The 99,172-nt window shown below is 51.2% G+C and carries 87 protein-coding genes and 1 riboswitch (1 of these 88 only partly in view); of the genes, 52 read left to right on the top strand and 35 right to left on the bottom strand.

Annotation, left to right across the window (positions count from 1 at the left end):
- Window positions 1-137: 137 nt before the first annotated feature.
- On the bottom strand, window positions 138-290 hold the full coding sequence (mokC, locus tag AACU19_RS04565) for a type I toxin-antitoxin system toxin MokC (RefSeq protein ID WP_000809168.1): 153 nt from the start codon (window positions 288-290) through the stop codon (window positions 138-140).
- Window positions 291-901: 611 nt separating this feature from the next.
- Here mokC and AACU19_RS04560 point away from each other — a divergent pair.
- From AACU19_RS04560 to nhaR, 5 genes are all read left to right on the top strand, one after another.
- Window positions 902-1,663 (top strand): outer membrane protein OmpK, encoded by a 762-nt coding sequence (locus tag AACU19_RS04560; RefSeq protein WP_032183169.1) that lies wholly within the window; start codon window positions 902-904, stop codon window positions 1,661-1,663.
- A gap of 20 nt (window positions 1,664-1,683) precedes the next feature.
- Window positions 1,684-3,177 (top strand): sulfatase family protein, encoded by a 1,494-nt coding sequence (locus AACU19_RS04555; protein ID WP_105278739.1) that lies wholly within the window; start codon window positions 1,684-1,686, stop codon window positions 3,175-3,177.
- Between the two features lie 128 nt (window positions 3,178-3,305).
- A complete protein-coding gene (locus tag AACU19_RS04550) occupies window positions 3,306-4,550 on the top strand; it encodes a cytoplasmic protein (protein WP_105277268.1) in 1,245 nt (414 codons plus the stop codon).
- Window positions 4,551-4,801: 251 nt separating this feature from the next.
- A complete protein-coding gene (gene nhaA, locus AACU19_RS04545; RefSeq protein WP_105271167.1) occupies window positions 4,802-5,968 on the top strand; it encodes a Na+/H+ antiporter NhaA in 1,167 nt (388 codons plus the stop codon).
- A gap of 65 nt (window positions 5,969-6,033) precedes the next feature.
- Window positions 6,034-6,933, top strand: a complete 900-nt coding sequence (nhaR, locus tag AACU19_RS04540) for a transcriptional activator NhaR (RefSeq protein ID WP_001300855.1) — start codon at window positions 6,034-6,036, stop codon at window positions 6,931-6,933.
- Between the two features lie 37 nt (window positions 6,934-6,970).
- Here nhaR and AACU19_RS04535 read toward each other — a convergent pair whose 3' ends face one another.
- From AACU19_RS04535 to rpsT, 6 genes are all read right to left on the bottom strand, one after another.
- Complete coding sequence (locus tag AACU19_RS04535; RefSeq protein ID WP_105278738.1) at window positions 6,971-7,930, bottom strand: fimbrial family protein; 960 nt, start codon at window positions 7,928-7,930, stop codon at window positions 6,971-6,973.
- A 12-nt stretch (window positions 7,931-7,942) separates the two neighbouring features.
- Entirely contained in the window at window positions 7,943-10,393 is a 2,451-nt protein-coding gene (locus AACU19_RS04530) for a fimbrial biogenesis outer membrane usher protein (protein ID WP_105278737.1), read from the bottom strand.
- Window positions 10,394-10,405: 12 nt separating this feature from the next.
- Entirely contained in the window at window positions 10,406-11,089 is a 684-nt protein-coding gene (locus tag AACU19_RS04525; protein ID WP_105278736.1) for a fimbria/pilus periplasmic chaperone, read from the bottom strand.
- Between the two features lie 49 nt (window positions 11,090-11,138).
- Window positions 11,139-11,672, bottom strand: a complete 534-nt coding sequence (locus AACU19_RS04520) for a fimbrial protein (protein ID WP_000759928.1) — start codon at window positions 11,670-11,672, stop codon at window positions 11,139-11,141.
- Between the two features lie 301 nt (window positions 11,673-11,973).
- On the bottom strand, window positions 11,974-13,395 hold the full coding sequence (locus AACU19_RS04515) for a type III effector (protein WP_105278735.1): 1,422 nt from the start codon (window positions 13,393-13,395) through the stop codon (window positions 11,974-11,976).
- Window positions 13,396-13,880: 485 nt separating this feature from the next.
- Complete coding sequence (gene rpsT / locus AACU19_RS04510; RefSeq protein WP_001274021.1) at window positions 13,881-14,144, bottom strand: 30S ribosomal protein S20; 264 nt, start codon at window positions 14,142-14,144, stop codon at window positions 13,881-13,883.
- Between the two features lie 102 nt (window positions 14,145-14,246).
- Between rpsT and AACU19_RS04505 the strand changes: the two genes are divergently transcribed.
- The 12 genes from AACU19_RS04505 (at window position 14,247) to caiF (ending at window position 28,979) form a co-directional block, all read left to right on the top strand.
- A complete protein-coding gene (locus tag AACU19_RS04505; protein WP_105278734.1) occupies window positions 14,247-14,465 on the top strand; it encodes a DUF2575 family protein in 219 nt (72 codons plus the stop codon).
- A gap of 7 nt (window positions 14,466-14,472) precedes the next feature.
- Window positions 14,473-15,414, top strand: coding sequence for a bifunctional riboflavin kinase/FAD synthetase (ribF, locus tag AACU19_RS04500; protein WP_000767324.1), 942 nt, complete (start codon window positions 14,473-14,475; stop codon window positions 15,412-15,414).
- A gap of 42 nt (window positions 15,415-15,456) precedes the next feature.
- Window positions 15,457-18,273 carry an isoleucine--tRNA ligase gene (ileS, locus tag AACU19_RS04495; protein WP_105278733.1) on the top strand — a complete coding sequence of 939 codons (2,817 nt, stop codon included), beginning with the start codon at window positions 15,457-15,459 and terminating at the stop codon, window positions 18,271-18,273.
- The gene (gene lspA / locus AACU19_RS04490; protein WP_000083377.1) at window positions 18,273-18,767 is read left to right on the top strand and encodes a signal peptidase II; all 495 of its coding nucleotides are present in this window, start codon (window positions 18,273-18,275) and stop codon (window positions 18,765-18,767) included. The genes ileS and lspA overlap by 1 nt, the downstream gene beginning before the upstream one ends.
- A gap of 107 nt (window positions 18,768-18,874) precedes the next feature.
- Window positions 18,875-19,324 (top strand): FKBP-type peptidyl-prolyl cis-trans isomerase, encoded by a 450-nt coding sequence (fkpB, locus tag AACU19_RS04485; RefSeq protein WP_000004655.1) that lies wholly within the window; start codon window positions 18,875-18,877, stop codon window positions 19,322-19,324.
- A 1-nt stretch (window position 19,325) separates the two neighbouring features.
- A complete protein-coding gene (gene ispH, locus AACU19_RS04480; RefSeq protein WP_088541462.1) occupies window positions 19,326-20,276 on the top strand; it encodes a 4-hydroxy-3-methylbut-2-enyl diphosphate reductase in 951 nt (316 codons plus the stop codon).
- A 73-nt stretch (window positions 20,277-20,349) separates the two neighbouring features.
- Window positions 20,350-21,555, top strand: coding sequence for an XAC2610-related protein (locus AACU19_RS04475; RefSeq protein WP_105277314.1), 1,206 nt, complete (start codon window positions 20,350-20,352; stop codon window positions 21,553-21,555).
- A gap of 19 nt (window positions 21,556-21,574) precedes the next feature.
- Window positions 21,575-22,495, top strand: coding sequence for a ribonucleoside hydrolase RihC (rihC, locus tag AACU19_RS04470; RefSeq protein ID WP_088541461.1), 921 nt, complete (start codon window positions 21,575-21,577; stop codon window positions 22,493-22,495).
- A 166-nt stretch (window positions 22,496-22,661) separates the two neighbouring features.
- Window positions 22,662-23,483 carry a 4-hydroxy-tetrahydrodipicolinate reductase gene (gene dapB, locus AACU19_RS04465; RefSeq protein ID WP_000543585.1) on the top strand — a complete coding sequence of 274 codons (822 nt, stop codon included), beginning with the start codon at window positions 22,662-22,664 and terminating at the stop codon, window positions 23,481-23,483.
- Window positions 23,484-23,938: 455 nt separating this feature from the next.
- Window positions 23,939-25,087 carry a glutamine-hydrolyzing carbamoyl-phosphate synthase small subunit gene (gene carA / locus AACU19_RS04460; RefSeq protein WP_105278731.1) on the top strand — a complete coding sequence of 383 codons (1,149 nt, stop codon included), beginning with the start codon at window positions 23,939-23,941 and terminating at the stop codon, window positions 25,085-25,087.
- Window positions 25,088-25,104: 17 nt separating this feature from the next.
- Complete coding sequence (gene carB, locus AACU19_RS04455; RefSeq protein WP_001126398.1) at window positions 25,105-28,323, top strand: carbamoyl-phosphate synthase large subunit; 3,219 nt, start codon at window positions 25,105-25,107, stop codon at window positions 28,321-28,323.
- Window positions 28,324-28,583: 260 nt separating this feature from the next.
- Entirely contained in the window at window positions 28,584-28,979 is a 396-nt protein-coding gene (gene caiF, locus AACU19_RS04450) for a carnitine metabolism transcriptional regulator CaiF (RefSeq protein ID WP_000333125.1), read from the top strand.
- A gap of 116 nt (window positions 28,980-29,095) precedes the next feature.
- On the opposite strand, the gene caiE is transcribed toward caiF, so the two are convergent.
- From caiE to caiT, 6 genes are all read right to left on the bottom strand, one after another.
- Window positions 29,096-29,686 (bottom strand): carnitine operon protein CaiE, encoded by a 591-nt coding sequence (gene caiE, locus AACU19_RS04445; protein WP_032302350.1) that lies wholly within the window; start codon window positions 29,684-29,686, stop codon window positions 29,096-29,098.
- A gap of 5 nt (window positions 29,687-29,691) precedes the next feature.
- Complete coding sequence (caiD, locus tag AACU19_RS04440) at window positions 29,692-30,477, bottom strand: crotonobetainyl-CoA hydratase (RefSeq protein WP_105278730.1); 786 nt, start codon at window positions 30,475-30,477, stop codon at window positions 29,692-29,694.
- A 108-nt stretch (window positions 30,478-30,585) separates the two neighbouring features.
- Window positions 30,586-32,139, bottom strand: a complete 1,554-nt coding sequence (caiC, locus tag AACU19_RS04435; RefSeq protein WP_105278729.1) for a crotonobetaine/carnitine-CoA ligase — start codon at window positions 32,137-32,139, stop codon at window positions 30,586-30,588.
- 72 nt (window positions 32,140-32,211) lie between these two features.
- Window positions 32,212-33,429: an L-carnitine CoA-transferase gene (caiB, locus tag AACU19_RS04430; RefSeq protein ID WP_039021804.1), complete on the bottom strand. Its 1,218-nt coding sequence runs from the start codon at window positions 33,427-33,429 to the stop codon at window positions 32,212-32,214.
- Window positions 33,430-33,557: 128 nt separating this feature from the next.
- Entirely contained in the window at window positions 33,558-34,700 is a 1,143-nt protein-coding gene (caiA, locus tag AACU19_RS04425) for a crotonobetainyl-CoA dehydrogenase (protein ID WP_000347117.1), read from the bottom strand.
- A gap of 30 nt (window positions 34,701-34,730) precedes the next feature.
- Window positions 34,731-36,245 (bottom strand): L-carnitine/gamma-butyrobetaine antiporter, encoded by a 1,515-nt coding sequence (caiT, locus tag AACU19_RS04420; RefSeq protein WP_105278728.1) that lies wholly within the window; start codon window positions 36,243-36,245, stop codon window positions 34,731-34,733.
- Between the two features lie 472 nt (window positions 36,246-36,717).
- Between caiT and AACU19_RS04415 the strand changes: the two genes are divergently transcribed.
- The 10 genes from AACU19_RS04415 to AACU19_RS04370 all read left to right on the top strand — a co-directional run bounded on the left by AACU19_RS04415 (window position 36,718) and on the right by AACU19_RS04370 (window position 45,255).
- Window positions 36,718-37,488 carry an electron transfer flavoprotein FixA gene (locus tag AACU19_RS04415; RefSeq protein WP_000692221.1) on the top strand — a complete coding sequence of 257 codons (771 nt, stop codon included), beginning with the start codon at window positions 36,718-36,720 and terminating at the stop codon, window positions 37,486-37,488.
- A 14-nt stretch (window positions 37,489-37,502) separates the two neighbouring features.
- The gene (locus tag AACU19_RS04410) at window positions 37,503-38,444 is read left to right on the top strand and encodes an electron transfer flavoprotein subunit alpha/FixB family protein (RefSeq protein WP_001091489.1); all 942 of its coding nucleotides are present in this window, start codon (window positions 37,503-37,505) and stop codon (window positions 38,442-38,444) included.
- A 50-nt stretch (window positions 38,445-38,494) separates the two neighbouring features.
- Window positions 38,495-39,781, top strand: a complete 1,287-nt coding sequence (locus tag AACU19_RS04405; protein ID WP_105278727.1) for an FAD-dependent oxidoreductase — start codon at window positions 38,495-38,497, stop codon at window positions 39,779-39,781.
- Window positions 39,778-40,065, top strand: coding sequence for a ferredoxin-like protein FixX (gene fixX / locus AACU19_RS04400; RefSeq protein WP_000203741.1), 288 nt, complete (start codon window positions 39,778-39,780; stop codon window positions 40,063-40,065). The genes AACU19_RS04405 and fixX overlap by 4 nt, the downstream gene beginning before the upstream one ends.
- Before the next feature lie 58 nt (window positions 40,066-40,123).
- On the top strand, window positions 40,124-41,455 hold the full coding sequence (locus tag AACU19_RS04395; protein WP_105278726.1) for an MFS transporter: 1,332 nt from the start codon (window positions 40,124-40,126) through the stop codon (window positions 41,453-41,455).
- Between the two features lie 107 nt (window positions 41,456-41,562).
- On the top strand, window positions 41,563-42,093 hold the full coding sequence (kefF, locus tag AACU19_RS04390; protein WP_032183187.1) for a glutathione-regulated potassium-efflux system oxidoreductase KefF: 531 nt from the start codon (window positions 41,563-41,565) through the stop codon (window positions 42,091-42,093).
- Window positions 42,086-43,948 carry a glutathione-regulated potassium-efflux system protein KefC gene (gene kefC / locus AACU19_RS04385; RefSeq protein WP_105278725.1) on the top strand — a complete coding sequence of 621 codons (1,863 nt, stop codon included), beginning with the start codon at window positions 42,086-42,088 and terminating at the stop codon, window positions 43,946-43,948. The genes kefF and kefC overlap by 8 nt, the downstream gene beginning before the upstream one ends.
- Before the next feature lie 191 nt (window positions 43,949-44,139).
- Window positions 44,140-44,619, top strand: coding sequence for a type 3 dihydrofolate reductase (gene folA / locus AACU19_RS04380; protein WP_000624375.1), 480 nt, complete (start codon window positions 44,140-44,142; stop codon window positions 44,617-44,619).
- Between the two features lie 85 nt (window positions 44,620-44,704).
- A complete protein-coding gene (locus AACU19_RS04375) occupies window positions 44,705-44,938 on the top strand; it encodes a type II toxin-antitoxin system CcdA family antitoxin (RefSeq protein ID WP_032302360.1) in 234 nt (77 codons plus the stop codon).
- Between the two features lie 2 nt (window positions 44,939-44,940).
- Window positions 44,941-45,255, top strand: coding sequence for a CcdB family protein (locus AACU19_RS04370; protein WP_032302363.1), 315 nt, complete (start codon window positions 44,941-44,943; stop codon window positions 45,253-45,255).
- Here AACU19_RS04370 and apaH read toward each other — a convergent pair.
- Genes apaH through lptD form a run of 6 tightly spaced genes read right to left on the bottom strand, consistent with a single transcriptional unit; the run spans window position 45,252 to window position 51,987 of the window.
- A complete protein-coding gene (gene apaH / locus AACU19_RS04365; protein WP_000257193.1) occupies window positions 45,252-46,100 on the bottom strand; it encodes a bis(5'-nucleosyl)-tetraphosphatase (symmetrical) ApaH in 849 nt (282 codons plus the stop codon). The genes AACU19_RS04370 and apaH overlap by 4 nt on opposite strands.
- A 6-nt stretch (window positions 46,101-46,106) precedes the next feature.
- A complete protein-coding gene (apaG, locus tag AACU19_RS04360; RefSeq protein ID WP_000610901.1) occupies window positions 46,107-46,484 on the bottom strand; it encodes a Co2+/Mg2+ efflux protein ApaG in 378 nt (125 codons plus the stop codon).
- 2 nt (window positions 46,485-46,486) lie between these two features.
- Window positions 46,487-47,308, bottom strand: coding sequence for a 16S rRNA (adenine(1518)-N(6)/adenine(1519)-N(6))-dimethyltransferase RsmA (gene rsmA / locus AACU19_RS04355; protein WP_105278724.1), 822 nt, complete (start codon window positions 47,306-47,308; stop codon window positions 46,487-46,489).
- Window positions 47,305-48,294 (bottom strand): 4-hydroxythreonine-4-phosphate dehydrogenase PdxA, encoded by a 990-nt coding sequence (gene pdxA / locus AACU19_RS04350; protein WP_105278723.1) that lies wholly within the window; start codon window positions 48,292-48,294, stop codon window positions 47,305-47,307. Before pdxA ends, rsmA begins: the two co-directional genes overlap by 4 nt.
- Window positions 48,294-49,580, bottom strand: coding sequence for a peptidylprolyl isomerase SurA (surA, locus tag AACU19_RS04345; protein ID WP_000800457.1), 1,287 nt, complete (start codon window positions 49,578-49,580; stop codon window positions 48,294-48,296). Before surA ends, pdxA begins: the two co-directional genes overlap by 1 nt.
- A 52-nt stretch (window positions 49,581-49,632) precedes the next feature.
- Entirely contained in the window at window positions 49,633-51,987 is a 2,355-nt protein-coding gene (lptD, locus tag AACU19_RS04340; RefSeq protein WP_000746151.1) for an LPS assembly protein LptD, read from the bottom strand.
- Window positions 51,988-52,241: 254 nt separating this feature from the next.
- Between lptD and djlA the strand changes: the two genes are divergently transcribed.
- The gene (djlA, locus tag AACU19_RS04335) at window positions 52,242-53,057 is read left to right on the top strand and encodes a co-chaperone DjlA (protein WP_001200573.1); all 816 of its coding nucleotides are present in this window, start codon (window positions 52,242-52,244) and stop codon (window positions 53,055-53,057) included.
- A 72-nt stretch (window positions 53,058-53,129) separates the two neighbouring features.
- On the opposite strand, the gene rluA is transcribed toward djlA, so the two are convergent.
- The 6 genes from rluA to araB form a co-directional block, all read right to left on the bottom strand.
- The gene (gene rluA, locus AACU19_RS04330; RefSeq protein WP_000525176.1) at window positions 53,130-53,789 is read right to left on the bottom strand and encodes a bifunctional tRNA pseudouridine(32) synthase/23S rRNA pseudouridine(746) synthase RluA; all 660 of its coding nucleotides are present in this window, start codon (window positions 53,787-53,789) and stop codon (window positions 53,130-53,132) included.
- A gap of 11 nt (window positions 53,790-53,800) precedes the next feature.
- Entirely contained in the window at window positions 53,801-56,707 is a 2,907-nt protein-coding gene (rapA, locus tag AACU19_RS04325) for an RNA polymerase-associated protein RapA (RefSeq protein WP_001117011.1), read from the bottom strand.
- 163 nt (window positions 56,708-56,870) lie between these two features.
- Window positions 56,871-59,222 (bottom strand): DNA polymerase II, encoded by a 2,352-nt coding sequence (polB, locus tag AACU19_RS04320; protein ID WP_105278722.1) that lies wholly within the window; start codon window positions 59,220-59,222, stop codon window positions 56,871-56,873.
- Between the two features lie 74 nt (window positions 59,223-59,296).
- Complete coding sequence (gene araD / locus AACU19_RS04315; protein WP_000888658.1) at window positions 59,297-59,992, bottom strand: L-ribulose-5-phosphate 4-epimerase; 696 nt, start codon at window positions 59,990-59,992, stop codon at window positions 59,297-59,299.
- Between the two features lie 168 nt (window positions 59,993-60,160).
- On the bottom strand, window positions 60,161-61,663 hold the full coding sequence (gene araA, locus AACU19_RS04310) for an L-arabinose isomerase (protein ID WP_105278721.1): 1,503 nt from the start codon (window positions 61,661-61,663) through the stop codon (window positions 60,161-60,163).
- Window positions 61,664-61,673: 10 nt separating this feature from the next.
- A complete protein-coding gene (gene araB, locus AACU19_RS04305) occupies window positions 61,674-63,374 on the bottom strand; it encodes a ribulokinase (RefSeq protein WP_105278720.1) in 1,701 nt (566 codons plus the stop codon).
- A 338-nt stretch (window positions 63,375-63,712) separates the two neighbouring features.
- Between araB and araC the strand changes: the two genes are divergently transcribed.
- Together araC and AACU19_RS04295 are read left to right on the top strand one after the other, a co-directional pair.
- The gene (gene araC, locus AACU19_RS04300) at window positions 63,713-64,591 is read left to right on the top strand and encodes an arabinose operon transcriptional regulator AraC (protein ID WP_001561401.1); all 879 of its coding nucleotides are present in this window, start codon (window positions 63,713-63,715) and stop codon (window positions 64,589-64,591) included.
- 85 nt (window positions 64,592-64,676) lie between these two features.
- Complete coding sequence (locus AACU19_RS04295) at window positions 64,677-65,441, top strand: DedA family protein (protein WP_001148408.1); 765 nt, start codon at window positions 64,677-64,679, stop codon at window positions 65,439-65,441.
- Window positions 65,442-65,553: 112 nt separating this feature from the next.
- Here the strand turns inward: AACU19_RS04295 and thiQ are convergent, their stop codons facing one another.
- The 4 genes from thiQ to sgrR all read right to left on the bottom strand — a co-directional run bounded on the left by thiQ (window position 65,554) and on the right by sgrR (window position 70,624).
- Entirely contained in the window at window positions 65,554-66,252 is a 699-nt protein-coding gene (gene thiQ / locus AACU19_RS04290) for a thiamine ABC transporter ATP-binding protein ThiQ (RefSeq protein WP_000916262.1), read from the bottom strand.
- Window positions 66,236-67,846, bottom strand: a complete 1,611-nt coding sequence (gene thiP / locus AACU19_RS04285) for a thiamine/thiamine pyrophosphate ABC transporter permease ThiP (RefSeq protein WP_105278719.1) — start codon at window positions 67,844-67,846, stop codon at window positions 66,236-66,238. Before thiP ends, thiQ begins: the two co-directional genes overlap by 17 nt.
- Complete coding sequence (thiB, locus tag AACU19_RS04280; protein ID WP_001355216.1) at window positions 67,822-68,805, bottom strand: thiamine ABC transporter substrate binding subunit; 984 nt, start codon at window positions 68,803-68,805, stop codon at window positions 67,822-67,824. The genes thiP and thiB overlap by 25 nt, the downstream gene beginning before the upstream one ends.
- A gap of 30 nt (window positions 68,806-68,835) precedes the next feature.
- Window positions 68,836-68,935, bottom strand: a riboswitch (TPP riboswitch).
- 33 nt (window positions 68,936-68,968) lie between these two features.
- Complete coding sequence (gene sgrR / locus AACU19_RS04275; RefSeq protein ID WP_105278718.1) at window positions 68,969-70,624, bottom strand: DNA-binding transcriptional regulator SgrR; 1,656 nt, start codon at window positions 70,622-70,624, stop codon at window positions 68,969-68,971.
- An 88-nt stretch (window positions 70,625-70,712) separates the two neighbouring features.
- On the opposite strand from sgrR, the gene sgrT reads away from it, so the two are divergent.
- Window positions 70,713-70,844, top strand: coding sequence for a glucose uptake inhibitor SgrT (sgrT, locus tag AACU19_RS04270; RefSeq protein WP_001248772.1), 132 nt, complete (start codon window positions 70,713-70,715; stop codon window positions 70,842-70,844).
- 107 nt (window positions 70,845-70,951) lie between these two features.
- Here sgrT and leuD read toward each other — a convergent pair whose 3' ends face one another.
- The 5 genes from leuD to leuL form a co-directional block, all read right to left on the bottom strand.
- Complete coding sequence (gene leuD / locus AACU19_RS04265) at window positions 70,952-71,557, bottom strand: 3-isopropylmalate dehydratase small subunit (RefSeq protein ID WP_000818231.1); 606 nt, start codon at window positions 71,555-71,557, stop codon at window positions 70,952-70,954.
- Window positions 71,558-71,567: 10 nt separating this feature from the next.
- Window positions 71,568-72,968, bottom strand: a complete 1,401-nt coding sequence (leuC, locus tag AACU19_RS04260; protein ID WP_001140645.1) for a 3-isopropylmalate dehydratase large subunit — start codon at window positions 72,966-72,968, stop codon at window positions 71,568-71,570.
- A gap of 2 nt (window positions 72,969-72,970) precedes the next feature.
- Window positions 72,971-74,062: a 3-isopropylmalate dehydrogenase gene (leuB, locus tag AACU19_RS04255; RefSeq protein WP_000042368.1), complete on the bottom strand. Its 1,092-nt coding sequence runs from the start codon at window positions 74,060-74,062 to the stop codon at window positions 72,971-72,973.
- Complete coding sequence (gene leuA, locus AACU19_RS04250; RefSeq protein ID WP_000082846.1) at window positions 74,062-75,633, bottom strand: 2-isopropylmalate synthase; 1,572 nt, start codon at window positions 75,631-75,633, stop codon at window positions 74,062-74,064. The genes leuB and leuA overlap by 1 nt, the downstream gene beginning before the upstream one ends.
- Before the next feature lie 92 nt (window positions 75,634-75,725).
- Window positions 75,726-75,812, bottom strand: a complete 87-nt coding sequence (gene leuL, locus AACU19_RS04245) for a leu operon leader peptide (protein ID WP_001300467.1) — start codon at window positions 75,810-75,812, stop codon at window positions 75,726-75,728.
- Between the two features lie 658 nt (window positions 75,813-76,470).
- Between leuL and leuO the strand changes: the two genes are divergently transcribed.
- Entirely contained in the window at window positions 76,471-77,415 is a 945-nt protein-coding gene (gene leuO / locus AACU19_RS04240; RefSeq protein ID WP_001353461.1) for a transcriptional regulator LeuO, read from the top strand.
- Between the two features lie 154 nt (window positions 77,416-77,569).
- Here the strand turns inward: leuO and AACU19_RS04235 are convergent, their stop codons facing one another.
- Entirely contained in the window at window positions 77,570-77,614 is a 45-nt protein-coding gene (locus AACU19_RS04235) for a hypothetical protein (protein ID WP_175565144.1), read from the bottom strand.
- Between the two features lie 117 nt (window positions 77,615-77,731).
- Between AACU19_RS04235 and ilvI the strand changes: the two genes are divergently transcribed.
- The 20 genes from ilvI to lpxC form a co-directional block, all read left to right on the top strand.
- The gene (gene ilvI / locus AACU19_RS04230; protein WP_105278717.1) at window positions 77,732-79,456 is read left to right on the top strand and encodes an acetolactate synthase 3 large subunit; all 1,725 of its coding nucleotides are present in this window, start codon (window positions 77,732-77,734) and stop codon (window positions 79,454-79,456) included.
- A gap of 2 nt (window positions 79,457-79,458) precedes the next feature.
- On the top strand, window positions 79,459-79,950 hold the full coding sequence (gene ilvN, locus AACU19_RS04225) for an acetolactate synthase small subunit (RefSeq protein WP_001252744.1): 492 nt from the start codon (window positions 79,459-79,461) through the stop codon (window positions 79,948-79,950).
- A gap of 11 nt (window positions 79,951-79,961) precedes the next feature.
- Window positions 79,962-80,048 (top strand): hypothetical protein, encoded by an 87-nt coding sequence (locus AACU19_RS04220; protein WP_032160836.1) that lies wholly within the window; start codon window positions 79,962-79,964, stop codon window positions 80,046-80,048.
- 81 nt (window positions 80,049-80,129) lie between these two features.
- Complete coding sequence (gene cra / locus AACU19_RS04215; RefSeq protein WP_000762400.1) at window positions 80,130-81,134, top strand: catabolite repressor/activator; 1,005 nt, start codon at window positions 80,130-80,132, stop codon at window positions 81,132-81,134.
- A 600-nt stretch (window positions 81,135-81,734) separates the two neighbouring features.
- Complete coding sequence (mraZ, locus tag AACU19_RS04210; protein ID WP_001295770.1) at window positions 81,735-82,193, top strand: division/cell wall cluster transcriptional repressor MraZ; 459 nt, start codon at window positions 81,735-81,737, stop codon at window positions 82,191-82,193.
- A 1-nt stretch (window position 82,194) separates the two neighbouring features.
- The gene (rsmH, locus tag AACU19_RS04205; RefSeq protein ID WP_000970479.1) at window positions 82,195-83,136 is read left to right on the top strand and encodes a 16S rRNA (cytosine(1402)-N(4))-methyltransferase RsmH; all 942 of its coding nucleotides are present in this window, start codon (window positions 82,195-82,197) and stop codon (window positions 83,134-83,136) included.
- Window positions 83,133-83,498, top strand: coding sequence for a cell division protein FtsL (gene ftsL / locus AACU19_RS04200; protein ID WP_000625658.1), 366 nt, complete (start codon window positions 83,133-83,135; stop codon window positions 83,496-83,498). The genes rsmH and ftsL overlap by 4 nt, the downstream gene beginning before the upstream one ends.
- A gap of 15 nt (window positions 83,499-83,513) precedes the next feature.
- A complete protein-coding gene (gene ftsI, locus AACU19_RS04195) occupies window positions 83,514-85,280 on the top strand; it encodes a peptidoglycan glycosyltransferase FtsI (protein ID WP_000642212.1) in 1,767 nt (588 codons plus the stop codon).
- Window positions 85,267-86,754 carry a UDP-N-acetylmuramoyl-L-alanyl-D-glutamate--2,6-diaminopimelate ligase gene (gene murE, locus AACU19_RS04190; RefSeq protein WP_105278716.1) on the top strand — a complete coding sequence of 496 codons (1,488 nt, stop codon included), beginning with the start codon at window positions 85,267-85,269 and terminating at the stop codon, window positions 86,752-86,754. The genes ftsI and murE overlap by 14 nt, the downstream gene beginning before the upstream one ends.
- The gene (murF, locus tag AACU19_RS04185; RefSeq protein WP_105278715.1) at window positions 86,751-88,109 is read left to right on the top strand and encodes a UDP-N-acetylmuramoyl-tripeptide--D-alanyl-D-alanine ligase; all 1,359 of its coding nucleotides are present in this window, start codon (window positions 86,751-86,753) and stop codon (window positions 88,107-88,109) included. Before murE ends, murF begins: the two co-directional genes overlap by 4 nt.
- Window positions 88,103-89,185 (top strand): phospho-N-acetylmuramoyl-pentapeptide-transferase, encoded by a 1,083-nt coding sequence (gene mraY / locus AACU19_RS04180; RefSeq protein ID WP_000964131.1) that lies wholly within the window; start codon window positions 88,103-88,105, stop codon window positions 89,183-89,185. The genes murF and mraY overlap by 7 nt, the downstream gene beginning before the upstream one ends.
- 2 nt (window positions 89,186-89,187) lie before the next feature.
- Window positions 89,188-90,504, top strand: a complete 1,317-nt coding sequence (gene murD / locus AACU19_RS04175; protein WP_000796457.1) for a UDP-N-acetylmuramoyl-L-alanine--D-glutamate ligase — start codon at window positions 89,188-89,190, stop codon at window positions 90,502-90,504.
- Window positions 90,504-91,748: a cell division protein FtsW gene (ftsW, locus tag AACU19_RS04170; RefSeq protein ID WP_001295532.1), complete on the top strand. Its 1,245-nt coding sequence runs from the start codon at window positions 90,504-90,506 to the stop codon at window positions 91,746-91,748. The genes murD and ftsW overlap by 1 nt, the downstream gene beginning before the upstream one ends.
- Window positions 91,745-92,812: an undecaprenyldiphospho-muramoylpentapeptide beta-N-acetylglucosaminyltransferase gene (murG, locus tag AACU19_RS04165; protein ID WP_105271193.1), complete on the top strand. Its 1,068-nt coding sequence runs from the start codon at window positions 91,745-91,747 to the stop codon at window positions 92,810-92,812. The genes ftsW and murG overlap by 4 nt, the downstream gene beginning before the upstream one ends.
- A 53-nt stretch (window positions 92,813-92,865) precedes the next feature.
- On the top strand, window positions 92,866-94,341 hold the full coding sequence (murC, locus tag AACU19_RS04160) for a UDP-N-acetylmuramate--L-alanine ligase (protein ID WP_001096048.1): 1,476 nt from the start codon (window positions 92,866-92,868) through the stop codon (window positions 94,339-94,341).
- Window positions 94,334-95,254 (top strand): D-alanine--D-alanine ligase, encoded by a 921-nt coding sequence (gene ddlB, locus AACU19_RS04155; protein WP_105278714.1) that lies wholly within the window; start codon window positions 94,334-94,336, stop codon window positions 95,252-95,254. The genes murC and ddlB overlap by 8 nt, the downstream gene beginning before the upstream one ends.
- A 1-nt stretch (window position 95,255) precedes the next feature.
- Entirely contained in the window at window positions 95,256-96,086 is an 831-nt protein-coding gene (gene ftsQ, locus AACU19_RS04150) for a cell division protein FtsQ (protein WP_000075744.1), read from the top strand.
- Window positions 96,083-97,345, top strand: coding sequence for a cell division protein FtsA (gene ftsA / locus AACU19_RS04145; RefSeq protein WP_000588474.1), 1,263 nt, complete (start codon window positions 96,083-96,085; stop codon window positions 97,343-97,345). The genes ftsQ and ftsA overlap by 4 nt, the downstream gene beginning before the upstream one ends.
- 60 nt (window positions 97,346-97,405) lie before the next feature.
- On the top strand, window positions 97,406-98,557 hold the full coding sequence (gene ftsZ, locus AACU19_RS04140) for a cell division protein FtsZ (protein WP_000462776.1): 1,152 nt from the start codon (window positions 97,406-97,408) through the stop codon (window positions 98,555-98,557).
- 100 nt (window positions 98,558-98,657) lie between these two features.
- Window positions 98,658-99,172 carry the 5' portion of a UDP-3-O-acyl-N-acetylglucosamine deacetylase gene (lpxC, locus tag AACU19_RS04135; RefSeq protein WP_000595482.1) on the top strand. It continues 403 nt past the right edge of the window, so only the first 515 of its 918 coding nucleotides appear in the window; it begins with the start codon at window positions 98,658-98,660; the stop codon falls past the right edge of the window.

The following is a 99,172-nucleotide window of genomic DNA, read 5'->3' as shown; positions in this document are numbered from 1 at the left end:
TGTGAAGATTTTTTTGCAGGCCCTGACTCGCAACCCCCCCCAAAAGCCGGCGTGGGGGCGGGTTGGGGAAAAAATGGGGTGGTTTGAAGATAGGCGAGCCCCTGAAAGGGGGGGGGAACCCCCCCCCGCCGTTGCTCTTACTCGGATTCGTAAGCCGTGAAAACAGCAACCTCCGTCTGGCCAGTTCGGATGTGAACCTCACAGAGGTCTTTTCTCGTTACCAGCGCCGCCACTACGGCGGTGATACAGATGACGATCAGGGCGACAATCATCGCCTTATGCTGCTTCATTGCTCTCTTCTCCTTGACCTTACGGTCAGTAAGAGGCACTCTACATGTGTTCTGCATATAGGGGGCCTCGGGTTGATGGTAAAATATCACTCGGGGCTTTTCTCTATCTGCCGTTCAGCTAATGCCTGAGACAGACAGCCTCAAGCACCCGCCGCTATTATATCGCTCTCTTTAACCCATTCTGTTTTATCGATTCTAATCCTGAAGACGCCTCGCATTTTTGCGTAATTAATCTTTAGTACATTGTTTATTTTAACTCTTATGTGCGTTTTCATTTACAAAAGTTGAGATTATGAACAAGAGGTTTAAGTTATGCCTGAATGGTGAGTGATTACTGGAGAAAGTAATAGAAGATACAAAATATTCTTGTACAGAATTGAATTTTCTTTTTGTGAGGAAAAATGTTTATAAATCAATGAGTGATATTTAAAATCGACACACTTTTTGAAACACGATACCTCCACACCCGGGGGTAAAAGTAATCTGCGATCTCCATCACGCTTTGCCATTCACCTTTAAATATACTTTCTGAGTCGTTCTTAATCAAAATAAATTATCTGATGTATTGATTTCTATGGAACCATAAAAACAATGAATGGAGAGCATATTATATGTCTGCCAAAAGACGGCTTCTTATTGCGTGTGCCCTGACAACGATTTTCTATCATCTTCCTGCATATTCTTCATTAGAATATAAAGGTTCCTTTGGCTCAATAAATGCAGGTTATGCAGACTGGAATAGTGGATTTGTAAATACTCACCGTGGTGAAGTATGGAAAGTGACTGCGGATTTTGGGGTAAATTTTAAAGAAGCAGAATTTTACTCATTTTATGAAAGTAATGTACTCAATCATGCTGTAGCAGGGAGAAATCATACGGTTTCAGCAATGACGCATGTCAGACTCTTTGACTCTGATATGACATTCTTTGGCAAAATTTATGGCCAATGGGATAACTCATGGGGTGACGATCTGGACATGTTTTATGGATTCGGTTACCTCGGCTGGAACGGCGAGTGGGGCTTTTTTAAACCGTATATTGGATTACATAATCAATCTGGTGACTACGTATCAGCTAAATATGGTCAAACGAATGGTTGGAATGGTTATGTTGTTGGCTGGACAGCAGTATTGCCATTTATGTTATTTGACGAAAAATTTGTTTTATCTAACTGGAATGAAATAGAACTGGACAGGAACGATGCTTACACGGAGCAGCAATTTGGCCGGAACGGGTTAAATGGCGGTTTAACTATTGCCTGGAAGTTCTATCCTCGCTGGAAAGCCAGTGTGACGTGGCGTTATTTCGATAATAAGCTGGGCTACGATGGCTTTGGCGATCAAATGATTTATATGCTTGGTTATGATTTCTAATTTTTTATCAGGGAATAATTATGCAGAAAACGTTAATGGCCAGTTTGATCGGCCTTGCAGTTTGCACAGGGAATGCTTTTAGTCCTGCCTTAGCCGCAGAGGCTAAACAACCTAATTTAGTCATTATTATGGCGGATGATTTAGGTTATGGCGATTTAGCAACATATGGTCATCAGATCGTTAAAACCCCCAATATTGACAGGCTTGCCCAGGAGGGCGTCAAATTTACTGACTACTATGCCCCAGCTCCCTTAAGTTCTCCTTCGCGAGCGGGGTTATTAACGGGGCGGATGCCATTTCGTACCGGCATACGTTCATGGATACCAACGGGAAAAGATGTGGCATTAGGGCGTAATGAACTCACGATTGCTAATCTACTCAAAGCGCAAGGGTACGACACGGCAATGATGGGTAAGCTGCATCTGAATGCAGGCGGCGATCGTACCGATCAGACTCAGGCAAAAGATATGGGCTTTGATTACTCACTGGTTAATACGGCGGGTTTTGTTACCGACGCTATTCTGGATAATGCGAAGGAGCGTCCCCGTTTTGGCATGGTGTATCCGACGGGTTGGTTGCGTAACGGGCAACCCACACCTCGTGCCGATAAAATGAGTGGTGAGTATGTCAGTTCGGAAGTCGTTAACTGGTTGGATAACAAAAAGGATAGTAAGCCTTTCTTCCTTTATGTCGCTTTTACCGAAGTGCATAGCCCCCTGGCTTCGCCCAAAAAATACCTCGACATGTACTCACAATATATGAGCGCGTATCAGAAGCAGCATCCTGATTTATTTTATGGCGACTGGGCGGATAAACCCTGGCGTGGTGTGGGGGAATATTATGCCAACATCAGTTATCTGGATGCTCAGGTTGGAAAAGTACTGGATAAAATCAAAGCGATGGGTGAAGAAGATAACACCATCGTTATTTTTACCAGTGATAACGGCCCAGTAACCCGTGAAGCACGTAAAGTTTATGAACTGAATTTGGCAGGGGAAACTGATGGATTACGTGGTCGCAAGGATAATCTTTGGGAAGGCGGCATCCGTGTTCCGGCGATTATTAAATACGGAAAGCATCTTCCAAAGGGAATGTTTTCAGATACTCCCGTTTATGGTCTGGACTGGATGCCTACGCTGGCGAAAATGATGAACTTCAAATTACCGACGGACCGCACTTTTGATGGCGAATCGTTGGTTCCTGTCCTTGAGAACAAGGCGCTAAAACGTGAAAAGCCATTAATCTTCGGAATTGACATGCCATTCCAGGATGATCCAACCGACGAATGGGCGATACGTGATGGTGACTGGAAAATGATCATCGATCGTAACAATAAGCCAAAGTACCTATACAACCTCAAAACCGATCGTTTTGAGACCATTAATCAGATAGGTAAAAATCCAGACATTGAAAAACAAATGTATGGTAATTTCTTAAAGTATAAAGCCGATATTGATAATGATTCATTAATGAAAGCCAGGGGTGATAAACCAGAAGCAGTGACCTGGGGCTAACCTGATAATCATAATAAATGTAATGTATGCCATTTAGGGCTATGCCCGCCTGATTCAGTGCTACGCATTGAATCAGGTTCATTTCGCGTTGAACAATATCAAGATACGGCTATTCGCAGGGAGTGGATATGTTTACCAACGTAAATGTTGATTGTTGCAAAACACCAGGATGTAAAAACCTGGGGGTGCTGAATAGCCAGGATTATGTCGCACAGGGTAAAAATATTTTATGCCGTGAATGTGGTTACTTGTTTCCAGTGATATCTGAACAGTCGCTTAATATTTATCGTAATATTGTGAATCACTCCTGGAGAGGTTTGATTTGCCAATGTTCAACTTGCGGAGGCACGTCCCTCAAAAAATATGGATATTCTGCACAAGGCCAGAGGAGAATGTATTATCATCATTGTTCCAGAACTTTTATCACTCTGGATCATGTAAATACAACGCCGCGAAGAACACATTTAGCATTGATGATTGAGCAAGGGGCCTCACTTGCAGATATCCGTAAATTATTACTTCTTAATAGCACAGGGCTTAACCGTGAGTTGATGAAACTAGCCCGGGAAGTAAACTATAAAGAAAGTTGCCAGTACTCTTCTGCTTCTGATATTTCTCTCGCTACCCGCGCTTTTCGCGTAAAGTTTAACGGTAGTAACAACTATCTTTATAGTCTTGTTACCGCAGAAGAACAAAGCGGTAGAGTCGTCGCTATTTCAACAAATTATTCTTCATCAGCGGTAGAGTCGCATTATCAATATGCATCAAGTTATGAAGAGCGTTTGTCTCCAGGTACACTGGCGCATCACGTACAACGCAAGGAGTTACTTACTATGCGGCGTGATACCTTATTTGATATTGATTATGGTCGGGCGATATTACATCAAAACGATCCGGGGATGCTGGTGAAACCGGTTCTTCCGGCGTATCGCCATTTTGAACTGGTTAGAGCACTGACTGAAGCATATTCTATAAATATTCAACACTACCTTGATCACGAGTGCTTTATATTAGGCGGTTGTCTAATGGCTAATTTACAGCATATTCATCAAGGCCGGTGCCATATTTCATTTGTGAAAGAACGCGGCGAGAAAACGACTCATTATGATACGCCGCCGCGGTTGTTTTTGAGTGGTGGCGTGAGAAATAATGTTTGGCGTGCATTTTCCGCCCGTGATTATTCAATGGCTGTTTGTAACCTTACAGGAAACAAGAAAGCAAATGAAATGCGGTATTCGACGTTAGCAAGCGCGACTCGTTTTATCAACTTCCTGGAGGCTCATCCCTTTCTACTCTCATTAAACCGAATGTCGCCTGCCAATGTTGTCTCAACATTAGATATTTTCAAGCATCTCTGGAATAAACAGCTATAGCACAGTGCGATTTTATTATTACTTTTCCTAATTAATCCCTCAGAAATCCTAACCTTAAGCTATGATTATCAGGGCTTAGGGTCACTCGTGAGCGCTTACAGCCGTCAAAAACTCATCTCATCGCTGATGGCACAAATCCTTCAATGGTTCGTAAAAAACGAATTACTCCTACACTATAATCTGATTTTAACGATGATTCGTGCGGGGTAAAATAGTAAAAACGATCTATTCACCTGAAAGAGAAATAAAAAGTGAAACATCTGCATCGATTCTTTAGCAGTGATGCCTCGGGAGGCATTATTCTTATCATTGCCGCTATCCTGGCGATGATTATGGCCAATAGCGGCGCAACCAGTGGATGGTATCACGACTTTCTGGAGACGCCGGTTCAGCTCCGGGTTGGTTCACTCGAAATCAACAAAAACATGCTGTTATGGATAAATGACGCGCTGATGGCGGTATTTTTCCTGTTAGTCGGTCTGGAAGTTAAACGTGAACTGATGCAAGGATCGCTAGCCAGCTTACGCCAGGCCGCATTTCCAGTTATCGCCGCTATTGGTGGGATGATTGTGCCGGCATTACTCTATCTTGCCTTTAACTATGCCGATTCGATTACCCGCGAAGGGTGGGCGATCCCGGCGGCTACTGACATTGCCTTTGCACTTGGTGTGCTGGCGCTGTTGGGAAGTCGTGTTCCGTTAGCGCTGAAGATCTTTTTGATGGCTCTGGCTATTATCGACGATCTTGGGGCCATCATTATCATCGCATTGTTCTACACTAATGACTTATCGATGGCCTCTCTTGGTGTCGCGGCTGTAGCAATTGCGGTACTCGCGGTATTGAATTTGTGTGGTGTACGCCGCACGGGCGTCTATATTCTGGTTGGCGTGGTGTTGTGGACTGCGGTGTTGAAATCGGGGGTTCACGCAACCCTGGCGGGGGTAATTGTCGGCTTCTTTATTCCTTTGAAAGAGAAGCATGGGCGTTCTCCAGCGAAGCGACTGGAGCATGTGTTGCACCCGTGGGTGGCGTATCTGATTTTACCGCTGTTTGCATTTGCTAATGCTGGCGTTTCACTGCAAGGCGTCACGCTGGATGGCTTGACCTCCATTCTGCCATTGGGGATCATCGCTGGCTTGCTGATTGGCAAACCGCTGGGGATTAGTCTGTTCTGCTGGTTGGCGCTGCGTTTGAAACTGGCGCATCTGCCTGAGGGAACGACTTATCAGCAAATTATGGCGGTGGGGATCCTGTGCGGTATCGGTTTTACTATGTCTATCTTTATTGCCAGCCTTGCCTTTGGTAGCGTAGATCCAGAACTGATTAACTGGGCGAAACTCGGTATCCTGGTCGGTTCTATCTCTTCGGCGGTAATTGGATACAGCTGGTTACGCGTTCGTTTGCGTCCATCAGTTTGACAGGACGGTTTACCGGGGAGCCATAAACGGCTCCCTTTTCATTGTTATCAGGGAGAGAAATGAGCATGTCTCATATCAATTACAACCACTTGTATTACTTCTGGCATGTCTATAAAGAAGGTTCCGTGGTTGGCGCAGCGGAGGCGCTTTATTTAACACCACAAACCATTACCGGACAGATTCGGGCGCTGGAAGAGCGCCTGCAAGGCAAATTATTTAAGCGCAAGGGACGTGGTCTCGAACCCAGCGAGCTGGGAGAGCTGGTCTATCGCTATGCCGATAAAATGTTCACCTTAAGCCAGGAAATGCTGGATATCGTGAACTATCGCAAAGAATCCAATTTATTGTTTGACGTTGGCGTGGCTGATGCACTTTCTAAACGCCTGGTCAGTAGCGTACTTAACGCCGCAGTGGTAGAAGGCGAGCCGATTCATCTTCGCTGCTTCGAATCCACCCACGAAATGCTGCTGGAGCAATTAAGCCAGCATAAACTGGATATGATCATTTCCGACTGTCCGATAGATTCTACGCAGCAGGAAGGCCTGTTCTCCGTGAGAATTGGCGAATGTGGCGTGAGCTTCTGGTGTACAAATCCACCACCGGAAAAACCATTCCCGGCTTGTCTGGAAGAACGGCGGCTTTTGATTCCTGGACGGCGTTCAATGTTAGGACGCAAATTGCTTAACTGGTTTAACTCCCAGGGATTAAATGTAGAAATCCTCGGCGAGTTTGATGATGCCGCATTAATGAAAGCTTTTGGTGCGATGCACAATGCAATCTTCGTTGCTCCAACGCTTTATGCATATGACTTTTATGCCGATAAAACTGTCGTGGAAATTGGTCGCGTAGAAAATGTAATGGAAGAGTACCATGCTATTTTTGCTGAGCGGATGATTCAGCACCCGGCGGTACAGCGAATCTGCAATACGGATTATTCTGCGCTTTTTAGCCCAGCGGCACGTTAATCGGCAGCTCCCCCAAAGTTAAGGTGGGGGAGATAGATTAGTTGTACATTACCACGATTTTGACTCGGCTCATTATTTGCCCGCTTGAGACATTGTTTCCATATGTACGCGGGCGAATAAATAGAGGAATCTGATTACTTCCTTCATGGGGATGCTGAAAAGAGTAGTAATTGCTTTTACCATACTGCATTTCATTCGTACCATCATTGGAAAGTTGAAAGCCTATTTGACCCGCACCGTCCTCACTGTTTTCTAACTCATTTTTTAATATGCTGGTTCCTGAATCCTGTATCGTCACTGGCTCAAAGTAATATTCAACATCACTGGGTTCAAAAACTAATTCACCTTGCTCACCCTGGATACAGTCAAATCTTATATGATGAAACTGATAATTTTCATTATTGATACGAGACAGTACAAATCGTCCAGTGTCGATAGATTGATCTTCAAAACCACAGGTCATTAAATTTACCTGTAAAATAGTATTTAAATTAAAATTAAAGCGGACGCTATTACAATTAGTATTATTCCCTGTACATGAACTCACTTCAATTTCGAACAACAAAGGAAAAGGAGTTCCTGGAAAAATGTCTGCGGTGTTAGAACTATCTGATACAGATGCGATAGAATATGGAATGGTGAAATTTATCGCAGATAGCATTTCTTCTAAATTATAAGATAACTTCCCTGGAAGCTCTATTTTTTTACCGTCAGATTCAAAGGGGAAATTAATAATGTAATGACGACTTCCGACTTTAAACCTTAAAGCGTTCTGTGTTAAAAAATGAACTTTAATGGCGTTGGTCGTCTCTTGCAAGTCTGCACACTCAATGATATTCTCGGTGTTTTCAATTTTCTCGGCAGTTAGATTTCCTTTCATACTCAGTGGCTTGAGTATATATGTTCCACGTTGTTCACCGACATTGGTCACTGCACAGGGAGCACTCTGCACAATAAAAGAATATAGACTCAAGGTGATTAATAAAAGCCACTTCATAGTAAACTCCTTTTACTGGCATATATATGTTTTGTTTTCATCGATGACGTGTTGAAAAGTAATAGTACAGAATAAGTTCTGTTCATCATTGAGAGCAACTTTTATGCCAGTGGGGATTTCATCTACGCGAATAAAAAGGCGACTACCCTGGCCAACGACTCCAATATTGTTTTCCTGGAGATCCAGTACGTCATAGCCAAAGGTTAATGGCGATCCATCGGGACGCAGTGCCTGTATATACCTGGGCTTACGTTGGTCAGTTGTAAACTGCACATAAGAAACTGCTCCACGGTAAGGCGCAATAATTTGACGATTGCCCTGCAATTCTGTTTCACTTTCACTGTTTGCTATATCAAGTACCAGATGGTTTTCACGATGAGGTATCATCAGGTCGTAAACAACCTGGCCTTTGCTGTTTGTTCGGTTGTATTTTTGTCCATTAATATGCGCGCCTTCTAACCCAGGCGCATCCAGAATTGCAAATGTATCGGATAACTGGTTAGTTATATTAATACCACCGGGCCAGACAACTAATCCACTACTAATACTTCCACCACTTTGCCAGGCGTTTTTAGAATGGCTATAGCTGCCATCTATTGTGGCGATGGGAGTTCTCCAGCTTAAATTCGTACCAAGCGAGGTATCATTATTTTGTTGTTGCTGATTAACATATATACCATAATTTAACTGATCATGTTCACCGGCTATGCCAGTAATTCCAGTATTGTTGGAGGAATAGCCATCTTTGGAAAATGAGGTCGAATTCGATAAGTTAATTTGGTGACGTGTTTTGGCAATATCATCCCCCCAGTAGAAAGGAATGGAGATAAACAGATTAAAACGCTCCTCTTCTTTGTCGTTTTCATCATAGGATTGGCTGGCAGAGAAAGTATAACTGATGTGTTGCCAGCTATTGGAATAACTGAATTGGTAATCTTTAGCATTTCCACTTCGCCCCCAGTAATTCCGCCAAAGCGCACTTAATGATACATTTCCCTGATTATTGGATAAAGGTTGCATGATATTGGCAGAAAGGCTATTTTTTCTGCCAATATCATAAAAATCGTCATAGTCACTCTGATGATTTATTTTATCATTTTCGTAAAGATGGTCGCTGAATGTCCTGTAATCCTGCGAAGCATAACGCCAGGCGGCCACGCTAAAGTGAGTAGCCGTTTGCAATAGATATTTATTATAGGCGACCTGATAGCTCGTACCTTCGTGTCTGGTATCATTATTTAACTTACTACTCGATCGGGTAGCATCAAAAGATATTGCTCCCAGCGGTGTATTCCAACCATTTCCCAGAGTTATAGCATTATAGTTATCGGATAAAATCGTACCGCCATAAAGTGTCAAAAGATTGTTGAGGCCATATATATAATTTGCCTCGAGAAAGTCCTCCTGATTCTTGACACCATATATCTGACTGCGTCCGGCGATAAAATCGAAATTTGAAACACCAGGTTGCAGCATATTGGGCACGGAAGAGTAGGGCACCAAAAAGGAACGAACACTACCATCTGCTTCCTTAATGCTGACATCGAGATCAGAGCCGCTGCCCGAAAGTTGCAAATCTGCGATAGTAAATGGTCCTGGGGGAACCTCTTTTTGGTAAATGGTATAGCCATTTTGCGAAACCGTTATCAAGGCGTTACTTTGCGCAACACCTTGTACTAAAGGTGTAAAGCTTTGCATAGAATCAGGTAGCATTTGCATATCGCGAAATAAGCGTATTCCGCTAAATCGCAGAGAGTCGAATATGAGTGAGGATGTGTAATTTTCTCCTATCTGAACTGTGCTTAATATTTGCGACCAGCCACGTTCCAGGTAAAGAGTATTACTTTGCCATTTGCCTTTCATATCATCAGGTTTGCTATAACTGGCATCAGAGTGTAACTGCCAACTAAATAAATTTAATCCGCTGTTAAACCGGCCATAACTGGCTGTATTACTGTTATTATTGCTGTCATAAGAGCGATACTGACTTAAATTATAGGAGGTATAAAAAGCATCAATGCCGCGATCCCAACTTTCTGGGGGAACGTAGCCTCTTTCAAGTTCACTGATATACGCCTGTGGTACTGTTAAATTTAGTCGGTGTTCACTGATATCCCACTGATATTGTCCACCATGAACCGCTTCATCCAGTAAAATACAATTATCTTCTGTATTGAGGTTATCGTTCTTTACCCCCAGTGTGGTTAGCAGCACCTTAGGCAGACATGGTTTGGCTGGTGACTCTGGGATCGTGATATCTTTTTTCCCACGCCACTGGTGATTTACATAAAAATCAAGTTCGTAGTTTCCTGGAAGCGGTTGTTTATTATCGAAACGATATTCGGAAACTTTTTCTCCTCTCATGCCGCCAATCATGAAGTGCGTATCAAAAGTTTCTTCAGCATAACCCGGAAAAGAATACAAAAAAATAATAGCAGCGACCCATCGTGTCGTCCTTAACATGAATTTTTCCTGTTATCTCGCGGCGATTTTACTATGGATGTTATTCCCGTAATCATCAACTACCGTTAGTTCATATTCTGATGCGTGGTTATTTTTTAATGTAATGTCGTTGTTCGAAAATGGAGGTAGTAAGATACTTTCATTATTAACTTTCACGTTTTGTGCTTTGATAGTTGTAATCGTTATCCAGTTGGCTGTTTCGTTGTTTATTGAGATGGCGTTATTTTTCTTTTTGATATTTAATTGAGAAAAGCTTTTTTTATCTACTGGAGCGATTCCGCTTGGACGCCAAAGTAACTTTATACGGTTTTGCAATGCAAGCTTAATTTTGTTTTTTCCTGCATTTTGTGGGTTGTTTGGAGGGATATCCAGAATATTTAGATAAAATAAACTTTCTTTATTGTGAGGCAAATTGTTTGGCATTTTTCTTATTTTAAGTTGTTGGCCGGAACCACCTACTACACGACTTACTGGCGGTGTGAGAATAAATGGGACCTGAATTTTTTCTGGCGCGATAGTGGTGTTCCCATCATCGATCCATGCCTGAATTAAAGAGGCATTTTTACTTTGATTCATTAACTGTACGAGAACTTCTCTGTTTTTTTCAGGATAAATAATGCGCGTACCATAGATGACCACACCAGCATGAACAGGTAAAACAAAAAATGACATCAGTAATGCTGTTATTATTCTCACGTAATCACTCCGTAAATAATACCGGTAGCAGAGCTACCGGCAAAAAACGTTAATCAGCACTGATTTTAATCGTTACGGTTGACTCTACGGAGCCTTTTGTAACAGGATTGCCACTTGTGCGGGCATATTGTGCATTTAAATTAAGAAAATATTGACCAGAGCCATTATCTTTCAGCGGTGTTTTTAACCCCGGTCTCATTCTGGTCAAAGTTCCATCATCGAGGAAAATGGCAAAGCCAATGTTCTCAGCAGTTCCTTTATTCAGCGTAAAGTTATTAGCATCAAACTCTGATGCTAGCACTTCGATACTTGGGGCTGTATTGCCGTCACACTGAATTTCTAAGTCATGAGAGGTTGAACCGGTTTTTAAAGTATAGATTTCATTATTGATAAGTTGATTCATTGCACTGGTTACAACATCTTCGACAACGATATCTGTTGTCGAATCACCATTAACAAAGTAACACGTTGTATCAACAACTTCTCCTCTAATGGTTAGCGTTCCTTGATCGACATCCTTGGCGAAGGTTGTTGCGCTAAACATCAACGTTGTCGCAACGAAGGGAATAATATACTTTTTCATAAATCATCCTTAATTAACTGGTATGGAAGGTCACTCTTTTTCAAACCCGATTATGTGATCAGGTTGTTATTATTTAGATTAATGTTTAAATTTTTTAATTTCTTGATGTGAAGTTGATGAAGCTTTGAAAATTTAATATTCTTAATTGTTCCCTTCTTTATAAGAAGAGCAAGGTGCCATCATTAGAGTGACAGAGTAGGATGTTTCAGAGCATGCTTCAGATTGTTTTTTATTTCTCTGCAGTGTATTAATAATCATCACAGACAATTTCATTCTGAAATTACTTCTTTCTTTGAGTATTTTAATCTTGGTGAACTATGTTTTTCATAAGGAACATACTTTCATTGATGCTCTGAAGGTATTTACTCATTTCCGGAGATGTTTTGTCGTAATCGTGCATATACTTACTCAATTCTTGATACACATCATTATTTAGCGTTACATTGTCGCGAACTAATGTTTGAACCAATGGAATCAAAATTTCGAAACGAGACGCTTTGTCATCAATACTTCCCAGTGTTTTGAATACTCCTGTATATATGTTACCTAAGTACTTATTGACAAGTTGAGTGGTCCATCGAACAGGCATAATATCTTCACAGAGAAGGTTTTTTATTTTTGTTTTAATGAAGAATACTCCAAATATATTACATTTTTTTAAGAAAAGATTATTTATTTCTCCATTGAAAAAGGTTGTGTTTGATAAGTCACTTTCAAAGCATGATATATTTGATAATATACAAGTGGAATAATAACCATATGTCAGGTTGCTCTTTTCTATCGTTAAGTTTGATAGCAATATTTTATGTATGTTAATATTTGGAGCAGTCAAGTACTGGATTTTTTGCTTGTTAAGTTCATAAATCTCCATGGATTTATTATAGGGTAATAAAAGTATAAATTCCTTTATATAATATCCGTCGTAAGAAAAGACAACATTAAATTTATTGGTGGTCGTTTTTTCAGTTGTGCAGCAAGCTGTTTTTTGTATTAATTGATTAGTCGTAATTTTAAAAGATGATAATTTTTCACAAAGCTGTGAATATGCTGTGTTGCTAGTTTTAAAATTCTGCCATGTTATATCTTGGTTAACATCGATGGATAAGTAAGGGATTTTTTGATATTGCCCATTGTATAACTCAGGGTATGTGTTCATTTTAATTAGCTTTTTGAGTTCCTTGCTAAGATAACCTTTTTTCTTGTCTATTTCTCTGTATTTTCTGTTTAGCAAGGTATCCTGATGATCATAAAATGACTGAACTTTTTTGCAGGCTTCATAAAATATTTCAGGAGTATATAACTGATCGTATATTTCCTGATCGAAGTTTGTCTTTAAAAATTTAAGGAATTTGACATGGCAATCTTCTGATATCTTAATATCTTCAGTAATATATTCACTTGTGACGTCATCAAAAACATCCAATCTAAGTAATGTGATGTTTTTGTCTTTTAAAAAAGAAAGTTGGATTGTGTGTTCTTGGACTTTACATCTATAAAAATGCGCATCTATCAAATTAGTCTGTTGAAATAAAAAATGAAGTGCTGGAGATATTTTAGGTAACTGTTGGCTTCTAAAAAAATCATCAAATAAAATAATTAACTCTGTTTTATACTCGCATAATATTTTTAATGAATTGTCTTTTCTTGTTTCCTTTATTGTTTCATTATCTGCTATATTTGATTTATAAAGATAATGTGGCAAAGTATATATACCATCTTTCATTATCAGTCCTTGAATTTGATGAGTTTTTTTATTAATTTATTTTAAAGTATATGTGATTACTATCAAAAATCGCTCATTAGTTTTTAATAAGTACATTATAAATAAGTATTTAACCTGTATTGATTGTGGTTAATAATTTATTAGATTTAATAAAGTGATATTTATGGATGGTTAAAGAGTATAGGAATTTAATTCAAAAATAGAGTGATCTTAAGTTTAAGACCTCAATGTGTATCACGATCTCCACATTCTATGTAGGGGAGTCTGGAGATTGAGTAGATATTCTTATTCAGAATGTATCAGCCGATGGTTCTGCGATTTTTAAGCCACGAAGAGTCCAGAGAGTGTAACGGCATGTCTGCAAGCACCTGCAACTTTTGACTCTCTGGCAATCGCCATTGTGTTCTCTCAGGCATCACAAAAGCCGCAGATATAAAAAAACCCGCTTGCGCGGGCTTTTTCACAAAGCTTCAGCAAATTGGCGATTAAGCCAGTTTGTTGATCTGTGCAGTCAGGTTAGCCTTATGACGTGCAGCTTTGTTTTTGTGGATCAGACCTTTAGCAGCCTGACGGTCCACGATCGGTTGCATTTCGTTAAATGCTTTCTGTGCAGCAGCTTTGTCGCCAGCTTCGATAGCTGCGTATACTTTCTTGATGAAAGTACGCATCATAGAGCGACGGCTTGCGTTGTGCTTACGAGCCTTTTCAGACTGAATGGCGCGCTTCTTAGCTGATTTGATATTAGCCAAGGTCCAACTCCCAAATGTGTTCTATATGGACAATTCAAAGGCCGAGGAATATGCCCTTTTAGCCTTCTTTTGTCAATGGATTTGTGCAAATAAGCGCCGTTAATGTGCCGGCACTCGTTACGTAGTGATGGCGCAGGATTCTACCAGCTTGCGGGGTGCGAATACAGCTTTTCCGCGATAAAAATTGCAGCAGGCGGTCTGTTTCTTCCCGTAATTTGCGGCATGGCAATGAAAAGCCACTTCTTTCTGATTTCGGTACTCAATCGCCGGTTAACCTTGACCGCTGTACAAGGTATACTCGGACGATTTTCACTGTTTTGAGCCAGACATGAAGCTGATACGCGGCATACATAATCTCAGCCAGGCCCCGCAAGAAGGGTGTGTGCTGACTATTGGTAATTTCGACGGCGTGCATCGCGGTCATCGCGCGCTGTTACAGGGCTTGCAGGAAGAAGGGCGCAAGCGCAACTTACCGGTGATGGTGATGCTTTTTGAACCTCAACCACTGGAACTGTTTGCTACCGATAAAGCCCCGGCACGGCTGACCCGACTGCGGGAAAAACTGCGTTACCTTGCAGAGTGTGGCGTTGATTACGTGCTGTGCGTGCGTTTCGACAGGCGTTTCGCGGCGTTAACCGCGCAAAATTTCATCAGTGACCTTCTGGTGAAGCATTTGCGGGTAAAATTTCTTGCCGTAGGTGATGATTTCCGCTTTGGCGCTGGTCGTGAAGGCGATTTCTTGTTATTACAGAAAGCTGGCGCGGAATACGGCTTCGATATCACCAGTACGCAAACTTTTTGCGAAGGTGGCGTGCGCATCAGCAGTACCGCTGTACGTCAGGCGCTGGCGGATGACAATCTGGCTCTGGCAGAAAGTTTACTGGGGCACCCGTTTGCCATCTCCGGGCGTGTGGTCCACGGTGATGAATTAGGGCGCACTATAGGTTTCCCGACGGCGAATGTACCGCTGCGCCGTCAGGTTTCCCCGGTGAAAGGGGTTTATGCGGTAGAAGTGCTGGGCCTCGGTGAAAAGCCGTTACCCGGCGTTGCAAACATCGGAACACGCCCAACGGTTGCCGGTATTCGCCAGCAGCTGGAAGTGCATTTGTTAGATGTTGCAATGGACCTTTATGGTCGCCATATACAAGTAGTACTGCGTAAAAAAATACGCAATGAGCAGCGATTTGCGTCGCTGGACGAACTGAAAGCGCAGATTGCGCGTGATGAATTAACCGCCCGCGAATTTTTTGGGCTAACAAAACCGGCTTAAGCCTGTTATGTAATCAAACCGAAATACGGAACCGAGAATCTGATGAGTGACTATAAATCAACCCTGAATTTGCCGGAAACAGGGTTCCCGATGCGTGGCGATCTCGCCAAGCGCGAACCGGGAATGCTGGCGCGTTGGACTGATGATGATCTGTACGGCATCATCCGTGCGGCTAAAAAAGGCAAAAAAACCTTCATTCTGCATGATGGCCCTCCTTATGCGAATGGCAGCATTCATATTGGTCACTCGGTTAACAAGATTCTGAAAGACATTATCGTGAAGTCCAAAGGGCTTTCCGGCTATGACTCGCCGTATGTGCCTGGCTGGGACTGCCACGGTCTGCCGATCGAGCTGAAAGTAGAGCAAGAATACGGTAAGCCGGGTGAGAAATTCACCGCCGCCGAGTTCCGCGCCAAGTGCCGCGAATACGCAGCGACTCAGGTTGACGGTCAGCGCAAAGACTTTATCCGTCTGGGCGTGCTGGGCGACTGGTCGCACCCGTACCTGACTATGGACTTCAAAACTGAAGCCAACATCATCCGCGCGCTGGGCAAAATCATTGGCAACGGTCACCTGCACAAAGGCGCGAAGCCGGTGCACTGGTGCGTTGACTGCCGTTCTGCGCTGGCGGAAGCGGAAGTTGAGTATTACGACAAAACTTCTCCGTCCATCGACGTCGCTTTCCCGGCGGTCGATCAGGATGCACTGCAAGCAAAATTTGGCGTAAGCAACGTTAACGGCCCAATCTCGCTGGTGATCTGGACCACTACGCCGTGGACTTTGCCTGCCAACCGCGCAATCTCCATTGCACCGGATTTCGACTATGCGCTGGTGCAGATCGACGGTCAGGCCGTGATTCTGGCGAAAGATCTGGTTGAAAGCGTAATGCAGCGTATCGGCGTTACCGATTACACCATTCTCGGCACGGTAAAAGGTGCGGAGCTGGAGCTGCTGCGCTTTACCCATCCGTTTATGGGCTTCGACGTTCCGGCAATTCTTGGCGATCACGTTACCCTGGATGCCGGTACCGGTGCCGTTCACACCGCGCCAGGCCACGGTCCGGACGACTATGTGATTGGTCAGAAATATGGTCTGGAAACCGCTAACCCGGTTGGCCCGGACGGTACTTATCTGCCGGGTACTTACCCGACGCTGGATGGTGTTAACGTCTTCAAAGCGAACGACATCGTCGTTGCGCTGCTACAGGAAAAAGGCGCGCTGCTGCACGTTGAGAAAATGCAGCACAGCTATCCGTGCTGCTGGCGTCACAAAACGCCGATCATCTTCCGCGCTACGCCGCAGTGGTTCGTCAGCATGGATCAGAAAGGCCTGCGTGCGCAGTCACTGAAAGAGATCAAAGGCGTGCAGTGGATCCCTGACTGGGGCCAGGCGCGTATCGAGTCGATGGTCGCTAACCGTCCTGACTGGTGTATCTCCCGTCAGCGCACCTGGGGCGTACCGATGTCACTGTTCGTGCACAAAGACACTGAAGAGCTGCATCCGCGTACCCTCGAACTGATGGAAGAAGTGGCAAAACGCGTTGAAGTTGATGGCATCCAGGCGTGGTGGGATCTCGATGCGAAAGAGATCCTCGGCGACGAAGCTGACCAGTACGTGAAAGTGCCGGATACGCTGGACGTATGGTTTGACTCCGGATCTACCCACTCTTCTGTTGTTGACGTGCGTCCGGAATTTGCCGGTCACGCAGCGGACATGTATCTGGAAGGTTCTGACCAGCACCGTGGCTGGTTCATGTCCTCTCTGATGATCTCTACCGCGATGAAGGGCAAAGCACCGTATCGTCAGGTACTGACCCACGGCTTTACCGTGGATGGTCAGGGTCGCAAGATGTCTAAATCTATCGGCAACACCGTTTCGCCGCAGGATGTGATGAACAAACTGGGCGCGGATATTCTGCGTCTGTGGGTGGCATCAACTGACTACACCGGTGAAATGGCCGTTTCTGACGAGATCCTGAAACGTGCTGCCGACAGCTATCGTCGTATCCGTAACACTGCACGTTTCCTGCTGGCAAACCTGAACGGTTTCGATCCGGCAAAAGATATGGTGAAACCGGAAGAGATGGTGGTACTGGATCGCTGGGCCGTAGGTTGTGCGAAAGCGGCGCAGGAAGACATCCTCAAGGCGTACGAAGCATACGATTTCCACGAAGTGGTACAGCGTCTGATGCGCTTCTGCTCCGTTGAGATGGGCTCTTTCTACCTCGACATCATTAAGGACCGCCAGTACACCGCGAAAGCGGACAGCGTGGCGCGTCGTAGCTGCCAGACTGCGCTGTATCACATCGCAGAAGCGCTGGTTCGCTGGATGGCACCAATCCTCTCCTTCACCGCTGATGAAGTGTGGGGCTATCTGCCGGGCGAACGTGAAAAATACGTCTTCACCGGCGAGTGGTACGAAGGCCTGTTTGGTCTGGCAGACAGCGAAGCGATGAACGATGCGTTCTGGGACGAGCTGTTGAAAGTGCGTGGCGAAGTGAACAAAGTCATTGAGCAAGCGCGTGCCGACAAGAAAGTGGGTGGCTCGCTGGAAGCGGCAGTGACCTTGTTCGCAGAACCGGAACTGGCGGCGAAACTGACCGCGCTGGGCGATGAATTACGATTTGTCCTGTTGACCTCCGGCGCTACCGTTGCAGACTATAACGACGCACCTGCTGATGCCCAGCAGAGCGAAGTACTCAAAGGGCTGAAAGTCGCGTTGAGTAAAGCCGAAGGTGAGAAGTGCCCACGCTGCTGGCACTACACCCAGGATGTCGGCAAGGTAGCGGAACACGCAGAAATCTGCGGCCGCTGTGTCAGCAACGTCGCCGGTGACGGTGAAAAACGTAAGTTTGCCTGATGAGTCAATCGATCTGTTCAACAGGGCTACGCTGGCTGTGGCTGGTGGTAGTCGTGCTGATTATCGATCTGGGCAGCAAGTACCTGATCCTCCAGAATTTTGCTCTGGGGGATACGGTCCCGCTGTTCCCGTCGCTTAATCTGCATTATGCGCGTAACTATGGCGCGGCGTTTAGTTTCCTTGCCGATAGCGGCGGCTGGCAGCGTTGGTTCTTTGCCGGTATTGCGATTGGTATTAGCGTGATCCTGATGGTGATGATGTATCGCTCGAAGGCCACGCAGAAGCTAAACAATATCGCTTACGCGCTGATTATTGGCGGTGCGCTGGGCAACCTGTTCGACCGCCTGTGGCACGGCTTCGTTGTCGATATGATCGACTTCTACGTCGGCGACTGGCACTTCGCTACCTTCAACCTTGCCGATACTGCCATCTGTGTCGGTGCGGCACTGATTGTGCTGGAAGGTTTTTTGCCTTCTAAAGCGAAAAAACAATAATAAACCCTGCCGGATGCGATGCTGACGCATCTTATCCGGCCTACAGATTGCTGCGAAATCGTAGGCTGCATCCGGCAAAAATCCTCAAAATATAAGAGCAAACCTGCATGTCTGAATCTGTACAGAGCAATAGCGCCGTCCTGGTGCACTTCACGCTAAAACTCGACGATGGCACCACCGCCGAGTCTACCCGCAACAACGGTAAACCGGCGCTGTTCCGCCTGGGCGATGCTTCTCTCTCCGAAGGTCTGGAGCAACACCTGCTGGGGCTGAAAGTGGGCGATAAAACCACCTTCTCGCTGGAGCCAGATGCGGCGTTTGGCGTGCCGTCACCGGACCTGATTCAGTACTTCTCCCGCCGTGAGTTTATGGATGCAGGCGAGCCAGAAATTGGTGCAATCATGCTTTTTACCGCAATGGATGGCAGTGAGATGCCTGGCGTGATCCGCGAAATTAACGGCGACTCCATTACCGTTGATTTCAATCATCCGCTGGCCGGGCAGACCGTTCATTTTGATATTGAAGTGCTGGAAATCGATCCGGCACTGGAGGCGTAACATGCAGATCCTGTTGGCCAACCCGCGTGGTTTTTGTGCCGGGGTAGACCGCGCTATCAGCATTGTTGAAAACGCGCTGGCCATTTACGGCGCACCGATATATGTCCGTCACGAAGTGGTGCATAACCGCTACGTGGTCGATAGCCTGCGGGAGCGTGGGGCTATCTTTATTGAGCAGATTAGCGAAGTGCCGGACGGCGCGATCCTGATTTTCTCCGCACACGGTGTTTCTCAGGCGGTACGTAACGAAGCGAAAAGCCGTGATTTGACGGTGTTTGATGCCACCTGTCCGCTGGTGACCAAAGTGCATATGGAAGTCGCCCGTGCCAGCCGCCGTGGTGAAGAGTCTATTCTTATCGGTCACGCCGGTCACCCGGAAGTGGAAGGGACGATGGGTCAGTACAGCAACCCGGAAGGGGGAATGTATCTGGTCGAATCGCCGGACGATGTGTGGAAACTGACGGTCAAAAACGAAGAGAAACTCTCCTTTATGACCCAAACCACGCTGTCGGTGGATGACACGTCTGATGTGATCGACGCGCTGCGTAAACGCTTCCCGAAAATTGTCGGTCCGCGCAAAGATGACATTTGCTACGCCACCACTAACCGTCAGGAAGCGGTACGCGCTCTGGCAGAACAGGCGGAAGTAGTACTGGTGGTTGGTTCAAAAAACTCTTCCAACTCCAACCGTCTGGCGGAACTGGCCCAGCGTATGGGCAAACGCGCGTTTTTAATTGACGATGCGAAAGATATCCAGGAAGAGTGGGTAAAAGGCGTGAACTGCGTTGGCGTAACTGCGGGCGCATCGGCTCCGGATATTCTGGTGCAGAATGTGGTGGCACGTTTGCAGCAGCTGGGCGGTGGTGAAGCCATCCCGCTGGAAGGCCGTGAAGAAAACATTGTTTTCGAAGTGCCGAAAGAGCTGCGTGTCGATATTCGTGAAGTCGAGTAAAGATTAATCATTCAAAACCAGCACATTCGTTGCTGGTTTTTTTTAGCTGTACTCTTCTGCGGAGGCAAGGATGATGAGCAAGATAGCTTATGGATTGGCGGGATTTTTGGCTTTTGTATTTTGTTTGGGAGCGGCCAATGGCGCTTCGCAGCTTGAATTTCCGTTCTGGGATCGAAATTATTCCGGGACGATTGCGGGTAAGCAGGTAAGTGTCGATATCACGCGGATTAACAACGACCTTCATGGTAGCTATTGCTATGAACCCTGCAATCAGAGAAAAATGCGATTAATTCTGCGTGGATCTCTCCAGGTTAAGCGGTTGCTTCTTGAGGAGCGCGCACAGACACTTTCTGGTCAATGGGATGCTGAAGTTTCACCGATTGAGATAAAAGGTGTATGGACTTCAGCCGATAAAAAACACCATTTCCCCATTGCGCTTAACTATAACAAACCCAAAAACGATCCGGGCATTGATCTGGTGCTGGTGGCGGAAGTGAATGACGATTACGACCCTTCCAAAGCGATCGACTGTAATAATGTTCCGGTCATTTCAGCAATAAAATTATATCGTGATGGGAAACCGATACAGACCTTATATACTGCTTCTATCGGCACTTGTAGCATTTTTACGCCTCAATGGAAGGATGTTAATTTTGATGGTTATCCGGATCTTTCCATTCCGCAAGAGTTACCCGCTGGACCCAATATCCCCGAACAAACCTGGCTTTACGATCCCTCAACACAACGTTTTGTTGATGCGCCTGCGTCTTATCAGGAAATCACCTCGCCGGAGCCAGATGCAGAATATAAGCAGATCGTCAGCCATTGGCGAGGAAGCTGCTGTAGTCACGGGGTTGACGTTTATCGCTGGAAGGGGAAAGAGGTTGAATTGATCGAGAGAGGTTCAAGTTATCTTCAGCCCGTGCTAAGCAAAGGTAAAATGTATACCTGCTACGTAATTCCTTCCTATCACGATGGCCGCATTTTTTATCTGCAGGAACGTAAGAATGGTCATCTGACGCCGACTTTTACTGATGTGAAGGGGTGTGAGCCATTTCAGTTAACCACGGATATCCGCACAGTCATTCAGTCACAGAAACCAGGTATGAAGCCGGAATCCATTGAAATTCAGTGGCAGGAAGATAAAGCGTCTCCAGGGGAATTTTGCCCGCTAGTACCGTTTGTTGAAGGCGATAAACTTAGCCCGCGTCTGGTGACGAATAAAGATATTTCGGATATCTGTATCAGCCGCGATGAGTTCAAAGCCATGAGCAAGTAACAAGCCAGGAGAGACAGTAATGACAAAACTTATACCCATCTTCCTTGATACAGACCCAGGCATTGACGATGCGGTCGCCATTGCCGCCGCGATTTTTGCCCCCGAACTCGACCTGCAACTGATGACCACCGTCGCGGGTAATGTTTCGGTTGAGAAAACTACCCGCAACGCCCTGCAACTGCTGCATTTCTGGAATGCGGATATTCCGCTCGCCCAGGGAGCCGCTGTGCCGCTGGTACGCGCACCGCGTAATGCAGCATCTGTGCACGGTGAATCGGGAATGGCTGGCTACGACTTTGTCGAGCACAACAGAAGCCCACTGGACAAACCCGCATTTCTGGCGATTCGTGATGCCCTGCTGCGTGCGCCTGAGCCTGTTACGCTGGTAGCCATCGGCCCGTTAACCAATATTGCGCTGTTACTTTCACAATGCCCGGAATGCAAACCGCATATTCGCCGTCTGGTGATCATGGGCGGTTCTGCCGGACGCGGCAACTGTACGCCAAACGCCGAGTTTAATATCGCTGCCGATCCAGAAGCGGCAGCCTGTGTCTTCCGTAGCGGCATCGAAATCGTTATGTGCGGTCTGGATGTCACCAATCAGGCAATATTAACTCCTGACTATCTCGCTACTTTGCCGGAGTTGAATCGTACCGGGAAAATGTTGCACGCCCTGTTTAGCCACTACCGTAGCGGCAGTATGCAAAGCGGTCTGCGTATGCACGATCTCTGCGCCATCGCCTGGCTGGTGCGCCCAGACTTGTTCACTCTCAAACCGTGTTTTGTGGCGGTGGAAACTCAGGGTGAATTTACCTCAGGTACTACGGTTGTTGATATTGATGGTTGCCTGAGTAAACCTGCAAACGTGCAGGTGGCGCTGGATCTGGATGTGAAAGGTTTCCAGCAGTGGGTGGCTGAGGTGCTGGCTCTGGCGTCGTAACCTGTCACATGTTATCGGCATGCAGTCATTCATCGACTCATGCCTTTCACTGATATCCCTCCCTGTTTATCATTAATTTCTAATTATCAGCGTTTTTGGCTGGCGGCGTAGCGATGCGCTGGTTACTCTGAAAACGGTCTATGCAAATTAACAAAAGAGAATAGCTATGCATGATGCAAACATCCGCGTTGCCATCGCGGGAGCCGGGGGGCGTATGGGCCGCCAGTTGATTCAGGCGGCGCTGGCATTAGAAGGCGTGCAGCTGGGCGCGGCGCTGGAGCGCGAAGGATCTTCTTTACTGGGCAGCGACGCCGGTGAGCTGGCGGGTGCAGGAAAAACAGGCGTTACTGTGCAAAGCAGCCTTGATGCGATAAAAGATGATTTTGATGTGTTTATCGATTTTACCCGTCCGGAAGGTACGCTGAACCATCTCGCTTTTTGTCGCCAGCATGGCAAAGGGATGGTGATCGGCACTACGGGGTTTGACGAAGCCGGTAAACAGGCGATTCGTGACGCCGCCGCCGATATTGCGATTGTCTTTGCCGCCAATTTTAGCGTTGGCGTTAACGTCATGCTTAAGCTGCTGGAGAAAGCAGCCAAAGTGATGGGTGACTACACCGATATCGAAATTATTGAAGCACATCATAGACATAAAGTTGATGCGCCTTCAGGCACCGCACTGGCAATGGGAGAGGCGATCGCCCACGCCCTGGATAAAGATCTGAAAGATTGCGCGGTCTACAGTCGTGAAGGCCATACCGGTGAACGTGTGCCTGGCACCATTGGTTTTGCCACCGTGCGTGCAGGTGACATCGTTGGCGAACATACCGCGATGTTTGCCGATATTGGTGAGCGTCTGGAGATCACCCATAAGGCGTCCAGCCGCATGACATTTGCTAACGGTGCGGTAAGATCGGCTTTGTGGTTGAGTGGTAAGGAAAGTGGTCTTTTTGATATGCGAGATGTGCTTGATCTCAATAATTTGTAACCACAAAATGTTTATGATGATGCAAAAATAACACATTTAATTTATTGATTATAAAGGGCTTTAATTTTTGGCCCTTTTATTTTTAGTTTTTTATTTATAAAAGCATATAAAGTGCTAAAAATAACATGTTTTCGCTTTTATTTTTGTTGTTTCAATGTAAATTTTGACCATTTGGTCCACTTTTTTCTGCTCATTTTTATTTCATGCAATCTTCTCGCTGCGCAAGCGTTTTCCAGAACGGGTTATATGATCTTTTTGTCGCTTAATGCCTGCAAAACATGCATGAGCCACAAAATAATATAAAAAATACCACCATTAAGTTGACTTTTAACGCCCATATCTCCAGAATGCCGCCGTTTGCCAGAAATTCGTCGGTAAGCAGATTTGCATTGATTTACGTCATCATTGTGAATTAATATGCAAATAAAGTGAGTGAATATTCTCTGGAGGGTGTTTTGATTAAGTCAGCGCTATTGGTTCTGGAAGACGGAACCCAGTTTCACGGTCGGGCCATAGGGGCAACAGGTTCGGCGGTTGGGGAAGTCGTTTTCAATACTTCAATGACCGGTTATCAAGAAATCCTCACTGATCCTTCCTATTCTCGTCAAATCGTTACTCTTACTTATCCCCATATTGGCAATGTCGGCACTAATGACGCCGATGAAGAATCTTCTCAGGTACATGCACAAGGTCTGGTGATTCGCGACCTGCCGCTGATTGCCAGCAACTTCCGTAATACCGAAGACCTCTCTTCTTACCTTAAACGCCATAACATCGTGGCGATTGCTGATATCGATACCCGTAAGCTGACGCGTTTACTGCGTGAGAAAGGCGCACAGAATGGCTGCATTATCGCAGGCGATAACCCGGATGCGGCGCTGGCGTTAGAAAAAGCCCGCGCGTTCCCAGGTCTGAACGGCATGGATCTGGCAAAAGAAGTGACCACCGCAGAAGCCTATAGCTGGACACAAGGGAGCTGGACGTTGACCGGCGGCCTGCCAGAAGCGAAGAAAGAAGACGAGCTGCCGTTCCATGTTGTGGCTTATGATTTTGGTGCCAAGCGCAACATCCTGCGCATGTTGGTGGATAGAGGCTGCCGCCTGACCATCGTTCCGGCGCAAACCTCTGCGGAAGACGTGCTGAAAATGAATCCAGACGGCATCTTCCTCTCCAACGGTCCTGGCGACCCGGCACCGTGTGATTACGCTATTACTGCCATCCAGAAATTCCTCGAAACCGACATTCCGGTATTCGGCATCTGCCTCGGTCATCAGCTGCTGGCGCTGGCGAGCGGTGCGAAGACCATCAAAATGAAATTTGGTCACCACGGCGGCAACCATCCGGTTAAAGATGTGGAGAAAAACGTGGTGATGATCACCGCCCAGAACCACGGTTTTGCGGTGGATGAAGCAACATTACCTGCAAACCTGCGTGTCACACATAAATCCCTGTTCGACGGTACGTTACAGGGCATTCATCGCACCGATAAACCGGCGTTCAGCTTCCAGGGTCACCCGGAAGCCAGCCCTGGTCCACACGACGCAGCGCCGTTGTTCGACCACTTTATCGCGTTAATTGAGCAGTACCGTAAAACCGCTAAGTAATCAGGAGTAAAAGAGCCATGCCAAAACGTACAGATATAAAAAGTATCCTGATTCTGGGTGCGGGCCCGATTGTTATCGGTCAGGCGTGTGAGTTTGACTACTCTGGCGCGCAAGCATGTAAAGCCCTGCGCGAAGAGGGTTACCGCGTCATTCTGGTGAACTCCAACCCGGCGACCATCATGACCGACCCGGAAATGGCCGATGCGACCTACATCGAGCCGATTCACTGGGAAGTGGTACGCAAGATTATTGAAAAAGAGCGCCCGGACGCGGTGCTGCCAACGATGGGCGGTCAGACGGCGCTGAACTGTGCGCTGGAGCTGGAGCGTCAGGGCGTGCTGGAAGAGTTCGGCGTCACCATGATCGGTGCCACTGCCGATGCAATTGATAAAGCAGAAGACCGCCGTCGTTTCGACGTAGCGATGAAGAAAATCGGTCTGGAAACTGCGCGTTCCGGTATCGCACACACCATGGAAGAAGCGCTGGCAGTTGCCGCTGAAGTGGGCTTCCCGTGCATTATTCGTCCATCCTTTACTATGGGTGGTAGCGGTGGCGGTATCGCTTATAACCGCGAAGAGTTTGAAGAAATTTGCGCCCGCGGTCTGGATCTCTCTCCGACCAAAGAGCTGCTGATTGATGAGTCGCTGATCGGCTGGAAAGAGTACGAGATGGAAGTGGTGCGTGATAAAAACGACAACTGCATCATCGTCTGCTCTATCGAAAACTTCGATGCGATGGGCATCCACACCGGTGACTCCATCACTGTCGCGCCAGCCCAAACGCTGACCGACAAAGAATATCAAATCATGCGTAACGCCTCGATGGCGGTACTGCGTGAAATCGGCGTTGAAACCGGTGGTTCCAACGTCCAGTTTGCGGTGAACCCGAAAAATGGTCGCCTGATTGTTATCGAAATGAACCCGCGCGTGTCGCGTTCTTCGGCGCTGGCGTCGAAAGCGACCGGCTTCCCGATTGCTAAAGTGGCGGCGAAACTGGCGGTGGGTTACACCCTCGACGAACTGATGAACGACATCACCGGCGGGCGTACTCCGGCCTCCTTCGAGCCGTCCATCGACTACGTGGTCACCAAAATTCCTCGCTTCAACTTCGAGAAATTCGCCGGGGCGAACGACCGTCTGACCACTCAGATGAAATCGGTTGGCGAAGTGATGGCGATTGGTCGCACGCAGCAGGAATCCCTGCAAAAAGCGCTGCGCGGCCTGGAAGTGGGTGCAACTGGCTTCGACCCGAAAGTCAGCCTCGATGATCCGGAAGCGCTGACCAAAATTCGCCGCGAGCTGAAAGACGCAGGCGCAGAGCGTATCTGGTATATCGCCGATGCGTTCCGTGCGGGCCTGTCCGTAGACGGCGTCTTCAATCTGACCAATATCGACCGCTGGTTCCTGGTACAAATTGAAGAGCTGGTGCGCCTGGAAGAGAAAGTCGCAGAAGTGGGCATCACTGGCCTGAACGCTGACTTCCTGCGCCAGCTGAAACGCAAAGGCTTTGCCGATGCGCGTCTGGCAAAACTCGCGGGCGTGCGTGAAGCAGAAATCCGTAAGCTGCGTGACCAGTATGACCTGCACCCGGTTTACAAGCGCGTGGATACCTGTGCGGCAGAGTTCGCTACCGACACCGCTTATATGTACTCCACTTATGAAGAAGAGTGCGAATCCAACCCATCTGACCGTGACAAAATCATGGTCCTCGGCGGCGGCCCGAACCGTATCGGTCAGGGTATCGAATTCGACTACTGCTGCGTACACGCCTCACTGGCGCTGCGCGAAGACGGTTACGAGACCATCATGGTGAACTGTAACCCGGAAACCGTCTCCACCGACTACGACACCTCCGACCGTCTCTACTTCGAGCCGGTAACCCTGGAAGATGTGCTGGAAATCGTGCGTATCGAGAAGCCGAAAGGCGTTATCGTCCAGTACGGCGGCCAGACCCCGTTGAAACTGGCGCGCGCACTGGAAGCCGCTGGCGTACCGGTTATCGGTACCAGCCCGGATGCTATCGACCGTGCGGAAGACCGTGAACGCTTCCAGCATGCGGTTGACCGCCTGAAACTGAAACAGCCGGCAAACGCCACCGTCACCGCGATCGAAATGGCGGTTGAGAAAGCGAAAGAGATTGGCTACCCGCTGGTGGTGCGTCCGTCTTACGTTCTCGGCGGTCGGGCGATGGAAATCGTCTATGACGAAGCTGACCTGCGTCGCTACTTCCAGACGGCGGTGAGCGTGTCTAACGATGCACCAGTATTGCTGGACCACTTCCTCGATGACGCGGTAGAAGTGGATGTGGACGCCATCTGCGACGGTGAAATGGTGCTGATTGGCGGCATCATGGAGCATATTGAGCAGGCGGGCGTGCACTCCGGTGACTCCGCATGTTCTCTGCCAGCCTACACTTTAAGTCAGGAAATTCAGGATGTGATGCGCCAACAGGTGCAGAAACTGGCCTTCGAATTGCAGGTGCGCGGTCTGATGAACGTGCAGTTTGCGGTGAAAAACAACGAAGTCTACCTGATTGAAGTTAACCCGCGTGCGGCGCGTACCGTTCCGTTCGTCTCCAAAGCCACCGGCGTACCGCTGGCAAAAGTGGCGGCGCGTGTGATGGCTGGCAAATCGCTGGCTGAGCAGGGCGTAACTAAAGAAGTTATCCCGCCGTATTACTCGGTGAAAGAAGTGGTGCTGCCGTTCAACAAATTCCCCGGCGTTGACCCGCTGTTAGGGCCAGAAATGCGCTCCACCGGGGAAGTTATGGGCGTGGGCCGCACCTTCGCTGAAGCGTTTGCCAAAGCGCAGCTGGGCAGCAACTCCACCATGAAGAAACACGGGCGTGCGCTGCTTTCCGTGCGCGAAGGCGATAAAGAACGCGTGGTAGACCTGGCGGCAAAACTGCTGAAACAGGGCTTCGAGCTGGATGCGACCCACGGCACGGCGATTGTGCTGGGCGAAGCGGGTATCAATCCGCGTCTGGTAAACAAGGTGCATGAAGGTCGTCCGCACATTCAGGACCGCATCAAGAATGGCGAATATACCTACATCATCAACACCACTTCAGGCCGTCGTGCGATTGAGGACTCCCGCGTGATTCGTCGCAGTGCGCTGCAATATAAAGTGCATTATGACACCACCCTGAACGGTGGTTTCGCTACCGCGATGGCGCTGAATGCCGATGCGACTGAAAAAGTAATTTCGGTGCAGGAAATGCACGCGCAGATCAAATAATAGCGTGTCATGGCAGATATTTTTCATCCGCTAATTTGATCGAATAACTAATACGGTTCTCTGATGAGGACCGTTTTTTTTGCCCATTAAGTAAATCTTTTGGGGAATCGATATTTTTGATGACATAAGCAGGATTTAGCTCACACTTATCGACGGTGAAGTTGCATACTATCGATATATCCACAATTTTAATATGGCCTTGTTTAATTGCTTCAAAACGAGTCATAGCCAGACTTTTAATTTGTGAAACTGGAGTTCGTATGTGTGAAGGATATGTTGAAAAACCACTCTACTTGTTAATCGCCGAATGGATGATGGCTGAAAATCGGTGGGTGATAGCAAGAGAGATCTCTATTCATTTCGATATTGAACACAGCAAGGCGGTTAATACCCTGACTTATATTCTGTCGGAAGTCACAGAAATAAGCTGCGAAGTTAAGATGATCCCTAATAAGCTGGAAGGGCGGGGATGCCAGTGTCAGCGACTGGTTAAAGTGGTCGATATCGATGAGCAAATTTACGCGCGCCTGCGCAATAACAGTCGGGAAAAATTAGTCGGCGTAAGAAAGACACCGCGTATTCCTGCCGTTCCACTCACGGAACTTAACCGCGAGCAGAAGTGGCAAATGATGTTGTCGAAGAGTATGCGTCGTTAATTTAATTTCGTTGATACCGTGCGGTCTGGTTGCCGGATGCGATGCTGGCATCTTATCCGGCCTACGGTTGCTCTCCAGTCAGGTCGGATAAGGTGTTTACGCCGCATCCGACGATGTCACTGCTTTGGCGCCACATCCGTCGTCCCCTGCAAACGGGGACGATTTTCCTCCATTTGTCTCAACGGCTGCGTTTCATGTAACGCTACATGGCAGCGGCCGACAAGATCCTGATACTCTTTGGTATTCAACTGCTTCCAATGTAACTCGTCGTCACTAACACTGCGTACAGCGCGGGCAGGCGTGCCCATCAACAACTGGCGTTTCTCGCCGCTAAAGCCTGCTTTGACAAAGCTCATGGCGGCAACAATGCTCTCTTCGCCAATGACCGCGCCATCCATAATCACGCTGTTCATCCCGACCAATGCATCGCGACCAATCACACAACCATGTAGGATTGCTCCGTGCCCGATATGGCCGTTTTCCCCAACGATGGTGTCAGTGTCGCAGTAGCCATGCATAATGCAGCCATCCTGAATATTGGCTCCCGCTTGCACGATCAACCGCCCGTAATCACCACGCAGTGAGGCGAGTGGGCCGATGTAGACACCGGCTCCCACAATCACATCGCCAATCAATACTGCACTGGGATGGACAAACGCCGTCGGGTGAACCACCGGAATTAACCCTTCAAAGGCGTAATAGCTCACGGTTGTTAACGTCCTTTCCACACCGGATCGCGCTTCTCGGCAAACGCCAGTGGCCCTTCAATGGCATCTTCCGAATGCAGAACCGATGGATAGTGTTTCAACACGCCGCTGCGAATATAGCGATACGCTTCTTCTACTGGCATTTCGCTGGTGGTGCGGTAGATCTCTTTCAGCGCTGCGATCGCCAGTGGTGCGCTGTCAACGAGTTGCTGTGCCAGTTCGCGGGCGTTATCCATCAGCTCCGCCTGGCTAACCACGCGGTTGACTACTCCCCAACGCAGCGCCTCTTCTGCGCCCATTCTTCTGCCGGTCATTACCATTTCATTGACGATGGCAGGTGGCAGGATCTTCGGCAGACGCAGCACGCCGCCGCTGTCAGGAACGATGCCCAGTTTGGCTTCCGGCAGGGCGAAGCTGGCGTTATCGGCACAGACAATAAAATCTGCCGCCAGTGCCAATTCAAAGCCGCCGCCAAAGGTGTAGCCGTTCACAGCTGCGATTACTGGTTTGTCGAGATTGAAAATTTCGGTTAATCCCGCAAAACCACCTGGACCAAAGTCAGCATCCGGTGCTTCGCCTTCTGCTGCCGCTTTTAAATCCCAGCCTGCGGAAAAGAATTTCTCTCCGGCACCGGTAATAATGGCGACGCGTAATTGCGGATCGTCACGGAAATTTAGAAAGACTTCGCCCATTTCAAAGCTGGTTTTTGCATCAATAGCATTCGCTTTTGGGCGATCAAGGGTAATTTCCAGAATTGATCCATTGCGGGTCAGATGTAATGATTCACTCATTCCTTTTCTCCATTTTTGCTTCTTCAGGGACGACAACACCCCTGCAAAAAATGCATATTGTTTTAGAGGGTGATTATTAGTTGGCAGAGTAGTTCCCTGCCGTTTCATTTATTTCAGATTCTTTCTGATTATTTTTCCCGAGCAATTACGTGGCAGATCTTTTCTGATCTCCAGATAAGAGGGCACTTTAAATTTCGCCATATTTTGTTCGCAGAAGCGGAAAAATTCCTCTTCGCTCAATGTTTCACCTTCATTCAGCACCACAAATGCTTTGATGGCTTCATCGCGAATCGAATCTTTAATACCCACAACCACGATATCCTGAATTTTCGGGTGCGCGGCGATGATATTTTCCAGCTCCACGCAGGAGACATTCTCGCCACCGCGTTTAATCATATTGCAGCGGCGATCGACGAAATAAAAAAAGCCCTCTTCGTCGCGGTATCCGGTATCGCCAGTGTGCAGCCAGCCATCGGCTTCCAGGACTCTGGCAGTGGCTTGCGGGTTAAGAAAATATTCTTTGAAGATGGTTTTCCCTGGTACGCCTTTAATGCAGATTTCACCGATTTCACCAGCCGGGAGCGGACGATTGTGATCGTCGCGGATCTCCGCTTCGTAGCAAAATCCTGCACGGCCAATTGACGGCCAGCGTCGTTTATCGCCCGGGCGATCGCCGATAATGCCAACAATGGTTTCCGTCATCCCATAAGACGTCAGCAAGCGGACGCCAAAGCGTTCACAAAATGCGTCTTTTTCCTGCTCCGACAGGTTGAGATAAAACATCACTTCCCGCAGATGGTGTTGCCGATCGTTCACAGAAGGCGGCTGCACCATCAAGGTACGGATCATCATCGGAATGCATTCGGTAACGGTGGCGCGGTACTTTTGTACCTGTCCCCAGAAGGCGCGGGCGCTGTATTTCTCGACCAGCACAAAGGTGGCACCGGCAGAAAACGCCGCCATCGCCGCAGTACACTGACAATCGATATGAAATGCAGGCATTACCGTCAGGTAGACGTCATCGTCACGTAGTGCGCACTGCCAGGCGGAGTAATATCCGGCGAAGCGCAGGTTGTAATGGGTAATCACCACCCCTTTCGGCCGGGAAGTGGTACCGGAGGTAAAGAGAATTTCCGCCGTATCGTCGGTCGATAGCGGCGGTGCATAGCACAAGGAGGCAGGTTGTTGATTTTTCAGTTGAGTAAACGAACTCACGCCATCATCAGCGGGAAGCTCCACATCTGTCAGGCAAATGTGCCGCAGTTGCGTGGCATCTTCCTGCTGAATCTGTTGATATATGGGATAGAACTGCGCACTGGTCACCAGCAGACACGCCTGGCTATTTTGCAGGATCCACGCGCTTTCTTCGCGCAACAGGCGGGCGTTAATCGGCACCATAATTGCGCCAATTTTTACCAGCCCGAACCAGCAAAAGATAAATTCCGGGCAGTTGTCGAGATGTAGAGCAACCTTGTCGCCTTTGCGAATCCCCAGCGTATAAAACAGGTTTGCCGTGCGGTTAATCTCCTGATTTAACTCAAGATAACTGTACCGGTTAACGACTCCGCCGCTGGATTCACAAATCAACGCCGTTTTATGACCGTAAACGTCAGCCAGATCGTCCCACATTTGACGTAGATGTTGTCCGCCAATGATATCCATTGCACCTCTATCCATTTTAGTCATTTGTTATTGGGCGGGCGCTAGTCAGACAAGCCGACTGACGCCACGCGTTTAGTCCTCAACTTTGGCCAGACCTTTGCTGACCAACTCCTGAATGTCGTTTTCGCTGTAGCCGATATTTTTCAAAATGGCGGCTGTGTCCATGCCATGTGATGGCATTCCGCGCCAGATTTGACCGGGGTTATTTTTGAATTTCGGCATCACGTTTGGCCCTTTGCAGGTGCGACCATCCATTGTTTGCCACTGGGTGATTGATTCACGGGCCACATACTGTGGATTGCTTTCCAGTTCCGGTACGGTCAGCACTTTGGCGCAGGCGATATTCAGTTCGGCAAAGCGTTCTTTTACTTCTGCGATGGTATGTGTCGCCAGCCAGGCATCGAGTTTCTCTTCTACCAGTGGGCCGTAAGGGCATTCGATACGGTGGATAAGCTGAGTGCCTTCCGGAATTTCTGGCGTGCCAAGCAGATGTGCGAGGCCAATATCTTTAAAACATTCTGCAATCTGAGTAATACCCACCAGTTCCATTACGATGTAGCCGTCGGCGCATTTGTACAGACCGCAACCTGCATAGTAGGGATCTTTACCTTTGGTCATGCGCGGGCACATTTCGCCGCCGTTGAAGTAATCCATCATGAAGTACTGGCCCATACGCAGCATCACTTCGTACATAGCGATATCGATACTTTCACCTTTACCGGTTTCACGCACTTTATGCAGTGCTGCCAGCGCCGCCGTGGTTGCGGTCAGGCCAGAAAAGTAATCGGCGGTATACGGGAAGGCAGGCATTGGCTGGTCAACATCACCGTTCTGAATCAGGTAACCACTGAAGGCCTGGGCGATGGTGTTATAGGCCGGAAGATTGGTGTACTCCTCGGTGCCGTACTGACCAAAACCGGACAGGTGAGCGATAACCAGTTTCGGGTTGTGCTGCCACAGGACTTCATCGGTAATGCCACGACGGGCAAAGGCCGGACCTTTACTGGCTTCGATGAAGATATCGGTGGTTTCCATTAATTTCAGAAACGCTTCGCGGCCTTCATCTTTGAAAATATTTAACGACAGCGCGTGCAAATTACGGCGGGAGAGCTGCGGGTAGTTCGGTTGAACGCGAATGGTGTCGGCCCAGGCGACGTTCTCGATCCAGATAACTTCCGCCCCCCATTCTGCGAACATTTGCCCGGCGAACGGCCCGGCGATTTCGATACCGGAGAAGACAACGCGCAATCCGGCCAGCGGCCCGAATTTCGGCATGGGTAGATGATCCATTATTAGCTCCTGAAAAATTTATGTAGCGCATGACTGCCGGATGCGGCGTAAACGCTTTATCCGGCCGACATTCGTGCTCCCGTAGGCCTGATAAGACGCGTCAGCGTCGCATCAGGCAGCGCACGGACTTAGCGATATTGCTTCAGCACCGCGCGACCCAGCGTCAGGATCTGCATTTCGTCAGATCCTCCGGAAACGCGGTCTACACGCAGATCACGCCAGAAGCGGCTGATGCGGTGGTTGCCCGCAATCCCAACACCGCCCAGCACCTGCATTGCGCTATCCACCACTTCAAATGCCGCATTGGCGCAGAAGTATTTGCACATTGCTGCATCGCCAGAGGTGATGGTGCCGTTGTCTGCTTTCCACGCTGCTTCATACAGCATGTTTTTCATGGAGTTTAATTTGATCGCCATGTGGGCGAATTTTTCCTGAATCAACTGGAAACGACCAATAGCCTCGCCAAACTGTACGCGTTGGTTGGCGTATCGCGCCGCATCTTCAAAGGCGCACATCGCCGTACCGTAGTTGGTGAGGGCTACCAGGAAACGTTCATGGTCGAACTCTTCTTTGACGCGGTTAAAGCCGTTACCTTCCCGACCGAACATGTCTTTCTCGTCCAGTTCCACATCGTCAAAGGTGATTTCACAGCAGCTATCCATACGCAGACCGAGCTTCTCTAGTTTGGTCACTTTGATGCCCGGTTTGCTCATATCAACAAACCATTCGGTGTAGACAGGTTTGTCCGGAGAAGCCCCGTCACGCGCCATCACCACGATGTACGGGGTGTAGGCGCTGCTGGTAATAAAACACTTACTACCATTAAGATAAATCTTACCATTTCTACGGGTATAAGTCGTTTTCAGGCTACCCACGTCAGAGCCAGCCCCGGGTTCGGTAATCGCTGAGTTCCACATCTGCTTACCAGTACCACGAAACGCCATAATCTTGTCGATCTGCTCTTGTGTGCCTTCGCGCAGGAAGGTGTTGAATCCACCCGGCAACTGGTACAGCACGTAGGTTGGTGCCCCCAAACGACCCAATTCCATCCACACGGCGGCGAGGGTGACAAAACCTGCGTCCAGCCCGCCGTGCTCTTCCGGGATAAGCAGGCTGTCGATACCCATATCTGCCAGTGCTTTGACAAAACGTTCCGGGTAGACGCTGTCACGGTCGCACTCGGCAAAATAGGCCTCCCAGTTTTCGCTGGCCATCAGTTCGCGGATACCGGCGACAAACAGTTCCTGCTCATCATTTAAATTAAAATCCATCTTTCAACCTCTTGATATTTTGTGGGTTAATTAATCTTTCCAGTTCTGTTTCGCGTCTTTAATAAAGGAGAGCGTCACCATAATGTTGACGAAGAACAGCGGGCATCCTCCGGCAATAATGGCGGTTTGAATCGGTTTCAGGCCGCCGAGCGCCAGCAGAACAATACCGATAATGCCAACCTGAATTGACCAGCCGATACGCACCAGCAGCGGTGGCTCTTCGCCATCGCGTACTTCGCGGCAAGTGGACATCGCCAGGGTATAAGAGCAGGCGTTAACCAGGGTAACGGTGGCGATAAAGCAGAGGATGAAGAAGCCCCACATGGTGGCGGTGCTGAGCGGTAGAGCAGCCCAGGTTTCGATGATGGCGCGCGCGACACCGTACTGTTCGATCAGATGCGGAATGTTGATGATGTTTTTATCCATCAACAGCAGAGTGTTACTACCGAGTACAGTCCACAGGATCCAGGTGGATGCGGTCAGACCCAGTACCATGCCGAAGCACAGTTCACGCACGGTACGACCACGGGAGATGCGGGCGAGGAAGATACTCATCTGGATAGCGTAAATTACCCACCATGCCCAGTAGAACACGGTCCAGCCCTGCGGGAAGCCGCCTTTGGCGATGGGATCGGTATAGAACAACATACGCGGCAGATACATCAGCAACATTCCCACCGAATCGGTGAAGTAGTTCATGATGAAGCTGGCACCGCTGACGATGAACACCCAACCCAGCATCAGGAAGCTCAGGTAACTACGCACGTCACTGGCGATACGTACCCCTTTTTGCAGACCACAGGCGACGCAAATGGCGTTGAGGATAATCCAGCAGGTAATGATGATAGCGTCCAGTTGCAGGGTATGCGGAATACCAAACAACCACTGCATACACTCGGTCACCAGCGGCGTAGCAAGGCCCAGGCTGGTGCCCATGGCGAAGATCAAGGCGACGAGATAGAAGTTGTCGACGATAGTGCCGAACAGCCCTTTGGCGTGTTTTTCACCTACCAGCGGCACCAGGGTGGAGCTGGGGCGAATCACTTCCATTTTGCGGACAAAGAAGAAGTAAGCGAAGGCGACGGAGAGGAAGCTGTAAGTGGCCCACGGCAACGGTCCCCAGTGGAACAAGCTGTAAGCCAGCCCCAGCTCTTTCGCACCCGTCGAGTTCGGTTCTAAGCCAAACGGCGGGGTAGAGATGTAGTAGTAGATCTCAATCGATCCCCAGAACAGTACGGCAGCAGACGTGCAGGAGGCGAACATCATAAAGATCCAACTGGCGGTACTAAATTCTGGTGGTTCGTTACCTAAACGCTTTTTGGCATACGGGCCAAACACCAGCCAGAACCAACCGAAAAGCATCACCACCATATACCATTCAAATGCCCATCCCCATACATTGGTGACGTAACTGAATACAGCATTAATAACGACATTCGCCGCATCCAGATCTCTGACTGTAAGCCAACAAAGTATGCCGACGACTATTAACGGCGGAAAGAAAACCTTCGGTTCTATTCCCGTTTTTCTCTTTTCATTCTTCATGAGTTAATTCCACTGTGAAAACGAATATTTATTTTGCGTTCCCGTTTGTTTTATTTTTGTTAACATTTAATATGATTATTATTAACCTCGTGGACGCGTTAATGGCTAACTCATAATGGGTATTCAACAAGCTGCATTCTGTGATTGTTATCACATTTTTGTTTCGGGTAAATAGAGGGCATTTTTGTGTTAATTTTGATTATTAATCAGTTTGTTATGTTCTGATATGAGTAAAAAAATAGCATCTGACTTTCAATATTGGTGATCCATAAAACAATATTGAAAATTTCTTTTTGCTACGCCGTGTTTTCAATATTGGTGAGGAACTTAACAATATTGAAAGTTGGATTTATCTGCGTGTGACATTTTCAATATTGGTGATTAAAGTTTTATTTCCAAATTAAAGGGCGTGATATCTGTAATTAACACCACCGATATGAACGACGTTTCCTTCATGATTTCTGGAGATGCAATGAAGATTATTACTTGCTATAAGTGCGTGCCTGATGAACAGGATATTGCGGTCAATAATGCTGATGGTTCGTTAGACTTCAGTAAAGCCGATGCCAAAATAAGCCAATACGATCTCAACGCTATTGAAGCGGCTTGTCAGTTAAAACAGCAGGCGGCAGAAGCGCAGGTGACGGCCTTAAGTGTGGGCGGTAAAGCCCTGACCAACGCCAAAGGGCGTAAAGATGTGCTATCACGCGGTCCGGATGAACTGATTGTGGTGATTGATGACCAGTTCGAGCAGGCACTGCCGCAACAAACGGCGACTGCACTGGCTGCAGCCGCCCAGAAAGCAGGGTTTGATCTGATCCTCTGCGGCGATGGTTCTTCCGACCTTTATGCCCAGCAGGTTGGTCTGCTGGTGGGCGAAATCCTCAATATTCCGGCAGTTAACGGCGTCAGCAAAATTATCTCCCTGACGGCAGATACCCTGACCGTTGAGCGCGAACTGGAAGATGAAACAGAAACGTTAAGCATTCCGCTGCCTGCGGTTGTTGCTGTTTCCACTGATATCAACTCCCCACAAATTCCTTCGATGAAAGCCATTCTCGGCGCGGCGAAAAAGCCAGTCCAGGTATGGTCGGCGGCGGATATTGGCTTTAACGCCGTGGAAGCCTGGTCTGAACAACAGGTTGCCGCACCGAAACAGCGCGAGCGTCAGCGCATCGTGATTGAAGGTGACGGCGAAGAACAGATCGCCGCATTTGCTGAAAATCTTCGCAAAGTCATTTAATTACAGGGGATGCTATGAACACGTTTTCTCAAGTCTGGGTATTCAGCGATACCCCTTCTCGTCTGCCGGAACTGATGAACGGTGCGCAGGCTTTAGCTAATCAAATCAACACCTTTGTCCTCAATGATGCCGACGGCGCACTGGCAATCCAGCTTGGTGCTAATCATGTCTGGACATTAAGCGGCAAACCGGACGATCGGATGATCGAAGATTACGCCGGTGTCATGGCTGACACTATTCGCCAGCACGGCGCAGACGGTCTGGTGCTGTTGCCGAATACCCGTCGCGGCAAATTACTGGCGGCAAAACTGGGTTACCGCCTTAAAGCGGCGGTTTCGAACGATGCCAGCGCCGTTAGCGTGCAGGACGGTAAAGCGACAGTGAAACACATGGTTTACGGCGGTCTGGCGATTGGCGAAGAACGCATTGCCACGCCGTATGCGGTACTGACCATCAGCAGCGGCACGTTTGATGCGGCTCAGCCAGACGCGTCACGTACTGGCGAAACACACACCGTGGCGTGGCAGGCTCCGGCGGTGGCGATTACCCGCACGGCAACCCAGGCGCGCCAGAGCAACAGCGTCGATCTCGACAAAGCCCGTCTGGTGGTCAGCGTCGGTCGCGGCATTGGCAGCAAAGAAAACATTGCGCTGGCGGAACAGCTTTGCAAGGCGATAGGTGCGGAGCTGGCCTGTTCTCGTCCGGTGGCAGAAAACGAAAAATGGATGGAGCACGAACGCTATGTCGGTATCTCCAACCTGATGCTGAAACCTGAATTGTACCTGGCGGTGGGGATCTCCGGGCAGATCCAGCACATGGTTGGCGCTAACGCGTCGCAAACTATTTTCGCCATCAACAAAGATAAAAATGCGCCGATCTTCCAGTTCGCGGATTACGGCATTGTTGGTGACGCCGTGAAGATCCTTCCGGCGCTGACCGCCGCTTTAGCGCGTTGATCCACTCTGGCAGGGCTGCATTTCGGCCCTGCCGCTGACAGGGAGCTCTTATGTCCGAAGATATCTTTGACGCCATCATCGTCGGTGCAGGGCTTGCCGGTTCGGTTGCCGCACTGGTGCTCGCCCGCGAAGGTGCGCAAGTGTTAGTTATCGAGCGTGGCAATTCCGTAGGTGCCAAGAACGTCACCGGCGGGCGTCTCTATGCCCACAGTCTGGAACACATTATTCCTGGTTTCGCCGAATCCGCCCCCGTAGAACGCCTGATCACCCATGAAAAACTCGCGTTTATGACGGAAAAGTCAGCGATGACTATGGACTACTGCAACGGTGACGAAGCCTCACCATCACAGCGTTCTTACTCCGTTTTGCGCAGTAAATTTGATGCCTGGCTGATGGAGCAGGCCGAAGAAGCGGGTGCGCAGTTAATTACCGGGATTCGTGTCGATAACCTCGTACAGCGCGATGGCAAAGTCGTCGGTGTAGAAGCCGATGGCGATGTGATTGAAGCGAAAACGGTGATCCTTGCTGACGGGGTGAATTCCATCCTTGCCGAAAAGCTGGGGATGGCAAAACGCGTCAAACCGACGGATGTGGCGGTTGGCGTGAAGGAACTGATCGAGTTACCGAAGTCGGTTATCGAAGACCGTTTTCAGTTGCAGGGTAATCAGGGGGCGGCTTGCCTGTTTGCGGGATCACCTACTGATGGCCTGATGGGCGGCGGCTTCCTTTATACCAATGAAAATACCCTGTCGCTGGGGCTGGTTTGCGGTCTGCATCATCTGCATGACGCAAAAAAATCGGTGCCGCAAATGCTGGAAGATTTCAAACAACATCCGGCAGTTGCACCGCTGATTGCGGGCGGCAAGCTGGTGGAATATTCCGCTCACGTAGTGCCGGAAGCAGGCATCAACATGCTGCCGGAGCTGGTCGGTGACGGCGTGTTGATTGCCGGTGATGCTGCCGGAATGTGTATGAACCTCGGTTTTACTATTCGCGGTATGGATCTGGCGATTGCCGCCGGGGAAGCTGCTGCAAAAACCGTGCTTTCAGCGATGAAAAGCGACGATTTCAGTAAGCAAAAACTGGCGGAATATCGTCAGCATCTTGAGAGTGGCCCACTGCGCGATATGCGCATGTACCAGAAACTACCGGCGTTCCTTGATAACCCACGCATGTTTAGCGGTTACCCGGAACTGGCGGTGGGCGTGGCGCGTGACCTGTTCACCATTGACGGCAGCGCGCCGGAACTGATGCGCAAGAAAATCCTCCGCCACGGCAAGAAAGTGGGCTTCATCAATCTGATCAAGGATGGCATGAAAGGAGTGACCGTTTTATGACTTCTCCCGTCAATGTGGACGTCAAACTGGGCGTCAATAAATTCAATGTCGATGAAGAGCATCCGCACATTGTTGTAAAGGCCGATGCGGATAAACAGGCGCTGGAGCTGCTGGTAAAAGCGTGCCCCGCAGGTCTGTATAAGAAGCAGGATGATGGCAGTGTGCGCTTCGATTACGCCGGATGTCTGGAGTGCGGCACCTGTCGCATTCTGGGGCTGGGGTCGGCGTTGGAACAGTGGGAATACCCGCGCGGCACCTTTGGTGTGGAGTTTCGTTACGGTTGATGTTGGTTTGATACGTAACGCCGTACTGACTCTCATTGTAAAAAAACAGGAATAACCCATGCAACCGTCCAGAAACTTTGACGATCTCAAATTCTCCTCAATTCACCGCCGCATTTTGCTGTGGGGAAGCGGTGGCCCGTTTCTGGATGGTTATGTACTGGTAATGATTGGCGTGGCGCTGGAGCAACTGACACCTGCGCTGAAGCTGGACGCAGACTGGATTGGCTTGCTGGGGGCGGGAACGCTCGCCGGGCTGTTTGTCGGTACATCGCTGTTTGGCTATATCTCCGATAAAGTCGGACGGCGCAAAATGTTCCTCATTGATATCATCGCCATTGGTGTGATATCGGTAGCAACGATGTTTGTCTCATCCCCCATCGAACTACTAGTGATGCGGGTACTCATCGGCATTGTCATCGGTGCGGATTATCCCATCGCGACTTCCATGATCACCGAGTTCTCCAGCACCCGTCAGCGGGCGTTTTCAATCAGCTTTATCGCCGCTATGTGGTATGTCGGCGCGACCTGTGCCGATCTGGTCGGCTACTGGCTTTATGATGTGGAAGGCGGCTGGCGCTGGATGCTGGGTAGCGCGGCGATCCCCTGTTTGTTGATTTTGATTGGTCGATTCGAACTGCCAGAATCTCCCCGCTGGTTATTACGCAAAGGGCGAGTGAAAGAGTGCGAAGAGATGATGATCAAACTGTTTGGTGAGCCGGTGGCTTTCGACGAAGAGCCGCCGCAGCAAGCCCGTTTTCGCGATCTGTTTAATCGCCGCCATTTTCCTTTTGTTCTGTTTGTTGCCGCCATCTGGACCTGCCAGGTGATCCCGATGTTCGCTATTTACACCTTTGGCCCGCAAATAGTTGGTATGCTGGGATTGGGCGTTGGCAAAAACGCGGCACTGGGGAACGTGGTGATTAGCCTGTTCTTTATGCTCGGCTGTATTCCGCCGATGCTGTGGCTAAACACTGCCGGACGGCGTCCGTTGTTGATTGGCAGCTTTGCCATGATGACGCTGGCGTTGGCGGTTTTGGGGCTGATCCCGGATATGGGGATCTGGCTGGTAGTGATGGCATTTGCGGTGTATGCCTTTTTCTCTGGTGGGCCGGGTAATTTGCAGTGGCTCTATCCTAATGAACTCTTCCCGACGGATATCCGCGCCTCTGCTGTGGGCGTTATTATGTCCTTAAGTCGTATTGGCACCATTGTTTCAACCTGGGCGCTGCCGATCTTTATCAATAATTACGGCATCAGTAACACGATGCTGATGGGAGCAGGTATCTCGCTGTTTGGTTTGTTGATTTCCATTGCGTTTGCGCCAGAGACACGGGGGATGTCGCTGGCCCAGACCAGCAATATGACGATTCGCAGGCAACGAATGGGGTAATTTATTCAGATTTCTGCCTTTTTTGAATCAATATTATTGACTATTAGCTGCGTGAATATGTGACTACACTTTGTGGGAAAACAAAGGCGTAAACACGCGAGTTAACTATGATCCTCATAATTTATGCGCATCCGTATCCGCATCATTCTCATGCGAATAAACGGATGCTTGAACACGCAAGGACGCTGGAAGGCGTCGAAGTTCGCTCTCTTTATCAACTCTATCCTGACTTCAATATCGATATTGCTGCCGAGCAGGAGGCGTTGTCTCGCGCCGACCTGATCGTCTGGCAGCACCCGATGCAGTGGTACAGCATTCCACCGCTCCTCAAACTTTGGATCGATAAAGTTTTCTCGCACGGCTGGGCTTACGGTCACGGCGGCACGGCACTGCATGGTAAACATTTGCTGTGGGCGGTGACGACCGGCGGCGGGGAAAGTCATTTTGAGATTGGCGCGCATCCGGGCTTTGATGTGCTGTCGCAGCCGCTACAGGCGACGGCAATCTACTGCGGGCTGAACTGGCTGCCACCGTTTGCCATGCACTGCACCTTTATTTGTGACGACGAAACCCTCGAAGGGCAGGCGCGTCACTATAAGCAACGTCTGCTGGAATGGCAGGAGGCACATCATGGATAGCCATACGCTGATTCAGGCGCTGATCTACCTCGGTTCGGCGGCGCTGATTGTACCCATTGCGGTGCGCCTAGGGCTTGGCTCGGTTCTTGGCTACCTGATCGCGGGCTGCATTATTGGCCCGTGGGGGCTGCGACTGGTGACCGATGCCGAATCTATTCTGCACTTTGCCGAGATCGGCGTGGTGCTGATGCTGTTTATTATCGGCCTCGAACTCGATCCACAAAGGCTGTGGAAGCTGCGTGCGGCGGTGTTCGGCGGCGGCGCATTGCAGATGGTGATATGCGGCGGCCTGCTGGGGCTGTTTTGTATGTTACTTGGGCTGCGCTGGCAGGTAGCGGAACTGATCGGCATGACGCTGGCGCTCTCATCAACGGCGATTGCCATGCAGGCGATGAATGAACGCAACCTGATGGTGACACAAATGGGCCGTAGTGCCTTTGCGGTGCTGCTGTTCCAGGATATCGCCGCGATCCCGCTGGTGGCGATGATCCCGCTACTGGCGGCGAGCAGTGCCTCGACGACGATGGGCGCATTTGCTCTCTCGGCGTTAAAAGTGGCGGGTGCACTGGTGCTGGTGGTACTGCTGGGGCGCTATGTCACGCGTCCGGCGCTGCGTTTTGTTGCCCGCTCTGGCTTGCGGGAAGTGTTTAGTGCCGTAGCGTTATTCCTCGTGTTTGGCTTTGGTTTGCTGCTGGAAGAGGTCGGCTTGTCGATGGCGATGGGCGCGTTTCTGGCGGGCGTACTGCTGGCAAGCTCGGAATACCGCCATGCGTTGGAAAGCGATATCGAGCCATTTAAAGGTTTGCTGTTGGGGCTGTTTTTCATCGGTGTTGGCATGTCGATAGACTTTGGCACGCTGATTGAAAACCCATTGCGCATTGTCATTTTGCTGCTTGGTTTCCTCATCATCAAAATCGCCATGCTGTGGCTGATTACCCGACCGTTGCAGGTGCCAAATAAACAGCGTCGCTGGTTTGCGGTGTTATTAGGACAGGGCAGTGAGTTTGCCTTTGTAGTATTTGGTGCGGCGCAGATGGCGAATGTGCTGGAGCCGGAGTGGGCGAAGTCGCTGATCCTGGCGGTGGCGCTGTCGATGGCGGCAACGCCGATTCTGCTGGTGATCCTCAATCGCCTTGAGCAATCTTCTACCGAACAAGCGCGTGAAGCCGATGAGATTGATGAAGAACAGCCGCGGGTGATCATTGCTGGATTCGGTCGTTATGGACAGATTACCGGACGTTTACTGCTCTCCAGCGGGGTGAAAATGGTGGTGCTCGATCATGATCCTGACCATATCGAAACCTTGCGCAAATTTGGCATGAAAGTGTTTTACGGCGATGCCACGCGGATGGATTTACTGGAATCTGCCGGAGCGGCGAAAGCAGAAGTGCTGATTAACGCCATTGACGATCCACAAACCAACCTGCAACTGACGGAGATGGTGAAAGAACATTTCCCGCATCTGCAGATTATTGCCCGCGCCCGTGATGTCGATCACTACATTCGTTTGCGTCAGGCAGGCGTTGAAAAGCCGGAGCGTGAAACCTTTGAAGGTGCGCTGAAAACCGGGCGTCTGGCGCTGGAAAGTTTAGGTCTGGGACCGTATGAAGCACGGGAGCGCGCCGATGTTTTTCGCCGTTTTAATATTCAGATGGTGGAAGAGATGGCAATGGTTGAGAACGACACCAAAGCCCGTGCGGCGGTCTATAAACGTACCAGCGCGATGTTAAGTGAGATCATTACTGAGGACCGCGAACATCTGTCATTAATTCAACGACATGGCTGGCAGGGAACCGAAGAAGGGAAACATACCGGCAACATGGCGGATGAACCGGAAACGAAACCCTCATCCTAATAAAGAGTGACGTAAATCACACTTTACAGCTAACTGTTTGTTTTTGTTGCATTGTAATGCGGCGAGTCCAGAGGGAGAGCGTGGACTCGCCAGCAGAATATAAAATTTTCCTCAACATCATCCTCGCACCAGTCGACGACGGTTTACGCTTTACGTATAGTGGCGACAATTTTTTTTATCGGGAAATCTCAATGATCAGTCTGATTGCGGCGTTAGCGGTAGATCGCGTTATCGGCATGGAAAACGCCATGCCGTGGAACCTGCCTGCCGATCTCGCCTGGTTTAAACGCAACACCTTAAATAAACCCGTGATTATGGGCCGCCATACCTGGGAATCCATCGGTCGTCCGTTACCAGGGCGCAAGAATATTATCCTCAGCAGCCAGCCGGGTACGGATGATCGCGTAACGTGGGTTAAATCGGTGGATGAAGCCATCGCGGCGTGTGGTGACGTACCAGAAATTATGGTGATTGGCGGTGGTCGCGTTTATGAGCAGTTTCTGCCAAAAGCGCAAAAACTGTATCTGACGCATATCGACGCAGAAGTGGAAGGCGACACCCATTTCCCGGATTACGAGCCGGATGACTGGGAATCGGTATTCAGCGAATTCCACGACGCTGATGCGCAGAACTCTCATAGCTATTGCTTTGAGATTCTGGAGCGGCGGTAAGTTTGTATATCAGAATTCCGGCATCACTGATACGTGCAGATATCCGTGTATACAAGACGTATAAATTGTACAGGAGCACGATATCATGACTGCAAAACGTACCACACAAAGTGTGACCGTCACCGTCGACCGTGAGTTAGTCAATCGCGCTCGTGATGCAGGCTTAAATATGAGCGCCACCCTTACGGTTGCGCTCAATGCTGAACTTAAAAAACATGCAGCAACACGTTGGCGTGAAGAGAATGCAGAAGCTATCGCTGCGTTAAATCAATTGGCTGATGAAACCGGATGTTTCTCTGATGAGTACCGGAACTTCTAGCGATGCAATTTACGGTATACCGCAGTCGCGGCAGGAACGCCGCGTTGCCCTTTGTTATCGATGTTACCAGCGACATTATTGGTGAGATTAATCGCCGTATCGTTAATCCATTAACACCTATTGAACGATTTAGCCATATTCGCCCACCAGAACGGCTTAACCCAATCCTTTTACTGGTAGACGGCAAAGAATATGTGCTCATGACGCATGAGACTGCAACTGTTCCAGTTAACACGCTGGGAACGAAATTTTGCGATGCCAGCGCGCACCGAACTTTGATTAAAGGAGCATTAGATTTTATGCTCGACGGGATTTAAGACGCGACCGCCTCTCCCTCACCCAAATCTTTATGCCGGTTCGACGGCTGGACAAAATACTGTTTATCTTCCCAGCGCAGGCAGGTTAATGTACCCCCCCAGCAGCAGCCGGTATCCAGCGCGTAAATACCTTCCGGCGTACCTTTGCCCTCCAGCGATGCCCAGTGACCAAAGGCGATGCTGTACTCTTCAGCGACGGGGCCAGGAATCGCAAACCACGGTTTCAGTGGGGCAGGGGCTTCTTCCGGCGATTCTTTGCTGTACATATCCAGTTGACCGTTCGGGAAGCAAAAGCGCATACGGGTAAAGGCGTTGGTGATAAACCGCAGTCTTCCCAGTCCCCGCAATTCCGGTGACCAGTTATTTGGCATATCGCCGTACATGGCATCCAGGAAGAAGGGATAGGAGTCGCTCGACAGCACCGCTTCTACATCGCGCGCGCATTCTTTGGCAGTCTGCAGATCCCACTGCGGCGTGATCCCGGCGTGGGCCATCACCAGCTTTTTCTCTTCGTCGATTTGCAGCAGAGGCTGGCGACGCAGCCAGTTAAGCAGCTCGTCGGCATCCGGCGCTTCCAGCAGCGGTGTCAGGCGATCTTTCGGTTTATTGCGGCTGATCCCGGCGAATACCGCCAACAGATGCAGATCGTGATTGCCCAGCACCAGACGTACGCTGTCGCCTAAGGATTTCACATAGCGCAGAACATCCAGCGAACCAGGGCCACGCGCGACCAGATCGCCTGTCAGCCAGAGGGTGTCTTTCCCAGGGGTAAATTCTACTTTATGCAGCAATGCGATCAGTTCATCGTAACAACCATGAACGTCGCCAATAAGGTATGTCGCCATATTCTTTTAATGAATGAGTGTGGGAACGGCGAGTCGGAATACGGGAATGTCGATGCTGAAGGGGACGCCATTTTCATCGATCATTTCGTAGTGACCCTGCATGGTGCCCAGCGGGGTTTCAATGATTGCACCGCTGGTGTACTGGTACTCTTCGCCAGGCGCGATAAGTGGCTGGACGCCAACCACTCCTTCGCCCTGGACTTCGGTTTCACGGCCATTGCCATTGGTGATCAGCCAGTAACGCCCCAACAACTGCACTGGCGCTCGCCCCAGATTGCGTATGGTTACGGTATAAGCAAAAACGTAACGTTCATTATCAGGTGAAGATTGTGCCTCAATGTAGACGCTTTGAACCTGAATACACACTCGGGGCGAATTGATCATCGTTAACTCTCCTGCAAAGGCGCGTTCTCCGCCAGATAGTTCGCCATCTGGCAATATTGCGCGACAGAGATATTTTCCGCTCGCATCGCCGGGTCGATCCCCATTCCCGTTAACACCTCGACGCTAAACAGGTTGCCGAGGCTGTTACGAATGGTTTTACGACGCTGGTTAAAGGCTTCGGTGGTGATGCGGCTCAACACGCGAACATCTTTGACCGGGTGAGGCATCGTTGCATGAGGAACCAGGCGCACGACGGCGGAATCCACTTTGGGTGGTGGTGTAAAGGCTGACGGCGGAACTTCCAGCACCGGGATCACGTTGCAATAGTATTGCGCCATGACGCTTAATCGACCATACGCCTTGCTGTTCGGTCCTGCAACCAGACGATTCACCACCTCTTTTTGCAACATAAAGTGCATGTCGGCAATGGCATCAGTATAGCTAAACAGATGGAACATCAACGGCGTGGAGATGTTATAAGGCAGGTTGCCGAAAACACGCAGCGGCTGGCCCATTTTCTCGGCCAGTTCGCCAAAGTTAAAGGTCATCGCATCCTGCTGATAAATAGTCAGTTTCGGGCCTAAGAATGGATGCGTTTGCAGACGTGCCGCCAGATCGCGGTCAAGTTCGATGACCGTCAGCTGGTCCAGACGTTCGCCGACCGGTTCGGTCAATGCCGCCAGACCGGGGCCGATTTCGACCATTGCGTGGCCTTTCTGCGGGTTAATGGCAGAAACAATGCTGTCGATCACGAACTGATCGTTGAGAAAGTTTTGCCCGAAGCGTTTACGGGCTAAGTGGCCCTGGTGGACTCGATTATTCATTGGGTGTTAACAATCATTTTGATGGCGAGATTAAGCGCCGTAATAAAACTGCCGACATCGGCTTTGCCACGTCCCGCCAGTTCAAGTGCGGTGCCGTGGTCCACTGATGTGCGAATAAAGGGCAGGCCCAGCGTAATGTTCACACCGCGCCCGAAGCCCTGGTATTTTAGCACGGGAAGACCCTGATCGTGGTACATCGCCAGCACGGCGTCGGCGTTATCGAGATATTTCGGCTGAAACAGGGTATCGGCAGGCAGCGGCCCTTTAAGTTTCATCCCCTGCACCCGTAACTCGTCGAGCACCGGAATGATAGTGTCTATCTCTTCCGTACCCATATGACCGCCTTCGCCCGCGTGCGGATTCAGCCCGCAGACCAGAATGCGCGGTTCGGCAATACCAAATTTGGTCCGCAAATCGTGATGCAAAATAGCAATGACTTCGTGCAAAAGCGCAGGGGTGATGGCGTCCGCAATATCGCGCAGCGGTAAATGCGTCGTTGCCAGCGCCACGCGAAGTTCTTCGGTTGCCAGCATCATCACCACTTTTTTTGCCTGTGAGCGCTCTTCGAAAAACTCGGTATGACCGGTAAATGGAATGCCAGCGTCGTTAATGACGCCTTTATGCACGGGGCCTGTGATCAGCGCAGCAAATTCACCGTTCAGACAGCCATCACACGCTCGCGCCAGCGTCTCCACCACATAATGCCCATTTTCAACCGCTAACTGCCCCGCAGTGACAGATTCACGTAGCGCGACAGGAAGTAGCGTTAATGTGCCCGCAGTTTGCGGTTGTGCAGGGGAGTTGGGGGTATAAGGGCGGAGGGTGAGCGGCAAACCGAGCATCGCTGCCCGGTCGGTAAGGAGAGTGGCATCGGCACAAACAACCAGTTCGACCGGCCACTCACGCTGTGCAAGCTGGACAACTAAGTCCGGGCCAATCCCGGCGGGCTCGCCGGGAGTGATCACAACACGTTGGGTTTTAACCATTAGTTGCTCAGGATTTTAACGTAGGCGCTGGCACGTTGTTCCTGCATCCAGCTTGCTGCTTCTTCCGAGAACTTACGGTTCATCAGCATGCGGTACGCACGATCTTTCTGCGCAGCGTCGGTTTTATCGACATTACGAGTATCCAGCAGCTCGATTAAATGCCAGCCGAATGAAGAGTGAACCGGTGCACTCATTTGACCTTTGTTCAGGCGGGTCAGGGCGTCACGGAAGGCCGGATCGAAAATATCTGGCGTAGCCCAGCCGAGATCGCCGCCCTGGTTAGCAGAGCCTGGATCCTGAGAGAACTCTTTCGCTGCGGCAGCAAAAGTCGTTTTACCACTCTTGATATCGGCAGCAATCTGTTCCAGTTTCACGCGGGCCTGTTCGTCAGTCATGATCGGCGACGGTTTCAGCAGAATATGGCGAGCATGAACTTCGGTCACCGAGATGTTTTTGCTTTCACCGCGCAGGTCGTTAACTTTCAGAATATGGAAGCCAACGCCGGAACGAATCGGGCCAACAATGTCGCCTTTCTTCGCGGTGCTTAATGCCTGGGCGAAGATCCCCGGCAGCTCCTGAATGCGACCCCAGCCCATCTGGCCGCCGTTCAGCGCCTGCTGGTCGGCAGAGTGAGCAATCGCCAGTTTACCGAAATCAGCGCCATTACGCGCCTGATCGACAATAGCGCGCGCCTGGCTTTCCGCTTCGTTCACCTGATCAGAGGTCGGGTTTTCTGGCAGCGGAATCAGGATGTGGCTCAGGTTCAGCTCAGTGCTGGCATCGTTTTGGTTACCCACCTGCTGCGCCAGAGATTCGACTTCCTGCGGCAGGATAGTGATGCGACGACGCACTTCGTTGTTACGCACTTCAGAGATAATCATCTCTTTGCGGATCTGGTTACGATAGGTGTTGTAGTTCAGCCCATCGTAAGCCAGACGGCTGCGCATCTGATCCAGCGTCATGTTGTTTTGCTTCGCGATGTTAGCAATCGCCTGATCGAGCTGCTCATCGGAGATTTTCACTCCCATTTTCTGCCCCATCTGCAGGATGATTTGATCCATGATCAAACGCTCCATGATTTGGTGGCGCAGCGTCGCGTCATCAGGAAGTTGCTGCCTTGCCTGGGCAGCGTTCAGTTTTACCGACTGCATTAATCCATCAACGTCGCTTTCCAGCACGACGCCGTTATTGACGACGGCTGCGACTTTATCGACTACCTGGGGGGCAGCGAAACTGGTATTCGCGATCATGGCGATACCGAGAAGCAGCGTTTTCCAGTTCTTCATACTTTTTCCATTTCAATTAACCGCACTGCGGATTACGTGGTAAATCAACAAATCACAAAGTGTTTTGATACGGCAGAATGTTCGAACGCAGCATCTCTTGCGTACCCAGACCGTAGTTGGAGCTCAGGCCGCGAAGTTCGATGTTAAAGCCGATTGCGTTGTCATATACCGCATGTTGTTTATCGTTATCCCAACCGTTCAGCTTCCGCTCGTAACCGACGCGAATCGCATAGCAGCAGGAGCTATATTGCACACCTAACATAGAGTCGGCTTGCTTGTTCGCATTGGTGTCGTAGTAGTAGGCCCCGACAATTGACCAACGATCGGCAATTGGCCAGCTGGCGACGGCACCTACCTGCGAAATACCATTCTTATACTGCTCTGCCGTGGAATAGTACTTAGGCAGCGTAGCCTGAATATATTCCGGGCTGGCGTAACGGTAGTTCAACTGCACCAGACGGTCTTCATCCCGACGGTATTCAATGCTGGAGTTACTGGTGGCTACGTTATCCAGGCGCGTGTCGTACTGAATCCCGCCACGCAACCCCCAGCGCTCGGAGATACGCCAGTAGGTATCGCCTGCCCATACCAGTGAGCCCGTTTTGTCGTCATTCTCCCATGTTATGTTGTCATCGCCAGTGCGAGACTCCGTGAAATAGTAGATTTGACCAACGGAAATATTAAAACGTTCAACGGCAGCATCATCATATATGCGAGATGTGACACCGGTCGTCACCTGGTTAGCGGAGGCAATACGGTCAAGACCGCCATAAGTCCGGTCCCGGAACAGGCCTGAGTAGTCAGATTGCAGCAGAGACGAGTCGTAGTTATAGATGTCGCTCTGATCGCGATACGGCACGTACAAATACTGCGCGCGCGGTTCCAGCGTTTGGGTATAACCCGGTGCCAGCATTTCCATATCGCGTTCAAAGACCATTTTGCCGTCAACTTTGAATTGCGGCATTACGCGGTTAACGGATTCGTCCAGCTTGGTTGTGTTTCTGGAATTATACCAGTCAAGATTAGTTTGCTGATAATGGGTTGCCAGCAACTTCGCTTCGGTATTGATGCTGCCCCAGTTATTAGAGAGCGGCAAATTGATGGTCGGTTCCAGGTGAACACGGGTTGCTTCAGGCATGTCGTCTCTGGTGTTAACAAAGTGTACTGCCTGGCCGTAAATGCGTGTATCAAACGGACCAACATCATTCTGGTAGTAGTTAACGTCTAACTGCGGTTCTGCCGAGTAGCTACTGGTGTTCTGTTCGCTGAAGACCTGGAACTGCTTGGTTGAAACGGTGGCATTGAAGTTTTGCACCGCATAGCCAACGCTGAATTTTTGCGTTGCGTAGCCGTCAGTACTGGAACCGTACTTGTTATCGAAATCATTGAAGTAGCTAGGATCGCTGACCTTGGTGTAGTCGACGTTGAAACGCCACACCTGATCCATGACCCCGGAGTGGTTCCAGTAGAACAACCAACGACGTGAACTGTCATCGTTCGGGTGTTCATCTTCATAGACTTTATCGGAAGGCAGATAGTCCAGTTCCATCAAACCTGCGCCCGCCTGGGAGAGGTAGCGGAATTCGTTCTCCCACATGATATTGCCACGACGATGCATATAATGCGGCGTGATGGTGGCATCCATATTTGGCGCGATGTTCCAGTAATATGGAAGGTAGAACTCAAAGTAGTTGGTGGTGGTGTACTTGGCGTTCGGGATCAAGAAACCAGAGCGACGTTTGTCACCCACCGGCAACTGCAAATATGGGCTATAAAAGATCGGTACCGGACCCACCTTAAAGCGGGCGTTCCAGATCTCCGCAACTTGTTCTTCGCGGTCATGAATAATTTCGCTACCTACCACGCTCCAGGTGTCAGAACCCGGCAGACAGGAGGTAAAGCTACCGTTATCCAGAATGGTATAGCGGTTTTCGCCACGTTGTTTCATCAGGTCCGCTTTACCGCGGCCCTGACGACCCACCATCTGGTAATCACCTTCCCAGACGTTGGTATCTTTGGTGTTCAGATTCGCCCAGCCTTTCGGCCCTTTGAGGATGACCTGGTTATCGTCGTAATGGACATTACCGAGCGCATCAACGGTACGTACCGGCTCCGGTTGTCCTGGTGCCTCTTTTTGATGGAGCTGCACTTCGTCGGCCTGCAGACGGCTGTTACCCTGCATGATATCCACGCTGCCAGTAAACACGGCGTCATCCGGGTAGTCCCCTTTCGCGTGGTCAGCATTGATAGTCACGGGTAAGTCATTGGTATCGCCCTGTACCAGAGGACGATCATAGCTTGGCACGCCCAACATGCACTGTGAGGCGAGGTCGGCTGCCAGTCCCTGTTGACTATAAAGGGCGGTGGCAATCATGGTGGCCAGGAGAGTGGGGATACGTTTTTTCATACGTTGATTTTATTGTTCCATCATCGGTAACGTTGCGCGTGACAAACGGTCAGAGACTAACGTACTCGTCATCTCTACGCTAGTGTTAATCCTGTCCGAATAGCGTCAGTGGTGTTAGGCACGGCATTGAATGACAGGTATGATAATGCAAATTATAGGCGATGTCCCACAATTGACCGCAGCCGGAAAACGGTAAAAGCACCTTTATATTGTGGGAGATAGCCCTGATATCCGTGTGTCGATTTGGGGAATATATGCAGTATTGGGGAAAAATCATTGGCGTGGCCGTGGCCTTACTGATGGGCGGCGGCTTTTGGGGCGTAGTGTTAGGCCTGTTAATTGGCCATATGTTTGATAAAGCCCGTAGCCGTAAAATGGCGTGGTTCGCCAACCAGCGTGAGCGTCAGGCGCTGTTTTTTGCCACCACTTTTGAAGTGATGGGGCATTTAACCAAATCCAAAGGTCGCGTCACGGAGGCTGATATTCATATCGCCAGCCAGTTGATGGACCGAATGAACCTTCATGGCGCTTCCCGTACTGCGGCGCAAAATGCGTTCCGGGTTGGAAAATCAGACAATTACCCACTGCGCGAAAAGATGCGCCAGTTTCGCAGTGTCTGCTTTGGTCGTTTTGACTTAATTCGTATGTTTCTGGAGATCCAGATTCAGGCGGCGTTTGCTGATGGTTCGCTGCATCCGAATGAACGGGCGGTGCTGTATGTCATTGCTGAAGAATTAGGGATCTCCCGTGCCCAGTTTGACCAGTTTTTGCGCATGATGCAGGGCGGTGCACAGTTTGGCGGCGGTTATCAGCAGCAATCTGGCGGTGGTAACTGGCAGCAAGCGCAGCGTGGCCCGACGCTGGAAGATGCCTGTAATGTGCTGGGTGTGAAGCCGACGGATGATGCGACCACCATTAAACGTGCCTATCGTAAGCTGATGAGCGAGCACCATCCCGATAAGCTGGTAGCAAAAGGTTTGCCGCCTGAGATGATGGAGATGGCGAAGCAGAAAGCGCAGGAAATTCAGCAAGCCTATGAGCTGATAAAGCAGCAGAAAGGGTTTAAATAAGTTTCAAATTGTAGGCCGGATAAGACGCGGCCCGCGCCGCATCCGGCCTACCGAATCGCGCCAGCGAGACTATTAAAAATCCGCTGGCGCTTTAAACGTCATACTATTGCCATACGCCGGATGGGTAATCGTCAGCATCTCGGCATGCAGCAACAAACGCGGTGCCATAGCTCTCGCTTCTGGTGATGCATAAAAACGATCTCCGAGAATCGGATGACCCAGCGCCAACATATGCACACGCAGCTGATGTGAACGCCCGGTAATCGGTTTTAACACCACTCTTGCCGTGTTATCCGCTGCATACTCCACCACTTCATATTCCGTCTGCGCAGGTTTACCCGTTTCGTAACAGACTTTCTGTTTCGGGCGGTTTGGCCAGTCGCAAATCAGCGGCAGATCTACCAGACCTTCCGCAGGGGATGGATGTCCCCAGACGCGGGCCACATACTGCTTTTTCGGCTCGCGCTCGCGGAACTGGCGTTTTAATTCCCGCTCCGCGGCTTTGGTCAGCGCCACTACAATCACGCCGCTGGTAGCCATATCCAGACGATGCACCGATTCCGCCTGCGGATAATCACGCTGAATGCGCGTCATCACGCTGTCTTTGTGCTCTTCCAGACGACCCGGCACAGACAACAAACCGCTCGGCTTGTTGACCACCATAATATGGTCATCCTGATACAGGATAACCAACCAGGGTTCCTGCGGTGGATTGTAGTTTTCCATCCCCATTTTCGGCTCCGTTACTGATGCGTCACAACGATCAAACGCAGGGCATCCAGACGCCAGCCTGCCTGATCCAGACTTTCCATTACCTGCTGACGGTTGCTCTCAATAGCGGTCAGTTCGTCGTCACGAATGTTCGGGTTCACTGCGCGCAGCGCTTCCAGACGAGACAGCTCGGCAGACAGTTTTTCGTCGGCTTCGTTACGCGCTGCATCAATCAATGCACGGGCAGATTTCTCGATCTGCGCTTCACCCAGCTGAAGGATAGCGTGAACATCTTGCTGCACGGCATTAACCAGCTTGCTGCCAGTGTGGCGGTTAACCGCGTTAAGCTGACGGTTAAAGGTTTCAAACTCCACCTGCGCCGCCAGGTTGTTGCCATTTTTATCCAGCAGCATACGTACCGGCGTCGGCGGCAGGAAGCGGTTGAGCTGCAACTGCTTCGGAGCCTGGGCTTCAACGACATAAATCAGTTCCACCAACAGCGTACCTACCGGCAACGCTTTGTTTTTCAACAGCGAAATCGTGCTGCTACCGGTATCGCCAGAGAGGATCAGATCAAGGCCGTTGCGGATCAGTGGGTGCTCCCACGTAATAAACTGCGCATCTTCACGCGCCAGCGCCACCTCACGGTCGAAGGTGATGGTGATGCCATCTTCCGACAGGCCCGGGAAGTCCGGCACCAGCATATGATCGGACGGCGTCAGCACGATCATGTTGTCGCCGCGATCGTCCTGATTGATACCGATAATATCGAACAGGTTCATGGCGAAGGCGATCAGGTTGGTATCGTCATCCTGCTCTTCAATGCTTTCAGCCAGTGCCTGGGCTTTTTCGCCACCGTTGGAGTGGATCTCCAGCAGGCGGTCACGGCCCTGTTCCAGTTGTGCTTTCAGCGCTTCGTGCTGCTCGCGGCAGTTTTTGATCAGATCGTCAAAGCCTTCGGTTTGATCCGGTGAGGCCAGATAGTTAATCAAATCGTTGTATACGCTATCGTAGATAGTACGTCCGGTCGGGCAGGTGTGCTCGAATGCATCCAGACCTTCGTGATACCAGCGCACCAGTACCGACTGAGCGGTTTTTTCCAGATAAGGCACATGGATCTGAATATCGTGTGCCTGACCGATACGATCCAGACGACCAATACGCTGCTCCAGCAGATCCGGGTTGAACGGCAGATCGAACATTACCATGTGGCTGGCGAACTGGAAGTTACGCCCTTCAGAACCGATTTCCGAACACAGCAGCACCTGCGCGCCGGTGTCTTCTTCGGCAAACCATGCCGCAGCGCGGTCACGCTCAATAATCGACATGCCTTCGTGGAACACCGCGGCGCGGATACCTTCACGCTCACGCAGTACCTGCTCCAGTTGCAGCGCGGTAGCGGCTTTAGCGCAGATCACCAGCACTTTCTGTGAGCGATGGCTGGTCAGGTAACCCATCAGCCACTCAACGCGCGGATCGAAGTTCCACCAGGTGGCGTTATCGCCTTCAAATTCTTGATAAATACGCTCCGGGTAGAGCATATCGCGAGCGCGGTCTTCGGCACTTTTACGTGCGCCCATAATGCCGGACACTTTAATCGCCGTCTGATACTGCGTCGGCAGCGGCAGTTTAATAGTGTGTAGCTCGCGTTTCGGGAAGCCTTTAACGCCGTTACGGGTGTTACGGAACAGCACGCGGCTGGTGCCGTGGCGATCCATCAGCATGGAAACCAGTTCCTGACGGGCGCTCTGGGCATCTTCGCTGTCGCTGTTTGCCGCCTGCAGTAACGGCTCAATATCCTGCTCGCCGATCATCTCACCGAGCATGTTCAGTTCGTCATTGCTGAGTTTGTTACCTGCCAGCAGCATGGCAACGGCATCTGCTACTGGACGATAATTTTTCTGCTCTTCAACGAACTGCGCGAAATCGTGGAAACGGTTCGGGTCCAGCAGACGCAGACGGGCGAAGTGGCTTTCCATCCCCAGTTGTTCCGGGGTTGCGGTCAGCAGCAGAACGCCGGGCACGTGCTCAGCCAGTTGTTCAATGGCCTGATATTCGCGGCTCGGCGCATCTTCGCTCCACACCAGGTGATGCGCTTCATCGACCACCAGCAGGTCCCATTCGGCTTCACAGAGATGCTCCAGACGCTGTTTGCTACGACGGGCAAAATCCAGCGAGCAAATGACTAGCTGTTCGGTGTCGAACGGGTTGTAAGCATCGTGCTGAGCTTCGGCATAACGCTCATCATCAAACAGGGCAAAACGCAGATTGAAGCGGCGCAGCATTTCTACCAGCCACTGATGCTGTAAGGTTTCCGGGACGATAATCAGTACACGTTCAGCAGCGCCAGAGAGCAGTTGCTGATGCAGGATCATCCCGGCTTCAATGGTTTTCCCTAAACCCACTTCGTCAGCCAGCAGGACGCGCGGCGCATGGCGGCGACCAACATCATGAGCGATGTTGAGCTGATGTGGGATCAGACTGGTACGCTGACCGCGCAGGCCGCTGTACGGCATACGGAACTGTTCGCTGGAATATTTACGTGCGCGATAACGCAGCGCAAAGCGGTCCATACGATCAATCTGCCCGGCAAACAGACGGTCCTGCGGTTTGCTGAACACCAGTTTGCTATCAAGGAAAACTTCACGCAGGGCTACGCCGGACTCTTCAGTATCCAGGCGAGTACCGATATAGGTCAGCAAGCCATTTTCTTCTTTTACTTCTTCGACTTGCATCTGCCAGCCGTCATGGCTGGTAATGGTATCACCAGGGTTGAACATCACGCGGGTCACGGGGGAATCACTGCGTGCGTACAGACGGTTTTCACCAGTAGATGGGAAAAGTAAAGTGACAGTTCGCGCATCCACCGCGACAACGGTTCCAAGTCCCAATTCGCTTTCTGTATCGCTGATCCAGCGTTGACCAAGTGTAAAAGGCATATGTGTTCGGCTCTATATCTTTAATTGCAGGCAATAACCACCCGCTACCGTGCTTATGAGGTAGTGGTGTTATTCAGGTCCAGGAATGGAAAGGGCGCTATGGTACTGGATGGCAAAGCATTCGTCACGCATCAAAATGGTATCTGGCGAACTCTTTTTTTGCTCAAAATAGCCCAAGTTGCCCGGTCATAAGTGTAGCAAAATTATCCTCAATAAAAGGGAGTATTCCCTCCGCCACGGGTTGTAGCTGGCGGGTCAGATAGTGTTCGTAATCCAGCGGTGAACGTTGGTAGTCCAGCGGCTCCGGGCCGTTGGTGGTCCATACGTACTTAATGGTGCCGCGGTTCTGATATTGCAAGGGGCGACCGCGCTTTTGGTTTTCTTCATCGGCAAGGCGAGCGGCGCGTACATGAGGCGGCACATTACGCTGATATTCGCTCAGCGGACGGCGAAGGCGTTTACGGTAAACCAGCCGCGCATCCAGTTCACCCGCCATCAGTTTGTCGATGGTTTCGCGGACGTACTCCTGATATGGCTCGTTGCGGAAGATACGCAGGTAAAGCTCCTGCTGAAACTGCTGGGCCAGCGGCGTCCAGTCGGTGCGCACGGTTTCCAGCCCTTTAAACACCATCCGCTGCTTATCGCCCTCCTGAATCAGCCCGGCATAACGTTTTTTACTGCCGGTATCGGCTCCGCGAATGGTTGGCATCAGAAAACGGCAGAAATGGGTTTCATACTCCAGTTCTAATGCGCTAGTCAGCCGTTGCTGTTGCAACGTTTCTGCCCACCAGGCGTTAACGTGCTGCACCAGTGCACGACCGATTTTCGCCGCTTCTTCTTCGGAGTGCGCGCCTTTCAGCCAGACAAACGTTGAGTCAGTATCGCCGTAGATCACGTCGTAGCCCTGCGCTTCAATCAACGCTTTGGTTTGCCGCATGATCTGATGACCACGCATGGTGATTGACGACGCCAGGCGGGGATCGAAGAAGCGACAGGCGGTAGTCCCGAGCACGCCATAAAAGGCATTCATGATGATCTTCAGCGCCTGCGACAGCGGTTTATTGCCCTGGCGTTTGGCTTCATCGCGCCCGTGCCAGATGTTAGTCACAATCTCCGGCAGGCAATGTTTTTCCCGCGAGAACCAGGCATCGAGAAATCCTTCGGTGCTGTGCTCTGGATCAGGCTGCGCCATGCCTTCCACCAGCCCGACGGGATCAATCAGATAGGTGCGGATGATCGAGGGGTACAAGCTTTTGTAGTCCAGCACCAGTACCGAATCATAAAGCCCAGGCCGCGAATCCATCACATAGCCGCCAGGGCTGGCGTGCGGCGGCACTTCACCGAAGTTAGGCGCGACATAACCAGCACGATGCATTCGCGGAAAATAGAGATGACCAAACGCCGCCACCGATCCCCCGTGCCGATCTACTGGGAGGCCGTTCACCGTCGCCCGTTCGAGTAGAAACGGCATGATTTCAGTTTTGTGGAAGATCTGCGTCACCAGCTCGCAATCTTTCAGGTTATAAGTCGCCAGGGCAGGTTTATCTTCGGCGAAACGGCGGTCAATTTCGTCCATCCGATCCCACGGGTTATCGATAGATTTTCCTTCGCCTAATAACTCCTGAGCGACGGTTTCCAGCGAGAATGAAGAGAAATTCCAGAATGCAGATTTCAGCGCCTCGATACCGTCGATAATTAGCCGACCTTTAGCCTGGGCAAAAAAGACGCCGTTTTTAAAGCCATGCTCGCGCCACTCCAGCTCACTGTTATCGCGCCCCAGACGCAGTGGAATACGGTAGCGCTCGGCATGTTTTTGCAGCATTCGCAGATCGAACTGCACCACGTTCCAGCCGATGATCACATCAGGATCGTGGTTAGCAAACCAGGCGTTGAGTTTTTCCAGTAGCTGCGGGCGACTGGCGACATATTCCAGTTCGAAATCGAGCGCGGAGGCGTCGCCATTCTCTGGCCCCAGCATATAAACGATGCGCTGCCCGCCCCCTTCCAGGCCGATGCAGTACAGTTCACCGTGGCGGGTGGTTTCAATATCAATAGAAACCCACTTGAGCGGCGGGCGGTAGTCGGGATGCGGTTTCAGACGGGCATTAACGATAGCGCCATTGCGCATATCACCCTCGACCCACACCGGAGAGGTGATAAACCGCTCCATCAGATAGCGTTCTGGCGGGCGCACATCGGCCTCGTAAACGGTAACGCCAGCTTCACGCAGGCGCTTTTCGTAATTCATTAACTGGCGATGGGCGCGACAGTAAAGGCCATACACCGGCTGGCGATGAAAATCCTTTAACGCCAGCGGCGTCAGGCGAAAGCCTTGTTCACCCTGCAAAATATGCTGGGCGCGGGGAACCTGATCGGCGGGAATAAACGCCACGGACTCTTGCGGTGCAAGCGTAACCTGCAACGGCCCGTTGTCCGTCGCCAGCCAGAAGGAGACCTCTGTCCCTTGCGGGGTGTCCCGCCAGTGTCGGGTTAAGATAAAACCTGCCTGCGCCACGCTGAAATTCCATCAAAAAACCAGGCTTGAGTATAGCCTGGTTTTGGTTGACTGGCTGTGGTTTTATACAGTCATTACTGGCCGTAATAGGCTTTTGCACCATGCTTACGCAGATAGTGTTTATCCAGCAATGTTTGCTGCATATCAGGCAGTTGCGGAGCAAGCTGGCGGCAGAAAATCCCCATATAAGCGACTTCTTCCAGCACGATGGCGTTATGCACTGCGTCTTCAGCGTTTTTACCCCATGCAAACGGGCCGTGAGAATGGACCAGAACGCCAGGCATTTGCGCTGCGTCGATACCCTGTTTTTCGAAGGTTTCAACGATGACGTTACCGGTTTCCCACTCATATTCGCCGTTGATTTCTGCATCTGTCATTTTGCGAGTGCAGGGAATGGTGCCGTAGAAATAGTCGGCGTGGGTGGTGCCGGTTGCCGGGATTGACTGGCCCGCCTGCGCCCAGATGGTGGCATGGCGGGAGTGCGTATGCACAATGCCGCCAATGGACGGGAATGCCTGATAGAGCAGCCGGTGAGTTGGCGTATCGGAGGAGGGCTTTTTCGTACCTTCTACCACTTCACCGGTTTCGATGCTGACCACGACCATATCGTCAGCGGTCATGATGCTGTAATCGACGCCGGAAGGTTTGATTACAAAGACGCCGCGCTCGCGATCAACGGCGCTGACGTTGCCCCAGGTCAGCGTGACCAGGTTGTGTTTTGGCAGCGCCAGGTTGGCTTCTAAAACCTGACGTTTGAGATCTTCTAACATGTTGACTCCTGAGAGGTCGTTTCCCCTCACCCCGGCCCTCTCCCCAAAGGGGCGAGGGGGAAAAGAATGCCGGATGCGCTTTGCTTATCCGGCCTACAAAATCACAGCGCGTAGGCCAGATAAGACGCGTCAGCGTCGCATCAGGCGTTACATACCTGATGCAGCTACTTAGCGACGAAACCCGTAATACACTTCGTTCCAGCGCAGCGCGTCTTTAAACGCTGGCAGGCGGGTGTCGTTATCAATCACCGTGATTTCAATGTCGTGCATCTCGGCAAACTGGCGCATATCGTTGAGGTTCAGCGCATGGCTGAAGACGGTATGGTGTGCGCCACCGGCAAGGATCCACGCTTCGGAAGCGGTTGGCATATCCGGTTGCGCTTTCCACAGCGCATTCGCCACTGGCAGTTTCGGCAAGGAGTGCGGAGTTTTCACCGTGTCGATGCAGTTAACCAGCAGACGATAACGATCGCCGAGATCAATCAGGCTGGCGACAATGGCCGGACCGGTTTGGGTGTTGAAGATTAGGCGGGCCGGGTCGTCTTTACCACCAATACCGAGGTGCTGAACGTCGAGGATCGGTTTCTCTTCTGCGGCGATCGACGGGCAGACTTCCAGCATGTGGGAGCCGAGCACCAGGTCATTACCTTTCTCGAAGTGGTAGGTATAGTCCTCCATAAAAGAGGTGCCGCCCTGCAGACCGGTTGACATCACCTTCATGATGCGAAGCAGGGCGGCAGTTTTCCAGTCGCCTTCGCCCGCAAAGCCGTAGCCCTGCTGCATCAGACGCTGCACGGCCAGGCCTGGAAGCTGCTTCAGACCGTGCAAATCTTCAAAGGTGGTGGTGAACGCATGGAAGCCACCTTGTTCCAGGAAACGCTTCATCCCCAGCTCAATACGCGCAGCTTCCAGCACGTTCTGCCGTTTTTCGCCGTGGATTTGTGTCGCAGGCGTCATGGTGTAGCAGCTTTCGTACTCATCGACCAGCGCGTTAACATCGCCATCGCTGATGGAGTTCACCACCTGCACCAGATCGCCAACTGCCCAGGTATTGACGGAGAAACCGAATTTGATTTGTGCGGCAACTTTATCGCCATCGGTGACCGCTACTTCACGCATGTTATCGCCAAAGCGGCAAACTTTCAGATGACGGGTATCCTGTTTAGAGACCGCCTGACGCATCCATGAGCCGATACGCTCATGTGCCTGTTTATCCTGCCAGTGACCGGTAACGACGGCATGTTGCTGACGCATACGCGCACCAATGAAGCCGAACTCGCGACCGCCATGTGCGGTCTGGTTCAGGTTCATAAAGTCCATATCGATACTGTCCCACGGCAGCGCCGCGTTGAACTGGGTGTGGAATTGCAGCAACGGTTTGTTGAGCATGGTCAGGCCGTTAATCCACATTTTGGCTGGAGAGAAGGTGTGCAGCCATACCACCAGACCTGCACAACGATCGTCGTAATTCGCGTCGCGGCAAATAGCGGTGATTTCATCCGGCGTGGTGCCCAGCGGTTTCAGCACCAGTTTGCAGGGCAGTTTCGCTTCCGTATTCAGCGCATTAACGACGTGTTCGGCATGTTGGGTGACCTGACGTAGGGTTTCCGGACCATACAGATGCTGGCTGCCAATTACAAACCACACTTCATAATTATCAAAAATTGTCATTGTCGTGTCCTTATAGAGTCGGAACGGCCTGGGCAGCCTGTGCCGGGGCGGAAGTTGGAAGATAGTGTTGTTCGGCGCTCATCGCCCATTGCTGATAGCGGCGATAAAGCTGTTCAAAGCGTTGTGCCTGTTCGCTGCGAGGTTGCAGGGTTTTCTCTACCGCACTGGCCATTTTTTGCTGTGCTGATGGGATATCTGCGTGCACTTTCGCGGCGACGGCAGCAAAAATCGCCGCACCGAGCGCACAGCACTGGTCAGAGGCAACAATTTGCAGCGGGCGATTCAGCACGTCGCAGCAGGCCTGCATAATGACCTGGTTTTTGCGCGCGATGCCGCCCAGCGCCATCACGTTATTAACGGCGATCCCCTGATCGGTAAAGCACTCCATGATTGCGCGTGCGCCAAAGGCGGTGGCGGCAATTAAACCGCCGAACAGCAGCGGAGCGTCGGTAGCGAGGTTCAGATCGGTAATCACCCCTTTCAGGCGTTGGTTAGCGTTCGGTGTGCGGCGGCCGTTAAACCAGTCGAGCACCACCGGCAGGTGATCCAGAGACGGATTTTTGGCCCATGCTTCGGTCAGCGCCGGAAGCAGTTGTTTCTGGCTGGCGTTGATTTGCTCTTTCAGTTCCGGATGCTGGGCGGCAAGCTGTTCCAGCGGCCAGCCGAGTACGCGACCGAACCAGGCGTAGATATCACCAAACGCCGACTGACCTGCTTCCAGACCGATAAATCCAGGCACCACGCTGCCATCAACCTGACCGCAAATGCCTTTAACTGCCCGCTCGCCAACGCTCTGTTTGTCGGCAATCAGAATGTCGCAGGTGGAAGTACCGATAACTTTTACCAGAGCGTTAGGCTGTGCGCCTGCGCCAACTGCGCCCATATGGCAGTCAAACGCGCCGCCGGAAATCACCACGCTTTCAGGCAGGCCGAGACGCTGTGCCCATTCCGGGCATAACGTGCCCACTGGAATATCGGCAGTCCAGGTGTCAGTGAACAGCGGGGAAGGCAAATGGCGATTGAGGATCGGGTCCAGTTCGTCAAAGAAACTGGCTGGCGGCAGGCCGCCCCAGCTTTCGTGCCACAGAGATTTATGTCCGGCGCTGCAACGTCCGCGGCGAATATCCTGCGGGCGCGTGGTGCCACTGAGCAGGGCGGGCACCCAGTCGCAAAGTTCAATCCACGATGCGGCAGATTGCGCCACGGCGCTGTCCTGGCGAGTCACATGCAGGATTTTTGCCCAGAACCATTCGCTGGAATAAATACCGCCAATATAGCGGGAGTAGTCAACTTTGCCCGGCGCGTGACACAAACGGGTGATCTCTTCCGCTTCTTCAACCGCGGTGTGGTCTTTCCACAATACGAACATCGCGTTCGGGTTTTCGGCAAACTCCGGGCGCAGCGCCAGTACATTACCGTCGGCGTCAATCGGTGCGGGCGTCGAGCCGGTTGTGTCAACGCCAATCCCGACCACGGTTGCGCGCTGCTCGGCGCTAAGCTCTGCAAGCACGGTTTTCAGCGCCGCTTCCATTGACTCAATGTAGTCACGCGGATGATGACGGAACTGGTTATTTGGGGCATCACAAAATTGCCCTTTCTGCCAACGGGGATACCACTCTACGCTGGTGGCGATCTCCTTACCGGTGGCGCAGTCCACCGCCAAAGCTCGCACAGAATCACTGCCAAAATCGAGGCCAATTGCAATCGCCATCGTTTCACTCCATCCAAAAAAACGGGTATGGAGAAACAGTAGAGAGTTGCGAAAAAAAGCGTCAGGTAGGATCCGCTAATCTTATGGATAAAAATGCTATGGCATAGCAAAGTGTGACGCCGTGCAAATAATCAATGTGGACTTTTCTGCCGTGATTATAGACACTTTTGTTACGCGTTTTTGTCATGGCTTTGGTCCCGCTTTGTTACAGAATGCTTTTAATAAGCGGGGTTACCGGTTGGATTAGCGAGAAGAGCCAGTAAAAGACGCAGTGACGGCAATGTCTAATGCAATATGGACAATTGGTTTCTTCTCTGAATGGCGGGAGTATGAAAAGTATGGCTGAAGCGCAAAATGATCCCCTGCTGCCGGGATACTCGTTTAACGCCCATCTGGTGGCGGGTTTAACGCCGATTGAGGCCAACGGTTATCTCGATTTTTTTATCGACCGACCGCTGGGAATGAAGGGTTATATTCTCAATCTCACCATTCGCGGTCAGGGAGTGGTGAAGAATCAGGGACGAGAATTTGTCTGCCGACCGGGTGATATTTTGCTGTTCCCGCCAGGAGAGATTCATCACTACGGTCGTCATCCGGAGGCTCGCGAATGGTATCACCAGTGGGTTTACTTTCGTCCGCGCGCCTACTGGCATGAATGGCTTAACTGGCCGTCAATATTTGCCAATACGGGTTTCTTTCGCCCGGATGAAGCGCACCAGCCGCATTTCAGCGATTTGTTCGGGCAAATCATTAATGCCGGACAAGGGGAAGGACGCTATTCGGAATTGCTGGCGATAAATCTGCTTGAGCAATTGTTACTGCGGCGCATGGAAGCGATTAACGAGTCGCTCCACCCACCGATGGATAATCGGGTACGCGAGGCTTGTCAGTACATTAGCGATCACCTCGCAGACAGCAATTTTGATATTGCCAGCGTAGCGCAGCATGTCTGCCTGTCGCCGTCGCGTCTGTCACATCTGTTCCGCCAACAGTTAGGGATTAGTGTCTTAAGCTGGCGCGAGGACCAACGCATTAGTCAGGCGAAGCTGCTTTTGAGCACCACCCGGATGCCTATCGCTACCGTCGGTCGCAATGTTGGCTTTGACGATCAACTTTATTTCTCGCGGGTATTTAAAAAATGCACCGGGGCCAGCCCAAGTGAGTTCCGTGCCGGTTGTGAAGAAAAAGTGAATGATGTAGCCGCCAAGTTGTCATAATTGGTAACGAATCAGACAATTGACGGCTTGACGGAGTAGCATAGGGTTTGCAGAATCCCTGCTTCGTCCATTTGACAGGCACATTATGCAAGCATTGCTGGAACACTTTATTACCCAATCCACCGTGTATTCATTGATGGCGGTGGTGTTGGTGGCCTTTCTGGAGTCGCTGGCGCTGGTCGGTTTGATTCTACCCGGTACGGTGCTGATGGCGGGGCTGGGAGCGCTGATTGGCAGCGGCGAGTTAAGTTTCTGGCACGCCTGGCTGGCAGGGATCGTCGGTTGCCTGCTGGGCGACTGGATCTCCTTCTGGCTGGGCTGGCGTTTTAAAAAGCCGTTGCATCGCTGGTCGTTTCTGAAGAAGAACAAAGCATTACTCGATAAAACTGAACATGCGTTGCATCAACACAGCATGTTTACCATTCTGGTCGGTCGTTTTGTCGGCCCGACGCGTCCGCTGGTGCCAATGGTGGCGGGAATGTTGGATCTCCCGGTGGCGAAATTTATTACGCCAAATATTATCGGCTGCCTGTTATGGCCGCCGTTTTACTTCCTGCCGGGGATTCTGGCGGGCGCGGCGATCGATATTCCTGCCGGAATGCAGAGTGGCGAGTTTAAATGGTTGCTGCTGGCAACAGCGGTGTTTTTGTGGGTTGGTGGCTGGCTGTGCTGGCGGTTATGGCGCAGCGGAAAGGTAACTGATCGTTTAAGTCATTATTTGTCGCGCGGTCATTTGTTGTGGTTGACACCGTTGATTTCTGCCATCGGCGTGGTGGCGCTGGTGGTGTTAATTCGCCACCCGTTGATGCCGGTATATATCGATATTTTGCGGAAAGTGGTTGGGGTTTAGGGGATAGTCTGTGCGGGTTGCCTGATGCGACGCTTGCCGCGTCTTATCAGGCCTACAAAACGCACTGTCCGTAGGTCGGATAAGGCGTTCACGCCGCATCCGACAGTGCATACTAACCCGTAATCCCCAATATTGCCGAAGCACTCGCCTTACCGCTCAACAATTCTTCAGTCTTACCCTGCCAGGCGATGCGCCCGTCGGCGACCACCACCGAGCGTGTGGCGATCCGCGCCGCATCTTCCACACTGTGCGACACCATCAATAGCGTCATTTTTTGCTGCTGGCAGCTCGTGCTCACCAGCGTCAGCATCTCCTGACGTAACGCCGGATCGAGCGCAGAGAACGGTTCATCGAGCAATAAAATCGGCTGTTCGCGCACCAGACAACGCGCTAACGCCACGCGCTGTCGCTGACCGCCAGAAAGCTCGCCCGGTAATCGCGCCATTAAATTATCAATCCCCATCTGGCGGGCGATAGCATGCATTTTCTCCTGCTGCGCCGCGTTCAGCTTCAATCCAGGATTAAGCCCCAGCCCGATGTTCTGCGCGACCGTCAGGTGACTGAACAGGTTGTTCTCCTGAAACAGCATCGATACCGGACGGCGTGACGGCGGCGTAGTGGTGTGATCAATACCATCGATAGTCAGCGAACCGCTGGCTGGCGTCAGAAAACCGGCGATCAAATTTAGCAGGGTACTTTTACCCGCGCCGCTTGGCCCGAGGATCGCCACCTGCTCGCCGGGTTCCACCGTTAAGCTAAAACGCATCGGCAAATGGTGATAAAGCCAGGTGATATCAGTCAGTTTTAACATTTCGCCCCGGTAGTTTTTCAATCACGGTAAACAGCAGAAAACAGAGCAGCAGCAGAATTAACGCGGTCACCGCACCGTCCTGGCTACGATAGGAGCCAATTTGCTGGTAGAGATAAAACGGCAGGGTACGGAAATCATCGTTACCGAACAACGCCACCACGCCAAAATCACCAATCGACAGCACACACGCAAAGGCCAGCGCCTGCGCCAGCGGACGTTTCAGGGCGCGCAGCTCCACCACTTTTAAGCGCGACCAGCCTTCAATGCCCAGCGACTGACAAAGCATGCTATAGCGGGCAGTGATATCGCGCATCGGGTTTTCCAGCACTTTCAGCGCATAAGGGATGGCCATTAACGCATTGGTGAAAATCACGATGCCGTCAGCAGATTGTGGCAGGCCGATGGTGTTGTTGAGCAGTAAAAAGAAGCCCGTTGCCAGCACAATCCCCGGCATGGCGAGGATCAGCATTCCGCTCATCTCCAGCGCCTGACCCGCCAGCATTTTTTGCCGTGCCCGCAATTCGCGACTGCTCCATAGCAGCATCATGGTCAGCACTACGCATAATACGCCTGCCGCCAGCGCAATACGCAACGAGGTCCACAGCGCCTGCCACAGCACCGGCTGCGCCAGCACTTCCGGCAACTGGCGATTTATCCCATCGACGAGCACCGCCAGTAACGGTGGCAGCAACAGCAACAGCGCCAGCACAATTAACACCGTGTCGCAAATGCGGCTATGCAGACGGTCGTCCGGGTCGTGCCAGCCTTGCAGCAGCGTGGTGCCGGGCGCAATGGCTTTACTTAGTCGCTGACTCAACAGCACCAGCCCAAGGCAACATATCATCTGGATCAGCGCCAGCATCGCCGCGCGGGCAGGATCGTAGTCGTAACTCAGCGCCTGATAAATAGCCAGCTCGATAGTGGTCGCCTGCGGACCACCGCCCAGCGACAGCACGGTGGCGAAGCTGGCGAAACAGAGCATAAAGATCAGCGCAGCAACCGGCGGGATTTGGCGCCGTAACCACGGCCATTCAACGAAGCGGAAAAAATGCCAGCCGCGCATGCCAAGCTGGGCAGCAAGCTGACGCTGTTCGCCGGGAATGTTTTCCAGTGCCTGGAGTAATAAGCGGCTCGCCATCGGCAGATTAAAAAATACGTGCGCCAGCAAAATACCTTGCAGGCCGTAGGGCGAAAAGGTCCACTCCAGACCGAGCGATTGGCAGAGTGATGCCAGCCAGCCCTGGCGACCATAGACGCTAAGAATGCCGAAAACAGCAACCAGCACCGGGAGGATCAAGGTCATTGCGCACAGACGCAACAGCGTCAGCCGACCCGGAAAGCGCCTGCGATAGAGCGCGCGGGCGAGGAATATCGCGGGTACGACAGAGAGCAGCGCCGAGAGAAACGCCTGCCAGAAGGAGAAGCGCACCACATGCCACAGGTAGCTGTCCTGCCAGATTGCCATCCAGTCACCCTGCGGCGCGTTCCACCACAGGGCGAGAAATGCCGCCAGTGCAACCGCCACCACAAGCGTAGCGGCGCTTACGCCTGGAATTAACCAGCCGGGAATTAACGGCTGACGGCGCGTTGCCATTCGCTAATCCATGCCTGACGTTGTGCCGCCACCTCGGCTGGCGTGAACTCCAGCGTGGTTGCCGGTTTGGTCAATTTTTCAAAACCGGCAGGCAGCGTGACGTTTGCCACCGGATACATCCAGTTGCCGGTTGGGATCGCATTCTGAAAAGCCGGAGAAACCATAAACTGGAGGAATTTTTGCGCCAGCTCCGGCTGTTTGCTGGCAGCGGTGCGGGCGGCGACTTCCACTTGCAAATAGTGACCTTCGCTGAAGTTCGCGGCGGCGTAGTTATCTTTCTTCTCTTCGAGAATGTGATAAGCCGGAGAGGTGGTGTAACTCAGTACCAGATCGCTTTCGCCTTTTAAAAACAGGCCGTAGGCTTCGCTCCAGCCTTTGGTGACCGTGACGGTTTTCTTCGCCAGCTTCTGCCAGGCTTGCGGGGCGTCATCGCCATAGACTTTTTGCATCCACAACAACAGGCCCAGGCCCGGCGTACTGGTACGCGGATCCTGATAAATCACTCGCCAGTTCTGATCGCTTTCAACCAATTCTTTCAGGCTTTGCGGCGGATTTTTCAGTTTGTTCTTGTCATAGACGAAGGCGAAGTAGCCGTAATCAAATGGGACAAAAGTGTCATTATTCCAGCCACCGGGAACGTTAACGGCATCCGCTGCCACACCGCTTTTAGCAAACAGCCCGGTTTTGCTGGCGGCATCTAACAGATTGTTATCCAGCCCCAGCACCACATCGGCTTTACTGTTTTTGCCTTCCATCCGCAGACGGTTGAGAAGCGAAACGCCATCTTCCAGCGCCACCAGTTTCAGTTCGCAATTACAGTCGGCTTCAAAGGCTTTTTTCACCACCGGACCTGGCCCCCAGTCGGCGGCGAAGGAATCGTAGGTATAAACAGTCAGAACGGGTTTAGCGAAAGCGGGTGCTGTACAGAGCAACAGCAGGGGAAGATATTTTTTTAACACTTTGCACCTCAAAGAAGAGTGGCAAAGGACTTGAGAAGGAGCCTCAAATCCCTTCGCCGGCGTTATCCGGATCAGGTTCGACGGGTATTTTCTCAGCGCACGCGTCTGCGTGGCACCCCGTTGAGAACGGCGTTAGTGTAGTGATTTTGTTATCAACCAGCAATCATGGATCCGGTGGCGCAAACCACGCGGATTTAAAATCGAACCAGCCGAGAGTGTTCATGCGCAGGCCGCGCATACTGCGTTGCCCCTGAATGATCAGCCAGTGGTGGATGAGCGGCACCATTGCTTTGCTGGCGACCAGTTGCTGGCACCAGTTCGCCAGATTCATTTCGCCATTGCGCCAGCGGGCGGCGTCGGCTTGCCAGTCGATCGGAATACAGTGTTGGAGCAGCGGCACTTCGCACAAATGCGCGAACAGCGAAAAATCCAGCGGCAGCGTAAAGTTGGCGCTGTTAAGCCAGATATCGCTCTCGATCTCTCCTTCGTACCACTGATCGTAGCTGATCTCTTTGATTTTCAGTGTGACCTGATAACTTGCCAGAATCTGCTGCATGATCCCGGCAATCACTCGATGCTCAATATGATCCTGATAAAAAGTCAGGGTGAGGTTTTCCAGCCCGGCGGGTTTTTCGCAATGCGTCGGGCGGGCATGATGCCAGCGGGGGAGCAGTCCATAAGCCGGAAACCACAGTTGCTGGTATTGTTCCTCGGCGAAATAGACCAGATTAGTTGGAGAAAGCACATAACTTACCCAGTCCCTGACTTGCTGATTCGCCCCACGATGGGTGCGGCTGTCGAACAGTAAATAGTAGCAACCTTCTTCCAGCCGACTTTCAATCTCTTTTTCCTCGCCCTGTGGACCTTTTAGCATCAGACCGCCGGCTGGCTCGTCGGCAATTTCTGGCAGAACCCAGACATTTACTTCGTCGATTAATGCGCGATAACCGAAGAAGTCATCGAATGCCTGAATTTTCAGTTGATTGGTGCTGTTGCGGATCACCGCATACGGACCGGTGCCGATGGGATGGCTGGCAAAGTTACTGAGGGTTTCCCATTCTCGTGGCAGGATCATCGCCGGAACTTGCCCCAGCAGTAACGGTAACCAGCGGTCCGGTTGCGTGAGATGGATATCCAGCGTCCAGGGCGTCGGCGACACAATGTCCGCAATATGCGAATAGAGCGGCAGCGTATTGATTCGTTTTAAAGAGGCGATCACATCGTCCATTTCCAGTTCACGACCATGATGAAAATGGACTCCTGGACGCAAAAAGAAGCGCCAGTGAAGCGGTGATATTTGCTGCCAGTGGTGGGCGATGTCTGCTTCCAGTTCCCCATTTTCCTCATTTATGCGCGTTAGCGAACTGAAGATTTGCCGGGCGATATGGGTTTCGGAACGGCGCAATGCGCTGCCAGGCAGCAGATTGCGCAACGGACGATAGTAGAGAACGCGCAGGATGTGCCGCCCCTGACGGAAGGTACGCCCCAGATGAGAAACCAGCATTTGCCGCACAGCCGCTTTGTCGCCAACCAGTTGCACCAACTGATCGATACGATCCTGCTCCAGTAAGTCTTCCGCCCGCTGTTGCTGAAGCGCCAGCCCGGTATAGAGGAATGTTAAACGTGAGCGTTTACCGCGCCCGACCTCCGCTTCCCACGTCAGCCAGCCGCGATCCTGCATGGTATTGAGCAGGGTGCGCATATGACGACGGGAGCAGCTCAATAACTCCGCTAGTTCGTTGAGCGTTGTGTCCTGCGATTTACCCTCGCAGCATTGCCACAGGCGGATGAACTGTTGTTGCAGACGAGCAGATGGCATAAAAGGGGAACTCCTGCGCAAAAGTCAGCAATTTTATTTTCCCTATATTAAGTCAATAATTCCTAACGATGAAGCAAGGAGGTGCCCCATGCGTCAGTTTTATCAGCACTATTTTACCGCGACAGCGACGTTGTGCTGGTTGCGTTGGTTAAGCGTCCCACAACGATTAACTATGCTTGAAGAACTGATGCAGTGGGAGGGGAGTCATTCTGACTACTGATTTGCGGACATCATGTGTGACTGAGTATTGGTGTTAATCGCCACGCCAGCAGTGATTATCTGCTGGCTTTTTTCTTTTTGGCGATTGAGTGCCGGACGGTTTACAAACTAACGCATAAACGCCGGTTGCTTCTCTTCATAAGACGCAATGGCGTCGTCGTGCTGCAGAGTCAGGCCGATGCTGTCCAGACCGTTCATCATGCAGTGGCGGCGGAAGGCATCGATGGTAAAGCGATAAGTTTTCTCTCCCGCTTTCACCTCTTGCGCTTCCAGGTCCACATCAAAATGAATCCCCGGATTGGCTTTCACCAGCGCAAACAACTCATCCACTTCTGCATCGCTTAATTTCACCGGCAGCAGCTGGTTGTTAAAGCTATTGCCGTAGAAGATGTCAGCAAAACTCGGCGCAATCACCACTTTAAAACCGTAATCAGTCAATGCCCACGGCGCATGCTCACGCGAGGAACCGCAGCCGAAGTTTTCTCGTGCCAGCAAAATGGAAGCGCCCTGATATTGCGGGAAGTTCAGCACGAAGTCCGGGTTTGGCTGTTGGCCTTTTTCATCCAGAAAACGCCAGTCATTAAACAGATGCGCGCCAAAACCAGTGCGCGTCACTTTCTGCAAAAACTGTTTCGGGATGATTGCATCGGTATCGACATTGGCGGCATCCAGCGGAACCACCAGGCCTGTGTGTTTGATAAATTTCTCTGCCATGGTGTGCTCCTTATTTAATGTTGCGAATGTCGGCGAAATGTCCGGTCACAGCAGCAGCGGCAGCCATTGCCGGGCTGACCAGATGCGTGCGCCCGCCGCGCCCCTGGCGGCCTTCAAAGTTACGGTTGCTGGTGGAGGCACAACGCTCGCCCGGATTCAGGCGGTCGTTGTTCATCGCCAGACACATTGAGCAGCCTGGCAAGCGCCATTCAAAACCGGCTTCGATAAAGATTTTGTCCAGACCTTCCGCTTCCGCCTGGGCTTTTACCGGACCAGAGCCGGGAACCACCAGTGCCTGCACGCCTGGTGCGACTTTCCGGCCTTTGGCGATTTCTGCCGCTGCGCGTAAATCTTCAATGCGCGAGTTGGTGCAGGAACCGATAAACACTTTGTCGATAGCCACTTCGGTCAGCGGAATACCCGGTTTCAGCCCCATATAGGCCAGCGCTTTTTCTGCCGACGCGCGTTCAACCGGATCGGCAAACGAAGCCGGATCGGGAATGTTGTCGTTCACGGAGATCACCTGACCGGGGTTAGTTCCCCATGTTACCTGCGGGGCGATCTCTTCTGCTTGCAGAGTGACAACGGTATCGAAAGTTGCGCCTTCGTCGGTTTGCAGAGTTTTCCAGTAGGCAACGGCGTCGTCGAAATCTTTACCTTTCGGCGCATGCAGACGGCCTTTAACATAGTTAAAGGTGGTTTCGTCCGGCGCAACCAGACCGGCTTTTGCGCCCATTTCGATTGCCATGTTGCACAGGGTCATACGACCTTCCATGCTTAAATCACGGATTGCTTCGCCGCAAAACTCCACCACATGCCCGGTACCGCCAGCGCTGCCGGTTTTACCGATAATCGCCAGCACAATATCTTTCGCGGTAATGCCCGGCGCAGCTTTGCCCTGGACTTCAATTTTCATGGTTTTCGCGCGCCCCTGTTTCAGGGTCTGCGTTGCCAGTACGTGTTCGACCTCGGATGTACCGATACCAAAGGCCAGTGCGCCAAACGCCCCGTGGGTGGCGGTATGTGAGTCGCCGCAGACAATGGTCATTCCTGGTAAGGTGACGCCCTGTTCCGGCCCCATTACGTGGACAATCCCCTGATATGGGTGATTCAGGTCATACAGTTCGACGCCAAACTCTTTGCAGTTTTTGATCAGTTCCTGCATCTGGATGCGCGCCATTTCACCGCAGGCATTAATGTCTTTAGTCTGAGTCGAGACGTTGTGATCCATGGTGGCGAAGGTTTTGCCCGGCTGACGTACCGGGCGACCGTGGGCGCGCAGACCATCGAACGCCTGCGGTGAGGTCACTTCATGCACCAGATGGCGGTCGATATATAACAGCGGGGTTTCATTTTCGGCTTCATACACTACGTGAGCGTCGAATAATTTTTCGTATAACGTCTTAGCCATGATTACACCCCTTCTGCCACATAGCGGGCAATGATATCGCCCATTTCATCGGTACTAACGGCGGCAGCGCCACGGGCTAAATCCCCGGTGCGAATGCCTTCTTCTAACGCGCGGTTAATGGCGCGTTCAATGGCGGAAGCCGCATCATCGGCATCCAGGCTGTAACGCAGCAGCAGCGCCAGCGACAGAATTTGTGCAATCGGGTTGGCGATGTTTTTGCCTGCGATATCGGGTGCCGAGCCGCCCGCCGGTTCATACAGACCAAAACCTTGCTCGTTCAGGCTGGCGGAAGGCAACATGCCCATCGAGCCTGTGATCATCGCGCATTCATCAGACAGAATGTCGCCAAACAGGTTGGAGCACAGCAGTACGTCAAACTGCGACGGATCTTTAATCAGCTGCATGGTAGCGTTGTCGATGTACATATGCGCCAGTTCGACATCCGGATACTCCGTGGCGATCTCGTTAACAATCTCCCGCCATAAAATAGAGGATTGCAGCACATTGGCTTTGTCGATTGAGGTGACTTTGCGACGACGCTTGCGGGCAGATTCAAACGCGATACGGGCAATGCGCTCGATCTCAAAACGGTGATACACCTCGGTATCAAACGCTTTTTCATATTGTCCACTACCTTCGCGGCCTTTTGGTTGACCGAAATAGATGCCGCCGGTCAGTTCGCGCACACACAGGATGTCGAAGCCGTTAGCGGCAATGTCAGCACGCAGCGGACAGAATGCTTCCAGCCCCTGATACAGTTTTGCCGGACGCAGGTTGCTGAATAATTTGAAGTGCTTACGCAAAGGCAACAGCGCGCCGCGTTCTGGTTGCTGGTCTGGCGGCAAATGTTCCCATTTCGGGCCGCCCACCGAGCCAAACAGCACGGCATCGGCTTGCTCACAACCTTCAACCGTCGCAGGCGGCAGCGGCTGCCCGTGGTTATCAATGGCTGCGCCGCCTACATCGTAATGGCTGGTGGTGATACGCATCGCAAAGCGGTTACGCACGGCATCCAGCACTTTCAGTGCCTGGGTCATCACTTCCGGCCCGATCCCATCTCCGGGTAAAACGGCAATATGGTAATTCTTCGACATCACACGGTTTCCTTGTTGTTTTCGTTGTGTTGAGCTTTGCGTTGCAACTCTTTTTCGACTTCTGCGGCGCGCCAGATATTGTTCAGTACGTGCACCATGGCTTTGGCGGAGGACTCGACAATATCGGTGGCCAGGCCGACGCCGTGGAAGCGGCGACCGTTGTAGTTGGCGACAATATCCACCTGACCCAGCGCATCTTTACCGTGACCTTTGGCGGTCAGGCTGTATTTCACCAGTTCGACGTTATAGTCAGTGATGCGGTTAATCGCCTGATAGACGGCATCGACCGGACCATTACCGTTGGCAGCTTCCGCTTTAACTTCCTCGCCACAGGCCAGTTTGACGGCGGCAGTGGCAATATCGTTAGAACCAGACTGCACGCTGAAGTAATCCAGACGGAAATGCTCCGGCTCTTCTTGCTGCTTACCGATGAAGGCCAGCGCCTCCAGATCGTAATCAAACACCTGACCTTTTTTGTCCGCCAGCTTCAGGAAGGCATCGTACAAATTGTCTAAATTATATTCACTTTCTTTATACCCCATCTCATCCATGCGGTGTTTTACTGCCGCACGACCGGAACGAGAGGTCAGATTCAGCTGGATTTGGTTCAGACCAATAGATTCTGGTGTCATGATTTCGTAGTTTTCGCGGTTTTTCAGCACGCCATCCTGGTGGATACCGGAGGAGTGTGCGAATGCGCCGCTGCCAACAATGGCTTTGTTTGCCGGGATCGGCATATTACAAATCTGGCTAACTAACTGGCTGGTGCGCCATATTTCCTGGTGATTAATGGCGGTATGAACGTTAAGAATATCCTTACGTACTTTGATCGCCATGATCACTTCTTCCAGCGAACAGTTACCGGCTCGCTCGCCGATCCCATTCATTGCACCTTCCACCTGGCGCGCTCCGGCATGTACCGCCGCCAGTGAGTTGCCAACTGCCAGGCCTAAATCGTCGTGGGTATGTACGGAGATAATGGCTTTGTCGATGTTAGGCACGCGTTCATACAGGCCGCTGATGATTCCGGCGAACTCAAATGGCATGGTGTAGCCCACGGTGTCCGGAATGTTGATGGTGGTGGCACCGGCATTAATCGCCGCTTCAACCACGCGCGCCAGATCGGCAATGGGTGTGCGTCCGGCATCTTCGCAAGAAAATTCAACATCATCGGTGTAATTACGGGCGCGTTTCACCATATAGATAGCACGTTCGATCACTTCGTCCAGCGTGCTGCGCAGCTTGGTGGCGATGTGCATTGGCGAAGTGGCAATAAAGGTATGGATACGGAAGGCTTCGGCAACTTTCAGAGATTCAGCTGCCACGTCGATATCCTTTTCCACGCAGCGAGCTAACGCACATACGCGGCTGTTTTTGACCTGGCGGGCGATGGTCTGCACCGATTCGAAATCGCCCGGCGAAGAGACGGGGAAACCGACTTCCATCACGTCAACACCCATACGCTCAAGGGCCAGCGCAATTTGCAGTTTTTCTTTCACACTCAAGCTTGCCTGTAACGCCTGTTCACCGTCGCGCAATGTGGTATCGAAAATAATGACTTGCTGGCTCATGGTTTGGGTCCTTGTCTCTTTTTGAGCGCCTCGCTTCGGGCATAAAAAAACCCGCGCAATGGCGCGGGTTTTTTGTTTGACTGCGTGCTGGCTTAATGCTGAATGCCGCTCACTCGTCTACCGCGCAAAGAAGATGCGTTTAGTAGTAGTAGACCGATAAAGCGAACGATGTGAGTCATTAAATCAGCTCCAGATGAATACGATATGCTTTTAGAGTTACTGGATACAAAAACGGATGTCAACCCTGACGCAACAAAAACGTTCCGCCAGAGTGAGTTCTGCATTCGTCAAATTAGCTAATTGTGCTGCAGTGGTTAAAACAAGCGATATTAATTTCTGCTTAACCACCGACGCTTTTCATCGGTTGACATATTTCAGAATAAATTTTTGTATCTAATCAACGAGGAAAAGGGGGATAAAATGCACGCGTTACAAAACCTATCTTGATGATTTGTATTGAATTATATGTTTTGCTAATTTTTTGATATTCATTTGGTGAATATTATTGTTCGATTAATGTTAAGAATTAATGCATTAAACATATAAATTAATTATTAAAAAAGCACATTTAATCCATTTTGTGGATGATTGAGTATTCGCGGTAGTTATGATTAGATTGCTTTCGCAACAAAAACATTATGGATTATTATGCTGCGGTAAATGACTCTTTACTCGGCAATGGGTTCTGTTTTTATAAGAACCCGTATCTTTATGTTTTCCTAATTTTTCTCATTTTCCTTTTTCTTATTTTATATGCATGATAAATCATATTCTCGAGGATTATTTCTCTGCATTCCAATAAGGGAAAGGGAGTTAAGTGTGACAGTGGAGTTAAGTATGCCAGAGGTACAAACAGAGCAACCAGAGACGGCGGAGTTAAGCAAGCCACAACTACGCATGGTCGATCTCAACTTATTAACCGTTTTCGATGCCGTGATGCAGGAGCAAAACATCACCCGTGCCGCTCATGTTCTGGGGATGTCGCAACCTGCAGTCAGTAACGCGGTTGCACGCCTGAAGGTGATGTTTAATGACGAGCTTTTTGTTCGTTATGGCCGTGGCATTCAACCGACTGCTCGCGCATTTCAACTTTTTGGTTCAGTTCGTCAGGCATTGCAATTAGTACAAAATGAATTGCCAGGTTCAGGTTTTGAACCCGCGAGCAGTGAACGTGTATTTCATCTTTGTGTTTGCAGTCCGTTAGACAGCATTCTGACCTCGCAGATTTATAATCACATTGAGCAAACTGCGCCAAATATACATGTTATGTTCAAGTCTTCATTAAATCAGAACACTGAACATCAACTGCGTTATCAGGAAACGGAGTTTGTGATTAGTTATGAAGACTTCCATCGTCCTGAATTTACCAGTGTGCCATTATTTAAAGATGAAATGGTGCTGGTAGCCAGCAAAAATCATCCAACAATTAAAGGCCCGTTACTGAAACATGATGTTTATAACGAACAACATGCGGCAGTTTCGCTCGATCGTTTCGCGTCATTTAGTCAACCGTGGTATGACACGGTAGATAAACAAGCCAGTATCGCGTATCAGGGCATGGCAATGATGAGTGTACTGAGCGTGGTGTCGCAAACGCATCTGGTCGCTATTGCGCCGCGTTGGCTGGCTGAAGAGTTCGCTGAATCTTTAGAGTTACAGGTATTACCGCTGCCATTAAAACAAAATAGCAGAACCTGTTATCTCTCCTGGCATGAAGCTGCCGGGCGCGACAAAGGCCATCAGTGGATGGAAGAGCAATTAGTCTCAATTTGCAAACGCTAACTGAATGCAGAATAGGTCAGATATTGATTACTGATTTATTCTGTATTTTTTATTGAATATAGAATTTTATTCTGAATGTGTGAGTTCACTATTTTAGGATTAATTAAAAAAATAGAGAAATTGCTGTAAGTTGTGGGATTTAGCCGATTTATTATCAATTTAATCCTCCGTAATGGAGGATTTTATCGTTTCTTTTCACCTTTCCTCCTGTTTATTCTTATTACCTCGTATTTATGTCTCTGGCTACCAATTGCTTAAGCAAGATCGGGCGGTTAATGTGTTTTACACATTTTTCCGTTAAACAGTGAGGCAGGCCATGGAGATGTTGTCTGGAGCCGAGATGGTCGTCCGATCGCTTATCGATCAGGGCGTTAAACAAGTATTCGGTTATCCCGGAGGCGCGGTCCTTGATATTTACGATGCATTGCATACCGTGGGTGGTATCGATCATGTATTAGTTCGTCATGAGCAGGCGGCGGTGCATATGGCCGATGGTCTGGCACGCGCGACCGGGGAAGTCGGCGTCGTGCTGGTAACATCGGGGCCAGGGGCGACCAATGCGATTACCGGCATCGCCACCGCTTATATGGACTCCATTCCCTTGGTTGTTCTTTCCGGGCAGGTAGCAACTTCGTTGATAGGCTACGATGCTTTTCAGGAGTGCGACATGGTGGGAATTTCCCGCCCAGTGGTGAAGCACAGTTTTCTGGTTAATCAAACGGAAGACATTCCGCAGGTGCTGAAAAAGGCTTTTTGGCTGGCGGCAAGTGGTCGCCCTGGACCAGTGGTCGTTGATTTACCGAAAGATATTCTTAATCCTGCGAACAAATTACCCTACGTCTGGCCGGAGTCGGTCAGTATGCGGTCTTACAATCCCACGACCTCCGGACATAAAGGGCAAATTAAGCGCGCTCTGCAAACGCTGGTGGCGGCAAAAAAACCGGTTGTGTATGTAGGCGGTGGGGCAATCACGGCGGGCTGCCATCAGCAGTTGAAAGACACGGTGGAGGCGTTGAATCTGCCCGTTGTTTCCTCATTAATGGGGCTGGGGGCGTTTCCGGCAACGCATCGTCAGGCTCTGGGCATGCTGGGAATGCACGGCACCTACGAAGCCAATATGACGATGCATAACGCGGATGTGATTTTCGCCGTCGGGGTACGTTTTGATGACCGAACGACGAACAATCTGGCAAAGTACTGCCCAAATGCCACGGTTTTGCATATCGATATTGATCCTACCTCCATTTCTAAAACCGTGACTGCTGATATCCCGATTGTTGGAGATGCCCGCCAGGTCCTTGAACAAATGCTTGAACTCCTGTCGCAAGAATCCGCCCATCAACCGCTGGATGAGATCCGCGACTGGTGGCAGCAGATTGAACAGTGGCGCGCTCGTCAGTGCCTGAAATATGACACTCACAGTGAAAAGATTAAACCGCAGGCGGTTATCGAGACTCTTTGGCGGCTGACGAAGGGGGACGCTTACGTGACGTCTGATGTCGGGCAGCACCAGATGTTCGCCGCACTTTATTATCCTTTCGACAAACCGCGTCGCTGGATTAACTCTGGTGGCCTCGGCACGATGGGGTTTGGTTTACCTGCGGCACTGGGTGTCAAAATGGCGCTGCCAGAAGAAACCGTGGTTTGCGTCACTGGTGACGGCAGTATTCAGATGAACATTCAGGAACTGTCTACCGCCTTGCAATACGAGTTGCCGGTATTGGTGGTGAATCTCAATAATCGCTATCTGGGGATGGTGAAGCAGTGGCAGGACATGATCTATTCCGGCCGTCATTCACAATCTTATATGCAATCGCTACCCGATTTCGTCCGTCTGGCGGAAGCCTATGGGCATGTTGGGATCCAGATTTCTCATCCGCAAGAGCTGGAAAGCAAACTTAGCGAGGCGCTGGAACAGGTGCGCAATAATCGTCTGGTCTTTGTTGATGTTACCGTCGATGGCAGTGAGCACGTCTACCCGATGCAGATTCGCGGGGGCGGAATGGATGAAATGTGGTTAAGCAAAACGGAGAGAACCTGATTATGCGCCGGATATTATCAGTCTTACTCGAAAATGAATCAGGCGCGTTATCCCGCGTGATTGGCCTTTTTTCCCAACGTGGGTACAACATTGAAAGCCTGACCGTTGCGCCCACCGATGATCCGACATTATCGCGTATGACCATCCAGACCGTGGGCGATGAAAAAGTGCTTGAGCAGATCGAAAAGCAATTACACAAACTGGTCGATGTCTTGCGCGTGAGCGAGCTGGGGCAGGGGGCGCACGTCGAGCGGGAAATCATGCTGGTGAAAATTCAGGCCAGCGGCTACGGACGTGACGAAGTGAAGCGCAATACGGAAATATTTCGTGGGCAAATCATCGATGTCACGCCATCGCTTTACACCGTCCAACTGGCAGGCACCAGCGATAAGCTTGATGCATTTTTAGCATCGATTCGCGATGTGGCGAAAATTGTGGAAGTTGCTCGCTCTGGCGTGGTCGGACTTTCGCGCGGCGATAAAATAATGCGTTGAGAATGATCTCAATGCGCAATTTGCAGCCCAACATGTCACGTTGGGCTTTTTTTGCGAATTCAGTGGGAACCTGGAATAAAAGCAGTTGCCGCAGTTAATTTTCTGCGCTTAGATGTTAATGAATTTAACCCATACCAGTACAATGGCTATGGTTTTTACATTTTACGCAAGGGGCAATTGTGAAACTGGATGAAATCGCTCGGCTAGCGGGAGTGTCGCGGACCACTGCAAGCTATGTTATTAACGGCAAAGCGAAGCAATACCGTGTGAGCGACAAAACCGTTGAAAAAGTCATGGCTGTGGTGCGTGAGCACAATTACCACCCGAACGCCGTGGCAGCTGGGCTTCGTGCTGGACGCACACGTTCTATTGGTCTTGTGATCCCCGATCTGGAGAACACCAGCTATACCCGCATCGCTAATTATCTTGAACGTCAGGCGCGGCAACGGGGTTATCAACTGCTGATTGCTTGCTCAGAAGATCAGCCAGACAACGAAATGCGTTGTATTGAGCATCTTCTACAGCGTCAGGTTGATGCCATTATTGTTTCGACGTCGTTGCCACCAGAGCATCCTTTTTATCAACGCTGGGCTAACGACCCGTTCCCGATTGTCGCGCTGGATCGCGCCCTCGATCGTGAACACTTCACCAGCGTGGTTGGTGCCGATCAGGATGATGCCGAAATGCTGGCGGAAGAGTTACGTAAGTTTCCCGCCGAGACGGTGCTTTATCTTGGCGCGCTGCCGGAGCTTTCTGTGAGCTTCTTGCGTGAGCAAGGTTTCCGTACTGCCTGGAAAGATGATCCGCGCGAGGTGCATTTCCTTTATGCCAACAGCTATGAGCGGGAGGCGGCTGCCCAGTTATTCGAAAAATGGCTGGAAACGCATCCGATGCCGCAGGCGCTGTTCACAACGTCGTTTGCGTTGTTGCAAGGGGTGATGGATGTCACGCTGCGTCGCGATGGCAAACTGCCTTCTGACCTGGCAATTGCCACCTTTGGCGATAACGAACTGCTCGACTTCTTACAGTGCCCGGTGCTGGCAGTGGCTCAACGTCACCGCGATGTCGCAGAGCGTGTGCTGGAAATTGTCCTGGCAAGCCTGGACGAACCGCGTAAGCCAAAACCTGGGTTAACGCGCATTAAACGTAATCTCTATCGCCGCGGCGTGCTCAGCCGTAACTAAGCCGCGAACAAAAATACGCGCCAGTGAATTTCTCATTGGTGCGTCGAGTACGGGAATGGACATCAATATCCTTAAAGTAAATAAGACTATTCCTGGCTATTATTGATAAATGCTTTTAAACCCGCCCATTAATTAACTCACCTGCTGAAATTCATAATAATTAAGCAATATTGACAGAGCGTTTTTGCATTATTTTGTTACATGCAGAGATGAATTGCCGATTTAACAAACACTTTTCTTTGCTTTTGCGCAAACCTGCTGGCATCAAGCGCCACACAGACGCAACAGGGACTGTTAACCGGGGAAGATATGTCCTAAAATGCCGCTCGCGTCGCAAACTGACACTTTATATTTGCTGTGGAAAATAGTTAGTCATTTTAAAACGGTGATGACCATGAGGGATTTTTTCTTACAGCTATTCATAACGTTAATTTGCTTCGCACGTTGGACGTAAAATAAACAACGCTGATATTAGCCGTAAACATCGGGTTTTTTACCTCGGTATGCCTTGTGACTGGCTTGACAAGCTTTTCCTCCGCTCCGTAAACTCCTTTCAGTGGGAAATTGTGGGGCAAAGTGGGAATAAGGGGTGAGGCTGGCATGTTCCGGGGAGCAACGTTAGTCAATCTCGACAGCAAAGGGCGCTTATCAGTGCCTACCCGTTATCGGGAACAGCTGCTTGAGAACGCTGCCGGTCAAATGGTTTGCACCATTGACATTCATCACCCGTGCCTGCTGCTTTACCCCCTGCCTGAATGGGAAATTATCGAGCAAAAATTATCGCGTCTGTCGAGCATGAACCCGGTTGAGCGCCGTGTGCAGCGCCTTCTGTTAGGTCATGCCAGCGAATGTCAGATGGATGGCGCCGGTCGATTGTTAATCGCGCCAGTACTGCGGCAACATGCCGGTCTGACAAAAGAAGTGATGCTGGTTGGACAGTTCAACAAGTTTGAGCTGTGGGATGAAACAACCTGGCATCAACAGGTCAAGGAAGATATCGACGCAGAGCAGTTGGCTACTGGAGACTTATCGGAGCGACTGCAGGACTTGTCTCTATAAAATGATGGAAAACTATAAACATACTACGGTGCTGCTGGATGAAGCCGTTAATGGCCTCAATATCCGTCCTGATGGCATCTACATTGATGGGACTTTTGGTCGCGGTGGTCACTCACGTCTGATCCTCTCGCAGCTTGGCGAAGAGGGGCGTTTGCTGGCGATCGATCGCGACCCGCAGGCTATCGCCGTTGCGAAGACTATTGATGATCCGCGCTTCTCCATCATCCACGGACCTTTCTCCGCGCTGGGCGAATATGTTGCCGAGCGCGATCTTATCGGCAAGATCGACGGCATTCTCCTCGATCTTGGCGTCTCTTCACCGCAACTTGATGATGCTGAACGCGGCTTTTCCTTTATGCGCGATGGTCCGCTGGACATGCGTATGGACCCAACCCGTGGGCAGTCAGCCGCTGAATGGCTACAAACCGCAGAAGAAGCCGATATCGCCTGGGTATTGAAAACCTATGGTGAAGAGCGTTTTGCCAAACGCATTGCCCGCGCCATTGTCGAGCGAAACCGCGAACAGCCGATGACCCGCACCAAAGAACTGGCGGAAGTCGTGGCTGCCGCAACGCCGGTGAAAGATAAGTTTAAACATCCCGCGACCCGTACCTTCCAGGCGGTGCGCATTTGGGTAAACAGTGAACTGGAGGAGATAGAGCAGGCGCTAAAAAGCTCGCTCAACGTGCTGGCCCCGGGGGGGCGGCTCTCGATCATCAGCTTCCACTCGCTGGAAGACCGCATTGTGAAGCGCTTTATGCGTGAAAACAGCCGTGGTCCGCAAGTTCCGGCAGGGTTACCGATGACTGAAGAGCAGCTCAAAAAACTGGGTGGCCGTCAGCTGCGAGCACTAGGCAAGTTAATGCCGGGCGAAGAAGAGGTGGCTGAGAACCCTCGTGCCCGTAGTTCAGTTCTGCGTATTGCAGAGAGGACGAACGCATGATCAGCAGAGTGACAGAAGCTCTAAGCAAAGTTAAAGGATCGATGGGAAGCCACGAGCGCCATGCATTGCCTGGTGTTATCGGTGACGATCTATTGCGATTTGGGAAGCTGCCACTCTGCCTGTTCATTTGCATTATTTTGACGGCGGTGACCGTGGTAACCACGGCGCACCACACCCGTTTGCTGACCGCTCAGCGCGAACAACTGGTGCTGGAGCGAGATGCTTTAGACATTGAATGGCGCAACCTGATCCTTGAAGAGAATGCGCTCGGCGACCATAGCCGGGTGGAAAGGATCGCCACGGAAAAGCTGCAAATGCAGCATGTTGATCCGTCACAAGAAAATATCGTAGTGCAAAAATAAGGATAAACGCGACGCATGAAAGCAGCGGCGAAAACGCAGAAACCAAAACGTCAGGAAGAACATGCCAACTTTATCAGTTGGCGTTTTGCGTTGTTATGCGGCTGTATTCTCCTGGCGCTGGCTTTTCTGCTCGGACGCGTAGCGTGGTTACAAGTTATCTCCCCGGATATGCTGGTAAAAGAGGGCGACATGCGTTCTCTTCGCGTTCAGCAAGTTTCCACCTCCCGCGGCATGATTACTGACCGTTCTGGTCGCCCGTTAGCGGTGAGCGTGCCGGTAAAAGCGATTTGGGCTGACCCGAAAGAAGTGCATGACGCTGGCGGTATCAGCGTCGGTGATCGCTGGAAGGCGCTGGCTAACGCACTCAATATTCCGCTGGATCAGCTTTCAGCCCGCATTAACGCCAACCCGAAAGGGCGCTTTATTTATCTGGCGCGTCAGGTAAACCCTGACATGGCAGAGTACATCAAAAAACTGAAACTGCCGGGGATTCATCTGCGTGAAGAATCTCGCCGTTATTATCCATCCGGCGAAGTGACCGCTCACCTCATCGGCTTTACTAATGTCGATAGTCAGGGGATTGAGGGCGTCGAGAAGAGTTTCGATAAATGGCTTACCGGACAGCCAGGCGAGCGCATTGTGCGTAAAGACCGCTACGGTCGCGTAATTGAAGATATCTCTTCCACCGACAGCCAGGCGGCACACAATCTGGCGCTGAGTATTGATGAACGCCTGCAGGCGCTGGTTTATCGTGAACTCAACAATGCGGTGGCCTTTAACAAGGCTGAATCCGGTAGCGCCGTGCTGGTGGATGTCAACACCGGTGAAGTGCTGGCGATGGCTAACAGCCCGTCATACAACCCAAACAATCTGAGTGGCACGCCGAAAGAGGCGATGCGTAACCGTACCATTACCGACGTCTTTGAACCGGGCTCAACGGTCAAACCGATGGTGGTGATGACCGCGTTGCAACGTGGCGTGGTGCGAGAAAACTCGGTACTGAATACCGTTCCTTATCGAATTAACGGCCACGAAATCAAAGACGTGGCACGCTACAGCGAATTAACCCTGACCGGGGTATTACAGAAGTCGAGTAACGTCGGTGTTTCCAAACTGGCGTTAGCGATGCCGTCCTCAGCGTTAGTAGATACTTACTCACGTTTTGGACTGGGAAAAGCGACCAATTTGGGGTTGGTCGGAGAACGCAGTGGCTTATATCCTCAAAAACAACGGTGGTCTGACATAGAGAGGGCCACCTTCTCTTTCGGCTACGGGCTAATGGTAACACCGTTACAGTTAGCGCGAGTCTACGCAACTATCGGCAGCTACGGCATTTATCGCCCACTGTCGATTACCAAAGTTGACCCCCCGGTTCCCGGTGAACGTGTCTTCCCGGAATCCATTGTTCGCACCGTAGTGCATATGATGGAAAGCGTGGCGCTACCGGGCGGCGGCGGCGTGAAGGCGGCGATTAAAGGCTATCGTATCGCCATTAAAACCGGTACCGCGAAAAAGGTCGGGCCGGACGGTCGCTACATCAATAAATATATTGCTTATACCGCAGGCGTTGCGCCTGCGAGTCAGCCGCGCTTCGCGCTGGTTGTTGTTATCAACGATCCGCAGGCGGGTAAATACTACGGCGGCGCCGTTTCCGCGCCGGTCTTTGGTGCCATCATGGGCGGCGTATTGCGTACCATGAACATCGAGCCGGATGCGCTGACAACGGGCGATAAAAATGAATTTGTGATTAATCAAGGCGAGGGGACAGGTGGCAGATCGTAATTTGCGCGACCTTCTTGCTCCGTGGGTGCCAGACGCACCTTCGCGAGCACTGCGAGAGATGACACTCGACAGCCGTGTGGCTGCGGCGGGCGATCTCTTTGTAGCTGTAGTAGGTCATCAGGCGGACGGGCGTCGATATATCCCGCAGGCGATAGCGCAAGGTGTGGCTGCCATTATTGCAGAGGCGAAAGATGAGGCGACCGACGGTGAAATCCGTGAAATGCACGGCGTACCAGTCATCTATCTCAGCCAGCTCAACGAGCGTTTATCTGCACTGGCGGGCCGCTTTTACCATGAACCCTCTGACAATTTACGTCTCGTGGGCGTAACGGGCACCAACGGCAAGACTACGACTACTCAGCTTCTGGCGCAGTGGAGCCAACTGCTTGGCGAAACCAGCGCGGTAATGGGGACTGTTGGTAACGGCCTGCTGGGAAAAGTGATCCCGACAGAAAATACCACCGGTTCGGCAGTCGATGTTCAGCATGAGCTGGCGGGACTGGTGGATCAGGGCGCGACTTTTTGCGCAATGGAAGTTTCCTCCCACGGACTGGTACAGCACCGTGTGGCGGCATTGAAATTTGCGGCGTCGGTCTTTACCAACTTAAGCCGCGATCACCTTGATTATCATGGTGATATGGAACACTACGAAGCCGCGAAATGGCTGCTTTATTCTGAACATCATTGCGGTCAGGCGATTATTAACGCCGACGATGAAGTGGGCCGCCGCTGGCTGGCAAAACTGCCGGACGCGGTTGCGGTATCAATGGAAGGTCATATCAATCCGAACAGTCACGGACGCTGGTTGAAAGCGACTGAAGTGAACTATCACGACAGCGGTGCGACTATTCGTTTTAGCTCAAGCTGGGGCGATGGCGAAATTGAAAGCCATCTGATGGGCGCTTTTAACGTCAGCAACTTGCTGCTGGCGCTGGCGACACTGCTGGCGCTGGGCTATCCACTGGCTGATCTGCTGAAAACTGCCGCACGCCTGCAGCCGGTTTGTGGACGTATGGAAGTGTTCACTGCGCCAGGCAAACCGACGGTAGTGGTGGATTACGCGCATACGCCGGATGCACTGGAAAAAGCCTTGCAGGCTGCACGTCTTCACTGTGCAGGCAAGCTGTGGTGCGTCTTTGGCTGTGGTGGCGATCGCGATAAAGGTAAGCGTCCACTGATGGGCGCGATTGCGGAAGAATTTGCTGACGTGGCGGTGGTAACGGACGATAACCCGCGTACCGAAGAACCGCGCGCTATCATCAACGATATTCTGGCGGGAATGTTAGATGCCGGACATGCCAAAGTGATGGAAGGCCGTGCTGAAGCGGTGACTTGCGCCGTTATGCAGGCTAAAGAGAATGATGTGGTACTGGTCGCGGGCAAAGGTCATGAGGATTACCAGATTGTTGGCAATCAGCGTCTGGACTACTCCGATCGTGTCACGGTGGCGCGTCTGCTGGGGGTGATTGCATGATTAGCGTAACCCTTAGCCAACTTACCGATATTCTCAACGGTGAACTGCAAGGTGCAGATATTACCCTTGATGCTGTAACCACTGACACGCGAAAACTGACGCCGGGCTGCCTGTTTGTTGCCCTGAAAGGCGAACGTTTCGATGCCCATGATTTTGCTGACCAGGCGAAAGCTGGCGGTGCGGGTGCACTACTGGTTAGCCGTCCGCTGGATATCGATCTGCCGCAGTTAATCGTCAAGGATACGCGTCTGGCGTTTGGTGAACTGGCTGCATGGGTTCGCCAGCAAGTTCCGGCGCGCGTGGTTGCTCTGACCGGTTCCTCCGGCAAAACCTCCGTTAAAGAGATGACGGCGGCGATTTTAAGCCAGTGTGGCAACACGCTTTATACGGCAGGCAATCTCAACAACGACATCGGTGTACCGATGACGCTGTTGCGCTTAACGCCAGAGTACGATTACGCAGTAATTGAACTTGGCGCGAACCATCAGGGCGAAATTGCCTGGACTGTGAGTCTGACTCGCCCGGAAGCGGCGCTGGTCAACAACCTGGCAGCGGCGCATCTGGAAGGTTTTGGCTCGCTTCCGGGTGTCGCGAAAGCGAAAGGCGAAATCTTTACCGGTCTGCCGGAAAACGGTATCGCCATTATGAATGCCGACAACAACGACTGGCTGAACTGGCAGAGTGTGATTGGCTCACGCAAAGTGTGGCGCTTCTCACCGAATGCTAACAACAGCGATTTCACCGCCACCAATATCCACGTGACCTCGCACGGTACGGAATTTACGCTGCAAACCCCAACGGGTAGCGTCGATGTTCTGCTGCCGTTGCCGGGGCGTCACAATATTGCGAATGCGCTGGCAGCCGCTGCGCTCTCCATGTCCGTGGGCGCAACGCTTGATGCTATTAAAGCGGGGCTGGCAAATCTGAAAGCTGTTCCTGGCCGTCTGTTCCCCATTCAACTGGCGGAAAATCAGTTGCTGCTCGACGACTCCTACAACGCTAACGTCGGCTCCATGACCGCCGCTGTTCAGGTACTGGCTGAAATGCCGGGCTACCGTGTGCTGGTGGTGGGCGATATGGCGGAACTGGGCGCTGAAAGCGAGGCCTGCCATGTACAGGTGGGCGAAGCGGCGAAGGCGGCGGGTATTGACCGCGTGTTAAGTGTGGGTAAACAAAGCCATGCTATCAGCACCGCCAGCGGCGTTGGTGAACATTTTGCCGATAAAACTGCGCTTATCACACGTCTTAAATCACTGATTGCTGAGCAACAGGTAATTACAATTTTAGTTAAGGGTTCACGTAGTGCTGCCATGGAAGAGGTAGTACGCGCTTTACAGGAGAATGGGACATGTTAGTTTGGCTGGCCGAACATTTGGTCAAATATTATTCCGGCTTTAACGTCTTTTCCTATCTGACGTTTCGCGCCATCGTCAGCCTGCTGACTGCGCTGTTCATCTCATTGTGGATGGGCCCGCGCATGATTGCTCATTTACAAAAACTCTCCTTTGGTCAGGTGGTGCGTAACGACGGTCCTGAATCACACTTCAGCAAGCGCGGTACGCCGACTATGGGCGGGATTATGATCCTGACAGCGATTGTGATCTCCGTGCTGCTGTGGGCATACCCGTCCAACCCGTATGTCTGGTGCGTGTTGGTCGTGCTGGTCGGTTACGGTGTTATTGGCTTCGTTGATGACTATCGCAAAGTAGTGCGTAAAGACACCAAGGGGTTGATTGCTCGCTGGAAGTATTTCTGGATGTCAGTTATTGCGCTGGGTGTTGCTTTCGCTTTGTACCTTGCCGGGAAAGACACGCCCGCAACGCAGCTGGTGGTCCCGTTCTTTAAAGATGTGATGCCGCAGTTGGGGCTGTTCTACATTCTGCTGGCTTACTTCGTCATTGTGGGCACCGGCAACGCGGTAAACCTGACCGATGGTCTTGATGGCCTGGCGATTATGCCGACTGTATTCGTCGCCGGTGGTTTTGCGCTGGTGGCATGGGCAACCGGCAACATGAATTTTGCCAGCTATTTACACATACCGTATCTGCGACACGCCGGGGAACTGGTCATTGTCTGTACCGCGATAGTCGGGGCAGGGCTGGGCTTCTTGTGGTTTAACACCTATCCGGCGCAGGTCTTTATGGGCGATGTAGGTTCGCTGGCGTTAGGTGGCGCGCTGGGCATTATCGCCGTACTGCTGCGTCAGGAATTCCTGCTGGTGATTATGGGCGGCGTGTTTGTCGTTGAAACCCTGTCGGTTATTTTGCAGGTCGGCTCCTTTAAACTGCGCGGACAACGTATTTTCCGCATGGCACCGATTCATCACCACTATGAACTGAAAGGCTGGCCGGAACCGCGCGTCATTGTACGTTTCTGGATTATTTCGCTGATGCTGGTCCTGATTGGTCTGGCAACGCTGAAGGTACGTTAATCATGGCTGATTACCAGGGTAAAAATGTCGTCATTATCGGCCTGGGCCTCACCGGGCTTTCTTGCGTGGACTTTTTCCTCGCTCGCGGTGTGACGCCGCGCGTTATGGATACGCGTATGACACCGCCTGGCCTGGATAAATTACCCGAAGCCGTAGAACGCCACACGGGCGGTCTGAATGATGAATGGCTGATGGCGGCCGATCTGATTGTCGCCAGTCCCGGTATTGCACTGGCGCATCCATCCTTAAGCGCTGCCGCTGATGCCGGAATCGAAATCGTTGGCGATATCGAGCTGTTCTGTCGCGAAGCACAAGCACCGATTGTGGCGATTACCGGTTCTAACGGCAAAAGCACGGTCACCACGCTAGTGGGTGAAATGGCGAAAGCGGCGGGGGTTAACGTTGGTGTGGGTGGCAATATTGGCCTGCCTGCGTTGATGCTGCTGGATGATGAGTGCGAACTGTACGTGCTGGAGCTGTCGAGCTTCCAGCTTGAAACCACCTCCAGCTTACAGGCGGTAGCAGCGACCATTCTAAACGTGACTGAAGATCATATGGATCGCTATCCATTTGGTTTACAGCAGTATCGTGCGGCAAAACTGCGCATTTATGAAAATGCGAAAGTTTGCGTGGTTAATGCTGATGATGCCTTAACAATGCCGATTCGTGGTGCGGATGAACGCTGCGTTAGCTTTGGTATCAATATGGGCGACTATCACTTGAATCATCAGCAGGGTGAAACCTGGCTGCGGGTGAAAGGCGAGAAAGTGTTGAACGTGAAAGAGATGAAACTTTCCGGTCAGCATAACTACACCAATGCGCTGGCGGCACTGGCGCTGGCAGACGCAGCTGGTTTGCCACGCGCCAGTAGCCTGAAAGCGTTAACTACGTTCACTGGTTTGCCGCATCGCTTTGAAGTGGTGCTGGAACATAACGGTGTGCGCTGGATTAACGACTCGAAAGCGACCAATGTCGGCAGTACGGAAGCGGCGCTCAATGGCCTGCACGTAGATGGCACGCTGCATTTGTTGCTGGGCGGCGATGGTAAATCGGCGGACTTTAGTCCGCTGGCACGTTACCTGAATGGCGATAACGTACGTTTGTATTGTTTCGGTCGTGACGGCGCGCAGCTGGCGGCACTGCGCCCGGAAGTGGCAGAACAAACCGAAACCATGGAACAGGCGATGCGCTTGCTGGCTCCGCGTGTTCAACCAGGAGATATGGTTCTGCTCTCCCCAGCCTGTGCCAGCCTTGATCAATTCAAGAACTTTGAACAACGAGGCAATGAGTTTGCCCGTCTGGCGAAGGAGTTAGGTTGATGCGTTTATCTCTCCCTCGCCTGAAAATGCCGCGCCTGCCAGGATTCAGTATCCTGGTCTGGATCTCCACGGCGCTAAAGGGCTGGGTGATGGGCTCGCGGGAAAAAGATACCGACAGCCTGATCATGTACGATCGCACCTTACTGTGGCTGACCTTCGGCCTCGCGGCGATCGGCTTTATCATGGTGACGTCCGCATCAATGCCTATCGGACAACGCTTGACTAACGATCCCTTTTTCTTCGCTAAGCGTGATGGCGTCTACCTGATCCTGGCGTTCATTCTGGCGATCATTACTCTGCGTCTGCCGATGGAGTTCTGGCAACGTTACAGCGCTACGATGCTACTCGGTTCAATCATCCTGTTGATGATCGTTCTGGTAGTGGGTAGCTCTGTTAAAGGGGCATCGCGTTGGATCGATCTCGGCTTGCTGCGTATCCAGCCTGCGGAGCTGACAAAACTGTCGCTGTTTTGCTATATCGCCAACTATCTGGTGCGTAAAGGCGACGAAGTGCGTAATAACCTGCGCGGCTTCTTGAAACCGATGGGCGTGATTCTGGTGTTGGCAGTGTTACTGCTGGCACAGCCAGACCTTGGTACGGTGGTGGTGTTGTTTGTGACCACGCTGGCGATGTTGTTCCTGGCGGGGGCGAAATTGTGGCAGTTCATTGCCATTATCGGTATGGGCATTTCAGCGGTTGTGTTACTGATCCTCGCCGAACCGTACCGTATCCGCCGTGTTACCGCATTCTGGAATCCGTGGGAAGATCCCTTTGGTAGCGGCTACCAGTTAACGCAATCGCTGATGGCGTTTGGTCGCGGCGAACTGTGGGGGCAAGGTTTAGGTAACTCGGTTCAAAAACTGGAGTATCTGCCGGAAGCACACACTGACTTTATTTTCGCCATTATCGGCGAAGAATTAGGTTATGTCGGTGTGGTACTAGCACTTTTAATGGTATTCTTCGTCGCTTTTCGTGCGATGTCGATTGGCCGTAAAGCATTAGAAATTGACCATCGTTTTTCCGGTTTTCTCGCCTGTTCCATTGGCATCTGGTTTAGCTTCCAGGCGCTGGTTAACGTAGGTGCGGCGGCGGGGATGTTACCGACCAAAGGTCTGACATTGCCGCTGATCAGTTACGGTGGTTCGAGCTTACTGATTATGTCGACAGCCATCATGATGCTGTTGCGTATTGATTATGAAACGCGTCTGGAGAAAGCGCAGGCGTTTGTACGAGGTTCACGATGAGTGGTCAAGGAAAGCGATTAATGGTGATGGCCGGCGGAACCGGTGGACATGTGTTCCCGGGACTGGCGGTTGCGCACCATCTAATGGCTCAGGGTTGGCAAGTTCGCTGGCTGGGGACTGCCGACCGTATGGAAGCGGACTTAGTGCCAAAACATGGCATCGAAATTGATTTCATTCGTATCTCTGGTCTGCGTGGTAAAGGTATAAAAGCACTGTTAGCTGCGCCTCTGCGTATTTTTAACGCCTGGCGTCAGGCACGGGCGATTATGAAAGCGTTCAAACCTGATGTGGTGCTCGGTATGGGCGGCTACGTATCAGGTCCAGGTGGACTGGCAGCGTGGTCGTTAGGCATACCGGTTGTACTTCATGAACAAAACGGTATTGCGGGCTTAACCAATAAATGGCTGGCGAAGATTGCCACCAAAGTGATGCAGGCGTTTCCAGGCGCTTTCCCTAATGCGGAAGTGGTGGGTAATCCTGTTCGTACCGATGTGTTGGCGTTGCCACTGCCGCAGCAACGTTTGGCTGGTCGTGAAGGTCCGGTTCGTGTGTTGGTAGTGGGCGGTTCTCAGGGCGCTCGTATTCTTAACCAAACAATGCCGCAGGTTGCAGCAAAGCTGGGCGATTCAGTCACTATCTGGCATCAGAGCGGCAAAGGTTCGCAACAAACCGTTGAACAGGCATATGCCGAAGCAGGGCAACCGCAGCATAAAGTGACGGAATTTATTGATGATATGGCGGCAGCGTATGCGTGGGCAGATGTCGTTGTTTGCCGCTCCGGTGCGTTAACGGTGAGTGAAATTGCCGCAGCGGGGCTACCGGCATTGTTTGTGCCGTTTCAACATAAAGACCGCCAGCAATACTGGAATGCGCTACCGCTGGAAAAAGCGGGCGCAGCCAAAATTATCGAGCAGCCACAGCTTACTGTGGATGCTGTCGCCAACACCCTGGCCGGGTGGTCGCGAGAAACCTTATTAACCATGGCAGAACGCGCCCGTGCTGCATCCATTCCGGATGCCACCGAGCGAGTGGCAAATGAAGTGAGCCGGGCTGCCCGGGCGTAATTGTAGCGATGCCTTTTGCATCGTATGAATGTAAGAAGTTAATGGCGTAAAGAATGAATACACAACAATTGGCAAAACTGCGTTCCATCGTGCCCGAAATGCGTCGCGTTCGGCACATACATTTTGTCGGCATCGGTGGTGCCGGTATGGGCGGTATTGCCGAAGTTCTGGCCAATGAAGGTTATCAGATCAGTGGTTCCGATTTAGCGCCAAATCCGGTCACGCAACAGTTAATGAATCTGGGAGCGACGATTTATTTCAACCATCGCCCGGAAAACGTACGTGATGCCAGTGTGGTCGTTGTTTCCAGCGCGATTTCTGCCGATAACCCGGAAATTGTCGCAGCTCATGAAGCGCGTATTCCGGTGATTCGTCGCGCGGAAATGCTGGCTGAGTTAATGCGTTTTCGTCATGGCATCGCCATTGCCGGAACGCACGGCAAAACGACAACCACCGCGATGGTTTCCAGCATCTACGCAGAAGCGGGGCTCGACCCAACCTTCGTTAACGGCGGGCTGGTAAAAGCGGCGGGTGTTCATGCGCGTTTGGGGCATGGTCGATACCTGATTGCCGAAGCGGATGAGAGCGATGCATCGTTCCTCCATTTGCAACCGATGGTGGCGATTGTCACCAATATCGAAGCCGACCACATGGATACCTACCAGGGCGACTTTGAGAATTTAAAACAGACCTTTATTAATTTTCTGCACAACCTGCCGTTTTACGGTCGTGCGGTGATGTGTGTTGATGATCCGGTGATCCGCGAATTGTTACCGCGTGTGGGGCGTCAGACCACGACTTACGGATTCAGCGAAGATGCCGACGTGCGTGTAGAAGATTATCAGCAGATTGGTCCGCAGGGGCACTTTACGCTGCTGCGCCAGGACAAAGAGCCGATGCGCGTTACCCTGAATGCGCCAGGCCGTCATAACGCGCTGAATGCCGCAGCTGCGGTCGCTGTTGCCACGGAAGAGGGGATTGACGACGAGGCTATTTTGCGTGCGCTGGAGAGTTTCCAGGGGACAGGCCGTCGTTTTGATTTCCTCGGTGAATTCCCGCTGGAGCCAGTGAATGGTAAAAGCGGTACGGCAATGCTGGTTGATGACTACGGTCACCATCCGACCGAAGTGGATGCCACCATTAAAGCGGCGCGTGCAGGCTGGCCGGATAAAAACCTGGTAATGCTGTTTCAGCCGCACCGTTTTACCCGTACGCGCGACCTGTATGATGATTTCGCCAATGTGCTGACGCAGGTTGATACCCTGTTGATGCTGGAAGTGTATCCGGCTGGCGAAGCGCCAATTCCGGGAGCGGACAGCCGTTCGCTGTGTCGCACAATTCGTGGACGTGGGAAAATTGATCCCATTCTGGTGCCGGACCCGGCGCAGGTAGCCGAGATGCTGGCACCGGTATTAACCGGTAACGACCTGATTCTCGTTCAGGGGGCTGGTAATATCGGAAAAATTGCCCGTTCTTTAGCTGAAATCAAACTGAAGCCGCAAACTCCGGAGGAAGAACAACATGACTGATAAAATCGCGGTCCTGTTGGGCGGGACCTCCGCTGAGCGGGAAGTTTCTCTGAATTCTGGTGCAGCGGTGTTAGCCGGGCTGCGTGAAGGCGGTATTGACGCGTATCCTGTCGACCCGAAAGAAGTCGACGTGACGCAACTGAAGTCGATGGGCTTTCAGAAAGTGTTTATCGCGCTACATGGTCGCGGCGGTGAAGATGGCACGCTGCAGGGTATGCTCGAGCTGATGGGCTTGCCTTATACCGGCAGCGGAGTGATGGCATCTGCGCTTTCAATGGATAAACTACGCAGCAAATTGCTTTGGCAGGGCGCTGGTTTACCGGTAGCGCCGTGGGTAGCATTAACCCGCGCAGAGTTTGAAAAAGGCCTGAGCGATAACCAGTTAGCAGAAATTTCTGCCTTAGGTTTGCCGGTTATCGTTAAGCCGAGCCGCGAAGGTTCCAGTGTGGGAATGTCAAAAGTAGTAGCAGAAAATGCTCTACAAGATGCATTAAGATTGGCATTTCAGCACGATGAAGAAGTATTGATTGAAAAATGGCTAAGTGGGCCGGAGTTCACGGTTGCGATACTCGGTGAAGAAATTTTACCGTCAATACGTATTCAACCGTCCGGAACCTTCTATGATTATGAGGCGAAGTATCTCTCTGATGAGACACAGTATTTCTGCCCCGCAGGTCTGGAAGCGTCACAAGAGGCCAATTTGCAGGCATTAGTGCTGAAAGCATGGACGACGTTAGGTTGCAAAGGATGGGGACGTATTGACGTTATGCTGGACAGCGATGGACAGTTTTATCTGCTGGAAGCCAATACCTCACCGGGGATGACCAGCCACAGCCTGGTGCCGATGGCGGCACGTCAGGCAGGTATGAGCTTCTCGCAGTTGGTAGTACGAATTCTGGAACTGGCGGACTAATATGTCGCAGGCTGCTCTGAACACGCGAAACAGCGAAGAAGAGGTTTCTTCTCGCCGCAATAATGGAACGCGTCTGGCGGGGATCCTTTTCCTGCTGACCGTTTTAACGACAGTGTTGGTGAGCGGCTGGGTCGTGTTGGGCTGGATGGAAGATGCGCAACGCCTGCCGCTCTCAAAGCTGGTGTTGACCGGTGAACGCCATTACACGCGTAATGACGATATCCGGCAGTCGATCCTGGCATTGGGTGAGCCAGGTACCTTTATGACCCAGGATGTCAACATCATCCAGACGCAAATAGAACAACGCCTGCCGTGGATTAAGCAGGTGAGCGTCAGAAAGCAGTGGCCTGATGAATTGAAGATTCATCTGGTTGAATATGTGCCGATTGCGCGGTGGAATGATCAACATATGGTAGACGCGGAAGGAAACACTTTCAGCGTGCCGCCAGATCGCACCAGCAAGCAGGTGCTTCCAATGCTGTATGGCCCGGAAGGCAGCGCCAATGAAGTGTTGCAGGGCTATCGCGAAATGGGGCAGATGCTGGCAAAGGACAGATTTACTCTGAAGGAAGCGGCGATGACCGCGCGGCGTTCCTGGCAGTTGACGCTGAATAACGATATTAAGCTCAATCTTGGCCGGGGCGATACGATGAAACGTTTGGCTCGCTTTGTAGAACTTTATCCGGTTTTACAGCAGCAGGCGCAAACCGATGGCAAACGGATTAGCTACGTTGATTTGCGTTATGACTCTGGAGCGGCAGTAGGCTGGGCGCCCTTGCCGCCAGAGGAATCTACTCAGCAACAAAATCAGGCACAGGCAGAACAACAATGATCAAGGCGACGGACAGAAAACTGGTAGTAGGACTGGAGATTGGTACCGCGAAGGTTGCCGCTTTAGTAGGGGAAGTTCTGCCCGACGGTATGGTCAATATCATTGGCGTGGGCAGCTGCCCGTCGCGTGGTATGGATAAAGGCGGGGTGAACGACCTCGAATCCGTGGTCAAGTGCGTACAACGCGCCATTGATCAGGCAGAATTGATGGCAGATTGTCAGATCTCTTCAGTATATCTGGCGCTTTCTGGTAAGCACATCAGCTGCCAGAATGAAATTGGTATGGTGCCTATTTCTGAAGAAGAAGTGACGCAAGAAGATGTGGAAAACGTCGTCCATACCGCGAAATCGGTGCGTGTGCGCGATGAGCATCGTGTGCTGCATGTGATCCCGCAAGAGTATGCGATTGACTATCAGGAAGGGATCAAGAATCCGGTAGGACTTTCGGGCGTGCGGATGCAGGCAAAAGTGCACCTGATCACATGTCACAACGATATGGCGAAAAACATCGTCAAAGCGGTTGAACGTTGTGGGCTGAAAGTTGACCAACTGATATTTGCCGGACTGGCATCAAGTTATTCGGTATTGACGGAAGATGAACGTGAACTGGGTGTCTGCGTCGTCGATATCGGTGGTGGTACAATGGATATCGCCGTTTATACCGGTGGGGCATTGCGCCACACTAAGGTAATTCCTTATGCTGGCAATGTCGTGACCAGTGATATCGCTTACGCCTTTGGCACGCCGCCAAGCGACGCCGAAGCGATTAAAGTTCGCCACGGTTGTGCGCTGGGTTCCATCGTTGGAAAAGATGAGAGCGTGGAAGTGCCGAGCGTAGGCGGTCGTCCACCGCGGAGTCTGCAACGTCAGACCCTGGCAGAGGTGATCGAGCCACGCTATACCGAACTGCTCAACCTGGTCAACGAAGAGATATTGCAGTTGCAGGAAAAGCTTCGCCAACAAGGGGTTAAACATCACCTGGCGGCAGGCATTGTATTAACCGGTGGCGCAGCGCAGATTGAAGGGCTTGCAGCTTGTGCTCAGCGCGTGTTTCATACGCAGGTGCGCATCGGCGCGCCGCTGAACATTACCGGTTTAACGGATTATGCTCAGGAGCCGTATTATTCGACGGCGGTGGGATTGCTTCACTACGGGAAAGAGTCACATCTTAACGGTGAAGCTGAAGTAGAAAAACGTGTTACAGCATCAGTTGGCTCGTGGATCAAGCGACTCAATAGTTGGCTGCGAAAAGAGTTTTAATTTTTATGAGGTCGACGATAATTACGGCCTCAGGCGACAGGCACAAATCGGAGAGAAACTATGTTTGAACCAATGGAACTTACCAATGACGCGGTGATTAAAGTCATCGGCGTCGGCGGCGGCGGCGGTAATGCTGTTGAACACATGGTGCGCGAGCGCATTGAAGGTGTTGAATTCTTCGCGGTAAATACCGATGCACAAGCGCTGCGTAAAACAGCGGTTGGACAGACGATTCAAATCGGTAGCGGTATCACCAAAGGACTGGGAGCTGGCGCAAATCCAGAAGTTGGCCGTAATGCGGCTGATGAGGATCGCGATGCACTGCGTGCGGCGCTGGAAGGTGCAGACATGGTCTTTATTGCTGCGGGTATGGGTGGTGGTACCGGTACTGGTGCAGCACCAGTTGTCGCTGAAGTGGCAAAAGATTTGGGGATCCTGACCGTTGCTGTCGTGACTAAGCCTTTCAACTTTGAAGGCAAGAAGCGTATGGCATTCGCTGAGCAGGGGATCACTGAACTGTCCAAGCATGTGGACTCTCTGATCACTATCCCTAACGACAAACTGCTGAAAGTCTTGGGCCGCGGTATCTCCCTGCTGGATGCATTTGGCGCAGCGAACGATGTACTGAAAGGTGCTGTGCAAGGTATCGCTGAACTGATTACTCGTCCAGGCCTGATGAACGTGGACTTTGCAGACGTACGTACCGTAATGTCTGAAATGGGCTACGCAATGATGGGTTCTGGTGTGGCGAGCGGCGAAGACCGTGCGGAAGAAGCTGCTGAAATGGCTATCTCCTCTCCGCTGCTGGAAGATATCGATCTGTCTGGCGCGCGCGGCGTGCTGGTTAACATCACGGCGGGCTTCGACCTGCGTCTGGATGAGTTCGAAACGGTAGGTAACACCATCCGTGCATTTGCATCCGACAACGCAACTGTCGTTATCGGTACTTCTCTTGACCCGGATATGAATGACGAGCTGCGCGTAACTGTTGTTGCGACAGGTATCGGTATGGACAAACGTCCTGAAATCACTCTGGTGACCAATAAGCAGGTTCAGCAGCCAGTGATGGATCGCTACCAGCAGCACGGGATGGCTCCGCTGACCCAGGAGCAGAAGCCGGTTGCTAAAGTCGTGAATGACAATGCGCCGCAAACTGCGAAAGAGCCGGATTATCTGGATATCCCAGCATTCCTGCGTAAGCAAGCTGATTAAGAATTGACTGGAATTTGGGTTTCGAGGCTCTTTGTGCTAAACTGGCCCGCCGAATGTATAGTACACTTCGGTTGGATAGGTAATTTGGCGAGATAATACGATGATCAAACAAAGGACACTTAAACGTATCGTTCAGGCGACGGGTGTCGGTTTACATACCGGCAAGAAAGTCACCCTGACGTTACGCCCTGCGCCGGCCAACACCGGGGTCATCTATCGTCGCACCGACTTGAATCCACCGGTAGATTTCCCGGCCGATGCCAAATCTGTGCGTGATACCATGCTCTGTACGTGTCTGGTCAACGAGCATGATGTACGGATTTCAACCGTAGAGCACCTCAATGCTGCTCTCGCGGGCCTCGGCATCGATAACATTGTTATCGAAGTTAACGCGCCGGAAATCCCGATCATGGACGGCAGCGCCGCTCCGTTTGTATACCTGCTGCTTGACGCCGGTATCGACGAGTTGAACTGCGCCAAGAAATTTGTTCGCATCAAAGAGACTGTTCGTGTCGAAGATGGCGATAAGTGGGCTGAATTTAAGCCGTACAATGGTTTTTCGCTGGATTTCACCATCGATTTCAACCATCCGGCTATTGACTCCAGTAACCAGCG

Origin of the sequence: Escherichia sp. MOD1-EC4550 (assembly GCF_963876935.1) — a bacterium.
Lineage (GTDB): Bacteria > Pseudomonadota > Gammaproteobacteria > Enterobacterales > Enterobacteriaceae > Escherichia > Escherichia coli_F.
Note: the sequence above shows the minus strand (reverse complement) of the source record. Positions and strands in the feature narration are given on the sequence as shown.

Bases quoted from the DNA above. Each gene is read 5' to 3' on its own strand.
- mokC (WP_000809168.1), bottom strand. From the start codon at position 290: ATGAAGCAGCATAAGGCGATGATTGTCGCCCTGATCGTCATCTGTATC.
- AACU19_RS04560 (WP_032183169.1), top strand. From the start codon at position 902: ATGTCTGCCAAAAGACGGCTTCTTATTGCGTGTGCCCTGACAACGATT.
- AACU19_RS04555 (WP_105278739.1), top strand. From the start codon at position 1,684: ATGCAGAAAACGTTAATGGCCAGTTTGATCGGCCTTGCAGTTTGCACA.
- AACU19_RS04550 (WP_105277268.1), top strand. From the start codon at position 3,306: ATGTTTACCAACGTAAATGTTGATTGTTGCAAAACACCAGGATGTAAA.
- nhaR (WP_001300855.1), top strand. From the start codon at position 6,034: ATGTCTCATATCAATTACAACCACTTGTATTACTTCTGGCATGTCTAT.
- AACU19_RS04535 (WP_105278738.1), bottom strand. From the start codon at position 7,930: ATGAAGTGGCTTTTATTAATCACCTTGAGTCTATATTCTTTTATTGTG.
- AACU19_RS04530 (WP_105278737.1), bottom strand. From the start codon at position 10,393: ATGTTAAGGACGACACGATGGGTCGCTGCTATTATTTTTTTGTATTCT.
- AACU19_RS04520 (WP_000759928.1), bottom strand. From the start codon at position 11,672: ATGAAAAAGTATATTATTCCCTTCGTTGCGACAACGTTGATGTTTAGC.
- AACU19_RS04515 (WP_105278735.1), bottom strand. From the start codon at position 13,395: ATGAAAGATGGTATATATACTTTGCCACATTATCTTTATAAATCAAAT.
- AACU19_RS04505 (WP_105278734.1), top strand. From the start codon at position 14,247: ATGTGCCGGCACTCGTTACGTAGTGATGGCGCAGGATTCTACCAGCTT.
- ribF (WP_000767324.1), top strand. From the start codon at position 14,473: ATGAAGCTGATACGCGGCATACATAATCTCAGCCAGGCCCCGCAAGAA.
- ileS (WP_105278733.1), top strand. From the start codon at position 15,457: ATGAGTGACTATAAATCAACCCTGAATTTGCCGGAAACAGGGTTCCCG.
- lspA (WP_000083377.1), top strand. From the start codon at position 18,273: ATGAGTCAATCGATCTGTTCAACAGGGCTACGCTGGCTGTGGCTGGTG.
- fkpB (WP_000004655.1), top strand. From the start codon at position 18,875: ATGTCTGAATCTGTACAGAGCAATAGCGCCGTCCTGGTGCACTTCACG.
- ispH (WP_088541462.1), top strand. From the start codon at position 19,326: ATGCAGATCCTGTTGGCCAACCCGCGTGGTTTTTGTGCCGGGGTAGAC.
- AACU19_RS04475 (WP_105277314.1), top strand. From the start codon at position 20,350: ATGAGCAAGATAGCTTATGGATTGGCGGGATTTTTGGCTTTTGTATTT.
- rihC (WP_088541461.1), top strand. From the start codon at position 21,575: ATGACAAAACTTATACCCATCTTCCTTGATACAGACCCAGGCATTGAC.
- dapB (WP_000543585.1), top strand. From the start codon at position 22,662: ATGCATGATGCAAACATCCGCGTTGCCATCGCGGGAGCCGGGGGGCGT.
- carB (WP_001126398.1), top strand. From the start codon at position 25,105: ATGCCAAAACGTACAGATATAAAAAGTATCCTGATTCTGGGTGCGGGC.
- caiF (WP_000333125.1), top strand. From the start codon at position 28,584: ATGTGTGAAGGATATGTTGAAAAACCACTCTACTTGTTAATCGCCGAA.
- caiD (WP_105278730.1), bottom strand. From the start codon at position 30,477: ATGAGTGAATCATTACATCTGACCCGCAATGGATCAATTCTGGAAATT.
- caiC (WP_105278729.1), bottom strand. From the start codon at position 32,139: ATGGATATCATTGGCGGACAACATCTACGTCAAATGTGGGACGATCTG.
- caiB (WP_039021804.1), bottom strand. From the start codon at position 33,429: ATGGATCATCTACCCATGCCGAAATTCGGGCCGCTGGCCGGATTGCGC.
- caiA (WP_000347117.1), bottom strand. From the start codon at position 34,700: ATGGATTTTAATTTAAATGATGAGCAGGAACTGTTTGTCGCCGGTATC.
- caiT (WP_105278728.1), bottom strand. From the start codon at position 36,245: ATGAAGAATGAAAAGAGAAAAACGGGAATAGAACCGAAGGTTTTCTTT.
- AACU19_RS04415 (WP_000692221.1), top strand. From the start codon at position 36,718: ATGAAGATTATTACTTGCTATAAGTGCGTGCCTGATGAACAGGATATT.
- AACU19_RS04410 (WP_001091489.1), top strand. From the start codon at position 37,503: ATGAACACGTTTTCTCAAGTCTGGGTATTCAGCGATACCCCTTCTCGT.
- AACU19_RS04405 (WP_105278727.1), top strand. From the start codon at position 38,495: ATGTCCGAAGATATCTTTGACGCCATCATCGTCGGTGCAGGGCTTGCC.
- fixX (WP_000203741.1), top strand. From the start codon at position 39,778: ATGACTTCTCCCGTCAATGTGGACGTCAAACTGGGCGTCAATAAATTC.
- AACU19_RS04395 (WP_105278726.1), top strand. From the start codon at position 40,124: ATGCAACCGTCCAGAAACTTTGACGATCTCAAATTCTCCTCAATTCAC.
- kefF (WP_032183187.1), top strand. From the start codon at position 41,563: ATGATCCTCATAATTTATGCGCATCCGTATCCGCATCATTCTCATGCG.
- kefC (WP_105278725.1), top strand. From the start codon at position 42,086: ATGGATAGCCATACGCTGATTCAGGCGCTGATCTACCTCGGTTCGGCG.
- folA (WP_000624375.1), top strand. From the start codon at position 44,140: ATGATCAGTCTGATTGCGGCGTTAGCGGTAGATCGCGTTATCGGCATG.
- AACU19_RS04375 (WP_032302360.1), top strand. From the start codon at position 44,705: ATGACTGCAAAACGTACCACACAAAGTGTGACCGTCACCGTCGACCGT.
- AACU19_RS04370 (WP_032302363.1), top strand. From the start codon at position 44,941: ATGCAATTTACGGTATACCGCAGTCGCGGCAGGAACGCCGCGTTGCCC.
- apaH (WP_000257193.1), bottom strand. From the start codon at position 46,100: ATGGCGACATACCTTATTGGCGACGTTCATGGTTGTTACGATGAACTG.
- apaG (WP_000610901.1), bottom strand. From the start codon at position 46,484: ATGATCAATTCGCCCCGAGTGTGTATTCAGGTTCAAAGCGTCTACATT.
- rsmA (WP_105278724.1), bottom strand. From the start codon at position 47,308: ATGAATAATCGAGTCCACCAGGGCCACTTAGCCCGTAAACGCTTCGGG.
- pdxA (WP_105278723.1), bottom strand. From the start codon at position 48,294: ATGGTTAAAACCCAACGTGTTGTGATCACTCCCGGCGAGCCCGCCGGG.
- surA (WP_000800457.1), bottom strand. From the start codon at position 49,580: ATGAAGAACTGGAAAACGCTGCTTCTCGGTATCGCCATGATCGCGAAT.
- lptD (WP_000746151.1), bottom strand. From the start codon at position 51,987: ATGAAAAAACGTATCCCCACTCTCCTGGCCACCATGATTGCCACCGCC.
- djlA (WP_001200573.1), top strand. From the start codon at position 52,242: ATGCAGTATTGGGGAAAAATCATTGGCGTGGCCGTGGCCTTACTGATG.
- rluA (WP_000525176.1), bottom strand. From the start codon at position 53,789: ATGGGGATGGAAAACTACAATCCACCGCAGGAACCCTGGTTGGTTATC.
- rapA (WP_001117011.1), bottom strand. From the start codon at position 56,707: ATGCCTTTTACACTTGGTCAACGCTGGATCAGCGATACAGAAAGCGAA.
- araD (WP_000888658.1), bottom strand. From the start codon at position 59,992: ATGTTAGAAGATCTCAAACGTCAGGTTTTAGAAGCCAACCTGGCGCTG.
- araA (WP_105278721.1), bottom strand. From the start codon at position 61,663: ATGACAATTTTTGATAATTATGAAGTGTGGTTTGTAATTGGCAGCCAG.
- araB (WP_105278720.1), bottom strand. From the start codon at position 63,374: ATGGCGATTGCAATTGGCCTCGATTTTGGCAGTGATTCTGTGCGAGCT.
- araC (WP_001561401.1), top strand. From the start codon at position 63,713: ATGGCTGAAGCGCAAAATGATCCCCTGCTGCCGGGATACTCGTTTAAC.
- AACU19_RS04295 (WP_001148408.1), top strand. From the start codon at position 64,677: ATGCAAGCATTGCTGGAACACTTTATTACCCAATCCACCGTGTATTCA.
- thiQ (WP_000916262.1), bottom strand. From the start codon at position 66,252: ATGTTAAAACTGACTGATATCACCTGGCTTTATCACCATTTGCCGATG.
- thiP (WP_105278719.1), bottom strand. From the start codon at position 67,846: ATGGCAACGCGCCGTCAGCCGTTAATTCCCGGCTGGTTAATTCCAGGC.
- sgrR (WP_105278718.1), bottom strand. From the start codon at position 70,624: ATGCCATCTGCTCGTCTGCAACAACAGTTCATCCGCCTGTGGCAATGC.
- sgrT (WP_001248772.1), top strand. From the start codon at position 70,713: ATGCGTCAGTTTTATCAGCACTATTTTACCGCGACAGCGACGTTGTGC.
- leuD (WP_000818231.1), bottom strand. From the start codon at position 71,557: ATGGCAGAGAAATTTATCAAACACACAGGCCTGGTGGTTCCGCTGGAT.
- leuC (WP_001140645.1), bottom strand. From the start codon at position 72,968: ATGGCTAAGACGTTATACGAAAAATTATTCGACGCTCACGTAGTGTAT.
- leuB (WP_000042368.1), bottom strand. From the start codon at position 74,062: ATGTCGAAGAATTACCATATTGCCGTTTTACCCGGAGATGGGATCGGG.
- leuA (WP_000082846.1), bottom strand. From the start codon at position 75,633: ATGAGCCAGCAAGTCATTATTTTCGATACCACATTGCGCGACGGTGAA.
- leuL (WP_001300467.1), bottom strand. From the start codon at position 75,812: ATGACTCACATCGTTCGCTTTATCGGTCTACTACTACTAAACGCATCT.
- leuO (WP_001353461.1), top strand. From the start codon at position 76,471: ATGCCAGAGGTACAAACAGAGCAACCAGAGACGGCGGAGTTAAGCAAG.
- ilvI (WP_105278717.1), top strand. From the start codon at position 77,732: ATGGAGATGTTGTCTGGAGCCGAGATGGTCGTCCGATCGCTTATCGAT.
- ilvN (WP_001252744.1), top strand. From the start codon at position 79,459: ATGCGCCGGATATTATCAGTCTTACTCGAAAATGAATCAGGCGCGTTA.
- AACU19_RS04220 (WP_032160836.1), top strand. From the start codon at position 79,962: ATGCGCAATTTGCAGCCCAACATGTCACGTTGGGCTTTTTTTGCGAAT.
- mraZ (WP_001295770.1), top strand. From the start codon at position 81,735: ATGTTCCGGGGAGCAACGTTAGTCAATCTCGACAGCAAAGGGCGCTTA.
- rsmH (WP_000970479.1), top strand. From the start codon at position 82,195: ATGATGGAAAACTATAAACATACTACGGTGCTGCTGGATGAAGCCGTT.
- ftsL (WP_000625658.1), top strand. From the start codon at position 83,133: ATGATCAGCAGAGTGACAGAAGCTCTAAGCAAAGTTAAAGGATCGATG.
- ftsI (WP_000642212.1), top strand. From the start codon at position 83,514: ATGAAAGCAGCGGCGAAAACGCAGAAACCAAAACGTCAGGAAGAACAT.
- murF (WP_105278715.1), top strand. From the start codon at position 86,751: ATGATTAGCGTAACCCTTAGCCAACTTACCGATATTCTCAACGGTGAA.
- mraY (WP_000964131.1), top strand. From the start codon at position 88,103: ATGTTAGTTTGGCTGGCCGAACATTTGGTCAAATATTATTCCGGCTTT.
- murD (WP_000796457.1), top strand. From the start codon at position 89,188: ATGGCTGATTACCAGGGTAAAAATGTCGTCATTATCGGCCTGGGCCTC.
- ftsW (WP_001295532.1), top strand. From the start codon at position 90,504: ATGCGTTTATCTCTCCCTCGCCTGAAAATGCCGCGCCTGCCAGGATTC.
- murG (WP_105271193.1), top strand. From the start codon at position 91,745: ATGAGTGGTCAAGGAAAGCGATTAATGGTGATGGCCGGCGGAACCGGT.
- murC (WP_001096048.1), top strand. From the start codon at position 92,866: ATGAATACACAACAATTGGCAAAACTGCGTTCCATCGTGCCCGAAATG.
- ddlB (WP_105278714.1), top strand. From the start codon at position 94,334: ATGACTGATAAAATCGCGGTCCTGTTGGGCGGGACCTCCGCTGAGCGG.
- ftsQ (WP_000075744.1), top strand. From the start codon at position 95,256: ATGTCGCAGGCTGCTCTGAACACGCGAAACAGCGAAGAAGAGGTTTCT.
- ftsA (WP_000588474.1), top strand. From the start codon at position 96,083: ATGATCAAGGCGACGGACAGAAAACTGGTAGTAGGACTGGAGATTGGT.
- ftsZ (WP_000462776.1), top strand. From the start codon at position 97,406: ATGTTTGAACCAATGGAACTTACCAATGACGCGGTGATTAAAGTCATC.